Annotated in this window: 100 protein-coding genes, 3 tRNA genes, 1 pseudogene and 1 riboswitch (1 of these 105 cut by a window edge); of the genes and pseudogenes, 64 read left to right on the plus strand and 40 right to left on the minus strand. The window is 66.5% G+C overall.

What is annotated here, in order from left to right:
* Nucleotides 1-93: 93 nt before the first annotated feature.
* Nucleotides 94-900 carry a mycolate reductase gene (gene cmrA / locus TX88_RS27935; protein WP_044522455.1) on the minus strand — a complete coding sequence of 269 codons (807 nt, stop codon included), beginning with the start codon at nucleotides 898-900 and terminating at the stop codon, nucleotides 94-96.
* Nucleotides 901-943: 43 nt separating this feature from the next.
* Here cmrA and TX88_RS27940 point away from each other — a divergent pair, with 43 nt between their 5' ends.
* Complete coding sequence (locus TX88_RS27940) at nucleotides 944-2,251, plus strand: MFS transporter (RefSeq protein ID WP_044522456.1); 1,308 nt, start codon at nucleotides 944-946, stop codon at nucleotides 2,249-2,251.
* 9 nt (nucleotides 2,252-2,260) lie between these two features.
* On the opposite strand, the gene TX88_RS27945 is transcribed toward TX88_RS27940, so the two are convergent.
* Nucleotides 2,261-3,043 (minus strand): MmpS family transport accessory protein, encoded by a 783-nt coding sequence (locus tag TX88_RS27945; RefSeq protein WP_044524145.1) that lies wholly within the window; start codon nucleotides 3,041-3,043, stop codon nucleotides 2,261-2,263.
* An 84-nt stretch (nucleotides 3,044-3,127) separates the two neighbouring features.
* On the opposite strand from TX88_RS27945, the gene TX88_RS27950 reads away from it, so the two are divergent.
* Nucleotides 3,128-5,032 (plus strand): alpha/beta hydrolase family protein, encoded by a 1,905-nt coding sequence (locus TX88_RS27950; RefSeq protein WP_084622201.1) that lies wholly within the window; start codon nucleotides 3,128-3,130, stop codon nucleotides 5,030-5,032.
* Here TX88_RS27950 and TX88_RS27955 read toward each other — a convergent pair.
* A complete protein-coding gene (locus TX88_RS27955) occupies nucleotides 5,029-5,622 on the minus strand; it encodes an SACE_7040 family transcriptional regulator (protein ID WP_044522461.1) in 594 nt (197 codons plus the stop codon). The two genes, TX88_RS27950 and TX88_RS27955, sit on opposite strands and share 4 nt — an antisense overlap.
* A gap of 71 nt (nucleotides 5,623-5,693) precedes the next feature.
* On the opposite strand from TX88_RS27955, the gene TX88_RS27960 reads away from it, so the two are divergent.
* From TX88_RS27960 to TX88_RS27995, 8 genes are all read left to right on the plus strand, one after another.
* Nucleotides 5,694-7,247: a carboxyl transferase domain-containing protein gene (locus TX88_RS27960; protein ID WP_044522468.1), complete on the plus strand. Its 1,554-nt coding sequence runs from the start codon at nucleotides 5,694-5,696 to the stop codon at nucleotides 7,245-7,247.
* 7 nt (nucleotides 7,248-7,254) lie between these two features.
* Nucleotides 7,255-9,258 (plus strand): acetyl-CoA carboxylase biotin carboxylase subunit, encoded by a 2,004-nt coding sequence (locus tag TX88_RS27965; RefSeq protein WP_044522470.1) that lies wholly within the window; start codon nucleotides 7,255-7,257, stop codon nucleotides 9,256-9,258.
* Nucleotides 9,255-10,418 carry an acyl-CoA dehydrogenase family protein gene (locus TX88_RS27970; protein WP_044522473.1) on the plus strand — a complete coding sequence of 388 codons (1,164 nt, stop codon included), beginning with the start codon at nucleotides 9,255-9,257 and terminating at the stop codon, nucleotides 10,416-10,418. The genes TX88_RS27965 and TX88_RS27970 overlap by 4 nt, the downstream gene beginning before the upstream one ends.
* Complete coding sequence (locus tag TX88_RS27975; RefSeq protein ID WP_044522476.1) at nucleotides 10,415-10,912, plus strand: MaoC family dehydratase; 498 nt, start codon at nucleotides 10,415-10,417, stop codon at nucleotides 10,910-10,912. The genes TX88_RS27970 and TX88_RS27975 overlap by 4 nt, the downstream gene beginning before the upstream one ends.
* On the plus strand, nucleotides 10,909-11,715 hold the full coding sequence (locus TX88_RS27980; protein WP_044522480.1) for an HpcH/HpaI aldolase/citrate lyase family protein: 807 nt from the start codon (nucleotides 10,909-10,911) through the stop codon (nucleotides 11,713-11,715). Before TX88_RS27975 ends, TX88_RS27980 begins: the two co-directional genes overlap by 4 nt.
* A gap of 279 nt (nucleotides 11,716-11,994) precedes the next feature.
* On the plus strand, nucleotides 11,995-13,086 hold the full coding sequence (pdhA, locus tag TX88_RS27985; RefSeq protein ID WP_044522484.1) for a pyruvate dehydrogenase (acetyl-transferring) E1 component subunit alpha: 1,092 nt from the start codon (nucleotides 11,995-11,997) through the stop codon (nucleotides 13,084-13,086).
* A 5-nt stretch (nucleotides 13,087-13,091) separates the two neighbouring features.
* Complete coding sequence (locus TX88_RS27990) at nucleotides 13,092-14,177, plus strand: alpha-ketoacid dehydrogenase subunit beta (protein ID WP_044522486.1); 1,086 nt, start codon at nucleotides 13,092-13,094, stop codon at nucleotides 14,175-14,177.
* Nucleotides 14,174-15,361 carry a dihydrolipoamide acetyltransferase family protein gene (locus TX88_RS27995; RefSeq protein WP_044522488.1) on the plus strand — a complete coding sequence of 396 codons (1,188 nt, stop codon included), beginning with the start codon at nucleotides 14,174-14,176 and terminating at the stop codon, nucleotides 15,359-15,361. Before TX88_RS27990 ends, TX88_RS27995 begins: the two co-directional genes overlap by 4 nt.
* 3 nt (nucleotides 15,362-15,364) lie before the next feature.
* Here TX88_RS27995 and TX88_RS28000 read toward each other — a convergent pair whose 3' ends face one another.
* Nucleotides 15,365-16,114 carry an enoyl-CoA hydratase gene (locus TX88_RS28000; RefSeq protein WP_044522491.1) on the minus strand — a complete coding sequence of 250 codons (750 nt, stop codon included), beginning with the start codon at nucleotides 16,112-16,114 and terminating at the stop codon, nucleotides 15,365-15,367.
* A gap of 136 nt (nucleotides 16,115-16,250) precedes the next feature.
* On the opposite strand from TX88_RS28000, the gene TX88_RS28005 reads away from it, so the two are divergent.
* On the plus strand, nucleotides 16,251-17,216 hold the full coding sequence (locus tag TX88_RS28005) for an ABC transporter substrate-binding protein (RefSeq protein ID WP_322786876.1): 966 nt from the start codon (nucleotides 16,251-16,253) through the stop codon (nucleotides 17,214-17,216).
* A 1-nt stretch (nucleotide 17,217) separates the two neighbouring features.
* Here the strand turns inward: TX88_RS28005 and TX88_RS28010 are convergent, their stop codons facing one another.
* Genes TX88_RS28010 through TX88_RS28030 form a run of 5 tightly spaced genes read right to left on the minus strand, consistent with a single transcriptional unit; the run spans nucleotide 17,218 to nucleotide 23,539 of the window.
* Nucleotides 17,218-18,984 (minus strand): ABC transporter ATP-binding protein, encoded by a 1,767-nt coding sequence (locus tag TX88_RS28010; protein WP_110918213.1) that lies wholly within the window; start codon nucleotides 18,982-18,984, stop codon nucleotides 17,218-17,220.
* On the minus strand, nucleotides 18,981-20,648 hold the full coding sequence (locus TX88_RS28015) for an ABC transporter ATP-binding protein (protein ID WP_044522497.1): 1,668 nt from the start codon (nucleotides 20,646-20,648) through the stop codon (nucleotides 18,981-18,983). Before TX88_RS28015 ends, TX88_RS28010 begins: the two co-directional genes overlap by 4 nt.
* Complete coding sequence (locus tag TX88_RS28020; protein ID WP_209447136.1) at nucleotides 20,645-21,451, minus strand: ABC transporter ATP-binding protein; 807 nt, start codon at nucleotides 21,449-21,451, stop codon at nucleotides 20,645-20,647. Before TX88_RS28020 ends, TX88_RS28015 begins: the two co-directional genes overlap by 4 nt.
* A 13-nt stretch (nucleotides 21,452-21,464) precedes the next feature.
* A complete protein-coding gene (locus TX88_RS28025) occupies nucleotides 21,465-22,508 on the minus strand; it encodes a FecCD family ABC transporter permease (protein ID WP_044522502.1) in 1,044 nt (347 codons plus the stop codon).
* The gene (locus TX88_RS28030; protein WP_044522504.1) at nucleotides 22,505-23,539 is read right to left on the minus strand and encodes a FecCD family ABC transporter permease; all 1,035 of its coding nucleotides are present in this window, start codon (nucleotides 23,537-23,539) and stop codon (nucleotides 22,505-22,507) included. Before TX88_RS28030 ends, TX88_RS28025 begins: the two co-directional genes overlap by 4 nt.
* Nucleotides 23,540-23,726: 187 nt before the next feature.
* On the opposite strand from TX88_RS28030, the gene TX88_RS28035 reads away from it, so the two are divergent.
* Nucleotides 23,727-24,281, plus strand: coding sequence for a signal peptidase II (locus tag TX88_RS28035; RefSeq protein WP_084622205.1), 555 nt, complete (start codon nucleotides 23,727-23,729; stop codon nucleotides 24,279-24,281).
* Nucleotides 24,268-24,669: a hypothetical protein gene (locus TX88_RS28040; RefSeq protein WP_044522505.1), complete on the plus strand. Its 402-nt coding sequence runs from the start codon at nucleotides 24,268-24,270 to the stop codon at nucleotides 24,667-24,669. The genes TX88_RS28035 and TX88_RS28040 overlap by 14 nt, the downstream gene beginning before the upstream one ends.
* On the opposite strand, the gene TX88_RS28045 is transcribed toward TX88_RS28040, so the two are convergent.
* The 5 genes from TX88_RS28045 to TX88_RS28065 form a co-directional block, all read right to left on the minus strand.
* Entirely contained in the window at nucleotides 24,666-25,031 is a 366-nt protein-coding gene (locus tag TX88_RS28045; protein WP_044524154.1) for a hypothetical protein, read from the minus strand. The two genes, TX88_RS28040 and TX88_RS28045, sit on opposite strands and share 4 nt — an antisense overlap.
* Before the next feature lie 65 nt (nucleotides 25,032-25,096).
* Nucleotides 25,097-25,366, minus strand: a complete 270-nt coding sequence (locus tag TX88_RS28050) for a hypothetical protein (RefSeq protein WP_110918252.1) — start codon at nucleotides 25,364-25,366, stop codon at nucleotides 25,097-25,099.
* A gap of 229 nt (nucleotides 25,367-25,595) precedes the next feature.
* Nucleotides 25,596-26,321: a hypothetical protein gene (locus tag TX88_RS28055; RefSeq protein ID WP_049925464.1), complete on the minus strand. Its 726-nt coding sequence runs from the start codon at nucleotides 26,319-26,321 to the stop codon at nucleotides 25,596-25,598.
* Between the two features lie 30 nt (nucleotides 26,322-26,351).
* Nucleotides 26,352-27,038, minus strand: coding sequence for an MspA family porin (locus TX88_RS28060; protein ID WP_044522509.1), 687 nt, complete (start codon nucleotides 27,036-27,038; stop codon nucleotides 26,352-26,354).
* 91 nt (nucleotides 27,039-27,129) lie between these two features.
* On the minus strand, nucleotides 27,130-27,825 hold the full coding sequence (locus TX88_RS28065; protein ID WP_044522512.1) for an MspA family porin: 696 nt from the start codon (nucleotides 27,823-27,825) through the stop codon (nucleotides 27,130-27,132).
* 493 nt (nucleotides 27,826-28,318) lie between these two features.
* Between TX88_RS28065 and TX88_RS28070 the strand changes: the two genes are divergently transcribed.
* The 3 genes from TX88_RS28070 (at nucleotide 28,319) to metE (ending at nucleotide 32,316) form a co-directional block, all read left to right on the plus strand.
* Nucleotides 28,319-28,840, plus strand: coding sequence for an Rv2240c family protein (locus TX88_RS28070; protein WP_244438695.1), 522 nt, complete (start codon nucleotides 28,319-28,321; stop codon nucleotides 28,838-28,840).
* A gap of 116 nt (nucleotides 28,841-28,956) precedes the next feature.
* The gene (locus TX88_RS28075) at nucleotides 28,957-29,631 is read left to right on the plus strand and encodes a sensor domain-containing protein (RefSeq protein WP_049925468.1); all 675 of its coding nucleotides are present in this window, start codon (nucleotides 28,957-28,959) and stop codon (nucleotides 29,629-29,631) included.
* A gap of 69 nt (nucleotides 29,632-29,700) precedes the next feature.
* A riboswitch (cobalamin riboswitch) is annotated at nucleotides 29,701-29,899 on the plus strand.
* Between the two features lie 143 nt (nucleotides 29,900-30,042).
* Nucleotides 30,043-32,316 carry a 5-methyltetrahydropteroyltriglutamate--homocysteine S-methyltransferase gene (gene metE, locus TX88_RS28080; RefSeq protein WP_162563222.1) on the plus strand — a complete coding sequence of 758 codons (2,274 nt, stop codon included), beginning with the start codon at nucleotides 30,043-30,045 and terminating at the stop codon, nucleotides 32,314-32,316.
* Between the two features lie 78 nt (nucleotides 32,317-32,394).
* Here the strand turns inward: metE and TX88_RS28085 are convergent, their stop codons facing one another.
* Nucleotides 32,395-33,204, minus strand: a complete 810-nt coding sequence (locus tag TX88_RS28085; protein WP_044522521.1) for a class I SAM-dependent methyltransferase — start codon at nucleotides 33,202-33,204, stop codon at nucleotides 32,395-32,397.
* A 189-nt stretch (nucleotides 33,205-33,393) separates the two neighbouring features.
* Between TX88_RS28085 and TX88_RS28090 the strand changes: the two genes are divergently transcribed.
* The 7 genes from TX88_RS28090 (at nucleotide 33,394) to TX88_RS28120 (ending at nucleotide 42,777) form a co-directional block, all read left to right on the plus strand.
* Nucleotides 33,394-34,869 (plus strand): PPE family protein, encoded by a 1,476-nt coding sequence (locus tag TX88_RS28090; protein WP_162563223.1) that lies wholly within the window; start codon nucleotides 33,394-33,396, stop codon nucleotides 34,867-34,869.
* A 79-nt stretch (nucleotides 34,870-34,948) separates the two neighbouring features.
* A complete protein-coding gene (scoE, locus tag TX88_RS28095; RefSeq protein WP_044522523.1) occupies nucleotides 34,949-35,818 on the plus strand; it encodes a (3R)-3-[(carboxymethyl)amino]fatty acid oxygenase/decarboxylase in 870 nt (289 codons plus the stop codon).
* A gap of 2 nt (nucleotides 35,819-35,820) precedes the next feature.
* The gene (locus tag TX88_RS28100) at nucleotides 35,821-36,375 is read left to right on the plus strand and encodes an FcoT family thioesterase (protein ID WP_084622207.1); all 555 of its coding nucleotides are present in this window, start codon (nucleotides 35,821-35,823) and stop codon (nucleotides 36,373-36,375) included.
* Between the two features lie 28 nt (nucleotides 36,376-36,403).
* Entirely contained in the window at nucleotides 36,404-37,975 is a 1,572-nt protein-coding gene (fadD10, locus tag TX88_RS28105) for a fatty acid--CoA ligase FadD10 (protein WP_044522527.1), read from the plus strand.
* A gap of 4 nt (nucleotides 37,976-37,979) precedes the next feature.
* Nucleotides 37,980-38,213: an acyl carrier protein gene (locus tag TX88_RS28110; RefSeq protein WP_084622301.1), complete on the plus strand. Its 234-nt coding sequence runs from the start codon at nucleotides 37,980-37,982 to the stop codon at nucleotides 38,211-38,213.
* A complete protein-coding gene (locus tag TX88_RS28115; protein ID WP_044522536.1) occupies nucleotides 38,200-42,414 on the plus strand; it encodes an AMP-binding protein in 4,215 nt (1,404 codons plus the stop codon). Before TX88_RS28110 ends, TX88_RS28115 begins: the two co-directional genes overlap by 14 nt.
* A 9-nt stretch (nucleotides 42,415-42,423) precedes the next feature.
* Nucleotides 42,424-42,777, plus strand: coding sequence for a heavy-metal-associated domain-containing protein (locus TX88_RS28120; protein WP_244438696.1), 354 nt, complete (start codon nucleotides 42,424-42,426; stop codon nucleotides 42,775-42,777).
* 36 nt (nucleotides 42,778-42,813) lie between these two features.
* On the opposite strand, the gene sigC is transcribed toward TX88_RS28120, so the two are convergent.
* Entirely contained in the window at nucleotides 42,814-43,374 is a 561-nt protein-coding gene (sigC, locus tag TX88_RS28125) for an RNA polymerase sigma factor SigC (RefSeq protein WP_044524163.1), read from the minus strand.
* Nucleotides 43,375-43,477: 103 nt separating this feature from the next.
* Here sigC and TX88_RS28130 point away from each other — a divergent pair, with 103 nt between their 5' ends.
* The gene (locus TX88_RS28130) at nucleotides 43,478-45,778 is read left to right on the plus strand and encodes a heavy metal translocating P-type ATPase (RefSeq protein ID WP_409365903.1); all 2,301 of its coding nucleotides are present in this window, start codon (nucleotides 43,478-43,480) and stop codon (nucleotides 45,776-45,778) included.
* On the opposite strand, the gene TX88_RS28135 is transcribed toward TX88_RS28130, so the two are convergent.
* Both TX88_RS28135 and TX88_RS28140 read right to left on the minus strand, forming a co-directional pair.
* Nucleotides 45,742-46,227 carry a hypothetical protein gene (locus TX88_RS28135; protein ID WP_044522538.1) on the minus strand — a complete coding sequence of 162 codons (486 nt, stop codon included), beginning with the start codon at nucleotides 46,225-46,227 and terminating at the stop codon, nucleotides 45,742-45,744. The two genes, TX88_RS28130 and TX88_RS28135, sit on opposite strands and share 37 nt — an antisense overlap.
* 379 nt (nucleotides 46,228-46,606) lie before the next feature.
* Nucleotides 46,607-48,469 (minus strand): cytochrome c oxidase assembly protein, encoded by a 1,863-nt coding sequence (locus tag TX88_RS28140; protein ID WP_244438719.1) that lies wholly within the window; start codon nucleotides 48,467-48,469, stop codon nucleotides 46,607-46,609.
* Nucleotides 48,470-48,725: 256 nt separating this feature from the next.
* On the opposite strand from TX88_RS28140, the gene TX88_RS28145 reads away from it, so the two are divergent.
* Complete coding sequence (locus TX88_RS28145) at nucleotides 48,726-49,364, plus strand: DUF5134 domain-containing protein (RefSeq protein ID WP_044522540.1); 639 nt, start codon at nucleotides 48,726-48,728, stop codon at nucleotides 49,362-49,364.
* Nucleotides 49,365-49,368: 4 nt separating this feature from the next.
* On the opposite strand, the gene TX88_RS28150 is transcribed toward TX88_RS28145, so the two are convergent.
* Together TX88_RS28150 and TX88_RS28155 are read right to left on the minus strand one after the other, a co-directional pair.
* Nucleotides 49,369-50,076 (minus strand): zf-HC2 domain-containing protein, encoded by a 708-nt coding sequence (locus TX88_RS28150; protein WP_162563224.1) that lies wholly within the window; start codon nucleotides 50,074-50,076, stop codon nucleotides 49,369-49,371.
* A gap of 42 nt (nucleotides 50,077-50,118) precedes the next feature.
* Nucleotides 50,119-51,528, minus strand: coding sequence for a short-chain fatty acyl-CoA regulator family protein (locus TX88_RS28155; protein ID WP_044522541.1), 1,410 nt, complete (start codon nucleotides 51,526-51,528; stop codon nucleotides 50,119-50,121).
* A 120-nt stretch (nucleotides 51,529-51,648) separates the two neighbouring features.
* On the opposite strand from TX88_RS28155, the gene prpD reads away from it, so the two are divergent.
* The 11 genes from prpD (at nucleotide 51,649) to TX88_RS28210 (ending at nucleotide 64,515) form a co-directional block, all read left to right on the plus strand.
* Complete coding sequence (prpD, locus tag TX88_RS28160; RefSeq protein WP_044524168.1) at nucleotides 51,649-53,154, plus strand: 2-methylcitrate dehydratase PrpD; 1,506 nt, start codon at nucleotides 51,649-51,651, stop codon at nucleotides 53,152-53,154.
* Nucleotides 53,151-54,071: a methylisocitrate lyase gene (gene prpB, locus TX88_RS28165; RefSeq protein WP_044522545.1), complete on the plus strand. Its 921-nt coding sequence runs from the start codon at nucleotides 53,151-53,153 to the stop codon at nucleotides 54,069-54,071. The genes prpD and prpB overlap by 4 nt, the downstream gene beginning before the upstream one ends.
* Nucleotides 54,068-55,201 (plus strand): bifunctional 2-methylcitrate synthase/citrate synthase, encoded by a 1,134-nt coding sequence (locus TX88_RS28170; RefSeq protein WP_044522548.1) that lies wholly within the window; start codon nucleotides 54,068-54,070, stop codon nucleotides 55,199-55,201. The genes prpB and TX88_RS28170 overlap by 4 nt, the downstream gene beginning before the upstream one ends.
* A gap of 25 nt (nucleotides 55,202-55,226) precedes the next feature.
* Nucleotides 55,227-58,616, plus strand: coding sequence for a pyruvate carboxylase (locus tag TX88_RS28175; RefSeq protein ID WP_044522552.1), 3,390 nt, complete (start codon nucleotides 55,227-55,229; stop codon nucleotides 58,614-58,616).
* Between the two features lie 25 nt (nucleotides 58,617-58,641).
* Complete coding sequence (locus TX88_RS28180; protein WP_044524170.1) at nucleotides 58,642-59,538, plus strand: mycobacterial-type methylenetetrahydrofolate reductase; 897 nt, start codon at nucleotides 58,642-58,644, stop codon at nucleotides 59,536-59,538.
* A gap of 10 nt (nucleotides 59,539-59,548) precedes the next feature.
* A complete protein-coding gene (folP, locus tag TX88_RS28185) occupies nucleotides 59,549-60,349 on the plus strand; it encodes a dihydropteroate synthase (RefSeq protein WP_044522559.1) in 801 nt (266 codons plus the stop codon).
* A 592-nt stretch (nucleotides 60,350-60,941) separates the two neighbouring features.
* Nucleotides 60,942-61,538, plus strand: coding sequence for a GNAT family N-acetyltransferase (locus TX88_RS28190; RefSeq protein ID WP_049925556.1), 597 nt, complete (start codon nucleotides 60,942-60,944; stop codon nucleotides 61,536-61,538).
* Nucleotides 61,526-61,909: an acyl carrier protein gene (locus tag TX88_RS28195; protein WP_084622211.1), complete on the plus strand. Its 384-nt coding sequence runs from the start codon at nucleotides 61,526-61,528 to the stop codon at nucleotides 61,907-61,909. The genes TX88_RS28190 and TX88_RS28195 overlap by 13 nt, the downstream gene beginning before the upstream one ends.
* Entirely contained in the window at nucleotides 61,906-63,471 is a 1,566-nt protein-coding gene (mbtM, locus tag TX88_RS28200) for a long-chain-fatty acid--ACP ligase MbtM (RefSeq protein ID WP_044522579.1), read from the plus strand. Before TX88_RS28195 ends, mbtM begins: the two co-directional genes overlap by 4 nt.
* A gap of 79 nt (nucleotides 63,472-63,550) precedes the next feature.
* On the plus strand, nucleotides 63,551-64,198 hold the full coding sequence (locus TX88_RS28205) for a dihydrofolate reductase family protein (RefSeq protein WP_044522585.1): 648 nt from the start codon (nucleotides 63,551-63,553) through the stop codon (nucleotides 64,196-64,198).
* 125 nt (nucleotides 64,199-64,323) lie between these two features.
* Complete coding sequence (locus TX88_RS28210; RefSeq protein ID WP_044522586.1) at nucleotides 64,324-64,515, plus strand: excalibur calcium-binding domain-containing protein; 192 nt, start codon at nucleotides 64,324-64,326, stop codon at nucleotides 64,513-64,515.
* A 75-nt stretch (nucleotides 64,516-64,590) separates the two neighbouring features.
* On the opposite strand, the gene TX88_RS28215 is transcribed toward TX88_RS28210, so the two are convergent.
* From TX88_RS28215 to TX88_RS28250, 8 genes are all read right to left on the minus strand, one after another.
* A complete protein-coding gene (locus tag TX88_RS28215) occupies nucleotides 64,591-65,157 on the minus strand; it encodes a TetR/AcrR family transcriptional regulator (protein ID WP_084622213.1) in 567 nt (188 codons plus the stop codon).
* 22 nt (nucleotides 65,158-65,179) lie between these two features.
* Nucleotides 65,180-68,056, minus strand: a complete 2,877-nt coding sequence (locus TX88_RS28220) for an MMPL/RND family transporter (protein WP_044522587.1) — start codon at nucleotides 68,054-68,056, stop codon at nucleotides 65,180-65,182.
* Nucleotides 68,053-68,493 (minus strand): MmpS family transport accessory protein, encoded by a 441-nt coding sequence (locus TX88_RS28225; protein ID WP_409365898.1) that lies wholly within the window; start codon nucleotides 68,491-68,493, stop codon nucleotides 68,053-68,055. The genes TX88_RS28220 and TX88_RS28225 overlap by 4 nt, the downstream gene beginning before the upstream one ends.
* Nucleotides 68,494-68,653: 160 nt before the next feature.
* Nucleotides 68,654-69,613: a D-2-hydroxyacid dehydrogenase family protein gene (locus TX88_RS28230; RefSeq protein WP_209447116.1), complete on the minus strand. Its 960-nt coding sequence runs from the start codon at nucleotides 69,611-69,613 to the stop codon at nucleotides 68,654-68,656.
* 3 nt (nucleotides 69,614-69,616) lie between these two features.
* Entirely contained in the window at nucleotides 69,617-70,885 is a 1,269-nt protein-coding gene (locus TX88_RS28235) for an amidohydrolase family protein (RefSeq protein WP_044522590.1), read from the minus strand.
* An 11-nt stretch (nucleotides 70,886-70,896) separates the two neighbouring features.
* The gene (locus TX88_RS28240) at nucleotides 70,897-71,670 is read right to left on the minus strand and encodes a class II aldolase/adducin family protein (RefSeq protein ID WP_044522591.1); all 774 of its coding nucleotides are present in this window, start codon (nucleotides 71,668-71,670) and stop codon (nucleotides 70,897-70,899) included.
* On the minus strand, nucleotides 71,657-73,273 hold the full coding sequence (locus tag TX88_RS28245; RefSeq protein WP_044522593.1) for a class I adenylate-forming enzyme family protein: 1,617 nt from the start codon (nucleotides 73,271-73,273) through the stop codon (nucleotides 71,657-71,659). Before TX88_RS28245 ends, TX88_RS28240 begins: the two co-directional genes overlap by 14 nt.
* A 59-nt stretch (nucleotides 73,274-73,332) precedes the next feature.
* Nucleotides 73,333-74,115 carry a FadR/GntR family transcriptional regulator gene (locus TX88_RS28250; protein WP_044522595.1) on the minus strand — a complete coding sequence of 261 codons (783 nt, stop codon included), beginning with the start codon at nucleotides 74,113-74,115 and terminating at the stop codon, nucleotides 73,333-73,335.
* An 82-nt stretch (nucleotides 74,116-74,197) separates the two neighbouring features.
* Here TX88_RS28250 and TX88_RS28255 point away from each other — a divergent pair, with 82 nt between their 5' ends.
* Nucleotides 74,198-75,031 (plus strand): MBL fold metallo-hydrolase, encoded by an 834-nt coding sequence (locus tag TX88_RS28255; RefSeq protein WP_044522596.1) that lies wholly within the window; start codon nucleotides 74,198-74,200, stop codon nucleotides 75,029-75,031.
* Nucleotides 75,032-75,043: 12 nt separating this feature from the next.
* Here TX88_RS28255 and TX88_RS28260 read toward each other — a convergent pair whose 3' ends face one another.
* Complete coding sequence (locus TX88_RS28260; RefSeq protein WP_044522597.1) at nucleotides 75,044-75,532, minus strand: universal stress protein; 489 nt, start codon at nucleotides 75,530-75,532, stop codon at nucleotides 75,044-75,046.
* 414 nt (nucleotides 75,533-75,946) lie between these two features.
* Nucleotides 75,947-76,022, minus strand: a tRNA-Arg gene (locus TX88_RS28265).
* 100 nt (nucleotides 76,023-76,122) lie between these two features.
* Between TX88_RS28265 and TX88_RS28270 the strand changes: the two genes are divergently transcribed.
* From TX88_RS28270 to TX88_RS28320, 11 genes and pseudogenes are all read left to right on the plus strand, one after another.
* Nucleotides 76,123-76,578 carry a group I intron-associated PD-(D/E)XK endonuclease gene (locus TX88_RS28270; protein ID WP_044522598.1) on the plus strand — a complete coding sequence of 152 codons (456 nt, stop codon included), beginning with the start codon at nucleotides 76,123-76,125 and terminating at the stop codon, nucleotides 76,576-76,578.
* A gap of 109 nt (nucleotides 76,579-76,687) precedes the next feature.
* Nucleotides 76,688-78,175, plus strand: a complete 1,488-nt coding sequence (locus TX88_RS28275; protein ID WP_044522599.1) for a wax ester/triacylglycerol synthase family O-acyltransferase — start codon at nucleotides 76,688-76,690, stop codon at nucleotides 78,173-78,175.
* On the plus strand, nucleotides 78,172-79,797 hold the full coding sequence (locus TX88_RS28280; RefSeq protein ID WP_044522600.1) for an HAD-IB family hydrolase/lysophospholipid acyltransferase family protein: 1,626 nt from the start codon (nucleotides 78,172-78,174) through the stop codon (nucleotides 79,795-79,797). The genes TX88_RS28275 and TX88_RS28280 overlap by 4 nt, the downstream gene beginning before the upstream one ends.
* Nucleotides 79,794-82,169, plus strand: coding sequence for a glycerol-3-phosphate 1-O-acyltransferase (locus tag TX88_RS28285; RefSeq protein WP_044522604.1), 2,376 nt, complete (start codon nucleotides 79,794-79,796; stop codon nucleotides 82,167-82,169). Before TX88_RS28280 ends, TX88_RS28285 begins: the two co-directional genes overlap by 4 nt.
* 45 nt (nucleotides 82,170-82,214) lie before the next feature.
* A complete protein-coding gene (locus tag TX88_RS28290; protein ID WP_044522605.1) occupies nucleotides 82,215-84,251 on the plus strand; it encodes a bifunctional copper resistance protein CopD/cytochrome c oxidase assembly protein in 2,037 nt (678 codons plus the stop codon).
* A gap of 157 nt (nucleotides 84,252-84,408) precedes the next feature.
* Nucleotides 84,409-84,870, plus strand: a complete 462-nt coding sequence (locus TX88_RS28295) for a single-stranded DNA-binding protein (protein WP_044522606.1) — start codon at nucleotides 84,409-84,411, stop codon at nucleotides 84,868-84,870.
* A 110-nt stretch (nucleotides 84,871-84,980) separates the two neighbouring features.
* Complete coding sequence (ettA, locus tag TX88_RS28300) at nucleotides 84,981-86,654, plus strand: energy-dependent translational throttle protein EttA (RefSeq protein WP_044522607.1); 1,674 nt, start codon at nucleotides 84,981-84,983, stop codon at nucleotides 86,652-86,654.
* 99 nt (nucleotides 86,655-86,753) lie between these two features.
* Complete coding sequence (locus tag TX88_RS28305) at nucleotides 86,754-91,610, plus strand: NAD-glutamate dehydrogenase (RefSeq protein ID WP_044522609.1); 4,857 nt, start codon at nucleotides 86,754-86,756, stop codon at nucleotides 91,608-91,610.
* Nucleotides 91,607-92,014 (plus strand): acyl-CoA thioesterase, encoded by a 408-nt coding sequence (locus TX88_RS28310; RefSeq protein WP_084622217.1) that lies wholly within the window; start codon nucleotides 91,607-91,609, stop codon nucleotides 92,012-92,014. The genes TX88_RS28305 and TX88_RS28310 overlap by 4 nt, the downstream gene beginning before the upstream one ends.
* Nucleotides 92,011-92,679 (plus strand): DUF8185 domain-containing protein, encoded by a 669-nt coding sequence (locus tag TX88_RS28315; protein ID WP_044522613.1) that lies wholly within the window; start codon nucleotides 92,011-92,013, stop codon nucleotides 92,677-92,679. The genes TX88_RS28310 and TX88_RS28315 overlap by 4 nt, the downstream gene beginning before the upstream one ends.
* A gap of 43 nt (nucleotides 92,680-92,722) precedes the next feature.
* Nucleotides 92,723-93,227: pseudogene (locus TX88_RS28320) on the plus strand (putative immunity protein).
* A 10-nt stretch (nucleotides 93,228-93,237) separates the two neighbouring features.
* Here the strand turns inward: TX88_RS28320 and TX88_RS28325 are convergent.
* Nucleotides 93,238-94,785, minus strand: coding sequence for a glycoside hydrolase family 13 protein (locus TX88_RS28325; RefSeq protein ID WP_044522616.1), 1,548 nt, complete (start codon nucleotides 94,783-94,785; stop codon nucleotides 93,238-93,240).
* 1 nt (nucleotide 94,786) lies between these two features.
* Entirely contained in the window at nucleotides 94,787-95,191 is a 405-nt protein-coding gene (locus tag TX88_RS28330) for a globin (RefSeq protein ID WP_044522618.1), read from the minus strand.
* Nucleotides 95,192-95,335: 144 nt separating this feature from the next.
* Here TX88_RS28330 and TX88_RS28335 point away from each other — a divergent pair, with 144 nt between their 5' ends.
* The 3 genes from TX88_RS28335 to TX88_RS28345 are packed head-to-tail and all read left to right on the plus strand — an operon-like array spanning nucleotide 95,336 to nucleotide 96,733.
* Nucleotides 95,336-95,980 (plus strand): HNH endonuclease, encoded by a 645-nt coding sequence (locus TX88_RS28335; RefSeq protein ID WP_044522620.1) that lies wholly within the window; start codon nucleotides 95,336-95,338, stop codon nucleotides 95,978-95,980.
* Nucleotides 95,981-96,039: 59 nt separating this feature from the next.
* Entirely contained in the window at nucleotides 96,040-96,273 is a 234-nt protein-coding gene (ctaJ, locus tag TX88_RS28340; protein WP_044522623.1) for an aa3-type cytochrome oxidase subunit CtaJ, read from the plus strand.
* Entirely contained in the window at nucleotides 96,260-96,733 is a 474-nt protein-coding gene (locus TX88_RS28345) for a DUF5130 domain-containing protein (protein WP_044522624.1), read from the plus strand. Before ctaJ ends, TX88_RS28345 begins: the two co-directional genes overlap by 14 nt.
* Nucleotides 96,734-96,812: 79 nt before the next feature.
* On the opposite strand, the gene TX88_RS28350 is transcribed toward TX88_RS28345, so the two are convergent.
* From TX88_RS28350 to TX88_RS28360, 3 genes are all read right to left on the minus strand, one after another.
* Nucleotides 96,813-97,154: an HNH endonuclease gene (locus TX88_RS28350; protein ID WP_044522628.1), complete on the minus strand. Its 342-nt coding sequence runs from the start codon at nucleotides 97,152-97,154 to the stop codon at nucleotides 96,813-96,815.
* A 93-nt stretch (nucleotides 97,155-97,247) separates the two neighbouring features.
* The gene (gene pepN / locus TX88_RS28355) at nucleotides 97,248-99,833 is read right to left on the minus strand and encodes an aminopeptidase N (RefSeq protein WP_044522630.1); all 2,586 of its coding nucleotides are present in this window, start codon (nucleotides 99,831-99,833) and stop codon (nucleotides 97,248-97,250) included.
* 38 nt (nucleotides 99,834-99,871) lie between these two features.
* Complete coding sequence (locus tag TX88_RS28360; RefSeq protein WP_044524178.1) at nucleotides 99,872-100,276, minus strand: DUF732 domain-containing protein; 405 nt, start codon at nucleotides 100,274-100,276, stop codon at nucleotides 99,872-99,874.
* 280 nt (nucleotides 100,277-100,556) lie between these two features.
* On the opposite strand from TX88_RS28360, the gene TX88_RS28365 reads away from it, so the two are divergent.
* The 7 genes from TX88_RS28365 (at nucleotide 100,557) to TX88_RS28395 (ending at nucleotide 107,085) form a co-directional block, all read left to right on the plus strand.
* The gene (locus TX88_RS28365) at nucleotides 100,557-101,189 is read left to right on the plus strand and encodes a mycothiol-dependent nitroreductase Rv2466c family protein (RefSeq protein ID WP_044522632.1); all 633 of its coding nucleotides are present in this window, start codon (nucleotides 100,557-100,559) and stop codon (nucleotides 101,187-101,189) included.
* 67 nt (nucleotides 101,190-101,256) lie between these two features.
* Nucleotides 101,257-102,654: a purine-cytosine permease family protein gene (locus TX88_RS28370; RefSeq protein ID WP_044522633.1), complete on the plus strand. Its 1,398-nt coding sequence runs from the start codon at nucleotides 101,257-101,259 to the stop codon at nucleotides 102,652-102,654.
* Entirely contained in the window at nucleotides 102,651-103,091 is a 441-nt protein-coding gene (locus TX88_RS28375) for a nucleoside deaminase (RefSeq protein WP_044524180.1), read from the plus strand. Before TX88_RS28370 ends, TX88_RS28375 begins: the two co-directional genes overlap by 4 nt.
* Nucleotides 103,088-104,047 carry an isopenicillin N synthase family dioxygenase gene (locus tag TX88_RS28380; protein ID WP_044522637.1) on the plus strand — a complete coding sequence of 320 codons (960 nt, stop codon included), beginning with the start codon at nucleotides 103,088-103,090 and terminating at the stop codon, nucleotides 104,045-104,047. Before TX88_RS28375 ends, TX88_RS28380 begins: the two co-directional genes overlap by 4 nt.
* Nucleotides 104,048-104,084: 37 nt before the next feature.
* Nucleotides 104,085-104,564 carry a ribose-5-phosphate isomerase gene (locus TX88_RS28385; RefSeq protein ID WP_044524181.1) on the plus strand — a complete coding sequence of 160 codons (480 nt, stop codon included), beginning with the start codon at nucleotides 104,085-104,087 and terminating at the stop codon, nucleotides 104,562-104,564.
* A gap of 3 nt (nucleotides 104,565-104,567) precedes the next feature.
* Entirely contained in the window at nucleotides 104,568-105,362 is a 795-nt protein-coding gene (locus tag TX88_RS28390; RefSeq protein WP_044522643.1) for an Fpg/Nei family DNA glycosylase, read from the plus strand.
* A 37-nt stretch (nucleotides 105,363-105,399) separates the two neighbouring features.
* Nucleotides 105,400-107,085 carry a cation:proton antiporter gene (locus tag TX88_RS28395; protein WP_044522645.1) on the plus strand — a complete coding sequence of 562 codons (1,686 nt, stop codon included), beginning with the start codon at nucleotides 105,400-105,402 and terminating at the stop codon, nucleotides 107,083-107,085.
* Nucleotides 107,086-107,163: 78 nt separating this feature from the next.
* Here the strand turns inward: TX88_RS28395 and TX88_RS28400 are convergent, their stop codons facing one another.
* The 4 genes from TX88_RS28400 to TX88_RS28415 all read right to left on the minus strand — a co-directional run bounded on the left by TX88_RS28400 (nucleotide 107,164) and on the right by TX88_RS28415 (nucleotide 110,652).
* On the minus strand, nucleotides 107,164-107,994 hold the full coding sequence (locus tag TX88_RS28400) for a hypothetical protein (RefSeq protein WP_044524182.1): 831 nt from the start codon (nucleotides 107,992-107,994) through the stop codon (nucleotides 107,164-107,166).
* A gap of 51 nt (nucleotides 107,995-108,045) precedes the next feature.
* A complete protein-coding gene (locus TX88_RS28405) occupies nucleotides 108,046-109,233 on the minus strand; it encodes a serine hydrolase domain-containing protein (RefSeq protein WP_044522647.1) in 1,188 nt (395 codons plus the stop codon).
* Between the two features lie 180 nt (nucleotides 109,234-109,413).
* A complete protein-coding gene (locus TX88_RS28410) occupies nucleotides 109,414-110,025 on the minus strand; it encodes a maleylpyruvate isomerase family mycothiol-dependent enzyme (protein ID WP_044522648.1) in 612 nt (203 codons plus the stop codon).
* A 345-nt stretch (nucleotides 110,026-110,370) separates the two neighbouring features.
* Nucleotides 110,371-110,652, minus strand: a complete 282-nt coding sequence (locus TX88_RS28415; protein ID WP_044524183.1) for a GlsB/YeaQ/YmgE family stress response membrane protein — start codon at nucleotides 110,650-110,652, stop codon at nucleotides 110,371-110,373.
* 165 nt (nucleotides 110,653-110,817) lie between these two features.
* Between TX88_RS28415 and TX88_RS34625 the strand changes: the two genes are divergently transcribed.
* Together TX88_RS34625 and TX88_RS28420 are read left to right on the plus strand one after the other, a co-directional pair.
* Nucleotides 110,818-110,964 (plus strand): hypothetical protein, encoded by a 147-nt coding sequence (locus TX88_RS34625; protein ID WP_167333311.1) that lies wholly within the window; start codon nucleotides 110,818-110,820, stop codon nucleotides 110,962-110,964.
* 4 nt (nucleotides 110,965-110,968) lie between these two features.
* A complete protein-coding gene (locus TX88_RS28420) occupies nucleotides 110,969-111,475 on the plus strand; it encodes an MBOE_33420 family protein (protein ID WP_044522650.1) in 507 nt (168 codons plus the stop codon).
* A gap of 840 nt (nucleotides 111,476-112,315) precedes the next feature.
* Here TX88_RS28420 and TX88_RS28425 read toward each other — a convergent pair.
* Nucleotides 112,316-112,389 (minus strand) — tRNA-Gly (locus TX88_RS28425).
* 126 nt (nucleotides 112,390-112,515) lie between these two features.
* Here TX88_RS28425 and TX88_RS28430 point away from each other — a divergent pair.
* The 4 genes from TX88_RS28430 to clpP2 all read left to right on the plus strand — a co-directional run.
* Nucleotides 112,516-112,589, plus strand: a tRNA-Pro gene (locus tag TX88_RS28430).
* Nucleotides 112,590-112,630: 41 nt separating this feature from the next.
* Complete coding sequence (tig, locus tag TX88_RS28435) at nucleotides 112,631-114,034, plus strand: trigger factor (RefSeq protein WP_044522652.1); 1,404 nt, start codon at nucleotides 112,631-112,633, stop codon at nucleotides 114,032-114,034.
* Between the two features lie 106 nt (nucleotides 114,035-114,140).
* Nucleotides 114,141-114,743, plus strand: a complete 603-nt coding sequence (locus tag TX88_RS28440) for an ATP-dependent Clp protease proteolytic subunit (RefSeq protein WP_019345228.1) — start codon at nucleotides 114,141-114,143, stop codon at nucleotides 114,741-114,743.
* Between the two features lie 20 nt (nucleotides 114,744-114,763).
* Nucleotides 114,764-115,343: the 5' portion of an ATP-dependent Clp protease proteolytic subunit gene (clpP2, locus tag TX88_RS28445; protein WP_209447138.1), read on the plus strand. The gene runs 56 nt beyond the window's last position; 580 of the gene's 636 nt are visible here — the first part of the coding sequence; it begins with the start codon at nucleotides 114,764-114,766; its stop codon lies off the right edge, out of view.

Consider the following 115,343-nt stretch of genomic DNA (forward strand, 5'->3'; position numbering starts at 1 on the left):
TTCGCGCGCTGAGATTGCACTGAGGGCTGTGGTTCGGCAAGAACCACAGCCCTCAGTGCAATCTCGACTCGCCGGAGACTCGGCAGAGAATTCCTAGCCGCCGCCGAGCTTCTTGTAGACGGCGCCCACGATCGGGGTGACGATGGCGCGCGGCGCGTAGCCGCTGGCCATCGACATGGCCTTGGATGTCACGCCGGGCACGACGCGCATCTTGTTCTTGTCCAGGCCGTCCAGCGACAGCTTGGCGGTGTATTCGGTTGAGATCCAAAGGAAGTCGGGGATCAGCCGTTCGACCAGGGACTGCTCGGACTCGTCGGGCAGGTCGGTGCGCACCGGGCCCGGCGCGAGCACCGTGACGTGCACGCCCGCGCCCTTGAGCTCGCCGCGCAGCGACTCGCTGAACGTGTTGGCGAACGCCTTGGACGCCGCGTAGGTGGCGTTGTTGGGGATCGGTGAATTGCCTGCCGCCGATCCAGAGGTCAGGATGCCGCCGGAGCCGCGCTTGACCATTCCGGGCAGCACAGCCAACACCAGATCGTGCACGCCGAGAACGTTCAGCTGCACCTGGGCCTTCTCGCCGGCCGGGTCGAGGTCGGCAACCGGGCCGAAGGTCGCGGTCCCGGCGTTGGCGCACAGGATCGAGATCTTGCGCTGGGCCAGTTCGTCGCACAGGACGCCCCGGGCCGTGGGGTCGGCGAGGTCGACGGCGCGCACCTCGACGGTCACCCCGTAGCGCTCGGTGAGGCGCTGCGCCAGGGACGTCAGGACGTCCTCGCGTCGCGCGGTGATGATCAGGTGGTGGCCGCGGGCAGCGAGTTCGGTGGCCAACGCTTCGCCGATGTTCTGCGAGGCGCCGGTGACGACGGCACGGGCATCCGGACTGGGTGCGGGTACTGGCATGCGGCCAATCCTAAGAGGAGCGGAAGGCCATAAGGTGGCGGGCATGATGAACCCAGGGCGGGCGAGGGTGCTCGCGTGGGCATTGTGGGACTGCGGCGCGACGGGACTGAACGCAATCGCCGTCACTTTTGTGTTCTCGGTGTACCTGACCGGCAGTGTCGGCGCGGGTCTGCCCGGCGACACCAGTCCGGCCAGCTGGCTGGGGCGGGCCATGACCGTCGCCGGTCTCGTGGTGGCCCTGCTGGCGCCGGTCACCGGCATCTGGGTCGACGCACCGCACCGGCGGCGCCGGGTGCTCGCCGTGATGACCGGGGCGGCTGTCGTGTTCACCGCGGCGATGAGCCTGATCCGCGACGACCATCGCTACCTGCTGCCCGGCCTGGTGCTGCTGGCGTGCACCGCGGCCTGCAACGAGCTGGCCACGGTGCCCTACAACGCCATGTTGCGGCAGTTGTCCACTCCCGATACCTCCGGCCGGATCTCGGGCCTCGGCCTGGGGCTGGGCTACGCGGGCAGTGTGGTGCTGTTGCTGCTGGCCTACGTCGGGTTCATCGCCGGCGACGGGGATACCCGTGGGCTGCTGGGCATTCCGGCCGCGGACGGGCAGAACGTACGGGCGGTGATGCTGCTCACCGCCGTCTGGTTCGTGTTGTTCGCGTTGCCGATCTTCGTGATGGTTCCGCGCGTGCCGGCCATCGAGCCGGTCGAACGCATCGGTTTCTTCGGCGCCTATCGCAAGCTGTGGGCCGAGATCCGGGGTGAATGGCAACGCGACCACAACGTCGTCTACTACCTGGTGGCGAGCGCGGTGTTCCGTGACGGGTTGGCCGGGGTCTTCGCGTTCGGGGCGGTGCTGGGTGTCAACGTCTACGGCATCTCGCAGGCGGACGTGCTGTTGTTCGGGATCAGCGCCTGCGTGATCGCCGCGGTCGGAGCGGTCACCGGTGGCCTGCTCGATGACCGGGTGGGTTCCAAGCCGGTCATCGTCGGATCGCTGGTCTGCCTGATCGCGGTGGGTCTGGCGCTGCTGGTCCTGTCGGGACCGGTGGCGTTCTGGGTATGCGGCCTGCTGCTGTGCCTGTTCATCGGGCCCACGCTGTCCGCGGCACGCAACTTGATGCTGCGGATCACCGCGGACGGCAAGGAAGGCGTGGCGTTCGGGCTCTACACGACCGTGGGGCGCGCGGCTTCGTTCCTGGCGCCGTGGCTGTTCTTCACCTTCATCGACCTGTTCGGTGCCGACCGCGCCGGAATGGGCGGCCTGGTGCTGGTGCTGGCCGTGGGACTGGCGGGCATGCTCGCCGTGCGGGTGCCCGCGCGGCAGCCCAACCCCGCGGTGCCGACTCCCTGAGCCGACGGGTCAGGGCGTCCCGACGCAGATCGTGATGCCCGACCCGGTCCGATGCTGGGTCTGCACACCGTTGACGGTCACCGTGCACGCGACGTCAGGACCGAAGTTCACGACGCTGACGCTGGCGGTTTCCGTCGCGGGTGCGGCGAGTTCGACCTGCTTGCTCCACGGCAGCGGGACGTTGAACTCGGTCTGCAGCATGTTGCCGGTGTCCAGGTAGGTGATGTTGATCGCCCTACCCTCACCAGTGACCTCGTAGGTGACGGTCTCGGTGGGGCCCGGTGTGGTCTCCGTGGGCGAGGTGGCAGTGGGCGGCGGGAGTGGCCGGGGCGCACGCGTGGTTGTCGTTGGCGCCGTCGGCGACGTGGTGAAGCCCGGCTGCGGGGTGATCTGCGGTGCGACCACGGTCTCCTGGCTCGACCCGTTGGCGATCACCAGCGCGATCACGAGGCCCAGGACCACCAGGACCGCCACCGCAGCCAAGATCCAGAGCCACAGCCGGGGTTCGTGATCATCGGGCTCCGGCGGGGTCGGCGCACCCGGGGGCGGAGTGGGTCCGCCGGGCGGCTGGCCGCTTGCGTAGGGGTCGTATCCGTAGGGAGGGTAGGGCGGCAGCTGTTGGGTGGGATTGGACACCGAGGAGCCGGCCGGCGGCACCGCTTGGGGTACAGCCGGGTACGAGCCCTGATACGGCGGCTGGTTGGAGTACGCCGGATCCGGATAGTCCACGGGATAGCCGCTACCGAAAGATTGGGTCGGTTCGGACCCGTCGCGGCGTGGTGAATCGGTCATGCCCACCTCATGGCTGCGAGGGTACCTGTGCGGATGCTCAGTCCGCTGCGACCGAGGTCCCGGGCGATTGCGCGATGATGAGAGATGCTGGAGAGGACTTCACGAGTGACAGGAGGACGCGCGGTGGCCGCGGATCGGCATGTGCGGGTGAACTACGGCGCGTCGCTGTCACCGGATGCGACGGCATTCGCCCACTTGGTCGACGATGGCGGCTATCCACGAGCGGTGCAGCGCTTCCTGCGCGGATGGCGCGCCAGCTCCTCGCGCGACGTCGAACTGCCCGTGGTCGGTCCCGTGACGAAAGTCATCCATTCCGCCGACGGCCACTGGCTGGCCTGCGAGGTGGCTCCGGACGGTGCGTCGCGCACCCAGATCTGGGTGGTGACCACCGACCCGGATGACCGGGACGCCCGTCGCATCGATCATTGGCCGCCCGATGTCGCCGAGGGCACCGCGGAACTGATCGGTTGGGATGGGACACAGGTGGCGGCGATTCTGACCGGCGAGGACGGCGTCGGTAGTTCCTGCCTGATCGACCCCTCCTCGGGGGACATCATCGTTCTCGACCGCCGTTCGGGTGGCCGCCTGGTGGATTCTTGGGCAGGCGCTTCGCTGGTGCGGGTCGGCCCACGCGGCTACCGGGAGCTCATCATGCTGTGGGGGCTCACCGAAATCGGTCTGCTGCCCTACGATCCGGGCTCGACAACCGACATCGGCGTGATCCTCGACGATCACCAACCCCGCCGGCTGCGCACCGGGTTCGACGGGGACGCGATGTCACTGCTCGAACCGGCCAAGTCCTACAGTTCCGACAGCACGGATGGCTATGTGCGGGCGCTGATCCGGAGCGAGAACGGGGCGTCGCATGCCCGGTTGCTCGAAGTGACCGTCACCGCCGACGGGGTCGGCTATCACGTCGTTGCCGAGCGTCCTGGTTACGAGCTCGACGAGTTCGTGGTCAGTGATGATCTGTCGACGGTGGCCATGCTGTGGAACATCGACGGCCGCAGCGAACTTCAGATCCTTCAGTACGCCGACGGGACGCTGTCCGAGCCGATTCCGTTCCCCGGCATGGTCGCCACCCAATTGAGCATCAGTGCCGGTGGCTCCATGGTGGCGATGACGGTCCAGGGGCCGTCGTTGCCTCCTACGGTCGAACTCGTCGACCCACGCACCCGCGAATGGGAGCGGATCGACCGCGATCCGAGCGTCGGTCCGCTCACCGGGACACCGACTTTGGCGCGAATCACCGCGCGCGACGGGCTGGAACTCAACGCCTGGTTGTACGAACCTGAGGCAGAACCGATCGGGGCGATGATCTTTCTGCACGGCGGGCCGGAGGGGCAGTCGCGACCCGACTACAACGAGTTCTATCCGCAGCTGCTCGAAGCCGGGATCACCGTGCTGACACCGAATGTGCGCGGATCCGGTGGATTCGGTCGGGCGTTCATGCATGCCGACGACAAGGAGTTGCGGTTCGCGGCCATCGACGACGTCGCCGACTGCGTGAGCTACCTGGTCGACAACGGCTACGCCGCCGCCGACCGAATTGCCTGTTGCGGGTGGTCCTATGGCGGCTATCTGACCCAGGCGGCGTTGACATTTCACCCGGAGTTGTTCGCGGCAGGGATCAGCATCTGCGGCATGAGCGATCTGAACACCTTCTACCGCAACACCGAGCCGTGGATCGCGGCGGCGGCGTATCCGAAATACGGTCATCCGGTCGGCGACCGGGAGCTGCTGGAGCGGCTGTCACCGCTGCTGCGGGCACACGCGCTGACGGCGCCGCTGCTGCTGGTGCACGGCGCCAACGACACCAACGTGCCGCCGAGCGAATCGCAACAGATGTTCGACGCATTGCGGGCGCTGGGCCGCACCGTGGAGATGCTGACGTTCGCTGACGACGGTCACGAGATCATCAAGCGCGAGAACCGCGCGGTCCTGGTCGATGCCATGACCCGCTGGTTGATCAAGGCGTTCGGCGACTAGCTTGCGGTGAGCGCGGCCAGCGTCATCCGGCGCAGCACCGCGCGTGAATGTGTCTTGGGCGCAGCGGGTCTCACGCTGTACGGCGTGGAGTTCAGCAGGCCGAACGCGGCATGGGCCATCACCCGGGCATCGTCTTCGGCCAGGTTCGGATCGAGCCGCGTCAGGACCGTCACCCAGATCTCCACGTACTGCCGCTGGGCGCGACGCACCTGTCGTCGGGCCGTGTCGGGCAGGTGGGCCAGGTCGCGGTCCTGGATGCGGATCAGATCGGATTCGCCGAAGACGAAGTCGAGGTGGAAGTCCACCAGGCTGTTCAGTGTGTCGGCGGGATCTTCGTCGGCCGCGGTGACTTCCTGTGCCCCGGCGAGCAGCCGGGTACTGATCCCGACGAGCAGTTCGACCAGCAGGGCTTCCTTGTTGGGGAAGTGCCGGTAGATGGCCGGTCCGCTGATTCCGACGGCCGAGCCGATGTCCTCCAGGCGCACCGCGAGATAACCGCGTTCGGCCACAAGCCGTTCGGCGGCAGCGATCAGCTGGCCGCGGCGATCGGACTTGGCCTTACTGCGACGGGTGACGGCGCTGTCGGACATGGCGCCTCCGGAGGGTAGACAACTCAGTTAATGAAAACTAACCTATCACGAGTTAGTTGTCATTAACCGAAATGGGAGCTGCCTTGTCATCGCACCGCGACGAGCATCTGGCGCTGGTTGGCCAGTTGCGCGCCAAGCTCGCCACCGCCGCCCTCGGCGGCCCCGAGCGGGCCCGTCAACGCCACGTCGACCGGGGTAAATTGCTGCCCCGCGACCGCGTCGACGGTCTGCTGGACCCGGGTAGTCCGTTCCTGGAGATCGCCGCGCTGGCGGCGGACGGGATGTACGACGACGAATGTCCGGGTGCCGGGATGATCGCCGGCATCGGCCGGGTGTCCGGCCGGGAATGCTTGATCGTCGCCAACGACGCCACCGTCAAGGGCGGCACGTACTACCCGGTCACGGTCAAGAAGCACCTGCGAGCCCAGGAGATCGCGCTGCAGAACAAGCTGCCGTGCATCTACCTGGTCGACTCCGGCGGTGCGTTCCTGCCGCGCCAGGACGAGGTGTTCCCGGATCGCGAGCACTTCGGTCGCATCTTCTACAACCAGGCCACCATGAGCGCGCAGGGCATCGCGCAGATCGCCGCCGTGCTCGGATCGTGCACCGCGGGCGGGGCCTATGTGCCCGCGATGAGCGACGAGGCGGTCATCGTGCGCAACCAGGGCACGATCTTCCTCGGCGGTCCGCCGCTGGTGAAGGCCGCCACCGGTGAGGTCGTCACCGCCGAAGAACTCGGCGGCGGGGACCTGCACTCCAAGACCTCGGGCGTCACCGACCACCTGGCCCACGACGATCGCGACGCGCTGCGGATCGTGCGCAACATCGTCGCCACCCTGGGGCCGGCCGAAGCGCCGCCGTGGGCCGTGACACCCACCGTGGACGCCGTCGCCGACCAGACCGAGCTCTACGACGTGGTCCCGGTCGACGCACGCGTGCCCTACGACGTGCACGAGGTGATCACGCGCATCGTCGACGGTGGCGAGTTCAACGAATTCAAGGCCGAGTACGGCACCACCCTGGTCACGGGGTTCGCCCGCATCCACGGCCACCCGGTCGGCATCATCGCCAATAACGGTGTGCTGTTCGGTGAATCCGCGCTCAAGGGAGCGCATTTCATCGAGCTGTGCGACAAGCGCAAGACACCGTTGCTGTTCCTGCAGAACATCGCCGGGTTCATGGTCGGCCGGGACTACGAGGCCTCGGGCATCGCCAAGCACGGCGCCAAGATGGTCACCGCGGTGGCCTGTGCCCGGGTACCGAAGCTGACCGTGGTGATCGGCGGCTCCTACGGCGCGGGTAACTACTCCATGTGCGGGCGGGCGTATTCGCCGCGGTTCCTGTGGATGTGGCCCAACGCCCGTATCTCGGTGATGGGCGGCGAGCAGGCGGCATCGGTGCTGGCCACCGTGCGCGGCGATATGAGCGCCGAGGAGGAAGAACAGTTCAAGGCGCCGATCCGGGCCCAGTACGAGCATCAGGGCAACCCGTACTACTCGACGGCCCGGCTGTGGGACGACGGCGTGATCGACCCGGCCGACACCAGAACCGTGCTCGGACTTGCTCTTTCGGTTGTCGGCCAGGCTCCGCTGGAGCCGGTCTCCTACGGCGTATTCCGGATGTGATGCTCAGATGACAACTTTTGACACAGTCCTCGTCGCCAACCGCGGCGAGATCGCGGTGCGGGTCATCCGCAGCTTGCGCGAGATGGGAATCCGCTCGGTCGCGGTGTTCAGCGACGCCGACGCCGGTGCCCGGCACGTGACCGAGGCCGACGTGGCGGTCAACATCGGGCCTGCCGCGGCGCGGCAGAGCTATCTGAACATCGATGCGGTCGTCGCGGCCGCGCAGCGCACCGGTGCGCAGGCGGTACACCCCGGCTACGGATTCCTCTCCGAGAACGCCGAGTTCGCCGCCGCACTGCAGGCCGCGGGCATCGCCTTCATCGGACCGCCCGCATCGGCGATCGCCACCATGGGCGACAAGATCGCGGCCAAGGCCGCGGTGTCGGCATTCGGCGTCCCGGTTGTGCCGGGCATATCGCGTCCGGGCCTGACCGATGAGGATCTCATCGCAGGGGCGCCCGAGGTCGGTTTCCCCGTCCTGGTCAAGCCGTCGGCGGGTGGCGGTGGCAAGGGCATGCGGGTGGTCGAGCAGGCCGCCGATCTGCCTGCGGCGTTGACGAGTGCCCGCCGCGAGGCCGCCGCGGCCTTCGGCGACGACACTCTGTTCCTGGAGCGATTTGTGTTGCGGCCCCGGCACATCGAGGTGCAGGTGCTGGCCGACGGCCATGGCAACGTGATCCACCTCGGCGAGCGGGAATGCAGCCTGCAGCGCCGGCATCAGAAGGTCATCGAGGAGGCGCCGTCGCCGCTGCTCGACCCGGCCACCCGGGCGCGCATCGGTGCGGCCGCCTGCGACACCGCGCGTAGTGTCGACTACACGGGTGCAGGCACCGTGGAATTCATCGTGTCCGCCGATGCACCCGACGAGTTCTTCTTCATGGAGATGAACACCCGGCTGCAGGTCGAACACCCGGTCACCGAGATGGTCACCGGAGTCGACCTCGTGGAGCAGCAGGTCCGGATCGCGGCCGGTGAGAAGCTCGCCATCGGCCAGGACGACATCGTCATGACCGGCCACGCCGTGGAAGCACGGGTCTATGCGGAGGATCCCGCCAACGGCTTCCTGCCCACCGGCGGCCCGGTGCTCGGGCTGCGCGAGCCCAGCGGGCCGGGCGTGCGGGTGGATTCCGGCCTGGCCGCGGGCAGCGTCGTCGGTAGCGACTACGACCCGATGCTCTCGAAGGTCATCGCCCACGCCGCCGACCGGACCGCGGCGCTGCACAAGCTGGATCGGGCGCTGGCCGACACCGCGGTGCTGGGGCTGACCACCAACACCGAGTTCCTGCGCTTCCTGCTGGCCGATCCCGATGTGGCCGCGGGCCGATTGGACACCGGCCTGTTGGACCGTCGCGCACCGGATTTCGCGCCGCAGGTGGTCGGCGAAGCGGAGCTGATCGCCGCCGCGGCGTGCCAGTGGATCAACGACTGGTCGGAGGCCGGTGACTGCCTGTGGGCCCGCCCGACGGGCTGGCGGGTCGGGGAGCGCGCCCCGGCCGCGTTCCGGCTGCGGGCGGGGGAGCGCACAGACCACGTGTACCTGACCGGTACCCCGGAGCGGGCCACCGCCACCGTCGAGAACGGCGAAACCCACACTGTCAGTGCCGCATTCGTCGGCGACCGGTTCACCGTCACGCTCGACGGTCTGCGGACCGAGTATCTCATCGCCACGCAGCTGAGCGGCGGGATCGGCCAGCTCTGGCTCGCGGGCGTGGGACGCAGCTATGTCGTCGAGGAGGTCCGTGAGGCTCCGGTGCGCCCCGACGACGAGCACAGCGGCGACGCCGAACTCGTCAGCCCCATGCCGGGATCGGTTGTCGCCGTGGGCGTCACGAACGGCGCCGAGGTGACGGCCGGCACCACGGTGGTCACCGTGGAGGCGATGAAGATGGAGCACGCCCTGACCGCACCGATCGACGGTGTGGCCGAACTACTCGTCGCCGTCGGCGACCAGGTCAAGGTGGGTCAGCCACTGGCTCGAATCACCGCTCACACACAGGAGAACGAACAATGAGCGACTTCTTGTCGACCGGCACCCTGCCGGATCACTATGCGCAACTGGCCAAGACCGTCCGTGACTTCGCCCAGAGCGTGGTCGCTCCGGTATCCGCCAAGCACGATGAGGAACATTCGTTCCCCTACGAGGTCGTGGACGGCATGGCCGACATGGGACTGTTCGGTCTGCCGTTCCCCGAGGAGTACGGCGGCATGGGCGGCGACTACTTCGCGCTGTGCCTGGCCCTGGAGGAACTCGGCAAGGTCGACCAGAGCGTGGCCATCACGCTGGAGGCCGGGGTCTCGTTGGGCGCCATGCCGGTCTACCGCTTCGGCAACGAAGCGCAGAAGCAGGAGTGGCTGCCGCTGCTGGCCAGCGGCAAGGCGCTGGGTGCGTTCGGCCTGACCGAGGCGGGCGGTGGCAGTGATGCCGGCGCCACCAAGACCACCGCGAAGATGGACGACGGTCATTGGATCATTAATGGCTCGAAGCAGTTCATCACCAACTCCGGCACCGACATCACCAAGCTGGTGACCGTGACCGCCGTGACCGGTGAGCGTGAAGGCGGCAAGAAGGAGATCTCATCGATCCTGGTGCCGGTGCCCATCGAAGGGTTCACCGCCGAACCGGCCTACAACAAGGTCGGCTGGAACGCCTCCGACACCCACCCCCTGAGTTTCGATGATGTCCGGGTGCCTGCCGAGAACCTGCTCGGCGAGCGTGGCCGCGGCTACGCCAACTTCCTGCGCATCCTCGACGAGGGCCGCATCGCCATCGCGGCGCTGTCGGTCGGTGTGGCGCAGGGCTGTGTGGACGAATGCGTGAAGTACGCCAAGGAACGTCAGGCTTTCGGGGCGGCGATCGGCACCTACCAGGCCATCGCCTTCAAGATCGCCCGGATGGAAGCTCGGGCCCACACGGCCCGCGCCGCGTACTACGACGCTGCGGCGCTGATGCTGTCCGGCAAGCCGTTCAAGAAGGCGGCATCGGTGGCCAAGCTGGTGTCCAGCGAGGCCGCGATGGACAACGCCCGGGACGCCACCCAGATCTTCGGCGGCTACGGGTTCATGAACGAATACCCGGTGGCGCGGCATTACCGGGACAGCAAGATTCTCGAAATCGGCGAGGGGACAACTGAAGTGCAGCTGATGCTGATCGCGCGGGAGGCGGGCCTGTGAGCGAAGGGGCGCCCAAGAAGGTTATCGAGCAGCGCGGGCTGTGGTTCGAGGAGTTCGAGATCGGGGTGCGCTACCTGCACCGTCCCGGACGGACCATCACCGAGGCCGACAACGTGCTGTTCACCACGCTGACGATGAACACCCAGGCGCTGCACCTGGATGCGGCGTTCTCGGATGCCCTGCCGCCGTTCAACGCCCGGCTGGTCAACTCGATGTTCACCCTGTCGACGCTCGTCGGCCTGTCGGTGGCGCAGCTGACCCAGGGCACCATCGTCGGCAACCTCGGGTTCTCCGAGATCGCCTTCCCCAAGCCGCTTTTCCACGGTGACACGCTGTACGCCGAAACCGAGATCACCGAGAAGCGGGCATCCAAGAGCCGGCCGGGGGAGGGCATCGTCACCCTCGCCCACACCGGCCGCAACCAGCACGGTGACATCGTGGCGACGGCGTCGCGCAAGACCATGGTGCGGATGCGCCCGGAGGGGGACTCATGACATTGCAGGCACCCGGCCCGGGCTGGCTGTTCTGCCCGGCCGACCGTCCCGAGCGATTCGAAAAGGCTGCGGCAGCAGCCGATGTGGTGATCCTCGACCTCGAGGACGGGTGCGCGGCCAAGGACCGACCGGCGGCGCGTCAGGCGTTGATCGACACCCCGCTGGATCCGGCGCGCACGGTGGTGCGGGTCAACCCGACCAGCACCGCCGACCACGAGCTCGACCTGAAGGCGGTCGCGGCCACCGACTACACCACCGTGATGCTGGCCAAGACCGAGGCTGTCGACCAGGTGACGGCCTTGGCCCCACTGGATGTCGTGGTATTGATCGAGACCCCACTCGCGGCGCTGAAGGTGGCGGAGTTGGTGCAGCCCGACAACGCCTTCGCGGTGATGTGGGGCGCGGAGGATCTGTTCGCGGTCACCGGCGGCACCGCCAACCGCTGGCCCGACGGCACCTACCGCGACGTCGCCCAGCACGTGCGGTCGCAGACCCTGCTGGCGGCCAAGGCCTACGGGAAGCTGGCGCTGGACTCGGTGTACCTCGACATCAAGGATCTCGACGGCCTGCGGGCGGAGTCCGATGACGCGGTTGCCGTCGGCTTCGACGCCAAGGTGGCAATCCACCCGACTCAGGTCGCCGTCATCCGCTCGGCCTATGCGCCGACCGATGAGCAGATCGCCTGGGCGCGGGCGGTGCTCGACCGGGTGGCAACCGAACGTGGCGTCTTCCAGCACGACGGTCTGATGGTCGACGCTCCGGTTCTGCGGCGTGCCGAGCGCATCGTCGCGCTGGCTCCCTGATTTCTCCGCCGAGCAGTCTCCCGCTTGCGGGGGACTGCTCGCGTAGGGAAGCCGACACGCCTCCATTCCGTAACCGGCGATGAGCGTGGCCGCATGGGATTCGGGCGCATAATGGCGATATGCCCCAGTGCTGCGACGGGCCGAGCGGATCGTCCAGCTAGCGCCACACCCAGGCATCTAGCCGGAGGCCTCTCACCAGGGGTTTTGCGCGTACCGCCGCTGCTCTGAGCACCTCATGGACTGGCGGCGCGACATGCCGTCACCCGAGAAGGAGGCGGTATGGCTGAGCGGATGACGGCACCGTTGAGTGTCGATCTCGATCCGGTGCGTCTGGTCGACGCCGAGGGGTCTCCCACGAGGGAAACGCGCTACAGCCGCGATCTGCCCCACGAGACATTGGCCTGGCTCTACGAATCGATGGTCGTGGCCCGCGACCTGGACGTCGAGTTCGTCAATCTGCAACGCCAGGGTGAGCTGGCGCTGTACGCGTCGTGCCGCGGCCAGGAGGCCGCCCAGGTCGGGGCGGCCGCCTGCCTCCGGAAGACCGATTGGCTGTTCCCGCAGTACCGGGAGATCGGTGCGTTCCTGCTGCGCGGGATCACCCCGGCCCAGATGGGTGCGGTGTGGCGCGGTCAATGGCACGGTGGCCTGGAGTTCACCAGCCGCTGTGTCGCCCCGATCGCGATTCCGATCGGCACCCACGGACTGCACGCGGTCGGCGCTGCGATGGCCGCGCAGCGCCTCGGCGAGGATTCGGTCACCGTCGCGTTCCTCGGCGACGGCGCCACCAGTGAGGGCGATGTGCACGAGGCGCTGAACCTGGCCTCGGTGTTCAAGGCGCCGTGCGTGTTCTTCGTGCAGAACAACCAGTGGGCGATCTCGGTGCCGGTGAGCAAGCAGCAGGCCGGACCGTCGATCGCGCACCGGGCCATCGGCTACGGCATGCCGGGTATCCGCGTTGACGGCAACGATGTCCTGGCCTGTTATGCGGTGATGGCCCAGGCCGCTGAGCAGGCCCGCGCGGGCGCAGGCCCCACGCTCATCGAGGCCGTCACCTACCGGATGGGGCCGCACACCACCTCCGACGATCCCACCCGCTACCGGTCGGCCGACGAGGTCGACGAGTGGCTTGCCCGCGACCCCATCGCGCGGTACCGCACCTACCTGCAGAACGCCGGCGTACTCGACGAGCGGCTGGAGCAGCGCGTCGCCGCACGCTCACGGCGGCTGTGCGCCGAGGTGCGCGACTCGCTGGTCGGGTCGGTGGATCCCGATCCGGCCGAACTGTTCGACAACGTGTACGCCGAGATCACCCCGGATCTGGCGCGCCAACGCGATCAGTTGTTGGCCGAACTGGCGAAGGAGGCGTGAGACCAGTGACACTGATCATCGATCGACCTGCCGCTCAAGGTGATTCGCCGGAGCCGTGGGAGCCGGACTTCACCTCTGCCGACGTGGCGGCACCGCCGACCGCATTGCCGGTGACCGCCGAACTGACCATGGTGGCGGCGATCAACCGCGCCCTGCGCGATGCGATGGTCGCCGACGACCATGTGCTGGTGTTCGGCGAAGACGTCGCCACCCTGGGCGGCGTCTTCCGGGTCACCGAGGGACTGGCCGAGACCTTCGGTGCCGAAAGGTGTTTCGACACCCCACTGGCCGAATCGGCGATCATCGGTGTGGCGATCGGCCTGGCGATCCGCGGGTTCACGCCGGTGCCGGAGATCCAGTTCGACGGGTTCAGTTATCCGGCCTTCGACCAGATCGCCAGTCACCTGGCCAAATACCGGATGCGCACCCACGGGGACATCAACATGCCGGTGACGGTGAGGATCCCGTCGTTCGGCGGCATCGGCGCGGTGGAGCACCACTCGGAGTCCACCGAGTCGTACTGGTTGCACACCGCCGGGCTCAAGGTGGTCGTACCGTCCACCCCGTCCGACGCGTACTGGCTGCTGCGGCACTCGATCAGCAGCGCCGATCCGGTGATCTTCCTGGAGCCCAAACGACGTTACTGGGCACGCGAACTCGTCGACACCAGTGCGCCCGCACCGCCGATCGGCCGGGCAATGGTGCGGCGCGACGGAACCGATGTCACCGTGATCACCTATGGCGGCTTGGTGGCCACCGCGCTCAACGCCGCGGATCTGGCCGACGAACGCGGTTGGAGCCTCGAGGTTGTCGATCTGCGTTCACTGAACCCGCTTGATTTCGACACGGTGGCCGCCTCGGTGCGGCGCACCGGCCGAGCCGTCGTGATGCATGAGGGGCCCCGCACGCTGGGCTTCGGGGCTGAACTGGCTGCCCGGATCTCCGAGGAGTGCTTCTACGACCTTGAGGCACCGGTGTTGCGTGCCACCGGTTTTGACACGCCCTACCCGCCTGCTCGGCTGGAGAAAGTGTGGCTGCCGGGCGTCGACCGGTTGCTCGACTGCGTCGAGCGTGCGGTGGGCCAGCCGTGAACCGGGAGTTCCTGGTTCCTGACCTCGGGGAGGGGCTGCAGGACGCCACGATCACGAGTTGGAGCGTCGCCGTGGGCGACACCGTCGAGCTCAATCAGACGCTGTGCACGGTCGAGACCAACAAGGCCGAGGTGGAGATCCCCAGCCCGTTCGCCGGCCAGGTGCTCGAACTCGGCGGTGCGGCGGGGGATACCTTGACCGTCGGGTCACTGTTGGTCCGGATCGACACCCGTGAGCCGGCCGCTACATCAACCGGAACCACGAAAAATGGCGGTACACCACGTAAGTCCGTCCTGGTCGGTTACGGCGCCGACGACACGATGGATGTCAGCAGGCGCACGGCGACGCCGGGCAGCCCGCGGGCGCGGGCCAAACCGCCGGCCCGCAAACTGGCCGCCAACCTGCACGTCGACCTCCAACAGCTGGCACCGGGATCCGGCCCGGAGGGGATCGTCACCCGTGCCGACGTGCTGGCCGCCGCGGGCAGTTCGGACATCGTCGGCGTCGGCGGCGTTCAGGCCGCGATGGCGCGACGGATGTCGTTGTCACGTAAGGAAATCCCCGATGCGCACGCCCGCGTGGAGGTGGACTGCTCCGCGCTGCTGCAGCTGCGTGACCGCATCATGGCCGCCGATGCGGCACTGCCTGCCACGCCGTTCGTGCTGACGCTGCGGCTGCTGGTCGTGGCGCTCGGGCGCCATCAGATGCTGAACTCCACCTGGCTCGAAACCGCCGAAGGCCCTCAGATTCACCGGCATCCGGCTGTGCACCTGGGTTTCGGTGTGGCCGCACCGCGCGGACTGCTGGTCCCGGTGGTCCGCGACGCGCAATCGATGACGACCCGCGAGTTGGCCGCAGCGGTGGCCCGGTTGATCGAGCAGGCGAGAGCCGGAACGCTCGGCCCGGCCGAGCTGAGCGGGTCGACGTTCACGGTATCGAACTTCGGCGCACTCGGACTCGACGACGGCGTGCCGGTGATCAACTATCCGGAGGCGGCCATTCTGGGGATGGGCTCGATGAAACCGCGGCCGGTCGTGGTCGACGGGGCTGTGGTGGCCCGTGCCACCATGTCACTGACCTGTGCCTTCGACCATCGCATCGTCGACGGCGCGATGGCGGCTGCGTTCCTGCGTGACCTGCGTTCGCTGATCGAGGCGCCGGAGTTGGCTCTGATCGACCTGTAGCTGCTACTTGCGCTTGGCGGCAGCCAAACGCTCTGCGAATTCCGGAGATTCGATGGAGCGTGCCTGCGGACCGAGCTCGATGTCGACGGCGGTCCCGTGCTGGTCGATGTCGACGGTCCCCGGATTGGCGGTGGCCCGCATCGAGGCTTTCGTCGCGATCACCACGTCGCGCGGAGCGCTTGCGGGCCCGGCGGCGAGCAGGCGTGCGGCGCCCACCGGATCCTCGGCGATCGAGAGCGCCAACCCGTGGCGCACCGCCGACTCGGCGTCGAAGCGCATGCCGAACAACAATGCCGCCCGGGCCACCTGCGGGCCGACGCCCCGCTGCAGCATCCAGGTGGCGCCGCCGGGATGGATACCCAGCTTCTGGAACCGCGGATCGAACAGCGCACTCGGGCCGGCGATCCGGACGTCGGCGGCCAGCGCCAGGTTGAGGCCGGCGCCGACGGCGGCGCCGTTGACCGCGGCGATCGTCGGCAGCGTGCAATTGGCGACCGCAAGGAACCCGTCGTAGATCTTGCGCAGTCCGTCTTCGGTGGCCTCGCCCAGAGCGGTGAGGTCGGCACCGGCGCAGAACGCCTTGCCGGCCCCTGTGACGATCACGGCGTGCACATCGGGGTTGGCCTCGGCGGCCTCGACCGCGGCGCGCAGGGCCGCCGACATCTCGAAGGTCACCGCATTGCGGCGATCCGGGTCGTTGACGGTGATGACTGCGATGTGATCGTCGACGCTGACCAACACTGAATCGGACACGGTGTCACCCTAACCTCCGTGCGCATCGCCCCGTGAGCGTCGCGTGAGGCCCGGCGGCCTTGCGGCAAGGCAGGTAAACCTAGCCTAACCAAGCTATGCTCCGTCGGAGTCGTCCGGCCGAGGGGGAGATGTGCGGGTGAAATTGGGTCATTGGGGCCGCGTCGTTGCGGCAGTCGCGATGTCGGTGGGCTTGCTGACCGCCTGTGGATCCGGCGAGAACCAGACGCCGCAGGCGGATGCCGTGACCATCACGCACAAGTTCGGCGAGACGAAAGTGCCTCCGGATCCACAGCGCGTGGTCACCGTCGGGTGGACCGATCAGGATTTCGTGTTGCCGTTCGGGGTGATCCCGGTGAGCACGCGAGACTTCGAGGAGAAATACAGCAACTATCCGTGGGTTGCCTCGGCCACTGGCGGCAAGGCCATCCCGACCTGGGGCAGCGACGAGATCGACTTCGAGGCGATCGCGGCGCAGAAGCCGGACCTGATCTTCGCGATCTACGAGTCGATCGATCAGCCGACCTATGACCGGCTCTCCCAGATCGCGCCCACCGTGATCCAGTCAGCTGACTACGCCGACGAGGAGACTCCGTGGAACGTGCAGTTGCTGACCACAGGTAAGGCGTTGGGCAAGGAAGCCGAGGCCACAGCACTCGTCGAGAAGGTCCAGGGCCGGATCGACGACGTACGCAAGACCAATCCGGAATTCGACGGCAAGACGCTGGTGGTCGATCAGGGACCGGAGAACGGCGGGCATTACCTGTTGCCGCAGAACGATCCTCGGCGCGCGGTGTTCAACGCGCTCGGTTTCAAGACCCAGGATGTCGATGGTGATGTCAGCGAGGAGAAACTCGACTTGCTCGATCACGATGTGCTGTTCGTCGCCGGCGCCACCAAAGATCAGATGCTGGCCTCGCCGGCCTTCGCGCGCCTCGGCGTGGTTCGTGACGGCCGCACGTTGTACACGAATTTCGAGTCCAACCTCAACGGCGCGCTGACCTACAGCGGGCCCAGCGCCCTGCTGTACTCACTCGACGTGCTCACCCCACAGCTGGCGAATGCGCTCAACGGTCGCCCGGTGACCGACCTGTCGAACGGCTGATCTACCCGGGTGCACTCCATGCGGCCCACAGCTGCGCGTAGCGGCCGCCGTGCCCGAGAAGTTCGGTGTGCGTCCCATTTTCGACGATGCGCCCTCCCTCCATCACCGCGATCTGGTCAGCCGTGGCAGCCTGCGTGAGCCGATGCGCGACGATCAACGTCGTTCGCCCCTCGGTCGCCGCGGCGGCCGCGCGTTCCAGCTCGACGGCGTGAGCCGAACCCGCTTCGGCGGTTGCTTCGTCGAGAACCACCACCGCGGGGTCGGCCAGCACCAGTCGCGCCAACGCGATGTGCTGGGCCTGGGCGGGGGTCAGGGATACGCCTTGCTCCCCGACGGGTGTGTCGAGCCCCGCGTCGAGGGCCTCGACCCAGTCGTCCGCGCCGACCACGCGAAGGGCATCCCAGATCTCGTCGCGTGTGGCCTCCGGTGCCACCAGGCGCAGATCATCGATGAGCGGACCGGAGAAAACGTGGATCTCCTGCGTGACGGTGGCCACCCAGCGACGCAACAGGCGGGGATCGACGTCGCCCACTGCGACACCGCCGATCTCGACATGACCCCGGGTGGCCGCATAGAGACCTGACACGATGGCGGCCAGCGTGCTCTTGCCCGCGCCGGTGGAGCCGACCAGTGCGCAGCGGGTCCCGGCGGGAATGCTGAGGGAAACATCCTGCAGGACTTCGGGTCCGGCGTTGTAGCGGAACGACAATGCGCGGATCTCGACGTCGGATCCGGCCGGGGTCGCCGAGCCGGACCGTCCGGCCGGCTCAGGCAGGTCGACGATTCCGACGAGCCGCGCCAGGCACGCTGCCGCGGCCTGGATCTCGTCGAAGTTGTACATGAGCATGCCGATCGGGTTGAACAACCGATGAAACATCAAGGCGGCCGCCGTCGTCGCGCCGATGGTGACCGAATCGGACCGCACCAGCAGAAACCCGACCACCAATGTTGCTGACAACCCAATGAACTCGGCACGGTTGACGCGCCCGACCAAGCGGGTGAACAGGGTGAAGACCGTCACCGACAGGTCCCGCACGCGGTTCGATGCATCCTCGATTCCGGCCAGCTGCTGGGCGTGGATCTCGTAGGCGTCGATGGTTCTGACGCCTTGGACCGACTCCATGGTGAGCTGCGTGCGCTGTGCCATCGCGATGCGTTGTTCGGCATACAGCGGTGCTGATCGCGGTAGGAACCACCGCAGGCCCGCCGCATAGGCGGGGATGCACAGCGCGCCGGCCAGACCCAGCCGCCAGTCCAGGCTTCCCATGGCGAAAAGCGTGACCACACCGAGAAACAGGGCATTGAACATGGTGGGCAATACCTGTGACACCGCCTTGGCCACCGCGGCGACATCTGGGCCGACTCTCGACAGCAGATCGCCCCGGCCGCTCTCCTCGATCGTGGTGGCCGGCAGGTTCAAGGCCCGGGCGAGCACGTCCTCGCGGAGGTCGGCCACCGTGTGCTCGCCGAGCCGGTTGATCAGGTACGCCGACAGTCCGGTGCCCAAGCCACCGAGAACAGCGGACACACCGATCAATGCCGCCAGGCCTGCGAGGCTGCCCACGGTGGCGCCGTCTCGGATTCGATCGACGAGCGTACCGAGCAGGTACACCGGCACCGTGGCGACGGCTGCCGCGGCAAGTCCGATTGCGCACGCTGCGGCGGTCCGGGCCGGCCTGGTCCTCAGTTCGGCCACGAGCCACCGACGACTGCGCGCGGCCGAGGCCACCGGCAGGACAGGTGGGGTGATCGATTCGCTGATCGTCACCGGGACACCAACTTTCGGTAGACGGGGTCAGAGTCGGACAGATCGCGATGCGTTCCCTCGGCGCGCACCCGGCCGGCTGCCACCACGACAACGCGGTCGGCGGTGGCAAGCAGGGCAGGACTGCTGGTGACGATCAGCGTGGTGCGACCCGAGGGCGGCCGCAGCCGCCGGATGCCGTCGGCGATGGCCTGTTCGGTGACGGCGTCGACCGCGGTGGTCGGGTCGTGCAGGACCAGGATGTCGGGGTCGGCGGCCAATGCCCGGGCCAACGTCAAGCGTTGTCGCTGACCGCCGGACAGGCTTGCTCCGCGCTCCAGGACGGGGTGCGTCAGTCCGTCGGGATGAAGTTCGACGACATCGACCGCACACGAGGCTGCCAGCGCGGGCCCTGCGTCTCGGCCCTGCGCGCCGATGTGCAGGTTGGATTCCAGGGTGCCCGTGAACAGTTCACCGTTGTGGTGCTCGACGAGCAGTCTGTGGCGTCGCTCGCCGTGCTTGATCGCACCGATCGGGTGCCCGCCGGCATGCACCGAAGCGGTCGACCGCACCCGGCCCGAAAGTACGTCGATCAGCATCGTCGCGTCGCGCGCGTCAGCAGTCAGCACGGCCACGTACTCGCCGGGGTGAAGCTGCAGGGTCCAGCCGTCGAGCTGCGCGGTCAGGGCACCGGGGAGTACCTCCTCAGGCGCCGCGGTCGCCGGATCGGGGGAATGGGCCGTAGGGGAATTCAGCACCGCCGCGACACGATTGGCCGAGGCCCGCGCCTCGGCCACCCAACTCGGCACGATCGCAAGTGTGGAGAACGGCTCGATCAGAAACTGTGCCAGACCGATCACGGTGATCAACTGGCCCAGTGACAGGTCGCCGTGCAGTGCGAAGTAGGCGGCTGCGACGGCGACGGTCATGGCCGCGAGCGCTCCCGCTGCTGCTGCCACACCTTCCTGGACGCTTTCGATCCGGGCGGCGCGCAAGGTGGCGGCGAGCGATGTGCGGCTGGCCACGCGGTAGCGTGCCGCGGCATTGGCTTGCGCCCCGATGCCCTGCAACGGTCGATGCCCGCTGACCAGATCGGTGGCCAACGCGGTCGCCCGTCCCATCTCTGCCTGCTGTTCCTCCACACGCCGGGCGATCAGCGGTGCGGTCAACTGAAGTGCGGACACTACGAGGGGAATGCCGATGAGCACGATCAGGCCCAGCGGCAGGTCGATGCTCAGCAGCACGACGCCGCATACGACTGTGGCGACCACCGCACCGGCGACGCGCGGCAGGTAGTCGATGACGTAGCCGGTTTCATCGGCATCCGTGGACGAAATCGAGAGCAGCTCACCGGCTTTGAAATCCGTATGGATGCCCAGCGGGTCGAGGAGCTTGGCGCTGATCTCGATGCGCAACAGGTGCGATTCGCGCGCGACCGCATACATCAGCAGCCGGGACCCGAACCGCCACAGAACCGACAGCACGAGGAAAAGGGCGGCCAGCACCGCGATCCAGGCGATGATTGCCGGCACACTTCCGGTGCCGACGGCGCGGTCGACGATCACCCCGATGAGCACCGGCACCGCGGCCTCACACACCTGGTGCAGTGACGTCAGTGCGGTACCAGGAATCAACCAGCGCAGATTGCGGGTTACGGTGCGGCGCAGCACGGCCGTACCGGAACTCACGACGGCCTCCTGGTGTAGGCAGACGCCCGAGGGATGACCAGCGGCGTCGCGGTCTGAGGGTCCTCGATGATCTGGCACGCGAGGCCGTAGACGGCCTCGACCAATTCCTCGGTGATGACTGCTGCCGGATCACCTTGCGCGACAATCTTCCCGGACTTCATGGCGACGATGTGATCGGCGTAGCGGCAAGCGTGGTTGAGGTCGTGCAAGACCGCGACGACCGTGCGGCTCTGCTCTCGGTTGAGTCTGGCGAACAAGTCGAGCAACTCCACCTGATGGGCGATGTCGAGGTAGGTGGTCGGCTCGTCGAGCAGGATCAGCGGGGTCTGCTGGGCGAGCACCATTGCCACCCAGACCCGTTGCCGTTGACCGCCGGACAGCTCGTCGACCAGCCGACCGGCCAACTCCGTCACCCCGGTCTGCTCCATCGCATCGGCGACCGCGGCTTCGTCGTCGGCCGACCACTGTCGCATGACCTTCTGGTGTGGGAAGCGGCCTCGGGACACGAGGTCGGCCACCGTGATGCCCTCGGGGGCGATCGATGTCTGAGGCAGCAGGCCAAGCCTCCTGGCCACCTCCTTGGTGTGCAGCGACGCGATGTCCTGGCCATCGAGAACGACCTGGCCGCCGGACGGTTTGATCAGCCGGGCCAGCCCTCGCAACAGGGTGGACTTGCCACATGCGTTGGGGCCGACGATCGCGGTGACCTGTCCGTCAGGCACCTGCACCGACAGGCCGGCGATGACGGTGTTGTCCTCGTAGCCGATCGACAGGTGGTCGGCGTGTAGCCGGCTGCCCTCCATATGCATGGTCCCTTCACCGTTTACGTGCCTGCGTGACAAGCAGATAAATCAGGTAGGTGCCGCCCAGCGACACCGTCACCGCACCGACGGGGAGTTCGTTGCCGCCGAACAGATGTTGGGCGATCACGTCACTGCCGAGCAGCAGGACCGCGCCCATCGCCGCGGACGGCATCAGGCCGACGCCCGCACTGGCAGTCAGCCGGCGCGCGAGTTGCGGGGCCGCCAGTGCGATGAACGTGATCGGTCCCGCGGCGGCGCAAGCCAGCGCCACGAGTGCCACCGCGGTGACCAGATAGGCCAAACGTGCTCGGTCAGGATGTACCCCGAGAGCGCCTGCCGCGTCATCGCCGAGCTGCAGTATCGGAAGCTGCGGGCCCAGCGCCACCAGTCCGACGGTGATGGCCAGCAGGCAGATCGTCATTGGAACAACCTGCACCCAGCTCAGCCCACTCAGGGTGCCCTGCTGCCACACCGATGCGGTCACCGCCGCGTGAAAGTCGAGTTTGATGACGATCCACTGGTTTACCGAGCTGAGGACCGCACCCAGCGCGATACCCACCACGATCAGCCGGTATCCCGCCAGCCCGTTGCGGTAGGCCAGCAGATACACCGCGAGTGCGGTGATCAGGCCGCCCACCAACGCGCCGGCCGCCACGGCGTAGTAGCCGCCGCCGAATCCGGCGATGACGATCAAGGCTCCCGTGTAGGCGCCGGTGTTCACACCGATGATGTCGGGGCTGCCCAGCGGGTTTCGGGTCAGTGCCTGAAAAATCGCACCTGAGACACCCAGCGCGGCACCGACCAGCAACGCCATCATGGTCCGTGGCATTCGCCATTCGAGCACCACCACGCGGTCGAACGACGTGTTGGCGCCGAGCAGAACCTTCAGCACCTCCAGGGGCGCGACGGTGTACTTGCCGAATCCGATGGCGATCACACCGACGACGACGGCAGTGACCAGAAGCGAAACCACCACGAGGATCGAGCGCCAGGATGCCCGGGCCGATATGCCGCGGGAGCGCAGGACAGCCTGGCGGTGACCGAACTCGACGCTCATCCGCGCTCGGTCCCACGGCGACGGATCAGCCAGATCAGCACCGGCGCACCGAGAAACGCGGTGACAATGCCGGCGGGTAGTTCGGCGGGCCGGATGATCACGCGGCCGACGATGTCGGCCGCCAGCAGAAGTGCAGGCGCCACGAAGCACGCATACGCCAGGATCCAGCGCCAGTCCGGGCCGGTGAATCGCCGCACGGCGTGCGGAACCATCAGGCCGACAAAGCCGATCGGCCCTGCGCCCGCGGTCGCGGCCCCCGCGAGGAGGGTGACGGCGATGAGACTGAGGGCTTGTGTGCGTGCGACATTGCCGCCCATGCTCTTCGCCAGATCCTCACCGAGGGCGGTGACATTGAGTGAACGGCTGACGATGACGCACAGTGCCGCGCCGAGGGCGATGAACGGGCTGATGGCCGCCGCCACCTCAAGAGGTCGGCCGTCGAGCGCGCCGGCATCCCAGAAGCGCATGTTGTCGAAGGCGCGGGGATTGCGTAACCGCACGACGAATCCGATGCCGTCGAGCACGGCGCCCACCGCCACGCCTGCGAGCAGAACCCGCACCGGGGTGGCGGTGACCCGGCCGGTCATGCCGACCAGATAGACGACCACCATCGCGAAAAGCGCTCCGGCAAAGGCGAACCAGATGTAGGTCCAGATGCCGCTCAGGCCGAACAAGGCGATTGCGCTGACGACGAACAACGCTGCCCCGGCGTTGATGCCGAGGATCTCGGTGTCAGCCAACGGATTCCGTCCGACCGCCTGGATGAGTGTGCCCGACAGACCCAGGGCGAGTCCGACGAGTACTGCGAGCGCAGTGCGGGGGATCCGCAGGTCATGCACGATCCATTGATCGCCGATGTCGCGGTAGTCGGTGACCGCGTGCCAGACCGTCGGTAGGGACACGTTCTCGGTGCCGATTGCCAGGCTGGCCAAACACATTGCCGCCAGCAACGTGGCAGCGATCGCCAGCCCGAAACCGCGCCGGCGTCGGACGGGTCCGGTCGGTGGGGCCGCCGGCTTGTAGGTGATCACCGCGGCTGCGGCTGACCGGTCCCGTACGCAGCTTCATCGAAGAGGGTCATTGCGTTAGGTTAGCCTAACGATCGTTGTTGTTTGTGTGCCGAGGTGGCCGAGCGAATCCCTGATCCGCCACAAATGTTCACCGAAACGTCAGCCGCGTCGCCCAGCGATCCGGCTTTCGCGAGCGGACAATGATTCGGTGACGGCCGACATTGCCGGTATTTCTGGCGCCCCGGGCGCCGGGTCGGTGCGGCCGACGCGGCGCCGTCTGCTGTTGTTGGCCGCCGGTGCGGTCTTTCTGCTGGACGTCGGGACCAAGGCCCTGGCGGTGGGGATGCTCGAACCCGGCCGCGCCGTCCCGTTGCTCGGCAACTGGCTCGCGTGCGAGCTCACCCGCAATTCCGGTGCGGCATTGTCGATGGCCGCGGACCGGACCGTGATGCTGACCATCGTCGTCCTGTCCGTGGCTGCGGCCATCGCCTGGATCGGTGCGCATGTCCGCTCACCGTGGTGGGCGCTGGGCCTCGGGACGATCCTGGGTGGCGCCGCGGGCAACCTCGTCGACCGGTTCTTCCGTGCTCCCGGCCCGCTGCGGGGCCATGTGGTCGACTTTCTGGCCATCGGCCCGATGCCGGTGTTCAACGTCGCGGATCTCGCCGTGTTGGCGGGCGTGGTCTGGCTGATTGCGTTGTCGCTGTCAGGCTTTCCGTTCAATGGCGCCGCCAGGGACCCGGGGCCGCATGCCGGAAGTTGATCTGGACCACCACGCCGCTTCAGAGGACAGCCCGCCCAGAACTCCGTGGTACGACACCACTGCGGCGATCGCGGTCGCCGGGATCGGTGGCGTGGCGGCCATTGGTGCGCTGGTATTCGCGATCCTGATGACGTCGCACCACTCGGTGCTGCCGGCCCAGCCTGAGCGACTCACCCCGGTGACGTCGACGAAACCGGTGTCGTCTCGGTCGACGACAACCAGTACCAGTACCTCGCCGCGGACGCCGGTGAGCACCAGCGAGGACGCCGGAACATCCAGTGCGCCACCGCCACCGCCAGAAGTCCCGGTGGAGACGACTGCGCCGCCGACCACGACCATGTCGAATCCCTACGCCACCACCTCGGTGCCCAATGCGGGTGCGTTCTAGCCGATGCCGAACGGGCCGAAAGGCCCGATCGGACCGAAGATGACGGAGGAGTCGTCGGGTTCGTTGGGGCAGGCCACGTCGACGTACACCGTGATCGAGGATTTCGGTGCCGGTGGCGAGGACCGGTCGGGGTTGTGGATGCCTTTGACCGAGCATTCCGACAACGGGGTCGTGCTCACCCCGCCGACCCAGTTGATCTCGACGTTGTAGCCCTGATCCTCTAGGCCGCTGATGACTGCGTCAGCCGATTGCTCGCCGGCGGTGGGGTCGGCTCCGGCCTGAGGGGCCGAGGCGGCAAGAATCCCTGCGCAGCACAACACCAAGGGGGAGAACGCCTTTACGCACCGCGATGCTCTCAGCATGATCACTCTCCGGCGGTCGGACCGGTCTTGCCAGTCTATTCCGCCGGGAGCCGAGGTGACGTGGTTCAGGATGTTTCGGACTCGTCCGGGCACTGCACATCCACGTAGACCGTCACCGAGGTCTTCGGCAGGGCCGGCACCCCACGGTTGGGGTTGTGGATCGAATTCACCCGGCATCTGTCCAGCGGCAGTGTGCTGGTGCCGCCCACCCAGTTGATCGCCACGGTGTAGCCCTCGGCGCTCAGCGCCGAGATGGTCTCGTCGGCCCGCTGCCCGCTGCCCGCAGTGGGCTCCGCCGCGGCAAGTGGGGCAAGCCCGATTGCTGCGGCCGGCATGAGCACGGCCAGTCCTGTGATTTTCGTACATCGCGCATGGAACAACATCCCGACCCTCCCTGGCGGTCGGATCTCATGCTGTCGCTCTCACCGGTAGCCCCGGCCGTCATTCGTCAGTGTATTCCCGATGTACAGAAAGTTAACAGGAAGTGACGAAATCTCTGCCGGGAGGTATCGAGGGCAAAAAAATCGAGCAGCACCCGGGGTTACCGGATGCTGCCCGAATGTGTCATGGAGCAGGCGGTGCGGGAGGCGGGGGTACCGGCACTCCCGGCGCCGGCGGCGGCGCTGCCGGATCCGGAAGGTTCTCACCGAGACCCGACGGAATGTTCGTCCCCGGTGGGGGAGCGGTGCCCGGAAGCGGTTCGCCGAGTTGCTCTTTGGGGGTCTGGCCGAGCATTGCGCCACGCAGGTTCCCGTTGTGGTACATCTCGCGCATATGCCGCATCCAGTCGAGCCCGGAGATGTCCGCGTTCTCCTGGCCCGGTTCGACGCCGACCACGGTGCCCTGGCCGGGCGCCGACGGCTTCTCGTTCTGCGGGAGGAAGTTGCCGTTGTTGAACGCCCTGAGGTTGGGTGCGTTGGTCGGTGGCGGACCGCCCGGTGCCGACGGCGTCGCGTACTGCCCCAACAGCGCACCCGGGCTCATGTCGATCCCGCCGGGAGCGCCCAACCTGCCCGGTGCCGACTCGGCACCGGTCTGCGCCAGAACCGACAACCCGTTCGACCCGAGCGGTGCACCGACGATCGGCACCTCCGGTCCGGGTGGGGCAGGTGGTTCTACGGCGGGGGCTGGGGCGGCAACTGCGGGAGCGCCGGGAACCTCCGGCGGTGCCGGGTCGGCGGCGGCGGTTGCCGAACAGGCAACCGCCGCGCCGACCACGAACAACCCGGCTGCGGCGAGGGTGGCCATCGCGTTCTTGACCGCGTACGTGCCGTCTGGGATCTCGCTCATGCCTTCGTGTTTCGCTTTCACAGCTTCCCGTCAGACTGCCTTGGTGACGCCGTAGTACGCGACCACGTCGTCGGTGTCGGTGGTGGAGCTGGTCAGGGTCGCGTACGAGCGCAGGAAGGACTGACCGGTGCAGCCGTCAATCTTGATGTGGACGTCCTTCACCGTGACGCGTACCGGTGCCGCCTTGAACGTCTTCTTGTTCACCGAGACGTTGGTGACGGTACCGGGCTTGAGGTGGATCTCCAGCGTGCCCGACATCGGCGTGCTCACACCGGTCGGGATGATGCCGGCCAGCGTCGAGCCCGACGTGCTCAGACCGATCGAGCCGATGAGGCGGACCTGGCCCAGCTCGATACCGCAACCGATCTGGTAGCCGGTATCCAGCGTGCCGCCGGACAGCGAGGTTGACCCGCCGCCGGTGACGGTGCCGGTGAACGTGCCTGCCACGAGGTATTCGCGAGACGATGCGGCGGTGGTCAGCGGTGCCACCGGCAGCTGGCTCTCGTCCTTGGCGGCGACGGTGAGCTTCCACCCGTCCGGGGTCGTGACGACGCCCGGCTCCGCCGATGCGACGAGTCCGTTGTCCGGCGGGGGACCGGCATCAACGGCCGGTGCGGCGGGGTCTGGCGGTGGTGGCGGGTCTGCAGATGCCAGCGGCGCCAACGCAACCGGGGCCAACATGCAAACAGCGGCCAGAGTGGCGAAACGATTCAACATGCGGGAACTTGTGCCTCTCGTAAGTTTCGAATCCGAGGGATCGGCGTCGTGATCAGAACGATTGATGGTCAGTGTCGTGGCCGGGCCGCGGTCAGACGGCCTTGGTGACACCGAGGTAGGTGATGACGTCATCGGTGTTGTCGGTGGAGCTGGTCAGGGTCGCGTAGGTGCGGATGAACGACTGACCGGCGCACTGATCGAACTTGATGCGGACGCCCGTGACGGTCACGCGGGTACCCGATCCCTTGAACGACTTCTTGTCGATCGGGACGATGGTGACCGTGCCCGGCTTGAGGTACACCTTGCCCTGCAAGCTGATACCGGTACCACCGCTGACGTCGCTCGCGGCGCCGGTGAACGGAATTCTGAGGCCGGGCGTGAAGCTGATGCCGGGGTTGATTTCCGTTTCGTCCGTGATGATTCCGCAGCCGATCTGGGCGCCGGCTTCCAGCGATCCACCGGTCAGCTTCGTCTTACCGCCACCGGAGACCTTTCCGGTGAAGGTCCCTCCGACGAGGTATTCACGTGAGGACACCGCAGTGGTCAGCGGCGCCACCGGAAGCAGGGTCTCATTGGAGCCGACAACGGTGACGTGCCAGCCATCCGGGGTGTCCAGCACACCTGGTGCCGAGGACGGAACAGCGCCGGTGTCCACCGGCGGCGGGGCGGGAGCAGCGACGGGGGCGGCCGGGTCCGGCGGGGGCGGGGGATCCGCCGACGCAAGGGGCGCAATCGCTACAGGGGCCAACATGCAGACTGCAGCCAGCGTGGCAAAACGACTCAACATGCGTGAACTTGCGCCTCTCGTGGTTCTGGGCCCTGCCGTTCTGCGACGCGCCGTGGTCGTCAGAAGCCATAGGGCCCAAGGAATCTGTCGCGACGAATCATTAACCGGTCGCGTTTCCAAACGGTGAACAACGACCCAACAGTTGCCGCCGCATTCCCGTCCAGCTGGAATCCTGGAACCTGTGAGGTTGCTGGGAAACAGCCTGCGCCGCAGCGCATTACATATATGAGGAAAAGATGGCGGCCGGCGGCACGCAATGGACGACGCTTGGAGGCAGCCGGTTGGCCGGTTGTTCACCTTTTGGACATGTCAACCACCGACCGTGAGGGGCATCCGGGGGGTAAGGCTGACGCGTCGATGAGGCGTGGAGGTCAACCGTGGGCGCCCGGCGCCGAACTGCTACCGACTGACGGAGGAATCGTTGAGGTCGTCTCAGGTGTACGAGCGAGGGTTTGCATCGCTGCTCATCGCATTCAGCATCGGGTTCGCTGCCATGCCTACGGCAGCCGCGGAACCGGGCGAGGAGACCGGTGTTCCGGGACCGGCGGCGCCCGTGGCTCCTGAGTTACCTCCGGTGGCAGCCGGTGTGCCGGCCCCGGGTCCGGTATCGGTGCCGGTCGCGACCACGGATGACCCTGGCGTGCCTGCGGTTACGGCCTGCTCGACGTTTGCCAACGCGCTCGATTCGGCTTCCACGTTCTACGGTGATTTCGCGGATTCGATCGAAGGCGTGGAGCGTCCCGACTACGGCGACCCGACCATCAGCACGACGAACACCAGTGGCCGGACCGCACTGCGCGAAGCCGCCGCCTCGGCGATGAGCGCCGCGGGAACACCTGGGCTCTCCCCGGACATCGCCAACCCGATGCGGTCCTGGTCCTTCGGCGCCACCAAGCTGCTCCTGAAGATGGGGCTGCGCACCGGTGGCCAATCCCTCAATGACACGGCCTCCCAGCTCAACACAGATGCCACCAACGCGCAGATGGCCTGCGCCGCCGCGGGCACCCACGCCTGACGGCGAACCCGATCACGTTGTCCTGATCGGGTTCCGGCGGGGCGCACCGGCATTCACGACCTCGGAAACTCACCCACCCAGATGCGCGGCGAACCGTGCTTCAGTAAAGGATTGCCGTGATCCGGCTTGCGATTTCGTTGCTCATGCTCGTGCTGCTGGTCACCAGTTGTGCCGGCAACGGCGACAAACCCCAGGGTCCGCCGAAAGAGGTGCCAAAGTCGGCGCTCGAGGGGTTGCTGCTCAGCCCCGATGAGATCAACGCCGTGATGGGGACCGAAGGGATGACGGCACATCCACCGGTCACCGAGATGAGCGACCACCGCAACCTGCTGCCCAATCTGAACTGCCTCGGTGCCTGGCAGGTGAACGAGTCCGCCATCTACGGAGATCACTGGACCGCCATGCGCCAGGTGCTGCTTCGTGCTCCGGACAATGACGATTGGGACAACCTGGTGGTGCAGTCAGCGGTGATCTTCCCGTCGACTCAGGACGCCAAGGACTTCCTCGGGCAGTCGGCGGAACGCTGGTCGAAATGCACCGACCACAATGTGAACATCACGCTCAACGGCGAACCGTTGCCCAGGTGGAAGAGCGGCGAGCTCACCAAGACCGACGACGAGCTCATCCTGCCCTTCACCCGCACCAAAGGTGATCAGATCCGGGCGTGCCAGCGTGCCCTCGCCGTCGCCGCCAACCTCGTCATGGACATCCAGGCATGTAAGCCGGCAGGTTCGTCGGTGACCCAGGCTGCCGATGTGGTGGACAAGATCAAGGCTGCGATGCCGCGCTGACCGGTACCCGCCGGGATGCTGCGGGTACTCTGAGCCCCGCAGCTGGTCTGTCGGCACCGGGGCGTTTGCGGTGCCGACATCGAGCGACGCATGCTGATTGAGATGCGGCGCGAGAGGGAACCCGGTGAGAATCCGGGACTGTCCCGCAGCGGTATGCAGGAACGACCGCCGTCATCAGCACTGGCACGCAGGGAACTGCGGCTGGGAAGCGACGGCCAGTAGGTGCACGGTTTCCGTGCGTGCGTGCCTGTGAGTCCGAAGACCTGCCAGCCGTACCGGGCGCGCCGCGTCCGGTGGTTCATCGCCTCGCGGAATGGGCAGTGGCCGAATCCGGTTCACTCGTGGCGGGTGGCTGCGTTCGGTTCGATGTCTCCTGGCGGTGGCCATCCCCGCATGTTGAAGGACGACGTCATGAGCACAACCGCAGCACCCTTCACCGCCACCATCCTCGGGTCGCCCCGAATCGGGCCGAACCGCGAACTCAAGCGCGCGGTCGAGAAGTACTGGTCGGGTCGTATCGGCCGGGCTGAACTCGAATCCGTGGCCGCCACCCTGCGTCGCGACACCTGGGCGTCGCTGGTCGCGGCCGGACTGGACTCCGTCCCGGTCAACACCTTCTCCTACTACGACCAGATGCTCGACACCGCGGTTCTGTTCGGCGCACTGCCGACGCGGGTCAGTGGGATCACCGATGATGTCGACCGGTATTTCGCCGCGGCCCGCGGCAACGACGACATCGCGCCCCTGGAGATGACCAAGTGGTTCGACACCAACTACCACTATCTCGTACCGGAGTTTCGTCCCGACACATCGTTCTCGCTCAACCCGGCCAAGGTGCTGGGTGAGCTGGGAGAGTCACGCGCACAGGAGGTTCCGGCACGGCCGGTGATCGTGGGTCCCGTCACGTTCCTGGCATTGTCCAAGGCGGTCGACGGCGCGGGCGCGCCGATTTCCCGGCTGGACGACCTCGTGGACGTCTACGCCGAGCTGCTGGGTGTGCTGGCCGACCACGGTGTCGAGTGGGTTCAGTTCGACGAGCCGGTGTTGGTGACCGACATGGTCGACAATGCCGCCGAACTGGCCGAGCGGGCCTACGCCCGGCTGGGCGGGCAGGCCGAGCGGCCGGCGATTCTCGTCGCGACGTACTTCGGAGAGCTGACGGATGCACTTCCTGCCCTGGCTCGGACACCGGTCGAGGCCATCGGTGTCGATCTGGTGGCCGGCTCCGCAGCCGCCCTCGCCGCGGTCCCTGAGCTGAAGGACAAGCTCCTGGTGGCCGGAGTGGTCGATGGCCGCAATGTCTGGCGCACCGACCTGGACCGGGCACTTCGAACACTGGACTCCCTGCGCGGCAGCGCCAAGGCGGTAGCTGTGTCTACGTCGTGCTCGACGCTGCACGTGCCGTACACGCTCGACGCCGAACCGGATATCGATGCGGCACTGCGTAGTTGGCTGGCCTTCGGGTCAGAGAAGGTCGATGAGGTGGCGGCCTTGGCCCGGGGGCTCGATGAGGGCCGCGACGCGATCTCGGCCGAGATCACCGCATCCGACGCCGCCATCGCCTCCCGCACCACCGACCCACGGCTGAACAACGGCCAGGTCCGGGCGCGGATCTCGGAGATCGTCGGGTCCGGCGCCGAGCGTGGACCGGCCGACCAGCGTCGCATCGTTCAACAGGAGCGGTTGAAGCTGCCGGCCTTGCCGACCACCACGATCGGGTCCTACCCGCAGACCTCGGCCATTCGCATCGCCCGCGCCGACCTCCGGTCCGGCAAGATCGACGCCGCTGAGTACGACCGTCGGATGAAGGCCGAGATCGCCGATGTCATCGCCCTGCAGGAACAGCTGGGTCTCGATGTATTGGTGCACGGTGAGCCCGAGCGCAATGACATGGTGCAGTACTTCGCCGAGCAGCTCGACGGGTTCTTCGCCACGCAGAACGGCTGGGTGCAGTCCTACGGCAGCCGGTGCGTGCGCCCGCCGATCCTCTACGGCGATGTGGTCCGGCCCGAGCCGATGACGGTGGAGTGGATGACCTACGCCCAGTCGCTGACCGACAAGCCGGTCAAGGGCATGCTCACCGGGCCGGTCACCATCCTGGCCTGGTCGTTCGTCCGCGACGATCAGCCGCTGGCAGATACGGCAGCGCAAGTGGCACTGGCGATTCGGGACGAGACCGTGGACCTGCAGTCGGCAGGCATCGCGATCATCCAGGTCGACGAGCCCGCGCTGCGCGAGCTGTTGCCGTTGCGTTCGAAGGACAAGGAGGCCTATCTGCGCTGGGCGGTAGATGCGTTCCGGCTCTCCACCTCCGGCGTGGCCGATTCCACCCAGATCCACACGCACCTCTGCTACTCGGAGTTCGGTGAGGTGATCGGGGCGATCGCCGACCTGGACGCGGACGTGACCTCGATCGAGGCGGCCCGCTCACACATGGAGGTGCTCGGCGATCTCAATGCCGCCGGATTCTCCAACAGCGTTGGCCCGGGTGTCTACGACATCCACTCACCGCGCGTGCCCGGCGTGGAGGAGATCGCTACGTCGCTGCGTGAGGCACTCAAAGCGGTTCCCGCCGAACGGCTCTGGGTGAATCCGGACTGCGGCTTGAAGACCCGGACCACCGACGAGGTGACCGAGTCGCTCAAGCACCTGGTCACCGCCACCGCGAAGGTGCGCGCAGGATAGCGTCGCTTGTTTGGCCGACCGTGGGTCTTGTGCACGCAATCACAACGATTCCCGTGCACAAGGCCCACGCTCGTTCGGCTAACCGAACTCGACGACGTTGGTCGGTGCCCGGAATCGCTCGAACCGCTTGGACCGGTAGACGAGGCCCGCGGCGCGGGCCAGGACCTTGCCCCGGCCCGCCGGCATGTCGAGCTCGTGCACTGCGAGAACGCCTGGGATGGAAAGCAACTCGCCGTATCGGTCGGCGGTGAACGAGAACGGCATCGGTGGCGCGGTGTACTGCTTGCTGAGCCTGATGCCGCGTCGTTGCGAGTACCAGCTCAGAAACCGCGGGACGCTGTCGAAGATCAGCTGTCCTCCGGGGAACCTCGAGGCGCAGGCAGCGATGACATCGAATACCGATTCCTGGTCCAGATATTGGAACAGTCCTTCTGCGGTGATGAGTACGCCGTCGGTGGCGTCGACCTGATCCATCCACGAATGGTCGAACGCGGACTGAGCCAGGTAGTGGAGCCTGTCCGACGACGGGAGCAGTTCCTGACGTAGCCGTACGATCGGCTCCAGGTCCACTGAAAGCCAAGTCATTTCACCATTGTCGAGGCGCCAGAAGCTGGTCTGCAGTCCCTCGGCAAGGGCGACCACGCCGGCGCGGGGGTGTGCCCGCAGATACCGGCGCGAGGCCGCGTCGAACGCCAGGGCCCGCAGCGCGGTGGCTTGGTGGGTCCGGCCGAAATGTTCGTAGTCATAGCCGAGGCTGTCGCGCAGTGCGACCGCCATCGGGTCCTCGATGATGCCGTCGGGCCGGGCTGCCTCGGTCGCTCTCTGGTGCAGGGTCAGGAGCGCGGTTTCGGATATCGCGGTCAGATGACGGGCGTCGACGACTGGCATGGCACGACCGTACCTGCCGGCCGATTCACGGCACATGCGCGTCGTGGTGTCGAGAGTCGTTGCCCCGGTGGACAGATGATCTCGACGATTCGGGAACTTTCTGTGCGCCGTGACCGACTAGCTCTGGGACAAGGCAATGCGTGCCGGTCCCTGCGGTGCCGGTCGACGCTCGTGCGAGGAGGTGATGACGTGACTGCGCCGTACTGGCTGGCGGTGCCCCCGGAGGTGCATTCTGCCCAGTTGAGCATGGGCCCGGGTCCCGGATCTCTTCTTGCCGCAGCGACTCAGTGGGAGGCGCTGAGCGTTCAATACAGTGCGGCGGCAGCCGAACTCACGCAAATCCTGGCCGAGGTACAAGGAAGTAGCTGGGAAGGGCCCAGCGCGGCGCAGTACGTGGCTGCCCATGGCCCCTACCTGGCGTGGCTGGAGCAGGCGTCAGCCGACAGCGCCGTTACCGCTGCCCAGCACGGAACGGTCGCGGCCGCCTACAGCAGCGCCCTGGCCACCATGCCTACGCTCGCCGAGCTCGCAGCCAACCACGTCACGCACGGGGTGCTCCTGGCCACCAACTTCTTCGGCCTCAACACCATACCGATTGCCCTCAACGAAGCCGACTATGTCCGGATGTGGCTGCAGGCCGCCGAAGTGATGACGACCTACCAGGCAATTGCGACGAACGCATCGGCGGCGGTCCCGTCACCCCAGCCGGCCCCGTCAATCCTCGCGCCCGGAGGCGAAGCGCAAAGCGAGCAGCAGAATGCCTCGGGCTCAACCTCGGACAACCAGCCGCTGAGCGATATCTGGAGGCTGATCTCCGACCTGATCTCTGGTGCGGGCAATCCCGAACAACTCCTGCAGACTTTTCAACAGCTCTTCGAGCAAATGGGATTCAACCCGGCCGAGGCCGCCATACTCGCGATCATCGCGCTGGTCCTGTACGACATGCTCTGGTACCCGTACTACGCCTCGTATTCGCTACTGCTGCTGCCGTTCCTCGCGCCCGCTCTCAGTGCTCTGAGCGCGCTGAGCGTGCTGGCCTTCCTGCAGGGCAAGGTGCCGCCGCCCGGCGTGTCACCTGCTCCTGTCGAAGTAAGCACCGGCCACCGCGCCGCGCCGACCGTCGGAGCCGGCGCGGCATTGGGTCCGGCCGGGGTGTCCAACGCAGTTCCGCAGACCGGCGGATCCGGCTCTGGTGCGCCCTTGGGCAGCAGTCCAACGAGCTCGACACCCGCACCCTTCGCCGGCTACGCCGTCCCCGGTCTGGATCCGCCGGGAGTCGCCTCGGGGCCCGAGTCCGGCGCGAAATCCACTGATGGCATGGCAGACATCCTCGACACCGTTGCCGCGGCACGGGCGGCCGCTTCCGCTCGCAGCCGTCGACGGCAGACCGGTCGGAAACGAGACCGTGCCCGAAGCTACCGGTACGAGTTTCTGGCCCCCACCGAAACCGTGGGCGCGACCGACGAAGACCAGGACCCGAGCCGACCCATGTCGCCGTCATCCAGCGACAGCGGGGCGACCACCCTCGGCTTCTCCGGGGCCGTACCGATCGCCTCGAGCGCATCTGCGTCAGGGATGGTGCGACATGCGCCCGCCGACAGCGGGGAATCCGTCCCGATGCTCCCCGGTACCTGGCTGGAGGAATCAGATGAACGACGCGAATAGCGGGAACTTTCAACCGGTTTGATTCGACCAATTCTTTAGTCGCACACCGGCGCAGCGCAGTGCCGCACGAGGAGAAGACATGACGCTGAATGTGAAAGGGGAGGGACTCGGGGCGCAAGTCACGGGAATCGACCCCAAGAATCTCGATGACATCACCCGGGAAGAGATTCGGGAGATCGTCTATCAGCACAAGCTGGTCGTCCTGAAAGACGTTCATCCTGCGCCGGAAGAGTTCCTCCAGTTGGGACGAATTGTCGGTGACGTCGTCACGTACTACGAGCCGATCTATCACCACAAGGAACACCCGGAGATCTTCGTTTCCTCGACAGAGGAAGGGCACGGTGTGCCCAGGACCGGAGCCTTCTGGCACATCGACTACATGTTCATGCCCGAACCGTTCGCATTCTCGATGGTGGTGCCGCTGGCGGTGCCGGGAAACGACCGTGGGACCTATTTCATCGACCTCAACAAGGTGTGGGAGTCCCTTCCGGACGCTGTGCGTGACCCGGTGCGCGGCACGTTCGCAACCCATGATCCACGGCGCCACATCAAGATTCGCCCGCATGACGTGTACAAGCCGATCGGCGAGGTCTGGGACGAGATCTCCAAGACCACGCCTCCGATCAAATGGCCGACGGTGATCAGACACCCGAAGACCGGCCAGGAGATCCTCTACATCTGCGCGTCAGGCACCACGAAGATCGAAGACGGGCACGGAGATGTGCTGGATCCTGCTGTTCTGCAACAACTCATGACTGCAACCGGACAACTCGATCCGGATTTCCTGTCGCCGTTCATCCATACCCAACACTATGAGGTCGGCGATGTTGTGTTGTGGGACAACCGGGTCCTGATGCACCGGGCCAAACACGGCACGACACCAGGAACATTGACGACTCATCGGCTGACCATGTTGGACGGCCTCACGACACCGGGATATGGGGTATGACCATGAGCACCGCCGAGACGCTGTCTGTGGCAACGAGTGGATACGGCATCACACACATGGCGCCGATCCCCGAGGATCTGCTGGTCAAAGTGCTGGAACCCTATTCCTACAAGGGGTGCCGCTATCTGCTCGACGCGGAGTACGAAGCCACGGAGACCTCGGTGTTCGCCGTCGGGAACTTCAGCATCAAGGAGCCTGCCTACATTCGCGACACCGGCCACTTCAACGCTGCCGAATGGGTCCTGTGCTTCAACCAACTCGCGTACAGCGCGTTCGCACCGGCAATCCTCAACGAACAGATACCCGAATTCCGGGGCTGGTCGATCGAGGATTACTTCAACTACCAGCTGCCCAGCATGTTGATCAAGACCACGGCATCACGGTTCAAGCGCCCGATCAAGTCCCACAAGTTCTCGGCACGGTTGCTGTGCAAGGACTTCGAGGTCGTCGATCGAACGATTCGCTATCTCAAGATTCCGTGCACAGTCGAATTCTGGGATGAGGACGGTGGGGCCGCATCCGGCGAAGTCGAACTGGCTGCCCTCAACATCCCCTGACACCTGCACGGAGAGCGGCTTCACAGCTATGGCACACCCACCATCCACGGTGCTGGAACGCATCGGCGACAGGGCGAGACAACGTCCCGACGCGATCGCCCTGCGTCGCTGCGACGGATCCAGCGTCATTCACTACCGGGACCTCATGGCCGAGGTGGACAGGCTCGCCGCTGTTCTCGGCTCACGGTCTGTCGCGCGGGGAAGCCGTGTGTTCGTCATCTCGGACAACGGTCCCGAGACCTATCTGTCGGTTTTGGCCTGCGCAAGAGTGGGGGCCGTCGCGGTCATGGTGGACGGCGGAATGCCTGCGGCGGCCATTGACCGGTTCGGCGAGATCACCACTCCCGCTGCGATACTGATCGCACCGGGCTGTCGCCTGCAAACCACCGAGTTGTCAGATGCGCTCCAGGCGATCCCGACCTTCGCGGTCGAGATCGACCACGGCTCTGCCGACCGTGCCGGTGCTCCGGTCTCACCTGCGGAGCCGCCTGTTCCCGTTGGGGGAGCAGACGATCCGCTGGCGATGATCTTCACCAGCGGCACCACCGGAACCCCGAAGGCAGTGCTGCTGCCCAACCGGACCTTTTATTCCGTTGCCGACATTCTGCAGCGTGAGCAATTGACCTGGGTTGACTGGATCGTCGGCGAGGCGACGTACTCGCCGCTGCCCGCGACTCACATCGGTGGGCTGTGGTGGATCCTCAACTGTCTGATGCAGGGCGGGCTGTGCATCACCGGCGGCGAGAATACGTCGTCCATCGCCGAGATCCTCACTGCGAATGACGTCGCGACGACATGCCTGGTTCCCACGCTGCTGACCCGGCTGGTGTCCGAATTGCGATCCACCGGAATGCCGGTCCCGCCGTCGCTACGCATGGTGGGCTATGGCGGATCCCGCGCGGTCGCCTCCGACGTCCGGTTTGTCGAGGCGGCGGGTGTTCGTACCGCGCAGGTTTACGGACTCAGTGAAACAGGGTGCACCGCACTGTGTCTCCCCACCGGTGACGGGTCGATCGCCAGAATCGAGGCCGGCGCGGTTGGGCGGCCCTATCCCGGAGTGGAAGTTCACCTGGATGGCGACGGCAGCGGACCTCCTTCCCGTTCAGGCGCTGACTCGGCCTCGTCCGGCACACTGTGGATCAAGTCGCCGGCGAGCATGTTGAGGTATTGGGGCAATCCCGACCGGACTGCCGAAGTTCTGGTTGACGGATGGGTGAACACCGGAGACCTTCTCGACCGCCATGACGACGGTTACTTCTACATCCGGGGCAGGTCCTCGGAGATGATCATCTCCGGGGGCGTCAACATCGCGCCCGACGAAGTCGATCGAATTGCCGAGGGGGTTGCCGGCGTCGGCGAGGCCGCTTGTTACGAGATCCCCGACGAGGAGTTCGGTGCGCTCGTGGGGCTGGCGGTGGTCGCATCGACGACGCTGGATGAATCAGCCGCCAGGAAGCTCAAACATGCCATCGCCGCGCGATTCCGGCAGGAGTCGGAGCCCATGGCCAGGCCCTCGACCATCGGGTTCGTGGAGCAGATTCCACGAACCCAGTCCGGCAAGGTCATGCGGGCCTCCCTGGGCGCGGTAGCCGGTGGCTGAGTGTCTGAGGAGCAGAGTCCTCGCCGCGCTGTCGGAGGTGCTCTACGTCGATGAGTCGGATTTCCTCTACGGCGATGCGACAGACCTGAGGGATCTCGGGCTGGACTCGGTCCGATTCGTGCTGTTGATGAAGCAACTCGGCATCGATCGGGAGTCAGACGTGCCGCGGCGGCTGGCGGACAACCTGTCGATCGCAGGGTGGGTCCGGGAGTTGGAGAAGCTGGGTGAACCTGTCTGAAGGCCCGGATGCGCAACGTATTCCGCTGAGCCGATCCCAGCAGAACATCTTCAATGGAGTGTCGCAGGACGACGATCCGCACCTGTACCTGATCGGCAGGCGCTATCGGTTCGAGCCGGTACCACAGGCGGAGTTCCTGACCGCGCTGCGGAAGACCATTCTCGCCAACCCTGTTCAATTGTGTGTTCTGGCGGAGCCGGCTGAGCCCGGTGGATACCCGGATCTCGTACCCCGGCTGGATGCCGATGACATCGTGCGGGTGTGCGGTGACGAAAGCGCGACGCTGTCCGACGGGTGGGGGTCCGGTCTTCTCGCAAAGCCCTTGGCGCGCTACACCGTGTATGTCGACGGCAGCGGCCTGGTGTGTGGTCTCGATGCCCAGGCGCACCACATCCTGCTCGATGGCGGAGCCATCGGCATCATCGAAGCCGACCTGGGGCGCTTCCTCGCCGGTAGCGGGCCGGCCGCCGGCGCGTGTGTCCGTGCCGGCCTGACCGACGTTGTCACCGCACATCGCCGGGAGGCGAGCCGCGTCGACGAATCACTCGAGCGACTCACCTCTGTTGTGCGGAACGAGCTCACGGCGGCCGCCGGGAAGGGTGGCCACGGACATGGCGCCGACGCTCCGGCATCGGTGGCCAGGGGAGTACTCACCGAATCCGCGGTGATCCACGGGGACGACTACCACCAGATCCTTGCCCTGGCCGACCGCGAGAGCGTCCCGCTCAACGTGCTGGTCGCGGCGGCGGCCACGGCGGTGGACGCGAGTATTCATCACACCACCGAGCGCCTTTTGGTGCACGCGGTCGACAACCGCTTCGGCGACCCTGACCTCGATGTCGCCACATGTCTGGTCAACTCGATGGCCCAGCAGGTCCGGTTCGTGCCGTATGCATCGGTGGCGGACGTCGTGCGCGCGGTGGATCGGGGCTATGTCAAGGCCGGCCGGCGCCGCTGGTTGCGTGAAGAGCGTTACCGCCGAATGTATCTGGCGATCAATCGGACAACCTGCGTGGAGACCTTGACGCTCAATTTTCTGCGGGAGCCCTGTGCGCCCGAACTGGCGCCGTTCCTGTCTGAGGCGCCCGTGACATCGGACATCGGTCCGATCGAGGGTATGACCGTCGCGGCTGTGCTCGACGAGCAACGGCACACGCTCACCCTCAACATCTGGAGCAGACCCGATCTGCCACGACAGAACGGCGCAGGTGTAGCCGGCCGGGTCGCTACCGCCCTGAAATCCATGACCACGATGTGGGATTCCCCGATCGCGATGACCGTCGGCGAGTGGTACGTGATCGCCGCCGACGGGATGCCACGTTCGGTGTCGCAGGCACCCGAATCCGAGGAGCCGGTGGCACCCGCGTGGTTTCTCGATCGACCTGAGTCCGTCGCTGAATGCCGCGAACGTCGAGCCCACGTCGATCCCTGGATCGCCTGGCTGATCGAAACCAATGTGGCACCAGGCGATGTGGTGGTGTTCACCGACGACGACACCGACAAGACGATCGACCTCATGATCGCGTGTCACCTGGCGGGCTGCGGCTACAGCGTCTGCGACCACGCGGATCAGGCGGTGGCGCGGGCCGAACGAATCCGCGAATACGGCAACGGCATCTCAGCGCACATCGTCGACGTCGAGTCGACGAATGTCCCGAGAAGCATCGGTGGGGAGCGTCGGCGTCTGGTGGAGGCCCGCGTCGAGCAGACCGCAACGGACGCGCATCTTTCCGCCAGGACCGCCTACGTGATGCCGACGTCCGGATCGACCGGGGAACCCAAACTCGTGCACGTGAGTCATGGTTCGCTCGCGGTGTTCTGCGTCGGGATGGTCCGGGCCTACGGCTGGGGACCGGGCGACACCATCCTCCAATGTGCCTCGCTGACATCGGATATCAGCGTCGAAGAGGTCTTCGGTGCCGCTGTCAGCGGAGCGACACTGATCCGTTCGGCGGCGGTGAAAGCCGGTGATCTTCAGGCGCTTGCCAAGGATCTGGTGGCATGTGGCGCGACCGTCGTGGATCTGCCCACCGCGTTGTGGCATCTGTGGTGCGAGGACGTCGACACGATCACCGGCATCGGCCACTCTCGGCTACGACAGATTGTGATCGGCGGTGAGTCCGTCCGCTCTTGTGCGGTCGACAAGTGGGTCGATACCGCTGCCGCCGAGAATGTCTCGCTGGTGTCGAGCTATGGCCCGACCGAGACCACGGTCGTGGTGACCCACTTGCCGATCATCGATCGCGGCCGGGTGGTCGAGCGCGACGAGCGACTTCGGCTGGGGCGGCCGATCGTTCCGAACACGGTGGTGATCGCCTTCGGTGAGGTCGTGGTGGTGGGAGACCTGGTTGCCGACGGCTATCTCGGCGTGGACTTTGCCGGTTTCGGGTCGGTCACCACAGCCGACGGCCGGCGGCAGCGTGCCTTTGCGACCGCCGACCGGGTGACGATGGACGGCGCCGGGTTCCCGGTGTTCGCAGGCCGTAAGGACGCACTCGTCAAGATCTCGGGCAAGCGCGTCGACACCGCTGCGCTCACCCGACGCATCGCGGCGGACCCGGCGGTGGTCGACGTCGCCGTTGAGCTTCACAACGGGGGCCTGGGAGTGTGGTTCGAGACGCGGCGGACCCGTGGTGGTGACGAAGACCCCGCCGCGGCAGCAAGTGTCCGCAGCGTCCTGGTGGATTCACGGGTCCCGTCGTTCGTCATTTCCAGCGTCGCGAGCATCCCCAGGAAACCCAATGGCAAGATCGACACCGCAAGGCTGCCAACATCGCCCGGTGGTCCGGGCGGGTGCGTCGACGCCGACGCCGGCGAGCGGGCGGCGGGTCTCGCCGGAATGTGGAGTGCGCACCTGGGGCGCCCGATCATGCCGGGGACGTCGCTGCTGTACGAGGGCATCGGGTCGCTGGACCTGGTGCGGATCCTGCCCGATACGCGCAGATATCTCGGTCGGCAGGTGTCGATTCTGGATCTGATCAGTGCCGATACCGCGGCCAACCTGGTGGACGACGCATCGATGATCGACGGCTGGATGGACGGCACCACCGCCGCGGAGATCGAACGCGACTTCATCGGACTGCCGACGCGCCGCGTGTGTCAGCCGTCGAACACACCGCGCTCCTCGGCGCGAGACGACGGACCGATCCTGGTTGTGGGCGCGTCCGGAATTCTGGGATCCGGTTTCGCGGAGGCGATTCTGGAGCTGACGCGGTCGGCGGTTCCACGGCCTGATGTGGTCCTGGCCATGAGGTCAGCACCCCCCGTCGACCGGGTCTGGACCGAACTCCGGGATACGCCCGGTGTGCGGATCGAGTACCTCGCCTCCGGCTTCGGTCCGGCCGAGCTGGGGGCGCTGATCCGGCAGACCGGAGCGCGGACTCTCGTCAACTGCGTCGGGAACACCAACGTGGTGGTCCCGTACCGCGAACTTCGTTCAGCCAACGTGGAATTGGTGGCAGCGATGGCGCAGACGTGCGCGGCTTCCGGTACGAAGCTGGTGCACCTGTCGACGTATGTCGTCAACGGGGATGTCGCCGCGCCGCAGGTGGTCGATCCGCGTCGGGCGCCATACCCGTACGCAGCCTCGAAAGCGCTCGCGGAATTGGCGGTGGACGGGGTGGGCGGAGAGCTCGACTTCACGATCGTGCGCCTGCCTCGGGTCCTGGGGACACCGGCACAGCTGCGCAGGTCCGCCGACATCCTGGTGTCGGTCGCCGATGCCTGCCATGCGTTACAGGCTTATCCGGCAGTCGAATTGACCGAAGAAGTGACGACCGGCCGCGCGGCGGCGAGGAGCATTATCGGCAGGTTGCCGGAGTTCGGCGGGCCCGACGAGCTGGGCCGCGGGATCGATGTGCTGCGCGGACAGGCGGTGGGGTATCGGCAGTTGCTGGGCACCGTGGCCGCCGAAGAGGTCGACAGTCACGAATGGAAGCGACGGCTGGATGAAAGTGCTTGGGCGAAGGCCGATCCGCGTCGCTGGTCGGTGATCGACGCCTGGATCGGCTTGGGTATGCGGCTCGGTGGACGCTCGTATGCGGAGTACCTGGCCGCCTACCCTGCTCTCCCACTGGGAATCGATACCGTCCGTGAGCTGGTGGCGACACCGCCGCCCGTGCAGGCACTGCTCGCCCAGACATGGTCGGGAACTCAACGCGATTGTTCAACGACTTATCAACCAGACACCACCAGACAGTGAGGGATGGCAGTGACAGACATATCCGCACACAGTGACGAGACAGCACGCGCCAGACGGATCCGGCTCGACGTGACCGGCATGTCCTGCGGAGCGTGCTCGCGCCGGGTCGAGAACAAGCTGAACAAGATCGACGGAGTACATGCCTCGGTGGACATCTCCACCAAGATCGCGACGATCGACGCCCGCCACGACATCAGCGTCGCCGACCTCTGCGATGCGGTTGAGCAGGCCGGTTACCGCGCCGAGGAGCGCACCGCCGTCGACGACGACGCGGACTCCACGCCTGATGGAGCGCCCCAGAAACGCCCCTCGATGGTCGCCAGGGCCATCCGCTGGGTGACCGTCGGGCACATGGGCGGCTGAGAACCTGTCGGGAACTGTCGCCGTGGGCCGGGCGAGCTAGCCGGTCAGGTCGTCCCGCTCGGACGCGGCGATCAGATCTTCGCGGGCGCGCGCCACGCGTGAACGGATGGTGCCCACCGGGCAGCCACACACCTCGGCGGCTTCCGCATAGGACAACCCGAGGACCTGGGTGAGCAGCAGCGCATGCCGCCGGTCGGGGTCCAGTCCGTCCAGCAGGAGGCGGATCTCCACCATCTTCTCGAAGCCACCGACCGGGCGGTAGCTCTCGAGGACCTGCTCGACGTCTACGCCGTGCTGGGTACGTGGCCGGCTCTGCTTGTGCCGAATCTGGTCGACCACCACGCGCCGAGCGATCGACATCAGCCAGGTACGGGCGGACGACCGGCCACTGAATCGGGGGAGCGCGGTGATGGCGCGCATGAAGGTTTCTTGCGTGAGGTCGTCGGCCGACCCGGAATCGCCCAAGTAGGCGACGGTTCGCCAGACGTCGGTCTGGGTTGCCCGGATGAACTGCTCGAGCGCCGCCGAATCACCGCGGCCGGCGGCGAAGGCCAGCCGCGTAACGTGGTCCTCGCCGCGTTCGGTAGTCACAGCCATCGACATTATTCGATGACGCCCGGGAACTCGGCATCGGGCCCAAGCGACTATCTAATCGGTGACGTATGCCACCGGTGTGGTGAGTGAGCAATTGGGAGTGGTGGTGACAACAGCAACTGTCCCCGACAAAGAGGTGGCCCAGCGCATTGCGCTGGACGTCACGGGAATGTCGTGCGGGGCCTGCGCTGCACGCGTGGAGAACAAACTCAACAAGGTTGACGGCGTGCGCGCGTCAGTGAACTTCGCCACACGCGTCGCCACTGTCGAAGCCACCGCCGACGTCGGCGTCGAGCAGCTGTGCGCGGTCATCGAGAAGGCCGGCTATCAGGCCGCGCCCCGTGTCGAGCGTTCCACGGCCGACGTCGACCCCGATGCCGATCACGCCCGCAGTCTGCTCCGGCGCCTCGCGATAGCCGCCGTGCTGTTCATCCCGCTGGCGGATCTGTCGGTGATGTTTGCCGTGGTGCCCGACACCAGATTCACCGGGTGGCAGTGGGTGCTCACCGCGTTGGCGGCACCGATCGTCACGTGGGCCGCGTGGCCGTTCCACCGGAGTGCGCTTCGCAACGCCCGGCACGGCACCTCGACCATGGAGACCTTGATCTCCATCGGCGTCACGGCCGCGACCGCGTGGTCGATGTACACGATCTTCTTCGACCACCAGACCTACCACGCCGCCGGCGTATGGCAGGCGCTGCTCGGCAGCGACGCCATCTACCTCGAGGTCGCCGCGGGGGTAACGGTTTTCGTGCTCGCCGGCCGCTACTTCGAGGCCCGGGCCCGCTCCCGCGCCGGGGGAGCGCTGCGGGCACTCGCGGCGCTCGGCGCCAAATCGGTGACGGTGCTGCTTGCCGACGGCGGCGAGCTCGTGCTGCCCGCAGACGAGCTCAAAGAAGGCCAGCGCTTCGTCGTTCGTCCCGGTGAGGCCATCGCCGCGGACGGTCTTGTGGTGAGCGGGGCGGCCGCGGTCGACGTCAGCGCGATGACCGGCGAGTCGAAACCGGTGCAGACACACGAAGGTTCGAGTGTCGTGGGTGGCACCGTGGTGCTCGACGGCCGCCTGATCGTGGAGGCCGCCGCCGTGGGACCCGACACCCGGTTCGCCGGGATGGTCCGGCTGGTGGAGCAGGCGCAGGCTCAGAAAGCCGACGCGCAGAGGCTGGCGGACCGCATCGCCTCGGTGTTCGTGCCGTGTGTGCTCGTGATCGCCGCGGCCACCGCCATCGGCTGGCTGTTGGTCGACGGCGACGTCAACCGTGCGGTGTCCGCCGCCCTGGCCGTCCTGGTGATCGCCTGCCCCTGCGCGCTGGGGCTGGCGACTCCGACCGCGATGATGGTGGCATCGGGCCGCGGCGCTCAGCTGGGGATCTTCCTCAAGGGACACCGCGCCTTGGAGGCGATTCGCGCCGTCGACACCGTCGTGTTCGACAAGACCGGCACGCTGACCACCGGACAACCTCAGGTCATCACCGTCGTCGCGGCCGACGGATGGAGCGAGGACGAGGTTCTCGGGTACGCGGCGGCCGTCGAGTCGGCGTCCGAACATCCCGTGGCCCATGCGATCGTCACCGCCTGCGCGGACCGTGAGCTCGCCGCGGTGGAGGACTTCCAGGCGTTCGCCGGCCATGGTGTGGCCGGTTCGGTGGACGGTGTGGCCGTGGTCGTCGGGCGTCCCACCTGGGTGACCCGGGACCGCGTGGTGCCCGCCAATCTTGCGGCCGCCCGCAGGTCGGGCGAGTCACAGGGCCAGACCGTCGTGTTCGTCGCCTCCGGCGACACCGTCTGCGGTGCCATCAGCGTCGCCGACGCCGTCAAGGAGTCGGCGGCCGGTGCCATCGCTCACCTTCATGCCGAGGGCATGAAGACCATGCTTTTGACAGGGGACAACGCCGCCACCGCCGCTGCGATCGGCGCGGCGGTGGGCATCGACGACGTGGTCGCCGAGGTACTGCCCGAGGACAAGGTCGGCGCGATCGAGAGGCTGCGCGACCAGGGCCGGGTGGTGGCCATGGTCGGCGACGGAATCAATGACGGTCCGGCGTTGGCCTGTGCCGACCTGGGCCTGGCCATCGGCCGGGGAACCGACGTGGCCATCGGCGCGGCCGACATCATCCTCGTCCGGGACAACCTCGATTCGGTACCGCAGGCGTTGGGTCTGGCCCGCGCGACGATGCGGACCATCCGGGTCAACATGATCTGGGCCTTCGGGTACAACATCGCGGCGATCCCGATCGCCGCAGCGGGTCTGCTGAACCCGTTGATCGCCGGCGCGGCGATGGCGGTGTCATCGTTCCTGGTCGTGTCGAACAGCCTGCGGCTGCGCAATTACGGCACCGTCCAAGCGAACTCGTTCAGGGATTCGGATGCTCAGCCGCCGGTGCCGGCGGCGCGCATGTCCGGCTGAGACGAGTTCAGCGGGGCCAGGCAGACACCCAGCCAGGTGGCGGTCAATGCGGCGGCGCACAGGGTGCCCAGTGCCGCCGGAACCCAGGAGGCGGTGTGTGCGGTGTGATGCCACCAGAACGCGCCCGCGCCGTCGACAGTGGCCAGCGCTGACGCGCACGTCGCGAGACAGCACCACCGAAACCGGCGTCGCACCAGGGCGAAAGCCGACACCGAAGCCGCGAGGGTGAACAGGGCGATCGCCACCAGGGATATCCAGTGCCCGTTGCGGGTCGCGCCGGCGGAAACGTCGCCGGTCACGTGTAATGCCATGGCCGTCGCCGCCAAGCCGGTGGCAAGTGCTCCCAGCACCCGGGCGCGGGCGGTGCTGATCCACACATCCTCGAAGACCCGGCGCTCGATGGCCCGCAACTCGGTTTCGACAGTGGCGGTGATCTTGCTCGAAGTCATCGAGACACCCCGTTCATCAACGCATTTGACCGTCCAGTGGTGAGCGTCGGCGAGCAGCGCATCCTTCTACCTCTCGTCGTTCTGCCGATCGGCGTCCTGCGGGATCGACGGGTGGTCCTGCGGTGTGGATCTCGATGGCCCCGGTGATTGGTCGGGAGCACAGCGAGATTAGTTCCTTTTGCGGCCTGATCGAGACCTACCGGGCGTAGCCTCATATGCATGACCAGCAATGAAACAGTCGAGTCGACCAAGTGCGACAACCCGAACTGTACGTGCGAAAACTGCACCTGCGGGAGCAACTGCACCTGCGGTTCTGACGCCGCCGACTAGTTCCCGGGGCCGCTCGGTCCGGCCGAATCGGTTCAACCTGGTTCGCGGTTCAGCGCCGGGTGCGGGACAGTTCGTGCAGCATCGCGTTATAGGCATCGAGTTCGTCGTCGTATCCGCGGTCGCTGTGGCGGTCCTCACGCGCTCCCGCCCGGCGATCCTGGCGTGCCCACTGGGCCACCAGCGCGATCACCACGATGACCACCGGCAGCTCACTGGAACCCCACGCTATGGCGCCGCCCAGGTGTTGGTCATCCGAAATGCTCTGCAACCAAGGCAGATTGACGGACCGGTAGAAGCTCTCACCCAGCGATGAGGTCATCGTCATGGTGGCGATACCGAAGAAGGCATGGAAGGGCATCACGGCGAACAGGAGCCCGAGCCGCCCCAGGAAGGGGAGTCGCCGCGGTCCGGGGTCGATGCCGATGATGCCCCAGTAGTACAGGTAGCCGGTGAGCAGGAAGTGCACGCTCATGAACTCGTGGCCCCAGTGATACCGGATCAAGGTGTCGAACAGGGGCGTGAAGTAGACGAGGTACAGCGACCCGACGAACAAGAGGAAGGCCGTCACCGGGTGCGACAGGAACCGCGTCACCGGCGCATGTACGAACCAGACCAACCATTCCCGGGGCCCCGGTGCTCCGCCTTTCGGCGCGGCGGGCAGGACCCGTAGAGCGAGGGTTACGGGTGCGCCGAGTACCAGCAGCACCGGGACGAACATGTTCAGCGCCATGTGCTCACCCATGTGCACGCTGAACATGGCCGATCCGTAGGCGCGCACGCCGGAACTCGTGGTGATCAGCAAGGCCGCGCAGCCCAGGGACCAGGCGATCGTGCGTCCCACCGGCCACTGGTCACCGCGTCGCCGCAGCCGCGCCACCGCGACGAGATAACCCAGCCCGAGCACGATGGCCGCCGTCCCGATCAGCGGATCGAACCGCCATTCGGTGATCAGGGTGACCGGGCTCGGAGGTGTGTCGAGCTGATAGCCCAAAAAGATGTCCCACGTGGAGAACTCGTGGACGGTGAACCGGGGCGGAACGCTGTTCGCAGCGAGCGCCAATGCGGCGGTGACGACGACCATCGCGCCCGCAGACACGGTGTCGACCAACCGTGACGGGGTACGGCGCATCAGGAGAAGCACTGCGTCTCCGGCCCACACCAGTACCAGCAGCACCCCCGCGACCACCACGGCCCGTCCGTAGGCGGACCCCAGGATCGGCAACCCGCGCAGCATCAGCGTGGCCAGGACGGCGCCGTAGACGATGGCGACCGCCCCGCACGTCAGCTGCAGCAGCTGGACCCGGCGTCGAAACACGACGTCTCGCAGTCCGGTCGAAGCGATTTTCGTTCCGGCCAGAACCGCGACGGCCACTGCGAAGACGATCACGGCGCTGGTGGCGATGTCATGGTCCGGACCCTGCCCGGCATTACCGGTCACCGGTACTGCGACCACGCCGATCATCGCCGGCAGCAGTGCCACGCAATGACCCATCCAGCGGAGAGTGAAACGCACGCCCACGGCCAGCACCAGCGCGCACACCGCTGCCACACACCAGCCGCGTGCGACCTCTGACGCCGCGATGGTGCTGCCGAGGCCAGGACCGGCGACAAGCCGGCCGATGGGAATTCCGGCGTCGGCGGACGCCGAGACCACGACCATCGCGGTGGCGCAGCAGGCCCAGATGATGGCGACGCGTTCGACGAGCAGATGCGCCGAGAAGGACGCCGCGTCGATCCGGCCGTCGTCGCGAGGTGTCGCGGTCGTCACAATCCAGATGAGCGCTCCGACGCACAGCGCACCCGCCAAGGTGCCGGCCCAGTGTCCGAGCAGCCGAGCTGCGCTGGTGGCCGTCCCCGGGTCGGCGATCCCAGCCGCAGCCAGTCGCTGGGCGCCCAGCTGCACGGCGCTCATGAACAACACCACAGTGCAACCTGCGACGATGCCGAGCAGTGTCAGGCGTCCCCGCCACACCCCGGCCGCAGTGGACATGCGCACACGCGCCATAGTCGAACCGGCCTTCCGCCGCGGAAACGAACAAAACGTCGCGGCCATGCGATTCTACGACAATGCGTCGTAGTGCTGACGGGTGCGGGAACTTCGGCGCCCGCATCCGCGACCAACAACTGAGGACGACCGCCCCCCGACACTCTTGTAGACAGGACCCGGAATGATCGCCGATCTCGCGCTCCGCTGGGTGGTAACGGTGTTGTTCGCCTTGAGTGCCGTTGAGTGCACCTACGCCTTGCTGGGCTCTCGTGGCCGTCCGGGCGCTGCCGTGAGCCAGCTGCTCCACTTGGCGATGGCCATCGCGATGGTGGTGATGGCCTGGCCGCGTGGGGCCGAGCTGCCCACACTCGGCCCGATGTACTTCTTTTTGGCCGCCGCAGTCTGGTTCCTGGCCGGCCTGCTGAGGTCCGCGACGACTCAAGGCCGGGTGATCGACGGCTATAACGCCGCGATGATGCTGGCGATGGCCTGGATGTATGCCGCCATGAACGGCAATGTGATTGCGCGCCAGTCAGAAACGGTCGCCGCGGGGGGCCACGACATGCATGCGATGCACATGTCCGGGCACCCTGGCGGCGGCACTGCGATGGCCCTGGAACACGTCTCGGTGCAGCCGCTCTGGATCCCCGCCATCAACTGGCTGTTGACCATCGGCTTCGTGATCGCCGCCGCCGTGTGGCTGCACCGCTACTTCACGGTCCGTCAGCAGGCCGGAACGGCGCCGTTCTCGCACTTCGGCACGCTGTGCCGGGCGATGATGGCTGCCGGCATGGCGATCATGTTCGGCGTGATGCTGTAACGGCTCAGGCGGCGGGGTCGTCCGCTGCGCGGAGATGACGACGGGCCGGCGCGGCCGGGCCGGATTCGTCGTCGTCACCACGTGCCTTGGGTGACGGGTCGTGCGGGCGCTTGGTGCGCGACGCCCAGATCGAAACGATCGCTGCCAGCGCCACCGGCACATGACTCAGTACCCGGACCGGGGTGACGAGTCCCGCCAGCGCGTCGGACACGACGTAATAGCCGAGGAATGCGCAGTAGATCACCAGCACGCAGGCGAGACCGGGCGCGATGCGGCGGCGGAAGGCCATCGCAATCGTCGCGATTCCCAGCGCCGCCGACCATGCCGTGGACTCGTTCAGCAAGTGGGCTCCGCTGGCCGAGCCGTGATGCGCGGCAACCATCCCGAAATTGATGCCCGCCGCTTGCGCGATCGCCAAACCCACCTGGACGATCCCGATGACGACGATAGCGGTGGTCAGCAGGTGCCGGCTCAGCCGGTGCCAGAGTTCGCTCAGCGCATTGGTCCTGCGGTTCGGGCGTCCACTCACCGCGCCGATCAGTCCGGTGTTGGCCAGATCGCGCAGTTGCAGGGCCAGGGATCCGGCCTTGTCGTACCAGGTGGCGCAGTCAGGGCAACCACGCAGATGCTCGTCGACGCGCGCAGAGGGGACCGGCTCACGCTCCCCATCGAGGCGCGCCGAAAGCGCCTCCCGTGCCACCACGCAGTCCACCGGGCCATTCTCCCGCATTGACCTCGTGGATTGCACACCTGCTCAGGCTGTCGGCGAGTAGGGCAGATTGCTGCTGGTCTGCGGGTCGACGTGCACGGGCCTGCCCACATACGGGAAGGCGCGTTGCGGGCAGGCCGGGCGATCACAGATTCGGCAACCCGCTCCGATGGGCACCGTAGCTTCGGGATCGCCGAGATCGATGCCCACCGAATAGATGAGTTTGTCGGCATGGGCAAGGTCGCACCCCAGCCCGATCGCGAAGTTCTTGGGCGTTCCCAGGTACCTGCTCGGTACCGAGGGTGACGTCCTCGCGATCCAGAAGTACTTTCGTCCGTCGGGCATCTGGGCCACCTGGGTCAAGAACTCGCCCGGCCTGGAGAATGCCTGGTGTACTACCCACAGCGGGCAGTTGCCGCCGACCCGGGAGAAGTGAAAGGCCGTGGCGGACTGACGTTTCGATATGTTTCCCGCGCTGTCGGTGCGGACGAAGATGAACGGGACGCCGCGCGCGTCCGGACGCTGCAGGGTGGACAGGCGATGGCAGATGGTCTCGAATCCCATTTCGAAACGGCGGGCGAGCTGATCGATGTCGTAGCGCAGGTCTTCGGCCGCAGCCAGGAACATCCGGTACGGGAGCAGCAGGGCGCCGGCGAAGTAGTTGGCCAGCCCGACACGGGCCACATCCCTTGCCTCGGTGCTCAATTGGTCGTCGGTGGCGACGATCGAGTCGATCAGTTTGGAATGCAGCAGCAACGCTATCTGGGTGGCGAGCTGGAACGCCCGCTGGCCGGGCAACAACCACCGTGCCACGTACAGCGTGCCGGCCTCGGGCTGATACCGGCGTTTCATGCTGGCGCCCAGTACATCTCCGTCATCGACGATCACCGAGATGCCGAACTCGCTGAAAAGTAGGTCCGCCAGTTGCCGGTCCAGGCCGCCGCTCTGCAGGCGGTGGCGGGCGAAAAGATCCTCGGCGGCGCGGTCGAGGGCATCAATGTAGTTGCGGCGGTCGTAGAAGAAGTCGCGTACCTCTTCGAAAGGCATGGGTTGCTGCGCACCTGCCTGCGCATCCAGGTTGGCCCGACCGTGCACGGCCTCCAGTTCCGCGGTGGCATCGTGCAGACGGCGATGCATGCTGACCATGGTCTGGCCGATCTCGGGCATGCGGGCGACTAGTTCCTCGATCTGCGTTGCGGTGGCAGGGCCGTCGGCCAGAATCTCGCGCAAGTCGGACACCAGCCGGGCATCGGCATCTGGGGTGAAGTACTGCGTCGGCAAGTCGAAGCGATCGGCCAGGGCCAGCAGAACCGGCACCGTGATCGGCCGCTGGTCGTTCTCGAGTTGGTTGACGTAGCTCGTCGAGAGTCCCAGCGCGCGCGCCAGCGCGACCTGTGTCAGGCCTCTCTCGTCACGCAGCCGTCGCAGACGGGCGCCGGCGAATGTCTTGGTCACCGCTGTCGAGGCTACCCCGATCGGCTTTCGCAAGATTCGCAAAAGTGGCCGCGAAAGGACACAAAAATACGCATTTACAGGTGCTTTCCCCGGTGATCGCGGCTGCGTACCGTGCGGATCATGCTTGAACACGACGTCAGAACCCGGCGCAGCGCCGAGGACTTCCCGCGTAGCGAACACCTGGCCTGGAAGATCGCCGAGATCGCCGCCGACCCGGTCGCCGTACCGCCCGAGACCGAGGCGATGGTGATCAACCGCATCATCGACAACGCCGCGGTGTCGGCTGCGTCGGTGATTCGCCGGCCGGTGACGGTGGCCCGTGCCCAGGCGCTCGCGCACAAGGCGCCGCGGGGTGCCACCGTGTTCGGTGTCGACGGCACGGTTTCGCCCGAGTGGGCGGCCTGGGCCAACGGCGTCGCAGTTCGCGAGCTGGACTTCCACGACACGTTCCTGGCCGCCGAATACTCCCACCCGGGTGACAACATCCCCGCGCTCGTCGCCGTGGCCCAGCAGCTCGGCGTGAACGGTGCTGACCTCATCCGCGGTATCGCAACCGCCTACGAGGTGCAGGTCGACCTGGTCAAGGGAATCTGCCTGCACCGACACAAGATCGACCACGTCGCCCACCTCGGGCCGTCGGTCGCCGCCGGGCTCGGCACCATGCTGCGGCTGGATCCCGAAACCATCTACGCCGCAATCGGTCAGGCCCTGCACCTGACCACCGCCACCCGCCAGTCGCGCAAGGGCCTGATCTCCAGCTGGAAGGCCTACGCGCCGGCATGGGCGGGCAAGGTCGCCATCGAGGCCGTGGACCGCGCGATGCGCGGCGAGGGTTCGCCTGCCCCGATCTGGGAGGGCGAGGACGGCGTGATCGCCTGGATGCTCGCCGGCCCCGAGCACACCTACCAGGTTCCGCTGCCCGGACCGGGTGAACCCAAGCGCGCCATCCTGGACACCTACACCAAGGAACACTCGGCGGAGTACCAGAGCCAGGCGCCGATCGACCTGGCGCGGCGGATGCGCGAGCGTATCGGCGACCTGGACCAGATCGCCACCATCGTGCTGCACACCAGCCATCACACCCACGTCGTGATCGGTACCGGGTCCAACGATCCGCAGAAATTCGATCCGGATGCGTCCCGCGAGACGCTGGACCACTCGGTGATGTACATCTTCGCCGTCGCGCTGCAGGACGGGACCTGGCATCACGAACGGTCGTATGCACCCGAGCGGGCGCACCGCGCCGAAACCATCGAGCTGTGGCGCAAGATCTCCACGGTCGAGGATCCGGAGTGGACGCGGCGGTACCACTCGAATGACCCGGCGGAGAAGGCGTTCGGTGCCAAAGCTGTCGTCACCCTCAAGAGCGGCGAAACGATCGTCGACGAACTCGCTGTCGCCGACGCCCACCCGTTGGGGGCGCGGCCGTTCGAGCGTGAACAGTATGTCGCCAAGTTCGCAGAGCTGGCCGACGGCGTCGTCGAAAGCGAAGAGCAGCAACGGTTCCTGAGTGCGGTCGAGAACGTCTCGGCGACCAAGTCGGGTGGGCTCGGCGCGCTCAATGTCCGGGTCGATCCGCGCGTGTTGGACAAGGCGCCGACGATCCCCTCGGGGATTTTCCGATGAGCGTCGGCTTGCTCGGCTCTGCTGCTTCTGCGGCCGACAAGCGCCGGAAGTTCCGACGCGGTTTGGAATCCGGCCGGCTCCTGCGCTTTCCCGGTGCGTTCTCCCCGCTGGTCGCCAAGCTCGTCGCCGAGATCGGTTTCGACGGCGTCTACGTCTCGGGCGCGGTTCTGTCCGCCGACTTGGGTCTGCCGGACATCGGCCTGACCACGCTGACCGAGGTGGCGGGGCGCGGTGCCCAGATCGCTTCGGGCACAGATCTTCCGACGTTGATCGATGCCGACACCGGGTTCGGTGAACCGATGAGTGCGGCCCGTACCGTGACTCTGCTCGAAGATGCCGGCCTGGCCGGACTTCACTTGGAAGACCAGGTGAATCCGAAGCGGTGCGGGCATCTCGACGGCAAGGCGGTCGTCGAGACGGCCGAGATGGTCAAGCGGCTGCGGGCCGCCGTCTCGGCACGCCGTGATCCCGATTTCGTCATCTGTGCCCGTACCGATGCCGCGGGGATCGAGGGGATCGCCGCGGCGATCGACCGGGCCAAGGCGTACGCCGACGCCGGCGCGGACCTGATCTTCACCGAGGCGCTGCAGACTCCTGCGGACTTCGAGCAGTTCAGGGAGGCGGTGGACGTCCCATTGCTGGCCAACATGACGGAATTCGGAAAGTCCGAACTGCTGACCACTCAACATTTGTCCGAGATCGGCTACAACGCGGTGATCTACCCGGTTACCACACTGCGCCTGGCCATGCATGCCGTCGAGATAGGTCTGCGCGAAATTTCCTCGGCAGGTACGCAATCCGGCCTTCTCGATCAGATGCAACACCGAAGCCGGCTCTACGAACTCCTGCGTTACAACGACTACAACCAGTTCGACTCGGACATCTTCAATTTCTCGCTGCAAGGGGCGACGCCATGACCGTTACCGAGAACGACACAGCCAAACCGAGCATCCACAAAGGCCTGGCCGGGGTGGTGGTCGACACCACCGCCATCTCCAAGGTGGTGCCCGAGACCAACACGCTGACCTATCGCGGTTACCCGGTGCAGGACCTGGCCGCACACTGCAGCTTCGAGCAGGTGGCCTACCTGCTGTGGCACGGTGAGCTGCCGACCGATCAAGAATTGGCCTTGTTCACCCAGCGCGAGCGGGCCTCGCGCCGGATCGACCGTTCGATGCAGTCGCTGCTGGCCAAGCTGCCGGACAACTGCCATCCGATGGATGTGGTGCGTACCGCGATCAGTTACCTGGGTGCTGAGGATCCGGAAGAGGATGACAGCAGCCCCTCGGCCAACATGGCCAAGTCGCTGCGGATGTTCGCGGTTCTACCGACCATCGTCGCCGCCGATATGCGTAGGCGGCGCGGGCTGGAACCGATCGCCCCGCACAGTCACATGGGGTATTCGGAGAACTTCCTCAACATGTGCTTCGGTGAAGTGCCGGACCCGTTGATCGTCAACGCCTTCGAGCAGTCGATGGTCCTCTACGCCGAACACAGCTTCAACGCGTCCACGTTCGCGGCACGGGTTGTCACCTCGACCCAGTCCGACATCTACAGCGCCGTCACGGCCGCCATCGGAGCCTTGAAGGGCTCACTGCACGGCGGCGCCAACGAGGCCGTGATGCACGACATGCTCAAGATCGGGTCAGCGGACCGCGCCGCTGAATGGTTGCACGGCAAGCTGTCGCGCAAGGACAAGGTGATGGGATTCGGCCATCGGGTCTACAAGAACGGTGATTCCCGGGTGCCTACCATGAAGGCCGCTCTGCAAGAGGTTGCTGCTGTGCGCGACGGGCAGCAGTGGCTGGACATGTACAACGTGCTGGAGAGCGCGATGTTCGCGGCCACCAAGATCAAGCCGAACCTGGACTTTCCGACCGGGCCGGCCTACTACCTCATGGGCTTTGACATCCCCAGCTTCACACCGCTTTTCGTGATGAGCCGGATCACCGGCTGGACTGCCCACATCATGGAGCAGGCCGCGTCGAACGCGCTCATCCGTCCGCTCAGTGACTACAGCGGGCATCCACAACGGGCCTTGGCGTAGCTCGCCCAAGCTCTGAAAGGAAACTGTGGTCGACAAGGTTCTGGTCGCCAACCGCGGCGAGATCGCGATCCGTGCATTTCGCGCAGCCTACGAACTCGGGCTCTCGACGGTGGCCGTCTATCCCTATGAGGACCGAAACTCTCAGCATCGGCTCAAGGCCGACGAGTCGTATCAGATAGGTGCGGAAGGTCATCCGGTCCGTGCCTATCTATCGGTCGACGAGATCATCCGGGTTGCCCGGGAGGCGGGTGCGGATGCGATCTATCCCGGGTACGGGTTCCTGTCCGAGAACCCTGAGCTGGCACGGGCCTGCGAGCAGGCGGGAATCACGTTCGTCGGCCCCTCGGCCGATGTGCTGGAGCTGACCGGGAACAAGGCGCGCGCCATCGCCGAGGCCCGCAAGGCGGGCCTGCCGGTGCTGGCCTCGTCGGACCCGTCGAGTTCGGTCGAGGAATTGTTGACCGCAGCGGAATCGATGACCTTCCCGGTGTTCGTGAAAGCCGTTGCCGGCGGTGGCGGTCGGGGCATGCGCCGAGTCAACGAACCGGCAGATCTTCGCGAAGCCATCGAGGCGGCCAGCCGGGAAGCTCAGTCCGCGTTCGGCGACCCCACAGTTTTCCTTGAGCAGGCCGTGATCAATCCGCGGCATATCGAGGTACAGATCCTGGCTGACAACCAGGGCAACATCATCCACCTTTTCGAGCGCGACTGCAGCCTGCAACGGCGCCACCAGAAGGTGATCGAGCTGGCACCAGCGGCTCTGGATCCCGAACTACGGCAGAGGATCTGCGCTGACGCCGTCGCATTCGCCCGCCAGATCGGATACTCCTGCGCGGGTACGGTCGAGTTCCTGCTCGATGAGCGGGGCCGGCACGTCTTCATCGAGTGCAACCCCCGCATCCAGGTTGAGCACACGGTGACAGAGGAGATCACCGATGTGGATCTGGTATCGAGCCAGTTGCGGATCGCCGGGGGAGATTCCCTGGCGGATCTCGGACTGACCCAGGACGCCTTGAAGATTCGCGGGGCCGCCCTGCAATGCCGGATCACCACCGAGGATCCAACGAATGGCTTCCGTCCCGACACCGGGCGCATCACCGGGTACCGGTCACCCGGCGGTGCCGGTGTGCGGCTGGATGGTGGCACCAATCTGGGCGCTGAAGTGGCCGCGCATTTCGATTCCATGCTGGTGAAGCTGACCTGTCGAGGTCGTGACTTCCCGACGGCGGTGGCGCGCGCCCGTCGCGCCGTGGCGGAATTCCGGATTCGCGGAGTGGCCACCAACATCCCATTCCTGGCTGCGGTTCTCGACGATCCGGATTTCATCGCGGGGCGGGTGACGACGTCGTTCATCGAGCAACGACCCCAGCTGCTCACCGCGCGCGGCAGTGCGGATCGTGGCACCAAGATCCTCAATTATCTGGCAGATGTGACGGTCAACCAGCCGCACGGCCCACGCCCGTCGGCCGTCTACCCGCGCGACAAGCTGCCCGCGTGTGATCTGACTGTCCCCGCACCCGCAGGCTCCAAGCAGCGGCTGGCTGAACTCGGTCCCGAAGGCTTCGCCTCCTGGCTGCGGAACAGCAAGTCAATTGGGCTCACCGACACCACTTTTCGCGATGCACATCAATCCCTGCTGGCCACCCGGGTGCGGACCAGCGGACTGATCCGCGTCGCGCCCTACATCGCGCGGATGATGCCGCAGTTGCTGTCCGTTGAATGTTGGGGAGGTGCGACCTACGACGTCGCCCTGCGCTTCCTCAAGCAGGACCCGTGGGAGCGGTTGGCCGCGCTGCGCGAGGCGCTGCCCAACATATGCCTGCAGATGCTGTTGCGGGGCCGCAACACCGTGGGCTACACGCCATATCCGGAGACAGTGACGCGCGGGTTCGTCGATGAAGCAGCCGCAACCGGGATCGACATCTTCCGGATCTTCGATGCGCTCAACAACGTGGATTCGATGCGTCCGGCCATCGACGCTGTCCGCGACACCGGCACGACCATCGCCGAAGTCGCGATGTCGTACACCGGCGACCTCTCCGACCCCGGTGAACGTCTCTACACGCTCGACTACTACCTGCGGTTGGCCGAGCAGATCGTCGAGGCCGGCGCGCATGTGTTGGCGATCAAGGACATGGCGGGGTTGCTGCGAGCGCCGGCCGCCGCGACCTTGGTGAGCGCCCTGAGATCACGGTTCGATCTGCCGGTGCACGTGCACACCCACGACACTCCCGGCGGCCAACTGGCCACCTACGTCGCGGCGTGGACTGCCGGAGCCGATGCCGTCGACGGTGCCGCAGCCCCGTTGGCCGGCACCACAAGTCAGCCGTCGTTGTCGTCGATTGTGGCTGCCGCCGCGCACAGCCAGTTCGACACCGGCTTGTCCCTGGATGCCGTGTGTGACCTTGAGCCGTACTGGGAGGCGTTGCGCAAGGTCTACGCGCCGTTTGATGTAGTGGCGTCGGGTCCTGCGTCTCCCACCGGACGGGTCTACACCCACGAGATCCCCGGCGGCCAGCTGAGTAATCTCCGGCAACAGGCGATCGCTTTGGGCCTGGGTGACCGCTTCGAAGACATAGAAGCGAATTACGCTGCGGCTGACCGGATGTTGGGCCGGTTGGTGAAAGTCACCCCGTCGAGCAAGGTGGTGGGGGACCTCGCGTTGTCCTTTGTCGGCGCTGGTGTGGGTGCCGCCGAATTCGCCGCCGACCCGGCTCGCTACGACATTCCGGACAGTGTGATCGGTTTCCTGCGGGGAGAACTCGGAGATCCTGCGGGTGGTTGGCCGGAACCTCTGCGCACCAAGGCGCTCGATGGTCGGGGCCCGGCCAGACCTGTACAGGATCTGTCCGCTGAGGATGAAATCTTGTTGGCCGCACCGGGGCCCAAGCGGCAGGCGGCTCTCAACCGGTTGTTGTTCCCCGGGCCCGCGGCAGAGTTCGAAGCGCATCGCGACGAGTACGGTGAAACCTCGCGATTGAGTGCCAATCAGTTCTTCTACGGTCTGCGTCACGGAGAGGAACATCGGGTCAAACTGGATCCGGGTGTCGAATTGCTGATCGGGCTCGAGGCGATCTCAGAAGCCGACGAGCGGGGAATGCGCACGGTGATGTGCATCCTCAACGGACAGCTGCGGCCGATCGTGGTGCGCGACCGCAGCATCGCCAGTGAGGTCCCGGCCGCTGAGAAGGCCGACCGGAACAACTCTGCGCATGTCGGTGCGCCCTTCGCGGGCGTGGTTTCGGTCAATGTCGTTGAGGGCCAGGTCGTCGAAGCCGGCCAGTCCATCGCGACCATCGAAGCCATGAAAATGGAAGCAGCCATCACCGCGCCTGAATCCGGCACGGTCAACAGAATCGCGGTCGCGCAGACTGCTCAGGTTGAAGGTGGCGATCTTCTGGTCGTCGTCGGATAGTGCGGTGGCTGCATTGGAGGTACCTGTGCCCTTGAACACCGTCGCGCTCGAGTTGGTGCCACCAAACATCGACCTCGGAGTCGACCACGCCGTGGAGGATGCGCGAAAGGTGGCGCGGCTCTCCGCGGAGAGCGGCATGGCAGGACGTCTCGGCCACGTCATGCTCCCGGCGATGATCACCGAGGATGGTGACCGCCCGATAGAGATGAAGCCCAAGATGGACGTCCTGGACTACTGGCAGGCGATCCAAACCGAGCTTCCGGGTGTGCGCGGCTTGTGCACCCAGGTCACGTCGTTCTCGGACGAGGCCGTGTTGCGGGATCGGCTGACGGATTTGAGCGCGGCGGGTTTCGACGGCGTGATCTTCGTCGGTGTGCCGCGCACGATGAGCGACGGTGAAGGCTCCGGCGTCGCACCCACTGACGCCCTGGCCAAATTCGACGGCCTTGTCGAGAACCGCGGGGTGATCCTGATCCCGACCCGCGATGCCGAGCAGGGTCGCTTCACTTTCAAATGCGATCAGGGCGCCACGTTCGCCATGACGCAGCTGCTGTACTCGGATGCGGTGGTCGAGTTTCTGCAGCGGTTCGCCCTGGAAAGCGACCACCGGCCAGAGGTTCTGCTGTCGTTCGGTTTCGTGCCGAAGTTGGAGAACAAGGTCGGCCTCATCGATTGGCTGATCCAGGACCCCGGCAATGACGCCGTTGCGCAGGAGCAGGCCTTCGTCAGATCCCTGGCGGGCGGTGAGCCCGACGCGAAACGGAGACAACTGGTCGATCTCTACAAGCGGGTCATCGACGGGGTGGTCGATCTCGGGTTCCCGTTGAGCCTGCACTTTGAGGCGCCATACGGTGTTTCCCGGCCGGCATTCGAGACGTTCGCCGAGATGCTGGCGTACTGGTCACCGAAACAGGCGTCCTGATCGGACCGCGATGAACGCACGGTCCAATCCCGGCCAGATGAAGGTGATGGGGGTGCTGAACGCCACTCCCGACTCTTTCTGGGTCGACAGCAGGTTCGATGTCACCGCGTTGGCGATCGCGGCGGGGCGAAAGATGTTCGAAGACGGGGCGTGGGCGGTGGATGTGGGTGGAGAGTCCACTCGTCCAGGTGCCACCCCGGTGTCGATCGATGAGGAACGCAACCGTGTGCTTCCCGTCGTCGCTGGGCTTGCCCACCTGGGCACGGTCTCGGTGGACACGCGCAATCGCGAGGTGGCCGAAGAGGCGGTGCTGGCCGGTGCCGGCATCATCAACGACGTCTCGGGCAAGCTCTGCGATGTTGCGGGGCAGCTCGGTGTCGGTTACGTGAGCATGCACGCCCACACGGTTCCCGTCGTCGCGGAAGGCTTCCCGGAGTACGAGGATGTGGTCAGCGACGTGACGGGCTTTGTCACCGGGGTCGCGCAGACGGCTGCCGCCGGCGGTGCCGCTCCGGTGTGGATCGATCCAGGCATCGGATTCGGCAAATCCCCTCGACATAACCTGGAGTTGCTGCGCCGGCTTCCTGAGCTCTGCGATCACGGCTTTCCGGTGTTGGTCGGGGTGAGCCGAAAATCGTTCGTCGGCAACGTCACCGGACGCGCAGTGGACGCCCGCCTGGCGGGATCGCTGGCCGTCGTCGCGCCCGCGTGGTCGGCGGGCGTCGATGTCATCCGAGTTCATGATGTCGTCGAGACAATGGACACCATCGCAATGCTGGAGGCGATCTGGGGACCGCCGCCGGTCCCGTGACGCCGGATCTGCCCGCGAAGTGTGGGATAGCCCACATCTGGTGCGGGTGCCCCGATGCGGAATTGGCTGAGGCGCGGCCCCGGCGGAGAAAACCGACCACAACCACCCCGCTCGGTTGGTACGGGCGTTCGCGGAGATACCCAGATCGCCTCGCATCGGCCCGCACTCGCGAGTCGAAGTGCGGCCGTCGTGGTCTGACGCCCATGGTGCTCGCTGAGGGTGCGAAAAGGGCTGTTGTACTGCTTTTTTGAAACCGCACCGAATATTGACGGTTGTTTTGGGTTTCATCAGAGCCCGGCTTGTGTGCGGAAAGGGACTCCCCATCATCGGGGGAGATTTGGTTAGTGTCACCCTCGCTGATCTGAGGAGGCTGCGGGTCTGGGCGTGGCGCACACACATGGGTGGCGTCCCCCGACCTGCGCCGGACATAGGGGGATGGGCGTTTGACGTGCGATGAAGTGCTGCAGCGCAGCGCAACTGGTGATGCGCTTGCTCGAACGCAGCGCGGCGCGTGACCGACGTGTCATCGCGGACAGGGGGCGCTACGGCCGATTCCCGGGTGCGGCACGATGGTTACTCGCCGGACTACCCGGTGCTTCCACGGGAACTCAAGAACGTCTCCGACGCCGTACGGCAAGCCCCGGGGCCCCCAGTTCCACAACTGTTGCGGCCGAGCAAGGTTCGGGTGGCCACCGATGACGATGCGACCCTCATTGCCGAGTGGATGAATCGGCCGCACCTGGTCGAGACATGGGAATATGACTGGCCGGTCGAGCGCTGGCGCAATCATCTGAAAGCGCAGGTCGAGGGCGACTATTCACTGCCGCTCGTCCTGAGCATCGGTGGGGTGGACCGTGGCTACCTCGAAATCTACCGTGCCGCCAAAGATTCCATCGCCGACCGCTACGACAGTGAGCCGCACGATCTGGGCTTGCACGGCGCGATCGCCGACGAGGAATTGGTCAACCGTGGGCTCGGCCCGATGCTGCTGCCCAAGATCGTCGCAAGCGTCTTGACCGCCGATCCCGACTGTCAGCGGATCATGTTCGACCCCGACCACCGCAACGCGACGGTGCGGGGGTTGTGTGAGTTCGCCGGGTGCCGGTTCCTCGGTGAGCACGAGATGTCCAACCGCAGGATGGCGCTCTACCAACTCGACCGGGACACCGCCCGGAAATGGATGGCTTGACACCAGACTGTTCAATCCGGCTGCTCGACAGCCGGTTCCAAATCAATCGATCCGTAGCGGAAACGAAAGGTGAGGCTTGGTCTCATCGACCAGCCGGATACTCACATATGACCGATACCAATTCATCGACACCGCTCGCTGTCACCGACGGGCTGGTCTCCATCCTGCGTGACGATCTCGAACTGCCATGTCAGTCACTCAGTACCACTACACGTCTCGTCGACGACCTGGGGATGGATTCGGTGTCGTTCGCCGTGGGCCTGGTGTCCATCGAGGAGAAGTTCGGTGTGCAGCTCAGCGAGGAAGACCTCATCACCTGCCAGACCGTCGGAGATCTGCAGTCGGTGATCGACCGCAGGAGCGCAGCGTGAACCCGCTCGCAGGAGCCCTGCGGGAGGCAATGGTCGGCTCACCGCACGACCTGGTGGTCCTGGATCGCGAGACCGATACCTGGCAGCGACGTCCGTGGCCAGAGGTGCACGGAATCGCCGAGAGCATTGCGGCCTACCTGCTGGGCCGGGACCAGCCCGGTGCGGTGGGGCTGGTCGGCGAACCGACGGTGGAATTGATTGCCGCCATTCAGGGTTCGTGGCTGGCGGGTTCGGGCGTGTCCATTCTTCCGCGTCCCCAACGCGGCGCCGAACCATCGGAGTGGGCGCAGGCGACGTTGGCCCGGTTCCACAGCATCGGCGTAACCACGGTGTTCAGCTACGGCGCCACCCTGCAACTGCTTCAGGCCGCAGGGTCCCCGCTCGCGGTGTACGACATCGCCGACGCCGCACGCACGCCGACATCGACGCACCTGCGGTATCCCGACAGTGCCGACGTGGCCATCCTGCAGGGCACCGCCGGATCCACCGGAACTCCACGCACTGCGGTGCTGGCACCGGAGGCCGTGCTGAACAACATCCTGTCCGTGACCCAGCGATTGTCGCTGGGCCACAACGACGTCGGATGTTCATGGTTGCCGATCTACCACGACATGGGCCTGGCGATGGTGCTGACATCGACAATGTCCGGCGGGTCATTGTGGCTGGCCCCGACGGGCGCGTTCTCGGCCGCGCCGCTCCGGTGGGCCGAATGGCTGTCCGAATCACGCGCAACCCTCACTGCCGGCCCGAATTTCGGTTACTCGGTGCTCGGCCGATTCGCCAACCGCGTCTCCGACGTCGACCTCGGCGCGCTGCGGATAGCGATCAACGGTGGTGAACCCGTCGACTGTGCCGGAGTCGATCGGTTTGCCATCGGCATGAGCCGGTTCGGCTTCGACGCCGGCGCCATGGCGCCTTCATACGGAATGGCCGAGTCGACCTGCGCGGTGACCATCCCCGCGCCCGGGGAGGGCCTGCGCATCGACATTCCGGACGCTGCGGACACCTCCCGGCGCTACGCGCTGCTGGGTCGTCCGGTGCCGGGCATGGAGATTCGTATCGTGCCGTCTGCACACGACGAGACGGGTGAATCCGGGGAAGTCGAGATCCGCGGTTCGTCGATGATGACGTCCTACCTGGGAGTTGAACCCACTGACGCGGGTAGCAACGGCCAGTGGTTCCCGACCGGCGACATCGGTTACCTCGTTGACGGTGCATTGGTGATCTGCGGGCGCTCGAAAGAGATCATCACGATCGCGGGACGCAACATTTTCCCCACCGAGATCGAGCAGGTCGTCGGTGAGGTGGACGGCGTGCGCGAGGGAGCGGTCGTCGCGGTCGGCACCGAATCCGGCGCCGCGCAATCTCGGCTACTGGTGGCAGCGGAGTTCATCGGAACCGAGCAGGACACCACCCGCAGCGCCGTGATCCGGCGGGTTGTGTCGGTGTGCGGTGTCACGCCTGCCGACGTCGTGCTGATGTCGCCGGGATCATTGCCGCGCACATCGTCGGGAAAGCTCCGGCGGCTCGAGGTCCGACGCCAACTGGAGGCGGCGCGGTAGCCGCCTGGGTCGCGCGATGAGTTTTACCCTCGTTCCGAGTCCAATCAGCATCCACCGCTGAACGAACGGGAGAGAACTCGTGGTCCAACTGCTCAAAGTCCAGAATTTCAACGTCTCCAGCGACGGATTCGGCGCCGGCGACGACCAGAGCTTTGAGCGTCCCTTCGGTCACGCCGACCCGGGGACGATGTTCGCCTGGGCCGGCGCGACGGCGAGCTGGCCCAACCGGACAGAGCCTGGCGGTAGCCGGGGCCTCGACGATTACCTCACCCGGGATTTTCATCACAACATCGGTGCCGAGATCATGGGCCGCAACAAGTTCAGTCCGTACCGTGGCCCCTGGCAGGACCACGATTGGCAGGGCTGGTGGGGTGACGTGCCGCCGTTCCATACCCCGGTGTTCGTCCTGACCCACCACGAACGGCCGTCGTTCAGCCTGTCCGACACCACGTTCCACTTCGTCAACGCCGATCCGGCGACGGTGCTGGAGCAGGCCCGGGCCGCCGCGCAGGGCAAGGATGTTCGGCTGGGCGGGGGAGCGAGCACCATCCGGGAGTTCCTCGACGCCGACCTGGTCGACACCTTGCATGTGGCGGTGTCGCCCGCCGAGTTGGGCAGCGGGTCGCGTCTGTGGGAGTCACCCGACGAGTTGAACGACCGGTTCCACCACGACGTCGTGCCCAGCCCCGGGGGCGCGGTCACCCATCACCTGTTCTGGAGACGGTGAGACCTTTGTTTTCGTGACCTGAGCAACCGTCACACCACTTTTTTGAATTGCCATCGAGCAATGGTGCGTTCCGATTACGCTGCGCTTGCCTGACGCAGGCGTCAATATCAAGATCGGAGCTCTCCATGGTTCGTGCACTCATCGCGGCAGCGATATTCGGTGGTCTCGTCCTGGGCGGATCGGCTACAGCCGCAGCCGACCCGTACTACAAGAACTGCAGCGCCGCCAGGCAAGCCGGCGCAGCGCCGATACACGAGGGTGAGCCCGGATATGCCGAGCATCTCGACCGAGACGGCGACGGTGTCGCCTGCGAGTAAAGCCCGCGGAGAAACAGCCCTGCCTCTGAGAAGGGGCAGGGCTGATTTTTCTCCGGATAGGTGGGACGAGAGCGATCAACCCCCGCAACGCACCCCGCGCTCGAAGGTGCGGATGACGGCGGGGGCGGCCGCGTGCTGCGGCATGAGGCCGTCCTTGGAGTCCTGGCAGGCCCACATCACCAGACCGTAGAGGGCGTGTTCGAGCCATTGTGTGCTCGATTCCGGATCGAACACGCCTTCGGCCTGGCCGCGTTCGATCAGCGTGGTGAGGTAACTGTTGTCGGGTACCACCTCGGGTGGCAGGCCGCGAAGAACGTTGGGGTCGTCGAAAAGAAACAGCAGCCGGTTGCCGACCGAGATCATCGCGTTGATGACGCGCCGCATCGCCTCGATCGCGCAGCCGTCCTCAGGCGCGGCAGCGGCCACAGCGTTGGTCACGACCTGCACCGAGTCGAGAATTGTCGCGTTGATCAGGCTTTCCCGGTCGGGAAAGTAGCGGTGCACCGTGGTGCGGCCGACCCCGGCCTCCTTGGCGATATCGGGCAACGTCGCGGTCCGGTCGTCAGCTAGGACGACGGCGGCGGCCTCGATGATCGCACCACGGGTGCGCCACTGGGTGGCCGAGAGCTCGCCTGTGCTCATGCGTCGATGGTATCGACGCGGGTCACGACATTCTCGCCACCGGTATCGGTGCGGTCCGATCGGAGAGGAAACGCGCCGGACGCTGACGCACCGGCAGCGGCCACCAGAACCAGCGGCCGAGGATCGCGGCAATCGTCGGTGTCATCAGCGAGCGAACCACGAGGGTGTCGAACAGCAGGCCCAGGCCGATGGTGGTCCCGCCCTGTCCGATCGCGATCAGATCGCTGGTGGCCATCGACGCCATCGTGAACGCGAACACCAGGCCGGCCGCGGTGACCACGCCGCCGGTGGCACCCATGGCCCGGATGATGCCGGTGTTGATACCCGCGCTGATCTCCTCCTTCATCCGCGAGACCACCAGCAGGTTGTAGTCCGATCCGACGGCCAGGAGGATGATCACCGAGAACGCCAAGGTCATCCAGTGCAGGTCGATCCCGAGTAGGTACTGCCACACCAGGACCGACAGACCGAACGATGCGGCCAGGGACACGATCACGGTTCCGACGATGACGAACGACGCGATCAGCGCGCGGGTGATCAACAGCATCACGATGAAGATCAACGTGATCGCGCCGCAGGCCGAGATCAGCAGATCCCACTGGGCGCCGACCTGGATGTCCTTGTAGGTGGCCGCGGTGCCGCCGAGGTAGATCTTGGCGTCGGCCAGCGGCGTCGTCTTGATCGCCTCCCGGGCCGTCTTCAGGATCGGCTCGACATGCGAAATGCCTTCCGAGGTGGCCGGATCCACGTCGTGGGTGATGATGAACTGTGCGGCCTGGCCGTCCGGCGAGACCATCAGAGCCAGACCGCGTTTGAAGTCCGGGTTGTCGAAGGCCTCGGGCGGCAGGTAGAAGGAGTCGTCGTTGCGGGCGTCGTCGAACGCCTGGCCCATCACCGATGCGGTGTCGGTCATCTTGCCGATCTGGTCGATCAGCCCGTTGAACGTGCTGAACATCGTTTTCATCGTGCCCTGCATGGACTTCGAGATGGCGATCATCGGTGGCAGCTGCGCCACCAACTGCGGCATCAGCTGATCCATCTCGTTCATGTTCTTCACCGATTGCGAAAGGGTTTCGGTCATGGTGTCGATGCCGTCGAGCCCGTCGAACAACGAGCGCATGGAATGGCACATCGGGATGTCGTAGCAGTGCGGTTCCCAGTACAGATAGTTCCGCATGGGCCGCATGAAATCGTCGAAATCAGCCATGTGATCTCGCATTTCGTTGGTGCTGGCCTGCATGTCGTTCATGCTGGCCGTGAGTTCATGGGTGATGTCGGTCATCCGGTTCATCAGGCCCAGCATGTTCTCCATGATCACGATCATCCGGCCGAGATCGTCGGTGAGCGTGTTCATGTCGCCCATGCGTTCACGCAGGAACTGCAGGTTCTCGGTCATGGACACCGATTGCATGCTCACCTGGAACGGCACAGAGCTGTGCGCGATGGGGCGGCCCAGCGGCCGGGTGATGCTCTGTACGCGTGCGACGCCGGGGACGCGGATCAGCTCCCTGGCGATCTTGTCCAGCACGATCATGTCGGCGGGGTTGCGCAGATCCCGGCCCGCGTCGACCAGCAGCAGGTCGGGGTTCATCCGCGCCGCGGTGAAATGCCTTTCGGCGGCGGCGTATCCGACGTTGGACGGCAGATCCTTGGGGATGTAGAGCCGCTCGTTGTAGGAGGTCTTGTAGCCGGGCAGGGCCAGCAGTCCTACGAGTGCCACCGCGATGGCCGCGGCCAGGATCGGAACGGGCCAGCGCACCACCGAGGTGCCGAGCCTGCGCCACCCGCGCGACCGGATCTCACGTTTGGCGTCGAGCAGACCGAATCGACTGCCGACCACCAGCATCGCCGGTGCGAGGGTGAGTGAGGCCAGCACCACCACCGACATGCCGATGGAACTGGGGATACCCATCGAACTGAAGTAGTTCAGCCGGGTGAAGTGCAGGCACAGCATGGCACCGGCAACCGTGAGACCCGAGCCGAGGATGACGTGGCCGACACCGTGAAACGCGGTGTAGTAGGCGTCTTCTCGTTCCTCGCCCTTCTGTCTCGCCTCCTGGTACCGGCCGACGAGGAAGATCGCGTAGTCGGTTCCGGCCGCGATGGCCAACGAGGTCAGCAGGCTCACTGAGAACGTCGACAGACCGAGCAGGCCGGCGTGGCCGATGGCGGCCACGACACCGCGCGCGGCCGACATCTCCAGCAGTACCACGATGAGCATCAGCAGCATCGTGGCGATCGACCGGTAGACGACGATCAGCATCACCGCGATCACGGCGATCGTGACGAAGGTGATCTTGACCATGCTCTTGTCGCCGGCTTCGTTCATGTCCGTGGTGAGCGGACCTTGGCCGGTGACATAGGCTTTCACGCCTGCGGGCGGATTGGATTCGTCGATGATCTTGCGGACGGAGGCGACCGATTCGTTGGCCAGTGTCTCGCCCTGGTTGCCTGCGAGGTTCACCTGGACGTAGGCGGCCTTGCCGTCCGTGCTCTGGGACCCTGCCGCGGTGATCAGGTCGCCCCAGTAATTCTGCACGTGCTGAACGTGTTTCGTGTCGGCCTGCAGTGTGCGGACCAACTCGTCATAGTAGTGATGAGCCTCGGTGCCGAGCGGCTGTTCGCCCTCCAGCACAACCATCGCGATCGTGTCGGAGTCGAATTGATCGAAGCGATCGCCGATCTTCTTCATCGCCACCAGCGCCGGTGCGTCCTGGGGCGACAGGGACACGGCGTGCTCGTGGCCGACGACCTCGAGTTGGGGGACCAGTGCGTTGAGGACGACGACGAGTACGACCCACGCCAGGATGATCGGGATCGCGGCGACGCGAATGACACGGGCTATGCCCCTGTGCGAGGGGTTGTCCGAGTGCGCGGGGGCGGCGCTGTGGTTGCTCATGCGGCCTTGTCCAAGCAGAAGGCCTGGGCGTCGTGCTGGTTCACGGTCTGCTCGTCTCGGACTTCGCCGTTGACGACGATCCGGCAGCTGATCACTTCGCTATCTCCTTGGGCAACCACATTGGCGAACACCGTGGGCAGGGTGGTGACAACCTCGTGCCGCCACGGCAGCGAGGTGAAACTCTCGGTGTGGGGCTGGGCGTCGGCGTCCAGGTAGCTGACATGGCCGCTCGTCCCGCTGGGGCCCTCGATCTCGTAGACGACGCGCTTCGGGTTGAACTCCACGATGTCGTCGCCGGCGGACTGTCCCGGTTCGGTGTTGATGTGGGTACCGAAGATCCCGTGCATGCGGTTCATCGCGAAGCCGCTGAGGGCGAGGGCCGCCACCAACACCAAGGGAATCCAGAAGCGTTGGGCGAGCCGAAATAGCGTAGCCACGGCAAAATCCACCTCTCCGTTTCGGCGCATGCCGACGGAAACCCCATCCGACCGCGTTTTGATCGGCTGAACGTAACAGGCCCTTAGTGGATCCTCAACGTTCCATTAAGGGATATTGAGATACCTCACAGTTGTTTGCGAAGCGGAATTTTTTGGTGACCTACGCGGTGAGTAGACGTAACGGGGAACCGGTGCAGTAGGCGGCGATGTCCTCGACGATATCGCGGTAGAAGATCGACATGACGGTCTGCGTGACGTAGCCGAGGTGCGGCGTCAGCAGCGTATTGGGGAGGGGCGCCAGTGGGTTGCCCGGAGGCAGCGGTTCGTGCTGGTACACATCGAGCGCCGCCCCCCGAATCTGGTTGCTGCGCAGGGCTTCGACGAGCGCCGGCTCATCGATGAGGCCGCCTCGCGAGGTGTTCACCAGGATCGCCGACGGCTTCATGGCGGCCAGCTCGGCGCTGCCGATCATGCCGCGGGTCGTCTCTGCGAGCACCATGTGCAGCGACACCACGTCGGCGTCGGTGAACAGCGCTTCCCGCTCCACCCGGACCACGCCGGCCTTGGCCGCGCGTTCGTCGGTGAGGTTGGGACTCCACGCGATGACGTTCATGCCGAACGCGGTGCCGATCGCGGCGACTCGGCTGCCGATCCGGCCCACTCCGACCAGTCCCAGAGTCGCCCCGTGTAGGTCGCCGCCCATCGTGCTCTGCCACAGCCCATCGCGGATGCGCCGATCCTCGACGACCAGATGTCGCTGCAGTCCCAGGATCAGTGCCCAGGTGTGTTCGACCGTCGGGGTGATCGCCCCGCCGGTGCCCGACACGGTGATACCGAGTCGGTGCGCGGCGGCCACGTCGATGGCGGCGTTGAACGGTCCGGTGGTCACGAGAAGCTTCAGGTCGGGTAACTGGGCGAGCAGCGTCGCGTCGAGCGGGGTGCGCTCCCGCATCGCGACGACGACCTCGTGGCCGGCCAGAGTCTCGACCAGGGCCGGGCCGGGGGCGATGTGTTCCCGCAGTGACGTGATCTCGGTGGCGCGGGGAATGGGCGTCCAGTCGACCGTGTCGGCGATCCCCTGGTAGTCGTCGAGAACGGCGATGCGCAGCGGTTCGGTCATCGATCAGTAGGCGTTCGGATCGCTCTGCACCGCCGGTGGCACCGGATGCTGGTAGAGCTGGGATGCGTTCTCCCAGGTGATCTTCCGGATCACCTCGGCGGGCAGGTCCTGGATCTGCTCGTGAATGGTGGCCTGGGTGTGCGGCCAGGTGGAGTCGCAGTGCGGGTAGTCGGCTTCGAGCAGGATGTTGCCGGTGCCGATCCGTTCGTGCTGCACGAACGAGGACTGGTCTTCGACCGCACAGAACCAGAAGTTCCTGGTGAACACCTCGGCAGGGGAGAGGCTCTCGCCCAGCGCCTTCCAGGTTCCGTACATCTGGTGGTAGCTGAGCATGTGGTCGAGCCGGTCGAGCAGGCCTGCCACCCAACCGATTCCACCTTCGGACAGGCAGATCTTGAGGTCCGGGTAGCGGCTGGGCAGACCTGAGTAGAGCCAGTCGACCGCGGCGGTGATGGCGTAGGCGAAGAACAGCACACCCTGAACATCCGGCGGAGCATCGTCGGTGGTGGATGGTGCCGAGCCCGAGGACCCGATGTGCAGATTGACGACGGTGCCCGTCTCGGCACACGCCGCCATCATCGGCTCCCAGTAGCCGGAGTGGATGGTCGGCAGCCCGAGCATGGCGGGATTCTCACTGAATGTCACGGCGTGGAAACCGCGTTCGGCGTTCTCGTAGATCATCTGGGCGCCGACCTCGGGGTCGAGTAGCCACGGCAGCTGGCACGGGATGATCCGGTCGGGATAGGACCCGGCCCATGCTTCGAGATGCCAGTCATTCCAGGCCCGCACCGAGGCCATCGCCAGATCCCTGTCTTTGGTCACCTGCTGCAGCCGCTGGCCGGCGAACCCAGGGAGGAAGGACGGGAAGTTGAGGGACGCGTACACGCCGTTGAGATCCATGTCCTTGACGCGTTCGTGAATGTCCCAGGCGCCGCGGCGCATTTCGTCGAACCGCGCCGGCTCGAAACCGTATTCGGAGACCGGCCGGCCGACCACGGCGTTGAAGCCGACGTTGGGTAAGGACTGCCCGTCGTACATCCAGGTCTGCCCGCCGTTCTCGGTGTCGACGACCGTCGGTGCACGGTCGGCGAACTTGCGTGGCACCCGGCCGGTGAAGGTGTCCGGCGGCTCGACGATGTGATCGTCGACCGAGATCACGGTGTACAGACGTTCGGCCCGTTGCGGTTCGGGAAGAAATGTGACCGTGCGTTCGGCACCTTGCTGCGCGGTGGTGAAGTTGAGATTGCCGGCGAGCTCGTCGATGGACTTCATGCAGCCTCCTTCTAGGTCAGCACGTCGGGGTCGGCCTTGATGGTCATGCGGGCCGCCCCGGCCCAGTACACGTCGGCGGCCCGCTCGATGAGCGAGGCCTTCATGCCGTACATGTCGGAGCGGTTCATCGCCGTCGGCTCCCGGCCGGTGAGCATCACCTGGTAGGCCAGCTTGCACACCCGGTCGATCGACGCGGCCCGGTACACGGCCTCGGCCACGGTGCCTCCGGTGGTGATGACGCCGTGGTTGGCCAGGATGGTGAGATTGGCGGTGCCGATCCGTTCGGCGAGCTCGCGGGCTCTCGGCGCCGAATCGACCTCGCCGTCATAGGTTTCGACGAAGCACATGTCGTCGAGGAACAGCGATCCGGTCTGGTGCACCAGGTCCGGCAGCTTCCCCAACGCCGCGATGAGGCTCACATAGTAGGGGTGATTGTGGATGACGACGCGAGCATCGTCGCGCATGCGGTGCAGTTCGGTGTGGATGTGGATGGCCGGGGTGACATCCCAGCGGCCGCGCACCACGGCGGCGTTCTCGTCGACCACGCAGATGTCGGACGCGGTGAGCTCCTGCCACCACAGTCCCCACGGATTGACCAGCATCTCGGTACGGCCCTCAGGCTGCCAGGTGATGTGGCCGGCCATGTTCTCGGCGAATCCGATGGCGGCCAGGTGCCGGAACGCCACGGCGAGTGCCTGTTCTTCGGACAGGTCGACGCCGATCGGCGGGGTGACCGACGGCGACCACACCTTCAACCCGCCCTGCCGCATTTCATCGACGTTCATAGCCGTCTCCCAACCGCGTCCGGATATCTTCGCGGAGTTGCCCTTTGGCGATCTTCCCGCCCGACGACCGGGGCAACTCGTCGAGCACGATGAGCCGCTCGGGAAGCAGTTCCTTCGACATACCCTGGGCCAGGAGGTGTTCGACGAGCCCCGGGAGATCGATGGCCTGCCCGTTCGCAGGTTCTACATAGATGCAGACCTTCTCACCGAAGACCGGGTCGGGCATCGCCACCGCAGCGGCCACGGCGACAGCTGGATGCGTCGTCACCGCATCCTCGACCTCGCCGGCGCTGATGTTCTTGCCGCCGCGCACGATGAAGTCCGAGGTGCGGCCGGTGACCGACAGGTAGCCGTCGGCGTCGACCTCGCAGACGTCGCCCATCCGCATCCAGCCGTCGGGGGTGTACAGCTTGTCGTGGTCGACGCCGCCCAGATAGCCCAGGCTGGTCGCTGGTCCGCGGCAGGCCGGTTGTCCACGGCCGGTTGAGGTCACGTCGTCGTCACCGTCGAACAGGCGCACCGCCATCTCCGGCACCAGCCTTCCGGCGGTGCGCAGCCTGCACTCCCGGGAATCGTGCAGCGTCGTCCCGCTCAGCAGGCCGGTTTCGTTGGAGCCGTAGAACTGCAGGATGGTGGCGCCGGTGAGGTCCTCGAAGTCGGCGGCGCGCTGATACGGCAGCGCCTCACCACCGGTGAAGACCACCCGCAACGAGCTCAGGTCGTTCTCGCGCGATGCCCGGTCTGCCATGATCATCATCAATTGCGTACTGACACAGCACAACACGCTGACCCTGTGACGGGCGATCGCCTCGCACGCGGCCGCCGCGTCGAACCGCTCGAGCAGGATCGTGGTGACGCCGAGGTAGATCGGGGTGGTGTGGGCGGTCCAGATGCCGAACCCGAACGGGGCCGGGATGACGGGCAGGAAGACGTCGTCGGCGCTCAGCGCACCGTTGGCGACCGCCTGCTGATGGAAGTAATGCCACCGGTTCTGTGTGTGTACAACACATTTGGGTAGGCCGGTGGTCCCCGAGGTCGAGTTGATCAGGAACACGTCGTCGGGGCCGACCGCTGCGGCGTCGTCGGGTTCACGCGGGGGTGTGTCGGTGTCGATGGACAGGCCATTTCGCTCGGTGCGCAGGACCACGGCGGCGAGGTCGAGCTGCGGAGCGAGGCCGGCGACGGTGGACTGCGCCGACGTCTTCCGCGCCGCGTCGCTGACCAGCAGGCGCGGCTCGGTGGTCCGCAGGATCTGGGTGGCCTCGCGCGTCCCGGCGCGGGCGCCGATCCCGACGACGACACCACCGCAACGCTCGACTGCCACGAACAGCACATGAATGGCGGCGGTGTCGCCGTGCCACACGGCGACCCGGTCACCCGGGGCAACCCCGGCGCCCGTTAGTTGGGCCGCGAGTGACGTTGCGGCCTCGTCGAATTCACGCCAGGTATAGGTGGCTGCAGGGTGGTCCACATAGGCCGGCTTGTCGGGGTGGGTCAGTGCGTGACCGCGCACGGTCTGCGAGATCGTGCGGTCCGACCACCACCCGGCCGACCGATAGTGGGCCGCGTCTACTGCGTCAATGGCGACGTCGCCCACCTTCATCACCAAATCATATGAAAATAAGAACCTGTGTCAACGGTCACATTGATGTCGGTTGTCGATCACGGTCGTCGGGGGCCGGACTGCGCCCATGTGCGCACCATCGTCGGATCGACGACCCCGTCGACGCCCGGGTACTGCTGGGCGTTCACCAGATGGGCCGCGGCCAGATCGCGGGCTCGCTGCGCGTCACCCATGTCGATCGCGTCGATCACCTGCCGGTGGTCTTCCAATACCGCTCGGCGCTCCTCGACCGGCACGGTCGAGTGGTCCGTCACCTGAGCCGACCAGTTTTGCTCATGCGCTGACCACAGCGCTTCCAACGCGCCCGCCAGGATAATCATCGTCTCGTTACCGCAGTGGCGCACCAGCGCTTCGTGATACCGGCGGCTCGCCGAGGTGGCCTGCAGCAGATCAGAAACCGATCTGACCGATTCTTCGTGCAATTCCCGAAGAATCGGTACAACGGTGCGCTTCCGATCCGGGCGCTGGGCGCAGAGTGCGGCACATGCCGGCTCGACCTGCAGTAGAGCCGTGCCCACGTCGGCGAGTCCGACCTGCCCGGCTCCGAGCACCAGCCCCATCGTGTAGGCGAGGTTTGCTGCGTCGGGTCGGTGGACCACCGCGCCGCCGAGCTTGCCGCGCCGTACCGTCAACAGCCCCTCGGCCTCGAGGATGCGCATCGCCTCGCGCAGGGACGGTTTGCTGATCGGATACTCGACGAGAAGTTCGTCTTCCTTGGGCAGGATCGTGCCGTCGGGCAGTTCCCCGGTGAGGATCTGGCGCCGCAACTGGTCGGCGACCTGATCGGCAAGTCGCTGGAACCGGACGTTTGGCTGCGCCACGCATCGAGTGTGCCAGATGGTCTGCCGTTGATGGCGCTGTGCCGAGCCTTGTATCCAAATGATTTGTCTCATACGGTGAGCCATGCAGAACTGGACGATCGGGGCGTTGACGGTTCACTCCGTCCTGGAGACGGTGGTGCCGACCCGGCCTGACCGGCTGTTTCGCGGGCTCCCGTCCGAGCTGCCGAGCTGGCTTCAGCCGCACTATGTCGACGACGCGGGCAACCTACTGGTGGCCATCCAGTCGTTCCTCATCGAATCCGGTGACGAGTTCGTGGTGGTGGACTGCTGCTTCGGGGAGGGCCACGACCTGCCCTATCAGATCCCCATGGATCCCGAGCATTACCGGCAGTCGTTGGCCGCGGCCGGATTCACCCCCGGCGATGTGACCACCGTCGTCTGCACTCACCTTCACCTCGACCATGCCGGGCGCAACACCTCCCAGCGTGACGGTGCCTGGGTCCCGACCTATCCCAACGCGACGTACCTGCTGACCGCCGACGAGTACACGTCATGGCTCCAGTCCTCGGCGCCGAACCGCGCCGCCGCCGAGACCGTCGAACCGCTTGTCGCACACGATGTCCTGCGTCTGACCGACTCGGACCACGCGATCACCGACGAGATCCGGCTGTTGGCCACCCCCGGTCACACTGCGGGGCATGCCGCGGTTCGGATCGAATCCGATGGGGAGGTGGCGATCATCAGCGGAGACGTCATCCACCATCCGATCCAGATCACCCACCCCGAGGTGCAGGCCCTTCCCGATGACGATCCGGCGGCCGCCGCGGTGACCCGTGCCCGGCTGCTGCAGGGCATCGTCGATGAGCAGGCACTGTTGTTCGGAACGCATTTCGCGGCCCCGACCGCAGGCACGATCGTCGCCGACGACGACAGGCTGATCTGGGTGTCGGCCTAGACCGCGAGCGTCTCAGACCGCGGTGTGGACGATGAGGATGTCGATCTTGACGCGGCGGGCGATGGTGGCGGGCACCGAGCCCAACAGGCGGCCGGCGACGGAGTCCAGTCCGATGTCGCCGACGACGATCAGATCCGCATTCACCTCTTTGGCGAGTTTCACCAGGGCGTCGACCGGGGCACCTTCGACCGCCCGCTCGACGATGTCCGAGGCGCCGGCGGCCTTGGCCCGGTCGCGCGCCACCTGGAGGATCTCGTAGACCGGGGCGGCACCGTGCATCCGGTAGCCCTCGCTTTTGAGGCTGTCCTCCGCACGGGTATCGACCACATGATCGGGTGACGGCGGCCGCGACCAGCCGCCCTTTTCGGCCACGGGTGGATGAGCACTCGCGACGATCAGCTTCGCGTTCTCCTGCGCGGCGACCATGGCGGCGCGGTCGACCGCACGTAACGACGAGTCGGACCCATCGGTCCCGACCACAATCGTCCGATACGTGCTCATGTCAGCTCCGAACTGTCGGCTTACCAGGACAAACAGGACCCTAATGCACGTCAATCTTCCGCTGTTGGAGATTGGGCTCCGCGCCGCGTCAAGGATCAACCGACACAGGTGTCAACAATCAGCCGACGTCGTACAGATGGAGAGCGGTTCTCAGGCATATGCGCCGAGTAAACGGTCAGGTCACGGTTCCGGATACGCAGCGCCGATCGTCGAGCACCTCCGGGAAGCTACCGTTTGGCTATCGCCAACGGGCGGCAAACAGTCACCGATCTGCGCGATATCCGGGAAACGTGGAGCGACGTGAGATTCAGGCTCACCCTCGTATTGAGCGAGCAGTCGACCGACATGGAGTTGTCGGATGTGCGGGGTACGGTGCGCTCAAGAACGAGAAGCACACGTCAAATGAACGAGACATGGCACCCCCGACAGGATTCGAACCTGCAACCGACCGGGTAGAAACCGGATGCGCTATCCGTTGCGCCACGGGGGCAAGTCGGACCACCACAATTTACACCGCGTGGGTGTCGTTGCCGAAACGGATATGCAGCACGTGGGCTGCTTGAACCGCGGCCGATGAAACGAGCGAGTCAGTGGGTCGACATCACACCAAAGACAAAGGTGACCTCGGCGTCGCCAAAGCGCATGCCGACCTGGTAGGCAATGGTTTTTGCGTGCTGTTCCCCGCGACCGAGCATGCGCCGTTCGACCTTGTGGCGTACGCGGCAGGCACCTTTCACCGCATCCAGGTGAAGTACCGGTCGGCACGAGCGGGAGCGGTCAAACTCAACCTCCGGTCCACCTGGGCCGATCGCCACGGCGCGCACTGCGCGCCCATCGACAAGGACGCGATCGACGTCATCTGCATCTACTGTCCGGACACCGACGAGTGCTACTACATCCGGCCCGCCGATCACGGCGTCTCCGTCAATCTCCGGGTCACGCCGACCAAGAACGGTCAGCAGAAACGAATTTTGGCGGCCACCTCGTTTCGCGACCTACCGGACAAACACCTCCCGCCGATCGACGAAACCCGTACCTCGGCGTGAAGGGCGGTGACGCGCGACGCACGCACCGGCAAAGCCCTCCCGCGGAGCCGGAGGCGGACTAGCGTGGACGCTGCACTTGGTGGCCAGGGGAGGGGAGAGGGACCACGCTATGAGCGACGTGCCGGAGGTGGACGCGGCCGGACTGCCCGAGAAACTGGGTGCAGTGGACCAGCTGCTGCATCGCGGCGAGGCGAATCCCCGGACGCGGTCGGGCATCGTCGGCCTCGAAATCCTCGACACCACCCCAGATTGGGAGCGGTTCCGCACCCGGTTCGAGAACGCGTCCCGCAACGTCCTACGGCTGCGGCAGAAGGTCGTCATGCCGACGCTGCCGACGGCGTCGCCCCGGTGGGTGATCGATCCTGACTTCAACCTCGACTTCCATGTTCGGCGCATGAGAGTGCCTTCCCCGGGCACACTCCGGGACTTGTTCGACCTGGCCGAGATTGCGCTGCAGACACCGATGGACATCACGCGCCCGCTGTGGAGCGCGACGCTGGTCGAAGGGCTGGAAGGTGGGCGCGCAGCCACGATCCTGCATCTCAGCCATGCGGTGACCGACGGGGTCGGTGCCATCGAGATGTTCGCCAACATCTACGACTTGGAACGCGATCCCGAGCCTCGGCAGATGGCGCCGTTGCCCATTCCTCAGGACCTGTCGCCCAACGATCTCATGCGGGAAGGGCTCGGCCGGCTTCCCGGCAAGATCGCGGGTGGCGTGCTCGGCCTGATCGGCGGTGCCGCGCGCGTCGCCAACCGGACGGTGCGGGACCCGGTATCGGCGGTCAGCGGAGTCGTCGAGTACGCGATGTCGGGAGCCCGGGTGAATCGGCCTGCGGCCGACCGGTCGCCGCTGCTGCGTCGGCGCAGCTTGTCCTCGCGGACCGAGGCGATCGACATCCCGTTCGGTGACCTGCGGAGTGCCGCCAAGGCCGCCGGTGGATCGATCAACGACGCCTACCTGGCCGGCCTGTGCGGCGCGCTGCGGCTTTACCACGAGGCGATGGGAGTCCCGATCGAGGACTTGCCGATGGCGGTGCCGGTCAACCTGCGTTCCGAGGATGATCCGGCCGGTGGCAACCGATTCGCGGGAGTCAATCTGGCCGCTCCGGTCGGCATCGCCGATCCGGAGCTACGGATCAAAGCCGTTCGGGCCCAGATGACCACCAAGCGTGAAGAACGTGCGATCGACATCGTGGGCGCCATCGCTCCGGTCCTGAGTCTGCTACCGGACAACATCCTGGAATCGGTCGCCGGCTCGGTGGTGAACTCCGACGTGCAGGCCAGCAACGTCGCGATGTATGCCGGCGACACGTTCATCGCCGGATCGAAGATATTGCGGCACTACGGAATTGGCCCGCTGCCGGGTGTTGCGATCATGGCGGTGCTGATCTCGCGGTCGGGGTACTTCACCGTGACCACGCGCTACGACCGCGCGGCGATCACCGACGAGGCCCTGTTCGCGCAGTGCCTGCTCGACGGCTTCAACGAGGTGCTCGCGCTCGGGGGCGACGGGCGCGCCGAACCGGTCACCTTCGCGGCCACGGTGCCGCCAGAGGCTGAAAACGCGTCGTCGAACGGGAGTGCCGCACAGTGACGTCACCAGGGCAGGCAGGCAAATCCAAGCAGCGGCTGCCGGGGTCGCTCGCTGAGATCGAGGCGAGTCCGGAAGGCCCGGAGATCGGGGCGTTCTTCGACCTCGACGGAACACTGGTGGCCGGGTTCACGGGCGTGCTGATGACGCAGGATCGATTGCGTCGCGGTCAGATGAGCATCGGCGAGTTCATCGGGATGGTGCAGGCCGGGCTCAATCACCAGCTGGGGCGCTCAGAGTTCGAGGACCTGATCGGCAAGGGCGCCCGGATGCTGAACGGCAACTCGCTCAGCGATCTCGACGAGCTGGGCGAGCGGCTGTTCGTCCAGCACGTCCAGGGCCGCATGTACCCGGAGATGCGTGCGATGGTGCGCGCCCACATGGCCCGTGGCCACACCGTGGTGCTGAGTTCCTCTGCGCTGACGGTTCAGGTGGAGCCGGTGGCTCGCTTTCTCGGCATCGACAACGTGCTCTGCAACAAGTTCGAGACCGACGAGGACGGCCTGATCACCGGGGAGGTGATGAGACCCGTCATCTGGGGTCCCGGCAAAGCCCGTGCGGTGCAGAACTTCTCGGCGGCCAACGGGGTGGACCTGAGCAAGAGTTACTTCTACGCCGACGGTGACGAAGACGTCGCCCTGATGTACCTGGTGGGCAACCCGCGGCCCACCAATCCGGCTGGCAAGCTGGCCGCCGTCGCCGCCAAACGCGGCTGGCCCGTACTGAAATTCAGCAGCCGCAGCGGCAGCAGCCCCGTCGCGCAACTACGCACGCTCGCCAGCCTCGCCACCATCCCGACCGTCGCGGCCGGCGCGATCGGACTCGGGCTGCTCACCCGCAACAAGCGCACCGGGGTCAACTTCTTCACGTCGAACTGGAGCAAGCTGCTGATGCTCACCACGGGCATCGAGCTCAACATCCTCGGCGAGGAGAACCTGACCGCGCAGCGCCCCGCGGTGTTCATCTTCAATCACCGCAACCAGGCCGACCCGATGATCGCGGGCCGGTTGGTCGGGGTGGACTTCACCGGCGTCGGGAAGAAGGAGCTCGAGAAGAACCCGTTGATGGGACCACTGGGCAAGGTGATGGACGCGGCGTTCATCGACCGCGACGACCCGGAGAAGGCCGTCGAAAGCCTGCACAGGATCGAAGAGCTTGCCCGCAAAGGCTTGTCGATCCTGATCGCTCCCGAGGGCACCCGACTCGACACCACCGAGGTCGGCCCGTTCAAGAAGGGTCCGTTCCGCATCGCCATGGCTGCGGGCATTCCGATCGTCCCGATCGTGATCCGCAACGCCGAGGTCATCGCGGCCCGCGACTCCAGCACGTTCAACCCCGGCAAGGTGGACGTCGCGGTGTACCCGCCGATATCGGTCGAGGATTGGACCGTCGACAACCTGTCCGACCGCATCGCCGAGGTCCGCCAGATCTACCTCGACACACTGAAATCCTGGCCGGAGGACGAATTGCCGGTGTTCGACGTCTATACCCGCGCCACTCCGGCCAAGAAGGCCGCACCGCGCCGGGCCGCCAAGAAGGCACCGGCGAAGAAGGCGCCCGCGAAAAAGGCTGCGCCCAAACCGGATACCTCGACGTCGCGATCGACCCCCAAGGGTCGACCGTGACCGCGGGGCTCGACGATTTCCCCAGCTTCAGCACCACCGACGATGCACTGGTGCTGGCATCGGTGTCGTCGCCGGCCGAACTGGAACTGCTCAACGACTGGCTCAAGACGCAGCGGCGCGAACACCCCGACTCGACCGTCGAGGTCCTGCAGCTACCTGCCACCGACGAGCCCGCACCCGGAGTGGTGGCCCGGCTGGTCGCGGAGCTGGAATCCGACGAGGACCGGCTGGTGGTCCCGGTCCGGGTGTTCTGGGTGCCCGCGGGGTTGCCCACCCGGTTGAAAGTGGTCGGGTTGATCTCGGGCCGCGACACCTATCGGCCGCCGGAAATCCTGCAGCGGCGCATCCTGCGCAAGAACCCGACGCGGGCCCGGGTCGTCGCCGGTGAGCCGGCCAAGGTATCGGAACTGCGGAAGCAGTGGAGCGAGACCACAGTCGCGGAAAACCCAAGGGAATTCGCACGGTTCGTCCTTCGCCGGGCGGCGCTGGCGATCGAGCGGGTCGAGCTTCGCCTGCTGGGCCCCGAATACAAGTCGCCGCGGCTGGTGAAGCCGGAGATGCTCGACTCGGCACGCTTCCGTCAAGGCCTGGAACAGATTCCCGGGGCGACGGTGGACAAGGCCGGGGAGATGCTCGACGAGCTCTCCACGGGGTGGAGCCGGTTCTCGGTTGACCTGATCCCAACTCTGGGCCGGGCCATCTTCAGCCGCGGATTCGATCCGCGTATCGACTACGACCGCTCCGAGATCGAGTCGATGCGCCATGCCCTGGAACAACATCCGGCTGTGCTGCTGTTCTCCCACCGTTCGTATCTCGACGGGGTCATCGTCCCGGTGGCCATGCAGGAGAACCGGCTGCCGCCGGTCTACACGTTCGCCGGGATCAACCTGTCGTTCGGCCTGATGGGTCCGCTGTTCCGGCATTCCGGCGTCATCTTCCTGCGCCGCAAACTCGATGACCCGCTGTACAAGTACGTGCTGCGCCAGTACGTGGGCTACATCGTGGAGAAGCGGTTCAACCTGAACTGGTCCATCGAGGGCACCCGGTCACGGACCGGAAAGATGTTGCCGCCCAAGCTCGGTCTGCTCGCCTATGTCGCCAATGCCTACCTCGACGGCCGTAGTGAGGACATCTTGCTGCAGCCGGTGTCGATCAGTTTCGACCAGCTGCACGAGACCGCCGAGTACGCCGCGTACGCCCGTGGTGGCGAAAAGACGCCCGAGGGCCTGAGCTGGCTGTACAACTTCATCAAGGCGCAGGGCGAACGCAACTACGGCAAGATCTATGTCCGCTTCCCCGAAGCGGTTTCGATGCGTGAGCACCTAGGCGAGCCGGGCGGCGACATGGCCCACGACGAGGCGGCCAAACGCCTGGCGATGCAGAAGATGGCGTTCGAGGTGGCCTGGCGGATTCTGCGGGTCACCCCGGTCAGCGCGACCAACCTGGTCTCGGCGCTGCTGCTGGGCGCCCGAGGGGTCGCCCTGACCCTCGATCAGCTGCACCACACGCTGCAGGACTCGCTGGACTATCTGGAGCGCAAGAACACCCCGGTGACCAACAGCGCACTACGCCTGCGTACCACCGAGGGGGTGCGCTCGGCCGTCGACGCGCTCTCCGGGGGACACCCCGTGACCATGGTGGACAGCGGCCGCGAACCGGTATGGCGGATCGCCCCCGAGGACGAACTGGAGGCGGCGTTCTACCGCAACTCGCTGATCCACGCCTTCCAGGAGACCTCGATCGTCGAACTGGCACTGGCCCATGCCGCCCATGCCGCCGGCGACCCGCTACAGGTCTTCTGGGACCAGGTGATGCGGCTGCGCGATCTGCTCAAGTTCGACTTCTATTTCGCCGATTCGGAGGCCTTCCGCGACAACGTCGCCGAAGAGATGTCGTGGTACGACCGCACACCGGAAGGGCAGGCGGCCGGCGGCTGGGAAGCGAAGGTCTCGGCGGGAGGCGACGAGATCTATCAGATGTTGCGCAGCAAGCGACCGCTGCTGGTGGGCGCCATGCTGCGGCCGTTCTTCGAGGCCTATGCGATCGTCGCCGACGTGTTACGCGACGCACCGGCCGAGATCGGTGAGCGGGACCTGACCAGGCGGGCGCTCGGTGTCGGTCGTCAGTACGTCGCGCAGGGGCGGATCAGCAGCAACGAGTCGGTCTCGGCGCTGCTTTTCGCCACCGCGCGGCAGGTGGCGGCCGACCAGAACCTGCTGGTCAACGGCCCCGATCTGCAGGCGCGCCGCAACGCGTTCCGCGAGGAACTGCGGGGGGTCGTCGCCGACATGGACAAGGTCGACGAGATCGCGCGTGAGCAGTTCTACATCCGGGAAAAGCAGCGTCGTGTCGTGCGGGGTCCGTCCGGCTAGGCGACGCCTGGGGGTGTGGTGGAGCCCACGCCATACCCTTGCACCATGACTTCTGCCGGCCAGGTGGCCGCATCCAGCGTGCGCAACAGCGTGGTGTGGCCCGTGCTGGTCGGCGTGGGTCTGCTGGCCGGGGCGGTGGCGGCGGGCATCGGCGCGCTGTCGCTGGCCGACGCCCTGACCGCCACCGGCCTGCCCGATCCAGGCCCCGTCACCACCTACGGACTGCCGTTCGTGCGCGCTGCCGGCGAGATCGCCGCCGTCATCGCGGTGGGGTCTTTCCTGTTCTCGGCGTTCCTGGCAGCACCCCAGACCAACGGCGTGCTCGATGTCGCCGGTTACCGGGCGCTGCGACTCGGCTCGGCGGCCTCGGGCGTGTGGACGGTGTGCGCGGCACTGCTGGTTCCGCTGACGGTCTCCGACGTGTCCGGGCAGCCGCTGCTCGACCATCTCGCACCGGTCGACGTGTGGTCGGCCGCCGGCCTGGTCGATGTCGCCGTCGCCTGGCGGTGGACGGCGATCCTGGCGGCCGCCGTCACCATCGCGAGCCTCCCGGTGCTGCGGTGGGGGTGGACGCCGGTGCTGCTGGCCGGTTCGCTGCTGACGTTGATGCCGCTGGTTCTGACGGGGCATTCGTCGGCAGGCGGAGCCCACGATCTGGCCACCAACAGCCTGTTCATCCACCTGGTCGCCGCTGCGCTGTGGGCCGGCGGGCTGCTGGCGTTGTTGGCCCACGCCATCCGGGCCGCTGCCGGGTCCGGCGGTGACGGCCCGGCCACCGCGCTGGCGGCACGCCGCTTCTCGGCGCTGGCCCTGTGGTGCTTCATCGCGATGGCCGTCAGTGGTGTGCTCAACGCGCTGGTGCGGATCCAACCATCCGATCTGGTGCGTACCAGCTATGGCTGGTTACTGGTGGCCAAGCTCGTGGCCCTCAGTCTGCTCGGCGTGCTGGGCTGGCGACAGCGTCGGGCCAGCCTGACCGCTCTGGCCGCCGACGCTGGTGCGCGCCGACCATTGATCCGGTTGGCGCTGACGGAAGCCGCGTTGTTCGGCGCCACGTTCGGCATCGCCGTCGGGCTGGGACGCACCCCGCCGCCGCCCGAGCCGAGGATCCCCAGCGCCACCGAGGTCGCGATCGGATACGACTTCGCCGGGCCGCCGACGGTCGCTCGGGTGTTGTTCGACTGGCGATTCGACCTGCTGTTCGGGACCGCGGCCATCGTCGGCGCATTGGTGTACCTGGCCGGTGTGTACCGGCTGCGCCGCCGCGGCGACGCCTGGCCGGTGGGCCGCACGTTCGCCTGGCTGCTCGGCTGTGCCGTCCTGCTGTTCACCACCTCATCGGGGCTCGGTCGCTACATGCCGGCGATGTTCAGCGTGCACATGATCGCCCACATGCTGCTGTCCATGCTGGTTCCGGTGCTACTGGTGCTGGGCGCCCCGGTGACCCTGGCGCTGCGGGCCCTGCCGACCGCGGGCCGCGGCTCGCCACCCGGCCCCAGAGAGTGGCTGCTGGCGGCGTTGCACTCCAGGGTGTCGCAATTCCTGACCCATCCCATCGTCGCGACCGTGCTGTTCGTGGCCGGGTTCTACGGCCTGTACTTCGGCGGCATCTTCGACGCCGCGGTCAGCAACCACGCCGCGCACATCCTGATGAACGTGCACTTCCTGCTGTCGGGCTACCTGTTCTACTGGGTGGTCATCGGCGTGGACCCGACCCCGAGGCCCGTCCCGCACCTGGTCAAGATCGGGATGGTGTTCGCCTCGCTGCCGCTGCACGCGTTCTTCGGTGTGGTGCTGATGGGCATGAAGAACGTGCTCGGCGAGAGCTTCTACCGGTCGCTTCAACTGCCGTGGCACACCGACCTGCTCGGAGACCAGCATCTCGGCGGCGCCATCGCCTGGGCGGCCGGGGAAGTCCCGCTGGTCATCGTGATGCTGGCGCTGCTCATCCAGTGGCGGCGCAGCGATCAGCGCACCGCCAAGCGGCTGGACCGGGCCGCCGACCGCGACGACGACGCCGATCTGGCGGCCTACAACGCGATGCTCGCCGAGATGGCGCGGCGCGACCGTCCTTCCGGCTGACTCCGGAGTTATCCCCAGCCTGCGTTTCATCCCCAGCCGACGGGTGCGTCGGCTTCGCCGGGCGTCCTGATGTCGGGGCGTCGACCGTCAATTGACGGGTAAGGCGGTCGACGCTTCACCTCCGGCCGCCGCATCGATGAAGCGAAAGGAACCAGAAATGTTCGAGACACCGTTCACCATCGTGGGGAACATCATCACCAACCCGGTCCGGCTGCGGTTCGGCGATCAGGAGCTGTACAAGTTCCGGGTGGCCAGCAACTCGCGGCGGCGCACCTCCGAGGGCACATGGGAGCACGGCAACTCGCTCTACGTCACCGTCAACTGCTGGGGCAATCTGGCCACGGGTGTGAGTGCCTCGCTCGGGCGTGGTGACGCGGTCGTGGTGGTCGGCCACCTCTACACCAGCGAATACGACGACAAAGAAGGCGTGCGCCGGTCGTCGGTCGAGGTGCGCGCCAGCGCCGTCGGACCCGATCTGTCCCGCTGCACAGCCAAGGTCGCGCCATTGCCGAAACCCACGTCCGGACCGGCGCCCGAGGTCGAACCCCGTGAGGTGACAGCCGACCCGAATGGGGCAGAAACCGAGCCTGATGAGGGTGAGCTGCCACTGTCGGCCTAGCCGGTTTCGGTCACGCCTAGGATGGGCGCGAGTGAGTTGGGCTTGACGCAACCCTTCGCGCAAGCGCCCATCCGACATTCCCGAAGAGTTTCAGAAAGGCACATCACGGCATGGCCGAATTCATCTACACGATGCGCAAGGTCCGCAAGGCGCACGGCGACAAGGTCATCCTTGACGACGTCTTCCTGAACTTCCTTCCGGGAGCCAAGATCGGCGTCGTCGGTCCCAACGGGGCCGGTAAGTCGAGTGTGCTGAAGATCATGGCCGGCATCGACCAGCCCAACAACGGCGACGCCTTCCTCCAACCCGGCGCGACGGTCGGCATCCTGATGCAGGAGCCGCAGCTCGACGAAACCAAGACGGTCCGCGAGAACGTCGAGGCCGGCGTGGCGATCAAGGCCAAGCTCAACCGGTACAACGAGGTGGCCGAGCTGATGGCCACCGACTACACCGATGAGCTCATGGAAGAGATGGGTCACCTGCAGGAGGAGCTCGACGCGGCCGATGCCTGGGACATCGACTCCCAGCTCGAGCAGGCCATGGACGCGCTGCGCTGCCCGCCGCCCGACGAGCCCGTCACCCACCTCTCCGGCGGTGAGCGCCGCCGTGTGGCGCTGTGCAAGTTGCTGCTGTCCAAGCCGGATCTGCTGCTGCTCGACGAGCCCACCAACCACCTCGACGCCGAGAGCGTGCTGTGGCTCGAACAGCACTTGGCCAACTACAAGGGCGCCATCCTCGCGGTCACCCACGATCGCTACTTCCTCGACAACGTCGCCGAGTGGATCCTCGAGCTCGACCGTGGCCGCGCATACCCGTATGAGGGCAACTACTCGACCTACCTGGAGAAGAAGGCCGAGCGCCTGGAGGTGCAGGGCAAGAAGGACCAGAAGCTGCAGAAACGGCTGAAGGAAGAGCTGGCCTGGGTGCGTTCGGGCGCCAAGGCCCGGCAGGCCAAGAACAAGGCACGTCTGGACCGCTACGAGGAGATGGCCGCCGAGGCCGACAAGACCCGCAAGCTCGACTTCGAGGAGATCCAGATCCCGGCGCCGCCGAGGCTGGGCAACCTCGTGGTCGAGGTGAGCCACCTCGACAAGGGCTTCGAGGGCCGCACGCTCATCAAGGACCTGTCCTTCACGTTGCCCCGCAACGGCATCGTCGGCGTCATCGGTCCCAACGGTGTCGGTAAGACCACGCTGTTCAAGACCATCGTCGGCCTCGAACAGCCCGACAGCGGTGAGGTCAAGGTCGGTGAGACGGTCAAGCTGAGCTACGTCGACCAGAGCCGCGCGGGCATCGACCCGAAGAAGAACGTCTGGGAAGTCGTCTCCGACGGCCTGGACTACATCGAGGTCGGCCACAACGAGATCCCGTCGCGGGCCTACGTGTCGGCGTTCGGTTTCAAGGGACCGGATCAGCAGAAGCCGGCGGGCGTGCTGTCCGGCGGTGAGCGCAACCGGCTGAACCTGGCGCTGACCCTCAAAGAGGGCGGAAACCTGATCCTGCTCGACGAGCCGACCAACGACCTCGATGTCGAGACCCTGTCCTCGCTCGAGAACGCGCTTGACCAGTTCCCCGGCTGCGCCGTGGTGATCAGCCACGACCGGTGGTTCCTGGACCGCACCTGCACGCACATCCTGGCGTGGGAGGGCGACGACGACAACGAGGCCAAGTGGTTCTGGTTCGAGGGCAACTTCGGTGCCTACGAGGAGAACAAGATCCAACGTCTCGGTGCCGAAGCAGCACGCCCGCACCGGGTGACCCACCGGAGACTGACCCGCGACTGAGCCGTGACGGGATAAACGGCGCAGCGGGCTCGGTGACGCTACTAATGTCGCAGCTATGCACCAATGCCGGTGCATGGGCGTGAGTAGGGAGTGATCCGTATGACGGCCGAACCGGGAGCTCTTCGGGGACAGGGAATTAGCGACCGGGATCGCTCACAGGCACCGCCTGAGGTGATCCACCGGCTCGCGGTGGCTTTCCTGTCCACCTACCGGGCTCCGCAGGCCGATGCGCCGGGTGTCGCGGCCACCGGCCCTCAGGCCGCGGTGGCCGAGCGGCTGGTCTCCGATGCCACGTTGGCCGCCCACTACGCGTTGGCCGGCCAACGGGCACCGGGCGAAACCAAGGTCATGGTGTATCCCGGGGACAGTGACTCCGGCCCGGCCCTGCAGATCGTCACCGAGCAGGCGGCGATGCTGGTGGATTCGGTGACGGTGTTGTTGCACCGGCACGGCATCGCCTACCCGGCCATCATGAACCCGGTCTTCCGGGTGCGCCGCGACGCCAACGGTGTGCTGCTGGATTTCCAGCCCGCTGCCGAGGCGACCGGGGTTGACGGGGTCGACGAGTGCTGGATCCTGGTCCCGGTCAGCGGGGCTGCCGACGGTCCCGCGCTCACCGAGGTGGTCGGGCTGGTGCCCGGTGTCCTCGCCGAGGCCCGTCAGATCGGGCTGGATTCCGCGGCGATGGGCGCCGCGCTGCACGCCCTGGCCAACGACGTGGCCACCGATGTGGAGGGCCGGTTTCCCAACGCCGACCGCAGGGACGTGGCCGCTCTGCTGCGTTGGCTATCCGACGGACACTTCGTGCTGCTGGGCTACCAGCAGTGCGCGATCAGCGACGGGCAGGCCTCGGTCGATCCGGCCAGCCGGCTCGGTGTGCTCAAGCTGCGTGACGATGTGCTCCCGCCGCTGACCGCCGCCGACGACCTGATGGTGCTGGCGCAGGCCACGATGCCGAGCTATGTGCGTTACGGCGCCTACCCGTACATCGTCGTCGTGCGCGAGAGCTCCGGCGGGCGGAGTGATGTCATTGCTACAGAGCATCGTTTCGTAGGCCTGTTCACGGTGGCTGCGATGAACGCCAACGTGCTGGAGATCCCGTTGATCTCGCGGCGCGTCGAGGAGGCGCTGGCGATGGCCCGCCGCGATCCCAGCCATCCCGGGCAGCTGCTGCGCGACATCGTCCAGACCATCCCACGCCCCGAACTGTTCGCGCTGAGCTCCAAGCAGCTGCTGGACATGGCTTTGACCGTGGTGGACCTGGGGTCACGGCGCCGTACCCTGCTGTTCCTGCGTGCTGATCAACTAGCGCACTTCGTGTCCTGCCTGGTGTACCTGCCCCGAGACCGCTACACCACCGCGGTGCGGCTGGAGATGCAGGACATCCTGGTGCGCGAGCTCGGTGGCGAGAGCATCGACTACTCCGCCAGAGTCAGCGAATCGCCTTGGGCAGTGGTTCATTTCACGGTTCGGCTGCCCGACGGCACCGCCTCGCACACCGTGGACACCTCGGCCGAGAACGAGAACCGGATCCAGAATCTGCTGACCGAGGCCACCCGCAACTGGGGTGACCGCATGACCAGCGCTGCAGCCCACGCGGCGCTCAGTCCCGCCGCCGTCGAGCACTATGCGACGGCGTTCCCGGAGGACTACAAGCAAGCCGTCGCCCCGGCGGATGCGATCGCCGATATCGCGATCATCGAAGGGCTGCAGGACAATTCGGTCAAGCTGGTGTTCGACGAGGACGGGGCCGACGGGCTGGCCCAGCTCACCTGGTACCTCGGGGGACAGTCGGCCTCGCTGAGCGAATTGCTGCCGATGCTCCAGTCGATGGGTGTGGTGGTGCTCGAGGAGCGCCCGTACACCGTGCGCCGGGCCGACGGCCTGCCGGTCTGGATCTACCAGTTCAAGGTGGCCCGGCAGCGCAGCATCCCCGAGGCGCCCGACGCGGCTTCGCGTGAGGCCACCGCCCGGCGATTCGCCGACGCGGTGACCGCCATCTGGCACGGGTGGGTCGAGGTGGACCGGTTCAACGAACTGGTGCTGCGGGCCGACCTGACCTGGCAGCAGGTGGTCATCCTGCGCGCCTATGCGAAGTACCTGCGCCAGGCGGGTTTTCCGTACAGCCAGTCGCACATCGAGTCGGTGGTCAACGAGAACCCGCACACCACACGATCATTGGTGCAACTGTTCGAGGCGCTGTTCGACCCGTCCGAGGACACCGCGGGCACCCGGGACGCCCAGGGGGCGGCCGCGGCCGTGGCCGCCGACATCGACGCCCTGGTGAGCCTGGACACCGACCGGGTTCTGCGTGCCTTCGCCACCCTGATCCAGGCCACCCTGCGTACCAACTACTTCGTGCAGCAGCCGGATTCGGCGCGGCAACGTGGTGTGGTGGCGATGAAGCTGAACCCCGGCCTGATCAACGAGCTGCCGTTGCCGCGGCCCAAGTTCGAGATCTTCGTGTACTCGCCCCGGGTGGAGGGCGTGCACCTGCGGTTCGGGTTCGTGGCCCGCGGCGGGCTGCGCTGGTCGGACCGCCGTGAGGACTTCCGCACCGAGATCCTCGGTCTCGTCAAGGCCCAGGCGGTGAAGAACGCGGTCATCGTGCCGGTCGGGGCCAAGGGCGGGTTCGTGGTCAAACGACCGCCAGAGCTCACCGGTGACGCCGCCGTCGACCGCGAGGCGACCCGCGCCGAAGGCGTTGCGTGCTACCAACTATTCATCTCCGGACTGCTCGACGTGACGGACAACGTCGACAAGGGGACCGGTGCCGTCGTCACCTCACCGGACGTGGTCCGGCGCGACGGGGAAGACGCCTATCTGGTGGTCGCGGCCGACAAGGGCACGGCCACGTTCTCCGACATCGCCAACGAGGTCGCGAAGTCCTACGGGTTCTGGCTGGGCGACGCGTTCGCCTCGGGCGGTTCCATCGGCTACGACCACAAGGCCATGGGCATCACCGCCAAGGGTGCGTGGGAGTCGGTGAAGCGGCACTTCCGGGAGATGGGGGTGGACACCCAGAGCCAGGACTTCACCGTCGTCGGCGTCGGCGACATGAGCGGTGACGTCTTCGGCAACGGCATGTTGCTCTCGAAGCACATTCGGCTCATCGCCGCCTTCGACCACCGGCACATCTTCGTCGATCCCGACCCCGACGCGGCGGTGTCGTGGGTGGAACGCAAGCGCCTGTTCGAGCTCCCGCGGTCCAGCTGGGAGGACTACGACGCCAAGCTGATCAGCGAGGGCGGCGGTGTCTTCAGCCGTCAACAGAAGTCCATCCCGCTCAGCCCGCAGGCCCGCGCGGCACTCGGGATCGACGGTGACATAGAGGAACTCACGCCGCCGGCCCTGATGAAGGCCATTCTCAAGGCGCCGGTCGATCTGCTGTGGAACGGCGGTATCGGCACCTACGTCAAGGCCGAGACCGAGGCCGACGTCGGTGATCGCGCCAACGACCAGATCCGGGTGAATGGAAACGAGGTGCGGGCCAAGGTCATCGGCGAAGGCGGCAACCTCGGTGTGACGTCCCTGGGGCGCATCGAATTCGACCTGGCCGGTGGCCGGATCAACACCGATGCGCTGGACAACTCCGCGGGCGTCGATTGCTCGGACCACGAGGTCAACATCAAGATTCTGATCGACTCGCTGGTCACCGCGGGCAAGGTGAGTCCCGAAGAACGCACCGAGTTGTTGTTGTCGATGACCGACGAGGTCGGTGCCCTGGTGCTGACCGACAACAAGGACCAGAACGACCTGATGGGGACCAGCCGGGCCAACGCCGCGAGCATGCTCTCGGTCCACGCCCGGATGATCAGGGAGTTCGTGGCCAACCGCGGTCTCAACCGCGAGCTGGAGGCGCTGCCCTCGGAGAAAGAGATCAAGCGCCGCGTCGATGCCGGAATCGGTTTGACCTCACCGGAATTGGCGACGCTGATGGCCCACGTCAAGCTCAATCTCAAGGACGACGTGCTGGCCAGTGACCTGCCCGAGCAGGAGGTGTTCGCCTCCCGGCTGCCGCAGTACTTCCCGGAGAAGTTGCGGAAGCAGTTCACCAGCGAGATCCGGTCGCACCAACTGCGCCGGGAGATCGTCACCACGATGCTGGTCAACGATCTCGTCGACACCAGCGGGATCAGCTACGCGTACCGCATCACCGAGGATGTCGGGGTCGGCCCGGTCGACGCGGTGCGCAGCTACGTCGCCACCGACGCCATCTTCGGGATCGGCAAGGTGTGGCGCGAGATCCGGGCAGCTGGTGACGAAGGGGTCCCGGTGTTCGTGACCGACCGGATGACGCTGGATCTGCGCCGGCTGGTCGACCGCGCCGGGCGCTGGCTGCTCAACTACCGTCCGCAGCCACTGGCGGTCGGTGCCGAGATCAACCGGTTCGCCGCGAAGGTGTCCGCGCTGCGCCCGCACATGTCGCAATGGCTGCGCGGTGACGACAAGGCCATCGTTGAGAAGGAGGCCGGGGAGTTCTCCGCGCAGGGGGTGTCCGACGAACTGGCGTTTGCCGTGGCGACCGGTCTCTACCAGTACAGCCTGCTCGACGTGATCGACATCTCCGACATCGTCGACCGCGAGCCCGCCGAGGTGGCCGACACCTACTTCGCACTGATGGATCGCCTCGGTGCCGACGGGCTGCTCACCGCGGTGTCCCAGCTGGGCCGCGATGACCGGTGGCATTCCCTGGCGCGGTTGGCGATTCGCGACGACATCTACGGTTCGCTTCGGGCCCTGTGCTTCGACGTGCTCGCCGTAGGCGAACCCGACGAGACCGGCGAGGAGAAGATCGCCGAGTGGGAGCTGACCAACAGCTCCCGGGTGACCCGCGCCCGTCGCACGCTGACCGCGATATACCAAGATGGTGAGCAGGATCTGGCAACGCTGTCTGTGGCGGCGCGGCAGATCCGCAGCATGACACGAACGAGTGGAACGGGAACAACTGCGTGAGCTTTACAACGCCGGTGCACGTGCGCTGGTCGGACATCGACATGTACCAGCACATCAACCACGCCACCATGGTGACCCTTCTCGAAGAGGCCCGGATACCGTTCCTGCGTGAGCCGTTCGGCGCCACGATCGAGACCATCGGCCTGCTGATCGCCGAGGTCAACATCGCCTACAAGGGGCAGCTGCGGCTGGTGGACTCACCGCTTCAGGTGACCATGTGGTCCAAGCGGGTGCGGGCCGTCGACTTCACGATCGGCTACGAGGTGCGTTCGCTGAATGCCGCTCCCGACTCCAAGCCGTCGGTGATCGGCGAGACCCAGCTGGCCGCGGTGCACATCGCCGAGCAGCGACTCGAACGGCTGACGGCCGAGCAGCGTGGCTACCTGGAGAGCCACCTGCGATGACCATCTCGGAGCGCGGCCTGTGGATCGACGATCCGCGCGACCGAGAGGATCTCGCGACGTTCCTCGACCGTGCCCTGCGGTTGGACGATGCTGCGGTGGTGCGGCTGCGGGAGCGAGCCCGCGACCGGGAGGCCGGCACAGCCGTCGCCTGGGTGGCGACCGGGTTGGAGGTGCTGGCCAGCCGGGTGGTGACCGGGCGGGTGCGACCGTCGGACCTGTCCGCGGGAGCCGACGCGCTGGTGACCGGATTGTCCACTGCCGCAGACGGATACGTCGACCCCGGCTTCCCGATGGATTCGGCCTGGCGCGGTGGCTTGCCGCCCGACGACGGATTCGTCCACCTCGATGACATCCCCGCGCGGGTGATGCTCGACCTGGCCCAGCAGGGTGGAGCGCTGGCCCGCGAGCACGGCAGCGCCCACGGCCCGCCGGCCTCGCTGCTCGACCAGGAGGTAATTGCGGTCAGCGCAGGTGACGAGGTCGTCGGGGTGCCCATGCGCTGCGTTTTCGCGTTGACGGCCATGGGGTTTCTGCCGCAGACCGGCAACGAAGTGAGCGAAGAGGAGATCGTCCGGGTTCGCGCGCACCCGTCGTGGTTGCGCATCGACGCCCGGTTCGGGTCGGTGTACCGGCGCCGGGAGAGCGCCGCCCTGATCCTGGGCTGACCGTCGGGCGCGCAACGTGACATCGGGCGACTTCGAGCTGAGCATGGACGAGCTGCGGGTCGTGGCTCGATACGTGACGGAGACGGCTGAAGAAGTCCTCGTCGTGTTCGAGGGCGTGCATCCCGACGACCCTCGGCCGCGAGCCGCCATCACCGCCGCCTGGCGGTTCGTCAACGGCGCCCCCACGATCCCAGGCGCAGCGGGTCGCTTCACTGGATGCGCACCGGGCAGCGAAAGACGCCGACACCGAATCCGCGCGCCTGGCGGCACAGGCAGCCGGTGACGCCGCCTCAGCGGCCTACCTGCACCCGATCGCGAAAGCCCATCAGGTCGGCCACATCCTGCGGGCCGCGGCGAGCGTGGCCCGCATCGCCGAGATCAACAGCGGCGATCCTGCGGCGGGGGACATGGTGCTGCAACGAGTTCGGCACCTGGCCACACCGGTCTTGATCGACGTCCTCCGTCGCTATCCGCCTGCGCCGTCCGGTACCAACCGGGTGGCCCAGCTGATGGCGACCTTGGATGGTGCCCTGCGGGCGCAGCGCTGACGGCCCGCCTCTAGATCAGCCAGACGGCGGTGTCGGCGGGCAGCACGGCATCCGTCAGCTCACCACTGCTCAGCAGCACCTCGCCCGGCGGCAACGGCACCGGCCCGGCGCCGGTGTTGAGCACACACACCAGGCCGCCTTCGCGCCGCAACGTGAGAACCTCGTCGGCGGTGTCGAGCTCGATCCGGCTGCCGGCGAATTCCACACGGCTGGAGCGCAATTGGATGGCCCGGCGGTAGAACTCCAGCGTCGACGCCGGGTCGGCCTGCTGATGCTGCACCGTCAACGGAGCCCACTCGGCGGGCATCGGCAGCCAGGTGTCGGTGCTCGAGGAGAAGCCGAACGGCGGAGCGTCGCCCGACCACGGCATCGGGACCCGGCACCCGTCACGTCCGCGTTCGGTGTGGCCGGAGCGCTCCCACACCGGATCCTGGAGCACCGCGTCGGGCAGGTCGACGTTGGGCAGCCCGAGTTCCTCGCCGTTGTAGACGAATACCGCGCCCGGTAGTGCCAGCATCACCAGCGCCATCGCCCGCGCCCGCGCCAATCCCCGGGCACCGTCGCCGTAGCGGGTGACCTCGCGTTCCACGTCGTGGTTGGACAGCGTCCACGTCGGTGTCGCCCCGGCGAGGTTGGCCGCGGCGATCGCGTTGTCGATCGCGTCGTGGACTTCGCGGGCGTCGAAATCGGCTTGCACCAGACGGAAATTGAAGCCGAGGTGCAGTTCGTCGGGGCGCAGGTACCTGGCGAAGCGCTCGTTGCCGTGCACCCAGACCTCGCCGACGGCCACCGCGTCCGGATAGTCGTCGAACACCGTGCGGATGAACCGGTGGATGTCGTGCACGCTGTCGTTGTCGAACCGCGGGTCGTCGTCGCTGTTGCGCAGCAGCGCGGTATCGGTGATAGCCATGTCGGGCAGCTCGGGTGGCTTGGCCATGCCGTGGGCGACGTCGATGCGGAACCCGTCGACCCCGCGGTCGAGCCAGAACCGCAGCGTCTTCTCCAGGTCCTCGAACACCTCGGGGTGGTTCCAGTTCAGGTCAGGCTGGGCGGGGTCGAACAGGTGCAGATACCACTGGCCCGGTGTGCCGTCGGGCTCGGTGACGCGGGTCCATGCCGGGCCGCCGAACACCGACACCCAGTTGTTGGGCGGCGCGTCACCGTGCGGGCCGCGGCCGTCGCGGAAGATGTAGCGGTCGCGATGGCGGGGATCGGACAGGGCCTGGACGAACCACGGGTGCGCCGAACTGGTGTGGTTGGGCACCAGGTCCATGGTGACCCGGATGCCGCGGGCATGAGCGGCGTCGAGCAAACGGTCCAGGGCGTCGATGCCGCCGAACAGCGGGTCGACGTCGCGCGGGTCGGCGACGTCATAGCCGTGGTCGGCCATCGGCGAAACCATCACCGGGTTGAGCCACAGGGCGTCGACGCCGAGCGCCGCCAGATAGTCCAGCCCGGTGCTCACCCCGTCGAGGTCACCGACCCCATCGCCGTCGCTGTCGGCGAATGAGCGGGGATAGACCTGGTAGAAAACCGCGTCTGCCCACCACCGGCGCATGTCAGAACGCCGAGTTCACCATCGAGTCTGCGGCCATGTTCAGATAATCCAGCAACGCCTGTCGGTGCGGCTCGTCCAGCGTCGTCGAGTCGATCGAGGCCACCGCGGTGTGCATGCAGCGCAGCCAGGCGTCGCGCTCGAGGTATCCGATCCGGAACGGGGCGTGCCGCATCCGCAGCCGCGGGTGGCCACGCTGGTCGGAGTACGTCCGCGGCCCACCCCAGTACTGCTCGAGGAACATCCGCAGCCGCTCTTCGGCACCGTCGATGTCGTCCTCGGGATACAACGGCAGCAGGATCTCGTCCTCGCGCACCAGTTGGTAGAACCGCGACACGATCGCCGCGAAAGTGTCGTGCCCACCGACTTCGTCGTAGAAAGATCGCTGCACCTGCGTCACGTCGTTCATTGTGGTCCATTGTGGCCTGACGGCACGTCGGCGCCGGTCACGGCACCGTGGTCACCTGGTGTTCATTGGACTGACCTGCGAACACACAAAGAATTTTCGTGCGTATCCGCAGGATCCATGGTGGACTGTCTCCTCGGAGGCTCCATGGCGCACAGCAAAAAAAGCCATATGCGACGGACCGGCCACATACCCGGCCCATCGGGACCCCATGTGCCAAATCGCCCTCTGCACAGCGTCGAGGCACTGCCGACGATCAACCCTGACGCCTCCCTGTGGGGGCGGCGCCGGGTGCTGCTGCTCAACTCCACCTACGAACCGCTGACCGCGCTGCCGCTGCGGCGTGCGGTGATCATGGTGATGTGTGGCAAAGCCGACGTCGTGCACGACGACCCGTCGGGACCGGTCATCCACTCGGCCACCCGCACCATCGTGGTGCCCTCGGTGATCCGGCTGCGCACCTTCGTACGGGTGCCCTACCGGGCCCGTATCCCGATGACCCGGGCCGCGCTCATGCACCGGGACCGCTTCCGCTGTGCGTACTGCGGCGGGCGGGCCGACACCGTCGACCACGTCATCCCGCGTAGCCGCGGCGGCGAGCACTCCTGGGAGAATTGTGTGGCGGCGTGCGCGCCGTGCAATCACCGCAAGGCCGACCGGCTGCTGGCCGAACTGGGCTGGTCACTGCGGTGCGTGCCGATGCCGCCGAAGGGTCAGCACTGGAGGCTGTTGTCGACGATCAAGGAACTCGACCCGGCCTGGGTGCGCTATCTGGGTGAAGGTGCGGCCTGACGCCCGACTTGCTGGGCACTCTCGGCGCGTCGTCGCATTGCGGCTGATACGGTTTGCGCGTGAGCACAGCACTTACCCATTCCCTCCTCGGAGGGGTTCCGCTGTTGTTGTTCGTGGTCCTCGCGTTGATCTTCATGACCCGCAAGGGACCGCACCCGGCTACCTACAAGTTGTCCGAGCCGTGGACCCACGAGCCCATCCTGTGGGCTGCCGAGGAGCCGCAGGATCACGGGCACGGCGGGCATGATTCACACGGTGTGACGATCGGAGGCGGCGCAAGTGGCAAGTGGTGAAGTTTCTACCGTCGCTCCGTCCGATCTGGACCTGCCCTACGGCTACGCCCTGACCTACAGCGGCCGGATCTCCGGGGTCACCGAGCCCGGAGAGCTCTCCGTGCACTACCCGTTCCCGACGATGGATCTGGTCGTGCTCGACGACGCGCTGAAGTACGGCTCGCGCGCGGCCAAGGCCCGGTTCGCCGTCTACATCGGTGACCTCGGCGCGGACACCGCCGCCACGGCACGCGAGATCCTGGCCAAGGTGCCCACCCCCAACAACGCGGTGCTGCTCGCGGTCTCACCCGACCAGCACGCGATCGAGGTGGTCTACGGCGCCGACGTCAAGGGCCGTGGCATCGAAGAGGCCGCCCCGCTGGGCGTCTCGGCAGCTGCCGCCTCCTTCAAGGAGGGCAACTTGATCGACGGTCTGATCAGCGCCGTGCGCGTGCTGTCAGCCGGCGTTGCTCCTGCCTGATTCTTTCAGTACCTAGCGCCGCGAGCGTGCGTGGTTGTCGACTGACAAGCACGCACGCTCGCTGCATTTGCGGGGTGGCCTAGCCCGTCAGCTCATTGCGGATCTCGACATATCGCGTCAAGAACGCACGCTCATCGAACCGCTTGCGCCGCATCCAGGTGCTGACCTCGAAGTTGCACTTGCTGGCGTTGCACGATCCGCACGCCGGCACGACGTTGTCCACGGTGTAGCGCCCGCCGCGCGAGATCGCCATGACGCAGTCCTTCTGGAACGGACCCGTGGTGCCGCGGCAGTAGGCGCACCCGCCCCACGCCGCTTTGATGGCCTCCCACTGTTCGTCGGTGAGGTCGTGGACCACGAGATCCATCCGGCGCTTGCGCTTGCGGGCAGCCCGTGCCGCGCGCGTTCGACTGACCGCCACGGAGCAAGCCTATGAGCCCCGCGAGCGACCGCGTCGGTACAGAAAACACGGCGTGTCGCCGTACAGACACGGTCGCTCGCGGGGCAGAGGCAATCAGCTCACATCGAAGGCACGGGCGCGCAGGGAGCGTTCCACCCCGGCGCGGCCCTCGATCACCAGCCGGCGCAGCGCGGGCGGCACCTCGGGATCGGACAGGAACGCGTCCGCCGCGTCGAGCCCGTTCTGGCTGATGTCCCACGACGGGTACAGCCCGATCACCACGGTCTGGGCGACCTCGCTGGACCGCCGCTCCCACACCCCGGAGATCGCCGCGAAGTAGCGCGCCGTGAACGGTGCCAGGAACTCGGACTGACCGGGCTGCACGAAACCGCCGACGATCGAGCGGGTGGTGATGTTGGCGATCGTGTCGTCCTCGATGACCTGCTCCCACGCCGCGGACTTCACCACGTCCTGCGGGCGGGCGGCCGAGGCCGCGGCGGCCTGACGCTTGCCGGCCGCGGTCGGGTCGTTCTCCGCCTCGGCATCGATGAACGGCGTCTCGGGCCCGTCGGCGTCGACGTCGCCGGTGCGGGCCAGTGCGGTGACGATCCGCCAGCGCAGGTCGGTGTCGATCACCAGGCCGGTCATGTTCACCGCGGCCGGCTCGTTGTCGAGCAGGGTCGACAGCACGGCGACGTGGTTCGGCGACAGCACCGAGGTGCACAGCGCGTTCACGAAAGCGAGTTGGTGATCGGAGCCTGGCGCGGACTCTCGGGCCAGGTCGAGGAGTGCATCCCCGAACGACGGCCAGCCGATTTCAGCGGCCCAGGCGGGATCGGCGTAGGAGCTCAGCGCGGTCTGCGCCTGCATCAGCAGCCGCTGGGCGACCCCGACCTCGGTCTCGGCGTGCACGCCGCTCATCACCAGGGCGACGAAGTCGCGGGCCTTCATCTCGGCCTCGCGGGTCATCTCCCAGGCTGCCGACCATGCCAGCGTGCGGGGGAGTGGATCGGCGATGTCGGCGATCCGGGACAGCACGGTCGACAGCGAGGCGGGGTCGAGCCGCAGCGAGCAGTAGGTCAGGTCGTCGTCGTTGACCAGGATCAGCTTGCCGCGTGAAATGCCCACCAGTGCGGGAACTTCCGTGACCGGGCCCTCGACGTCGAGCTCCTCGCGGTGCACGCGGACGAGCTTGCCCGAACCGTCGTCGTCGTAGATGCCGATGGCCAGCCGGTGCACCCGGGTCTCCCCGGCGCCCGGGGCCGCGCCTGACTGGGAGATCGCGAATCGGGTGAACGCACCCGATCCGTCCACCTCGAAGTCGGCCCGCAGCGTGTTCAAACCCGTTGTCTTGAGCCATTGCCGGCCCCAGCCGGACAGGTCACGTCCCGAGGACTTCTCCAGCGCACCCAGCAGATCGCCGAAGGTGGCGTTCGCGAAGGCATGGTCGCGGAAGTAGTCGCGCAGCCCGGAGAGGAACTCTTCGAGCCCGACGTAGGCCACCAGCTGCTTGAGCACCGAGGCGCCCTTCGCGTAGGTGATGCCGTCGAAGTTGACCTCGACGGCGGCCAGGTCCGGGATGTCGGCGGCGACCGGGTGAGTCGAGGGCAGCTGGTCCTGCCGGTAGGCCCAGGACTTCTCCACGTTGGCGAAAGTGGTCCACGCCGTGTCGTATTCGGTGGCCTCGGCCTGACACAGCACCGACGCGAACGTCGCGAAGGACTCGTTGAGCCACAGGTCATCCCACCACTGCATGGTGACCAGATCGCCGAACCACATGTGGGCCATCTCGTGCAGCACGGTCTCGGCGCGACGCTCGTAGGAGGCCCGGGTCACCTTGGACCGGAAGACGTAGTCCTCGAGGAACGTCACCGCGCCGGCGTTCTCCATGGCTCCCGCGTTGAACTCGGGGACGAACAGCTGGTCGTACTTGCCGAACGCGTACGGCGTGCCGAAGTTCTTGTGGTAGAAGCCGAAACCCTGCTTGGTCTCGGTGAAAAGCCGGTCGGCGTCCATGAACTCGGACAGCGAGGCCCGGCAGAAGATGCCCAGCGGGATCTCGCCGTGGGAGTCGGAGTAGGAGTCGCGCCACACCGCGTACGGTCCGGCGATCAACGCCGCCAGGTAGGTGCTCATCTTCGGGGTGGTGGCGAAGGTGTGCACGGTGACCGCGCCGTCGGGCTCGGTGCTTGTGGTTGCCCCGTTGGAGATCACCTGCCAGTGCGACGGCGCGGTGACCCGGACATCGAACGTGGCCTTGAGGTCGGGCTGATCGAAGCAGGCGAGCATCCGCTTGGCGTCGGCTGTCTCGAACTGCGAGTAGAGGTAGACCTCGTTGTCGACGGGGTCGACGAAGCGGTGCAGGCCCTCGCCGGTGTTGGAGTACAGGCAGTCGGCATCGACCACCAGGGTGTTGTGCTCGGCGAGACCCGTGAGTGTGATGCCGGTGGATTCGTCGTAGCCGGATACGTCCAGTGCGACGCCGTTGAGCGTCGCACTGCGGACCGTGTCGGCCGCAAGGTCGATGAAGGTGTCGGCGCCGGCGAGGGCATCGAACGTCACAGTCGTCGTGGACCGGAAGGTGCGTTCGCCGGGGTTGCCGGTGCCGTCGGTGAGGTCGAGGACGACGTCGTAGTTGTCGACGGTGACCAGAGCGGCGCGCTCGACGGCCTGTTCGCGGGTGAGATTGGGAAGTGCCACGTGTCCAACCTAGTGGCTGGACGTCGGAGGGACCCGGGCTACTGGGGGAAGCCGGCGATCCCGGCGAGCCCGTTGAGGGCGCCCAGGTTGTTCAGGATCGAACCGTCGCTGATCGACGACATCATCTGCGGGCAGTACATCTGGATGGCGATGCCGGTGAAGAACGACGCCATCTGTGGGGACATGCCGCCGTCGCCGCGCATCTGCGAGGCCACCGACGCGAAGTTCTTGCCCGGCTCGACCAGCATCGGACACACGTCCTGGCCCATCTGGACGGCGGTGTTGGGGTCGCCGTAGCCCACCCCGGCGCTGTTCAGCGCGTTCAGGAACGAAGTATCCGTCGGATCGTTCGGCGCCGGGACCGGGTCGGCTTGCGCAGGGACTGCCAACGCGAGGGCGGCGGCGACGGCACCTGCGGTGGCCAGGAAGGCACGAGCGGCCATGTTGAGCTCCTCAGCTATCACGCAGAACCCTTACATCGCTCTGCTCACTTGGGCAACAGTGGTTTACCAGGGTCACAGGAACAACACGTTTCGATAAAGGTTCGCCCACTATGCGTTTCCTGTGCTGCTGCCGTGACTCCAGCATGCATGTCGACATGCCGGTCACCAAGCTTGTCGCGATTGCTCCCCGGATAGTTACTCGCTCCGGGAACATCTCGGTGCAGGTGCAGAGTTGTGCTGAATGCAGTTGTGCCCTGAACCACATCGAGAGGACGCGTAGATGGCCACCGTAGATCAGAAGGCCACGGACCAAAAAGACACGGCCGGATTCTGGTTCGACCCGCTGTGCCCGTGGTGCTGGATCACCTCACGCTGGATCCTCGAAGTCGAGAAGGTCCGCGATATCGACGTGCAGTTCCACGTGATGAGCCTGGCGGTGCTCAACGAGGGCCGTGACCTGCCCGAGAACTATCAGGAACTGATGAAGAAGGCGTGGGGCCCGGTCCGGGTCGCGATCGCCGCCGAGCAGCTCAAGGGTCCGGACATCCTCGGCCCGCTCTACACCGCGATGGGCTTCCGGATTCACAACCAGAACAACAAAGACCTCGATCAGGTCATCGCGCAGGCCCTCGACGAGGTCGGTCTGCCCGCCGAACTGGCCGAGGCCGCCACCACCGACAAGTACGACGACGAACTGCGTAAGAGCCATCACGCCGGTATGGACGCCGTGGGTGACGACGTCGGCACCCCGACCATCCACGTCAACGGTGTCGCGTTCTTCGGCCCGGTGCTCTCGAAGATCCCGCGCGGTGAAGAAGCCGGCAAGCTCTGGGATGCGTCGGTGACGTTCGCGTCGTACCCGCATTTCTGGGAGCTCAAGCGTTCCCGTACGGAGGCACCTGAGTTCGACTGACGGGTGAACCGCACCCAAAATCGCGATTCCGGTTGCGTTACACCGCGGCTCACGCCACGGTGTACGCATGACAGCGGCTGAGCCCAGTACTGACGGTTCCTACCGCGACCGGATCGCAGCTGTCGAGCCGGGCGGTAACGAGCACATCGCCGAGGCCGATCGGCACGGCAAGCCCAGCCAGTTGTTCTGGACCTGGACCTCGCCGAACCTCGAATTCGCCACGATCTTCCTGGGCGTGCTGGCGGTCTCCGTCTACGGCATGACGTTCTGGCAGGCAGTGGCAGGCCTGGGGATCGGCACCGGTCTGGGGGCGCTCGCGCACTACTTCCTGTCCAAGCGCGGGCCCCTGCACGGTGTGCCGCAGATGGTGCTGGGCCGGCTGGCGTTCGGCTTCAAGGGCAACGCCGTGCCCTCGCTGCTGATGACGGTGACCGCGGGCATCGGGTGGTTCGCCACCAACAGCGTCAGCGGTGCGTTCGCGCTCTCCACCCTGTTCGGCATCGCTCCGGTGCTGGCGCTGGTGCTCGTCGTCGTGGTGCAGACCGCGCTGGCGGTGTTCGGGCACAACCTGGTTCAGGCTTTCGAGCGGTGGGCTTTCCCGGTGCTCGCGGTCATCTTCGCGATCACCTCCGTGGTGATCCTGACCAAGGCGGATTTCGGTGCGCCCGCGGTTACCGGCGGTGTCGGCGGCATGGGGGGTTTCCTGCTGACCGTGGGCACCGCGTTCGGTTACGTCGCGGGGTGGGCGCCGTACGCCGCCGACTACACGCGGTACCTGCCGCGCTCCGAGGCCGGACCGCGCACCGGGTTGTACGCCGCCGCAGGGCTGTTCGTGTCATGCATGCTGCTGCAGGCGGTGGGTGCGGCCTCGGTGACCATCGGCCCCGCGGTCTCGGACAATCCGACCACTGCCTTCACCTCGGAGCTGGCCCCGTGGCTGGCGAGCCTGACCCTGTTGGCCATCGCGATCGGGGCGGTGGCCGCCAATGCGATCAACATCTACTCGGGCGCAATGGCTTTCGTGACCATCGGGATCAAGCTCCCGCATCACATCGCCCGGGCGCTGGCGACTGCGTTCTTCGGGGTGGTCGGATTCCTGATCGCCTGGTGGGCGCTGGCCGACGCGGCGGCCAGTTACGAGGCGTTCCTGCTGATCATCGCGTACTGGATCGGACCGTGGCTGGGGGTGGTGTTCGCCGACGAGTACCTGCGCGGCGACGCGCCCGTCGCGCACTTCCTCTACGACCGCTCCTACACGAACTGGCCCGGCCTGGCGTCGTTCCTGATCGGTCTGGTGGTGTCGGTGACGTTGTTCTGCAACCAGGCGAAGTTCGTCGGCTACATCGCTCGCGAGGTACCGCAGTTGGGTGACATCACGTTCTTCGTCGGGTTCCTGATCGCCGGTGCCTGCTATCTCGTGTTGTGCCGGTCCAAGCTCACCGCGGAACGGGCGGTGCCGGCATGAGCCCGGAACAGATGCTCGACATCGCCGTCGAGGAGGCACGAAAAGGGTTGGCCGAAGGCGGTATTCCCATCGGCGCCGCCTTGTTCAGCTCGGACGGGACCTTGCTGGGGGCCGGCCACAACCGGCGCGTTCAGAACGACGACCCGTCCATCCATGCCGAGACCGACGCCTTCCGGGCCGCCGGCCGTCAGCGCGGTTACCGCTCCACGATCATGGTGACGACGCTCTCTCCCTGTTGGTACTGCAGCGGCCTGGTCCGCCAGTTCAACATCGGCGCGGTGGTGATCGGCGAGAGCCGGACCTTCACCGGTGGCCATGACTGGCTGGCCGAGCACGGGGTGGCAGTTACCCTGCTCGACGATGAACGCTGCGTGGCGATGATGGAGGACTTCATCGCCGAGCGGCCGGATCTGTGGGCGGAGGACATCGGCGAATGAGCGCGATAGCAACGATTGACATGTCTCGCTGGTACGCCGGCGGGGCCGAGGCCGACGCAGTCGCCGCCGAGGTGGACGCCGGGCTGCAGCTCGCGGGTTTCATCGTCGTCACCGGCCACGATGTGGACACCGACCTCGCGGCCAAGGTGCGCGCGGCCAGCCGGGAGTTCTTCGCACTGCCGGACGAGGTCAAGCAGGGCTATTCGGTGCCCGTGGGCGGGCACGGCTGGATCGGACCGGGAGCCGAAGCCAACGGTTACGCCGAGGGCACCGAGACCCCGCCGGATCTGAAGGAGAGCTACAGCCTGGGCGCCGAGACGGCGACAGGTGACCCGGAGGTCGACCGGATCTGGTTCGCGCCCAACGTGTGGCCGGCCGAGGTGCCGGTGCTGCAGGCTTTGGTCGACGAGTACACCGCCGCGATGCGGAAGGTCTCCGACGACCTGCTGGCGCTGTTCGCCCACGCCCTCGGATTGCCGGTCAATCCCTTTGTCGCCCTGGCGGATCGGCCGACCTGGACCATGAACATCAACCACTACCCGCCGGTCAGCGTGGTGGGGGAGCCGGAGCCGGGCCAGTTCCGCATCGGTCCGCACACCGACTTCGGCACGGTGACGATCCTGGACCGCGAGCCGGGCGCGGGCGGACTGCAGGTCTTCTCCGAGCAGGAGGGCTGGGAGGACGCGCCGTGGGAGCCGGGATCGCTCACGGTCAACATCGGTGACCTGCTGGAGTACTGGAGCGGTCACCGCTGGCCGTCGGGCCGGCACCGCGTGCTGCCGCCGCAGCCGCACGCCCCCGAGGAAGACCTGGTCTCGTTGATCTACTTCTACGAGGCCAACCACGACGCACTCGTCACCCCGCTGGAGCCGCCCATCGGCAAGGTTGCGGGCCTCGAGCCGGTGACGTCGGCGGCCTTCATCAAGGAACGCCTGGACGCCATCACCATCGGTTAGCCAGGGGCGCGTAGCGCCGTCTGAGAGAATGACCGGCATGCGCGTCTACATCGGTGCCGACCACGCCGGATTCGAGTTCAAGCAGACCATCATCGACCACCTCAAGAAGACCGGCCACGAGCCGATCGACTGCGGTGCCTACAGCTACGACGCCGATGACGACTACCCGGCGTTCTGCATCGACGCGGCGGTCAGGACAGTCGCCGACCCGGGCAGCCTGGGCATCGTGCTCGGCGGCTCGGGCAACGGTGAGCAGATCGCCGCGAACAAGGTGCCCGGCGCCCGATGTGCCCTGGCCTGGAGCGTCGAGACCGCCAAACTGGCCCGCGAGCACAACAACGCGCAACTGATGGGTCTTGGTGGGCGCATGCACAGCGAGGAGGAGGCGCTGGCCATCGTCGACGCGTTCCTGTCGACGCCGTGGTCGGAGGCCGAGCGTCACCAGCGTCGCATCGACATTCTCGCCGCCTACGAGAAGGACCACGTGGCCCCGCCGGTACCCGGCGCGCCTGCCTGACCCATGCCCGAAGGGCACACCCTGCACCGGCTGGCCCGGCTGCACCAAAAGCGGTTCGGCCGGGCACCGGTGGTGGTGTCCAGCCCGCAGGGCCGCTTCGCCGACGGTGCGGCCGCGGTCAACGGCCAGTTGTTCAAGCAGGCCGACGCCTGGGGCAAGCACCTGTTCCACCATTACGACGGCGGCCGGGTCGTGCACATCCACCTCGGCCTGTACGGCACGTTCACCGAGGCTCCCGTTCCGCTGGGGCTGCCGGTCGGCCAGGTGCGGATGCGGATCGTGGGCGCCGAGTACGGCACCGACCTGCGTGGCCCCACCGTCTGCGAAGTGATCGCGGAGCCCGAGATCGCCGATGTGGTGGCGCGCCTCGGTCCCGACCCGCTGCGCAAGGATGCCGATCCAGCGTCGGCCTGGGCGCGAATCAGTAAGTCGCGCAGGTCAATCGGTGCGTTGTTGATGGACCAGTCGGTGATCGCCGGAGTCGGCAACGTGTACCGCAGCGAACTGCTGTTCCGTCATCACATCAATCCCTACCGGCCGGGCACGCACATGGCCCAGGCCGAATTCAGCGACATGTGGACCGATCTCGTCGAACTGATGAAGGTCGGGGTGCGCCGGGGCAAGATCGTCGTCGTCCGCCCCGAGCACGATCACGGTGCCCCGTCCTACGGTCCGGGCCGGCCCCGCACCTACGTGTATCGCCGGGCGGGGGAGGCCTGCCGGGTGTGCGGCGCAGGAGTGCGCACCGCAGAACTGGAGGGCCGCAACCTCTTCTGGTGCCCCGACTGCCAGGTGTGAGCGCGCGGCACCAGCGCGGGCACGGGACAATTCCCCGGTGGAATTGATCCTCGTCGTCGTCGGAGCCATCCTCGTCACAGCAATCGCGCACCGCCGTGGGATGGAACCCGCCCTGATCATCGTGGTGATCGGCAGCGCGGTGTCGTTCCTGCCTGGCTTCGAACCACCCGAACTGGATTCGCACATCCTGTTGACGGTGGTGCTGCCGCCGCTGCTGTACTCGGCAGCCCTGGACTTCTCCTTCCCGACGTTCTTCCGCAACATCCGCCCGATCCTCGGCCTGGGTATCGGCCTGGTCGTGGTGACGGCATTCGCCGTGGCAGCGGTCTCGTCCTGGTTGGTGCTGGTGCCACTGACCTTCGGGCTGGCCCTCGTGCTCGGCGCCATCGTCGCGCCGCCGGACGCCGTCACCGCCGTCGCGGTGGGCCGCAAGCTCGGTCTGCCCAAACGGGTGATGGCGATCCTCACCGGCGAGAGCCTGATCAACGACGCGGCCGCGCTGACCCTGTTCTCCATCGCGGTGGCCCAGGTCGCCGGGAGCCACACCTTCATCGAGAACCCCTTCCTGCTGTTCGGGTACAGCGCCACGGTCGGCCCGGTGGTCGGGGCGCTGCTGGGCTACGTGACGCTGTGGATTCGTAAGCACCTGGACAACCCTGGCCTGGAAACGGTGCAGGGTCTGGTGGTTCCGTTCGCGGCCTTCATCACCGCCGAGGAACTGCACGCCTCTGGCGTCTTGGCGGTGGTGGTCGCCGGCTTCGTGGTCGGTAACGGTGCGATGGGGGCCGGGTACCAGACGCGACTGCAGGAGCGCTACGTCTGGAATTCGGTCGACGTGCTGCTCGAGGCGTTCGTGTTCGCCTACATCGGCCTGCATCTGCGGTTCGTGCTGCAGGACCTCAACGAAGCCCACGAGTCGCTGGCCGTCGTCGCGGTCGCCTCGGTGATCGTGTTGCTCATCGTGCTGGTGATCCGCCCGCTGTCGGTGTTCCTGATGTTCGGCCGGAACAAGCTGTCCCGGCACGTGGAGAGCAAGTTCAGCGTGCCGGTGCCCGACGGTGCTCGCGGCGCCCTCGGCAGGCGCAGCCGAAAGCCGAGGGCGCGCTGGCGCCGGATGATCGATCGCCGCTCCCTGAGCTGGCGGGAGAACATCGTCGTGTCCTGGACCGGGATGCGTGGCGTGGTGACACTGGCCGCGGCCGCCGCGATTCCGGCGACCACGGCTTCGGGGGAACCCTTCCCGGAACGCGCCACCATCCAGGCCATCGCGTTCGCGGTGAGTGTGGGCACCTTGCTGATCCAGGGCTGGACTCTGCCCCTGCTGATCCGCCGGCTGAACCTGTCCCGGTTCTGCGACGACCACGCCGCCGACCGGGAGGAGGAACTCAAGGCCGAACGTGTGGTGCACGATGCGGCCGACGATGTGCTCGACGCGTTCGAGGCAGATCCGCCCGAAGGCCTGGATCCGCGGGTGGTGACCGAGATCCGCGCGGTGATCGCCCGGCATTCACAGGACGCAGACGAGATGCCCGACCCCGAGGCGCTCACCAAACGGGCCGCGGTGTTCTCGGGTCTGTACCGCGATGTCCTTGCGGCGCAACGCGGTGCGCTCATCACCGAGCGCGATGAAGGCCGGATCGAGGACGAGGCGGTGCGGGCCATGTTGGAGCGTCTGGACCTGCAGGAGGCCGGTGTGTCGGCGCGTCTGGAGAGCCGCCTCTAGAAGAGATTCGCGCGAACAGTCGCGTAGGTACCCGAAAAGTGTGAGCCACAGGTACCCGAGCGTCTGTTCGGCAGAGGGTCAGAAGCCCCCGAAATCGCCACCGCCGAAGTCGCCGAAGCCGCCACCGTCGAAGCCTCCGCCGTCCCAACCGCTGGCGTCGGTACCGCCCCAGTCGCCACCGCCGGCGTCGCCGCCATCGAACCCGCCGGCGTCGCCGCCGCCGTCCTGGCCCGCGGCGAAACCGTCGGAATAGCCGTCACCGTAACCGTTTTCGAAACCCTGGGCGCCGTAGTTGACCCCGTGCATACCGGAGAACATCGCGTCGAACAGCAGCACCGAGCCCAGGCCCCAGGCGCCGGCCACGAGCGCCGGCTTCCACCACGGCTCGGAGTACCAGCCGGCGGGCACCGGGCGTCCGGCGACCCGGCCGCCGGGGTAGTAGTTCGGGGTGTTCGCCGACGGAGTCGGGGAGGCCTCGATCTCGCGGCCCTCGAAGTTGATCCGCCGGTCCTCGGTGACCGCTCCGGCCGAACGTTGCCCGCTCAGCGACTCCAACTCGGGACCCGGATCCATGCCCATGGCGGTCCGGGCCGCGCGCACGTAGTAGAGCCCTTCGATGGCACTCTCCTTGGCCAGCGCGGCCTGCTTGGCGGTGGTGGCCTGATCGATCTGTGAGGATGCCGCGGTGTAGCGCTCGGAGGCGTCGGCCAGTGCCTGCTTGGAGGCATCGTCGGAGCCGGTCAGGTTGAGCACCTGCCCGCCGAGACGTTCGATCAGCCGGCGGGCGTCAGCCTTGGCGTCGGCCAGCGACTCCGCGGAACGGCGGCCGTTGGCCTGCGACGAGCTGTAGACAGCGAACGCGATCGCGGCGATGACGAGAACGATGAGTACCAGCAAAACGCTGTTCATGGCGTCCAGCGTACCCACGGGAAATGGCGTTTCCGGGTCCTCGAAGAGAACTCAAATTACGCCGAGAGCGGAGTACACCTCGTTGGACAGCGCGACCGTGCGCGGGTCGGCATTGCACTTGGTGGCGTCGAAATAGTTCATCACGTAGGCGTAGCCGATCCGGTGCTCCAGGTCGACGAAGGCGAACGAACCACCCGACCCGCCGTGTCCGAAGATGCGGGTGTTCGGTCCGGCGATGCCGCGCTGGTTGAGCATGTAGCCCAGACCCCAGCCGTGATCGGCGACCCGCGCGCCCAGCACCACATCGGCGTCGAATCCGCCCTGGGAGATCCGGCAGCGCTCCATGTGCTCGCGGGTCAGGAGTTTCTCCTGGGCCAGCGCGTTGTAGAAGGTCGCCATGCCGAGCGCGGAGACGTGGGCGTTGGTGCTCGGGAACTCGGCGCTGCGCCAGGCGTCCAGGGCCTGCACGCCCAGTTCGTCATCCGGCACGAAGTCCATCGACACCGCCCAGCCGGCCATCGGATGGTCTCCGAGCGAAGCCGGCGGTTCGTCGACCCCGTTGTCGGCCAGCAGGCTGCGAACCGACGGCTTGTTCACCATCTCCGCGCAGCGATGGTGGTGCCAGGCGGGCAGGCCGACGTGGATGTCGGCGCCCAGCGGTTCGGCGATCTCGGTGCGCAGGTACTGACCGAGGGTGCGGCCCGTGACCCGGCGAACCACCTCGCCGAGGATGAAGCCGAAGGTCACCACGTGGTAGCCCTGCGCGCTGCCAGGCGGCCACCACGGCGTCGCGGCTGCGATCCGGGCGCACACCGCGTCCCAGTCGGTCACCTGCTGCCAGCTCATCGGTTCGCGCGGGCCGATCACGCCGGAGCGGTGGCCCAGCACCATGGCGATGGTGATGTTCTGCTTTCCGGCCTGGCCGAACTCGGGCCAGTAGCGGGCCACCGGCGCATCGAGGTCGATCTCGCCGCGGTCGGCCAACAGATGGATGCAGGTGCTCAACAGCCCCTTGGATCCGGAATACACGCTGGCCAGGGTGTCCTGCTGCCATGGCCTGGTACCGGCTGCGTCGGCGGTTCCGCCCCACAGGTTGACCACCAGGTCGCCCTCGACCCAGACCGCGACAGCAGCGCCGACCTCGTTGTGGTGGGAGAAGTTGTCCGCGAAGGCATCGCGCACCCGGGCGAATTCGGACGTGCAGAAGCCGTCGATCGTATCGATCGGCCGACTTCTCAACGGTCCTCCAGCGGGGGCAACGGACGCGGGCGATGACTCGGCAGAGCGCCGAAACACGTCACTGCCCGATGCTAGGGGCGGCCCGTTAACTGAATCGATGGGCGCGGTCGGATCGTTACGGGGTTGGCGTCGGGTCTGTGCCGATTCGACGCCGGATCGAGACCGGACGTTTCATCGTCCTCACAGGTGAGTCACGCCCGGTCCCCGCAGTTCGCCGGCGACCGCCTCAACGCGTCCCGTCATCGCCAGCAAGATCGCCTCACCCGGTCCACGGATCTCCGGCCCGCGGCCGGCCGACCAGTCGAGGTCGCCGGCGATCAATCGCAGACCCCGGGTGCGGCGGGCTCCGCCGATCACCGGGCTGATCCGCGCAAAGGCCAGGGCGGCGAGCAGTGCGTCCGCCGGAATGGTGCGGGACCGTCCGAGCGGGCGCCGGATGTCCTGCTGGTGGATCAGGCACTCGATCAGGGCTACCCGGCAGCCGTAGAGCGCACCCGCGCCGGACGGATCGGCGCCGGCCCGCATCAGGATGCGCAGTTCGTCGGGTCCGGCACCGGCGTCGGCCTGCAGCGCGCGGTCGTTGATCCGGTCCACCTGCCCCCGCGCGGCCAGCATCGCTCCGGCGAGCTGCAGCCGGGTCTGTCCCAGATAGGCGACGGTGTGGGCGACGACGTCGCGGACATTCCAGCCCGCGCACAAGGTCGGTGCCTGCCATTCGTCTGGAGCCAACCCGTCCAGCAGATCGGCGAATTCCTGGCGTTCCCGGTGGGCCAGGGCGCGGACACTGATCATTCGCGCCCCCGTCGCTCGAAAGCCATACTCAGCCAACAAGATCTAAGCAGCCCGGCCGATTCCGGGCTTACCCGGTCAACTCACGCGCGATCCACGTATCGCGAAAATCCGGCCGTTGTTGATGAACGTATTTACCGGGGAGGCGCACCAATTTGGTGCATGGGATTTGCCGGCATTCCAGCCGGAAACGAAATAAATCACCGCGATAATTGAGCGCCATGATGTGCATACATTCCGCAATGCCTTGGTCGTGGCGGCAGGAACGTGTTCAACCGGTGATGGAGCCAAGAATGGGCTCCGCCGATCATGAGGACAGGGGATCGGCGGAGCCGGCGGCTGTCCTGCTCAGTGCCCGACGGGCGTGCCGCGTCGGCCCGACAGGGCCGTGTAGATCGCGATCAACACAATCGCCACCACGACACCGACCACGAACGGGACGATTGCGAATCCGCCGTTCGAGTTGGTGTATCCGACGGCAGCGGTGAGCCAAGAGCCGATCAGGGCTCCGGCGATGCCGAGCACGACCGTCATGAGCGTGCTGACATTCTGCCGACCGGGCATGATGAGTCGCGCGAGTGCGCCGATAATCGCACCGACGACGACTGCGGTGATAATTGCTCCGATCATCTCGTTGCCTTTCGTTCGAACCGACTTCTTGCAATCGGTGTGGTACACATCACTTTCCTCCGATTTTCGGGAGTCGGCCAGTATTGAGATGTGCGCGATATCCGGCAGTGGCCTACTCGTGGGTAATCGGCCGCAGCGCGCGGCGGGGCGGGATAATTCGGTGCCATGACCACCGTGCTGTGGGTACTCGTCGCGGTATTCGCCGTCGGCGTCGTCGCCGGTGGGCTGTTGCGCATTCGTGCGTGGCTCCAAAAGCCGGTGCCGCCCGAGGTGATCGAGGCGGCACACCGCGATGATGACGAGGACGACTAAGGCTATGAGAACGATGCTGGGAGTAGCCCTCGCGGCAAGCGTTCTGGCGCTGGGGTCGCCGATCGCTGATGCGGAGCGAATTGAACCACCGCCGCTGTACGGGCATTACAACCTGTTCATCGACTTCTCGAAGCAGACGTTCAACGGAATGCCGACACCGATGAATCCGATAACGGTGCCTGCCGAATTCACCACCACGTGCGACGCGAACGGATGTGTTGCGCGCATGGACAATACGGACGACCACGCCCGCAACCCGGGTGCCCCAGTGGCCTACGAGTACAGATGGAACAACAACCGCTGGGAAACGAGCGGTGAGTATCCCTATTTCTGCGATCGCAGCAACCCTGGTAGTGCCGTGCAGGCCCAGCGCTCGGACTACTGGATCCCGAACCCTGACGGCAGCTTCTTCGGGGAGCGCACCCTGGTCATCGGGGGAGCCGGATGCCCAGGTGAGGGGCCGGGCACCCACTGGCTGCCGATATCGCTGACACCCATCGACCCGGCCTAGGCCTTGGGTGGCCCGCTAACAGGTGCTGAATTCGTTTCATCTTGCGGTCGGGGTGGGTGTCGGCTGTGGTGCGGCGGTTGGTGTGGGGAGCGGTGCTTCAGGTGTGGGGAGCGGTGCGGCGGTTGGCGTGGGGAGCGGTGCTTCAGGTGTGGGACGCGGCGCTTCAGGTGTGGGGAGCGGTGCGGCAGGTGTGGGGAGCGGTGCGGCCGTTGGCGTCGGCTTTGGCCCCTGCTGCGGCGCTTGTTTCGTCGCCGGAGCGGGGCCGGCGGGGCAGAACTGGCCGACGGGCACAGTGTTTCCGTTGGCACACTGAATGCGGGGCAGTGGACAGAGTTGCCCGAACTCCACTGTGCTGCCGTCCAGGCAATCCACTGGAAACAGCGGGAACGACTCGTGGCCTAGCGGCCCGATGTCATGGGTCGCTGTGGGACTGGCAACGCTTGGCTGTGCGGCAGCGTGCTCGCGTAAGCCGCTGTGGTTCAGCTGTTGGCCGCAACCGACCGTCATCAGAACGGTGGTCACAGCAATCACCGCTGCGAGGATTTCCCTGTGCGAAAGCCCCATTGCTTCTCCCGGCCGTCACAGCCTTCCGGATGCCCTGACTCTAGGCCCGCGCAGCGTTGGGCGAGCGGGCTTCGGGGATATCAGCAAACGTCCGGCGAAGTACGTACGGGCATGTTCGCCAAGGACGTCGATGCAGTAGGAAGCCTCGATTCACGGGGGAGCGCAGCGCCGCCAGGCACGCTGACACCGTGACGATGACCGTTCGCCGGCGTCGGTCGCCAGATGGCCGAGCTGCGGCCCGACAAACAAAAAACCGCCCCATCGGGGCGGTCCTTGTGGAGCGGGCGACGGGAATCGAACCCGCGTAGCTAGTTTGGAAGACTAGGGCTCTACCATTGAGCTACGCCCGCATGTGCAGCATCAGCACTGTACCGGTGTGCCCCCGATCAAAGCCAATTGAATGCCCCGTGCCGTGAGCACGTAGTATCTCGCGTGGTCCGTTCGTGGGTTTTGCCGCGGCGGATGGACCACCACCACGGGGTGTAGCGCAGCTTGGTAGCGCATCCGCTTTGGGAGCGGAAGGCCGCAGGTTCAAATCCTGTCACCCCGACTCATCCGCCAATACGAGAGAACTATCTAGGAGCAGGAACAGTGAAGAGCACGGTCGAGCAGCTGAGCCCCACCCGGGTGCGCATCAATGTGGAGGTGCCCTTCACCGAGCTTGAGCCCGATTTCGAGCGCGCGTTCAAGGCGCTGGCCCAGCAGGTCCGCCTGCCCGGCTTCCGCCCGGGCAAGGCCCCGCGCAAGTTGCTGGAGGCCCGCGTCGGCCGCGGTGCGGTGCTGGAGCAGGTCGTCAACGACGCGCTGCCGAGCCGCTACAGCGAGGCCGTCTCGGCCTCCGACGTCAAGCCGCTGGGTCAGCCCGAGATCGAGGTGACCAAGCTGGAGGACGGCCAGGAGCTGGCGTTCACCGCCGAGGTCGACGTGCGTCCCGAGATCACCCTGCCCGAGTTCGACGCGCTCAAGATCACCGTCGACCCGATCCAGGTGGACGATGACGAGGTCGACGCCGAGCTGCAGTCGCTGCGCGCCCGTTTCGGCACCCTGACCGGCGTCGAGCGCGGTGCCCAGGAAGGCGACTTCGTCTCGATCGATCTGTCGGCCACCGTCGACGGCACCGAGGTTCCCGAGGCCGCCACCGAGGGTCTGTCGCACGAGGTCGGTTCCGGTCAGCTGATCGAGGGCCTCGATGACGCGATCACCGGCCTGAAGGTCGGCGAGTCCAAGGTCTTCACCACCAAGCTGGCCGCCGGTGAGTACGCCGGCAAGGACGCCGACGTGACAGTGACCGTGAAGTCGGTCAAGGAGCGCGAGCTGCCCGAGGCCGACGACGACTTCGCCCAGCTGGCAAGCGAATTCGACACCATCGGCGAGCTCAAGGAGAGCCTCACCGACCAGGTCAAGCGGGTCAAGAGCGTGCAGCAGGCCGAGCAGATCCGCGACAAGGCCATCGAGGCGCTGCTGGAGCAGACCGAGGTTCCGCTGCCGGAGAAGATCGTTCAGGCCCAGATCGACGACGCCCTGCACAACGCGATCCACGGCCTCGACCACGACGAGGACAAGTTCGCCGAGCAGCTGACCGAACAGGGCAGCAGCCGTGAGGAATTCGACGCCGAGAACAAGACGAACGCCGAAAAGGCCGTCAAGACCCAGCTTTTGATGGATGCCGTCGCCGACAAGCTCGATATCCAGGTCGGCCAGAACGACCTCACCGAGCGTCTCGTGCTGATGTCGCGTCAGTACGGCATCGAGCCCCAGCAGCTGATCCAGATCCTGCAGCAGAACAACCAGCTGCCGGCCATGTTCGCCGACGTGCGTCGCGGCCTGACCATCGCCGCTGTGGTGCACGCCGCCACCGTGACCGACACCGACGGCACCGTGATCGACACCGCCGAGTTCTTCGGCCCGGCCGAGGCCGCGCAGGCCGAGGGCGAGCAGGCTGACGAGGCCGCTGCCGACGAGGCCACCGACAAGGATGCTGACGCCGCTGAATGACGCTGTGAGCGAACGCGCCCCCGTACGGGAGTGCGTGATGCCCCAGTTTCGTTAGTGTCGTCAGTACCAACGCGTGAGAGAAAGCAGGTATCCAGTCGTGACTGACATGCGTTCGAACGGGAGCGGGTTCAGCCTCGTCGACTCCGTCTATGAGCGCTTGCTTGCCGAGCGGATCATCTTCCTGGGTTCCCAAGTGGACGACGACATCGCCAACAAGCTGTGCGCGCAGATCCTGTTGCTGTCGGCGGAGGATCCGACCAAGGACATCCACCTCTACATCAACTCGCCGGGCGGCTCGATCAGCGCCGGTATGGCCATCTACGACACCATGGTGCTGGCCCCCTGCGATGTCGCGACCTACGCGATGGGCATGGCGGCCTCGATGGGTGAGTTCCTGCTCGCCGCCGGCACCAAGGGCAAGCGTCACGCCCTGCCGCACGCCCGGGTCCTGATGCACCAGCCGCTCGGTGGCGTCACCGGCAGTGCCGCGGACATCGCCATCCAGGCCGAGCAGTTCCACGTCATCAAGAAGGAAATGTTCCGGCTCAACGCGGAGTTCACCGGCAAGTCAGTCGAGCAGATCGAGGCCGACTCCGACCGCGACCGCTGGTTCACGGCGCAGGAGGCTCTGGAGTACGGCTTCGTCGACCACATCATCACCAGCGCCAACCTCAATGGTTCGGGCCCGACGGCAGGACTGGACAAGTGACCGATCGCATTCATCCGTCATTGGACCCCCGCGTGCAGCCCCAGGCTCGCTACATCCTGCCGTCGTTCATCGAGCACAGCAGCTTCGGTGTCAAGGAATCGAACCCGTACAACAAGCTGTTCGAGGAGCGCATCATCTTCCTCGGCGTGCAGGTGGACGACGCGTCGGCCAACGACATCATGGCCCAGCTGCTCGTGCTGGAGTCGCTGGATCCCGATCGCGACATCACCATGTACATCAACTCGCCGGGTGGCTCGTTCACCTCGCTGATGGCGATCTACGACACCATGCAGTACGTGCGCGCCGACATCCAGACGGTGTGCCTCGGGCAGGCCGCCTCGGCTGCCGCGGTGCTGCTGGCCGCCGGTACCCCGGGTAAGCGTCTGGCCCTGCCGAACGCCCGGGTGCTGATCCACCAGCCGTCGCTGGGTGGAGTGATCCAGGGTCAGTTCTCGGACCTGGAGATCCAGGCCGCCGAGATCGAGCGGATGCGCACCCTGATGGAGACCACCCTGGCCCGCCACACCGGCAAGGATCCCGAGCAGGTCCGCAAGGACACTGACCGCGACAAGATCCTCACCGCGGCGCAGGCCAAGGACT

Source organism: Mycolicibacterium septicum DSM 44393, from assembly GCF_000455325.1.
Taxonomy (GTDB): domain Bacteria; phylum Actinomycetota; class Actinomycetes; order Mycobacteriales; family Mycobacteriaceae; genus Mycobacterium; species Mycobacterium septicum.

Excerpts from the sequence above, each read along its gene's own strand:
- cmrA (WP_044522455.1), bottom strand. The coding sequence starts at position 900 with ATGCCAGTACCCGCACCCAGTCCGGATGCCCGTGCCGTCGTCACCGGC.
- TX88_RS27940 (WP_044522456.1), top strand. The coding sequence starts at position 944 with ATGATGAACCCAGGGCGGGCGAGGGTGCTCGCGTGGGCATTGTGGGAC.
- TX88_RS27945 (WP_044524145.1), bottom strand. The coding sequence starts at position 3,043 with ATGACCGATTCACCACGCCGCGACGGGTCCGAACCGACCCAATCTTTC.
- TX88_RS27950 (WP_084622201.1), top strand. The coding sequence starts at position 3,128 with ATGCTGGAGAGGACTTCACGAGTGACAGGAGGACGCGCGGTGGCCGCG.
- TX88_RS27955 (WP_044522461.1), bottom strand. The coding sequence starts at position 5,622 with ATGTCCGACAGCGCCGTCACCCGTCGCAGTAAGGCCAAGTCCGATCGC.
- TX88_RS27960 (WP_044522468.1), top strand. The coding sequence starts at position 5,694 with ATGGGAGCTGCCTTGTCATCGCACCGCGACGAGCATCTGGCGCTGGTT.
- TX88_RS27965 (WP_044522470.1), top strand. The coding sequence starts at position 7,255 with ATGACAACTTTTGACACAGTCCTCGTCGCCAACCGCGGCGAGATCGCG.
- TX88_RS27970 (WP_044522473.1), top strand. The coding sequence starts at position 9,255 with ATGAGCGACTTCTTGTCGACCGGCACCCTGCCGGATCACTATGCGCAA.
- TX88_RS27980 (WP_044522480.1), top strand. The coding sequence starts at position 10,909 with ATGACATTGCAGGCACCCGGCCCGGGCTGGCTGTTCTGCCCGGCCGAC.
- pdhA (WP_044522484.1), top strand. The coding sequence starts at position 11,995 with ATGGCTGAGCGGATGACGGCACCGTTGAGTGTCGATCTCGATCCGGTG.
- TX88_RS28020 (WP_209447136.1), bottom strand. The coding sequence starts at position 21,451 with ATGGAGGGCAGCCGGCTACACGCCGACCACCTGTCGATCGGCTACGAG.
- TX88_RS28025 (WP_044522502.1), bottom strand. The coding sequence starts at position 22,508 with ATGAGCGTCGAGTTCGGTCACCGCCAGGCTGTCCTGCGCTCCCGCGGC.
- TX88_RS28040 (WP_044522505.1), top strand. The coding sequence starts at position 24,268 with ATGCCGGAAGTTGATCTGGACCACCACGCCGCTTCAGAGGACAGCCCG.
- TX88_RS28045 (WP_044524154.1), bottom strand. The coding sequence starts at position 25,031 with ATGCTGAGAGCATCGCGGTGCGTAAAGGCGTTCTCCCCCTTGGTGTTG.
- TX88_RS28050 (WP_110918252.1), bottom strand. The coding sequence starts at position 25,366 with ATGCCGGCCGCAGCAATCGGGCTTGCCCCACTTGCCGCGGCGGAGCCC.
- TX88_RS28055 (WP_049925464.1), bottom strand. The coding sequence starts at position 26,321 with ATGAGCGAGATCCCAGACGGCACGTACGCGGTCAAGAACGCGATGGCC.
- TX88_RS28060 (WP_044522509.1), bottom strand. The coding sequence starts at position 27,038 with ATGTTGAATCGTTTCGCCACTCTGGCCGCTGTTTGCATGTTGGCCCCG.
- TX88_RS28065 (WP_044522512.1), bottom strand. The coding sequence starts at position 27,825 with ATGTTGAGTCGTTTTGCCACGCTGGCTGCAGTCTGCATGTTGGCCCCT.
- TX88_RS28070 (WP_244438695.1), top strand. The coding sequence starts at position 28,319 with ATGCCTACGGCAGCCGCGGAACCGGGCGAGGAGACCGGTGTTCCGGGA.
- metE (WP_162563222.1), top strand. The coding sequence starts at position 30,043 with ATGAGCACAACCGCAGCACCCTTCACCGCCACCATCCTCGGGTCGCCC.
- TX88_RS28085 (WP_044522521.1), bottom strand. The coding sequence starts at position 33,204 with ATGCCAGTCGTCGACGCCCGTCATCTGACCGCGATATCCGAAACCGCG.
- scoE (WP_044522523.1), top strand. The coding sequence starts at position 34,949 with ATGACGCTGAATGTGAAAGGGGAGGGACTCGGGGCGCAAGTCACGGGA.
- TX88_RS28100 (WP_084622207.1), top strand. The coding sequence starts at position 35,821 with ATGAGCACCGCCGAGACGCTGTCTGTGGCAACGAGTGGATACGGCATC.
- fadD10 (WP_044522527.1), top strand. The coding sequence starts at position 36,404 with ATGGCACACCCACCATCCACGGTGCTGGAACGCATCGGCGACAGGGCG.
- sigC (WP_044524163.1), bottom strand. The coding sequence starts at position 43,374 with ATGGCTGTGACTACCGAACGCGGCGAGGACCACGTTACGCGGCTGGCC.
- TX88_RS28135 (WP_044522538.1), bottom strand. The coding sequence starts at position 46,227 with ATGACTTCGAGCAAGATCACCGCCACTGTCGAAACCGAGTTGCGGGCC.
- TX88_RS28140 (WP_244438719.1), bottom strand. The coding sequence starts at position 48,469 with ATGAGCGCCGTGCAGCTGGGCGCCCAGCGACTGGCTGCGGCTGGGATC.
- TX88_RS28145 (WP_044522540.1), top strand. The coding sequence starts at position 48,726 with ATGATCGCCGATCTCGCGCTCCGCTGGGTGGTAACGGTGTTGTTCGCC.
- prpD (WP_044524168.1), top strand. The coding sequence starts at position 51,649 with ATGCTTGAACACGACGTCAGAACCCGGCGCAGCGCCGAGGACTTCCCG.
- prpB (WP_044522545.1), top strand. The coding sequence starts at position 53,151 with ATGAGCGTCGGCTTGCTCGGCTCTGCTGCTTCTGCGGCCGACAAGCGC.
- TX88_RS28170 (WP_044522548.1), top strand. The coding sequence starts at position 54,068 with ATGACCGTTACCGAGAACGACACAGCCAAACCGAGCATCCACAAAGGC.
- folP (WP_044522559.1), top strand. The coding sequence starts at position 59,549 with ATGAACGCACGGTCCAATCCCGGCCAGATGAAGGTGATGGGGGTGCTG.
- TX88_RS28195 (WP_084622211.1), top strand. The coding sequence starts at position 61,526 with ATGGATGGCTTGACACCAGACTGTTCAATCCGGCTGCTCGACAGCCGG.
- TX88_RS28210 (WP_044522586.1), top strand. The coding sequence starts at position 64,324 with ATGGTTCGTGCACTCATCGCGGCAGCGATATTCGGTGGTCTCGTCCTG.
- TX88_RS28215 (WP_084622213.1), bottom strand. The coding sequence starts at position 65,157 with ATGAGCACAGGCGAGCTCTCGGCCACCCAGTGGCGCACCCGTGGTGCG.
- TX88_RS28220 (WP_044522587.1), bottom strand. The coding sequence starts at position 68,056 with ATGAGCAACCACAGCGCCGCCCCCGCGCACTCGGACAACCCCTCGCAC.
- TX88_RS28230 (WP_209447116.1), bottom strand. The coding sequence starts at position 69,613 with ATGACCGAACCGCTGCGCATCGCCGTTCTCGACGACTACCAGGGGATC.
- TX88_RS28235 (WP_044522590.1), bottom strand. The coding sequence starts at position 70,885 with ATGAAGTCCATCGACGAGCTCGCCGGCAATCTCAACTTCACCACCGCG.
- TX88_RS28240 (WP_044522591.1), bottom strand. The coding sequence starts at position 71,670 with ATGAACGTCGATGAAATGCGGCAGGGCGGGTTGAAGGTGTGGTCGCCG.
- TX88_RS28245 (WP_044522593.1), bottom strand. The coding sequence starts at position 73,273 with ATGAAGGTGGGCGACGTCGCCATTGACGCAGTAGACGCGGCCCACTAT.
- TX88_RS28255 (WP_044522596.1), top strand. The coding sequence starts at position 74,198 with ATGCAGAACTGGACGATCGGGGCGTTGACGGTTCACTCCGTCCTGGAG.
- TX88_RS28260 (WP_044522597.1), bottom strand. The coding sequence starts at position 75,532 with ATGAGCACGTATCGGACGATTGTGGTCGGGACCGATGGGTCCGACTCG.
- TX88_RS28275 (WP_044522599.1), top strand. The coding sequence starts at position 76,688 with ATGAGCGACGTGCCGGAGGTGGACGCGGCCGGACTGCCCGAGAAACTG.
- TX88_RS28290 (WP_044522605.1), top strand. The coding sequence starts at position 82,215 with ATGACTTCTGCCGGCCAGGTGGCCGCATCCAGCGTGCGCAACAGCGTG.
- TX88_RS28295 (WP_044522606.1), top strand. The coding sequence starts at position 84,409 with ATGTTCGAGACACCGTTCACCATCGTGGGGAACATCATCACCAACCCG.
- ettA (WP_044522607.1), top strand. The coding sequence starts at position 84,981 with ATGGCCGAATTCATCTACACGATGCGCAAGGTCCGCAAGGCGCACGGC.
- TX88_RS28305 (WP_044522609.1), top strand. The coding sequence starts at position 86,754 with ATGACGGCCGAACCGGGAGCTCTTCGGGGACAGGGAATTAGCGACCGG.
- TX88_RS28315 (WP_044522613.1), top strand. The coding sequence starts at position 92,011 with ATGACCATCTCGGAGCGCGGCCTGTGGATCGACGATCCGCGCGACCGA.
- TX88_RS28325 (WP_044522616.1), bottom strand. The coding sequence starts at position 94,785 with ATGCGCCGGTGGTGGGCAGACGCGGTTTTCTACCAGGTCTATCCCCGC.
- TX88_RS28330 (WP_044522618.1), bottom strand. The coding sequence starts at position 95,191 with ATGAACGACGTGACGCAGGTGCAGCGATCTTTCTACGACGAAGTCGGT.
- TX88_RS28335 (WP_044522620.1), top strand. The coding sequence starts at position 95,336 with ATGGCGCACAGCAAAAAAAGCCATATGCGACGGACCGGCCACATACCC.
- TX88_RS28360 (WP_044524178.1), bottom strand. The coding sequence starts at position 100,276 with ATGGCCGCTCGTGCCTTCCTGGCCACCGCAGGTGCCGTCGCCGCCGCC.
- TX88_RS28365 (WP_044522632.1), top strand. The coding sequence starts at position 100,557 with ATGGCCACCGTAGATCAGAAGGCCACGGACCAAAAAGACACGGCCGGA.
- TX88_RS28370 (WP_044522633.1), top strand. The coding sequence starts at position 101,257 with ATGACAGCGGCTGAGCCCAGTACTGACGGTTCCTACCGCGACCGGATC.
- TX88_RS28375 (WP_044524180.1), top strand. The coding sequence starts at position 102,651 with ATGAGCCCGGAACAGATGCTCGACATCGCCGTCGAGGAGGCACGAAAA.
- TX88_RS28380 (WP_044522637.1), top strand. The coding sequence starts at position 103,088 with ATGAGCGCGATAGCAACGATTGACATGTCTCGCTGGTACGCCGGCGGG.
- TX88_RS28385 (WP_044524181.1), top strand. The coding sequence starts at position 104,085 with ATGCGCGTCTACATCGGTGCCGACCACGCCGGATTCGAGTTCAAGCAG.
- TX88_RS28390 (WP_044522643.1), top strand. The coding sequence starts at position 104,568 with ATGCCCGAAGGGCACACCCTGCACCGGCTGGCCCGGCTGCACCAAAAG.
- TX88_RS28400 (WP_044524182.1), bottom strand. The coding sequence starts at position 107,994 with ATGAACAGCGTTTTGCTGGTACTCATCGTTCTCGTCATCGCCGCGATC.
- TX88_RS28410 (WP_044522648.1), bottom strand. The coding sequence starts at position 110,025 with ATGATCAGTGTCCGCGCCCTGGCCCACCGGGAACGCCAGGAATTCGCC.
- TX88_RS28415 (WP_044524183.1), bottom strand. The coding sequence starts at position 110,652 with ATGATCGGAGCAATTATCACCGCAGTCGTCGTCGGTGCGATTATCGGC.
- TX88_RS34625 (WP_167333311.1), top strand. The coding sequence starts at position 110,818 with ATGACCACCGTGCTGTGGGTACTCGTCGCGGTATTCGCCGTCGGCGTC.
- TX88_RS28420 (WP_044522650.1), top strand. The coding sequence starts at position 110,969 with ATGAGAACGATGCTGGGAGTAGCCCTCGCGGCAAGCGTTCTGGCGCTG.
- TX88_RS28440 (WP_019345228.1), top strand. The coding sequence starts at position 114,141 with ATGCGTTCGAACGGGAGCGGGTTCAGCCTCGTCGACTCCGTCTATGAG.